This is a genomic window from uncultured Plantibacter sp. (genome assembly GCF_963518075.1).
Taxonomy (GTDB): domain Bacteria; phylum Actinomycetota; class Actinomycetes; order Actinomycetales; family Microbacteriaceae; genus Plantibacter; species Plantibacter flavus_A.
The window spans coordinates 1-112978 of the sequence record NZ_CAUQHZ010000004.1; the positions used below are offsets into that span (position 1 = coordinate 1).

The 112978-nt window shown below is 70.0% G+C and carries 110 protein-coding genes and 3 tRNA genes (1 of these 113 cut by a window edge); 58 read left to right on the forward strand and 55 right to left on the reverse strand.

What is annotated here, in order from left to right; translation table 11 throughout:
- Positions 1 to 337: hypothetical protein (locus RWN05_RS06740; protein WP_314139021.1), on the reverse strand; the 337-nt coding region annotated here is incomplete at its 3' end.
- Positions 338 to 693: 356 nt separating this feature from the next.
- Positions 694 to 1914, reverse strand: coding sequence for a formaldehyde dehydrogenase, glutathione-independent (fdhA, locus tag RWN05_RS06745; RefSeq protein WP_071260517.1), 1221 nt, complete (start codon positions 1912 to 1914; stop codon positions 694 to 696).
- 252 nt (positions 1915 to 2166) lie between these two features.
- Between fdhA and RWN05_RS06750 the strand changes: the two genes are divergently transcribed.
- The 3 genes from RWN05_RS06750 to RWN05_RS06760 all read left to right on the forward strand — a co-directional run bounded on the left by RWN05_RS06750 (position 2167) and on the right by RWN05_RS06760 (position 3517).
- Positions 2167 to 2415, forward strand: coding sequence for a type II toxin-antitoxin system Phd/YefM family antitoxin (locus RWN05_RS06750; protein ID WP_064296825.1), 249 nt, complete (start codon positions 2167 to 2169; stop codon positions 2413 to 2415).
- Positions 2412 to 2672: a type II toxin-antitoxin system RelE/ParE family toxin gene (locus RWN05_RS06755; protein WP_314139023.1), complete on the forward strand. Its 261-nt coding sequence runs from the start codon at positions 2412 to 2414 to the stop codon at positions 2670 to 2672. The genes RWN05_RS06750 and RWN05_RS06755 overlap by 4 nt, the downstream gene beginning before the upstream one ends.
- A gap of 68 nt (positions 2673 to 2740) precedes the next feature.
- Entirely contained in the window at positions 2741 to 3517 is a 777-nt protein-coding gene (locus tag RWN05_RS06760; RefSeq protein ID WP_314139024.1) for an HNH endonuclease family protein, read from the forward strand.
- Positions 3518 to 3660: 143 nt separating this feature from the next.
- Here RWN05_RS06760 and RWN05_RS06765 read toward each other — a convergent pair.
- Positions 3661 to 3733: transfer RNA gene (locus RWN05_RS06765), tRNA-Arg, on the reverse strand.
- Positions 3734 to 4023: 290 nt separating this feature from the next.
- Between RWN05_RS06765 and RWN05_RS06770 the strand changes: the two genes are divergently transcribed.
- Complete coding sequence (locus RWN05_RS06770; RefSeq protein WP_314139025.1) at positions 4024 to 5703, forward strand: hypothetical protein; 1680 nt, start codon at positions 4024 to 4026, stop codon at positions 5701 to 5703.
- Positions 5704 to 5821: 118 nt separating this feature from the next.
- Here RWN05_RS06770 and RWN05_RS06775 read toward each other — a convergent pair whose 3' ends face one another.
- The 4 genes from RWN05_RS06775 to RWN05_RS06790 all read right to left on the reverse strand — a co-directional run bounded on the left by RWN05_RS06775 (position 5822) and on the right by RWN05_RS06790 (position 7678).
- A complete protein-coding gene (locus RWN05_RS06775; RefSeq protein ID WP_314139026.1) occupies positions 5822 to 6340 on the reverse strand; it encodes a hypothetical protein in 519 nt (172 codons plus the stop codon).
- A 119-nt stretch (positions 6341 to 6459) separates the two neighbouring features.
- On the reverse strand, positions 6460 to 6786 hold the full coding sequence (locus tag RWN05_RS06780) for a multidrug efflux SMR transporter (protein ID WP_071260538.1): 327 nt from the start codon (positions 6784 to 6786) through the stop codon (positions 6460 to 6462).
- Positions 6783 to 7145, reverse strand: coding sequence for an SMR family transporter (locus RWN05_RS06785; protein ID WP_314139027.1), 363 nt, complete (start codon positions 7143 to 7145; stop codon positions 6783 to 6785). Before RWN05_RS06785 ends, RWN05_RS06780 begins: the two co-directional genes overlap by 4 nt.
- The gene (locus RWN05_RS06790; protein WP_121292360.1) at positions 7142 to 7678 is read right to left on the reverse strand and encodes a TetR/AcrR family transcriptional regulator; all 537 of its coding nucleotides are present in this window, start codon (positions 7676 to 7678) and stop codon (positions 7142 to 7144) included. Before RWN05_RS06790 ends, RWN05_RS06785 begins: the two co-directional genes overlap by 4 nt.
- Before the next feature lie 191 nt (positions 7679 to 7869).
- On the opposite strand from RWN05_RS06790, the gene RWN05_RS06795 reads away from it, so the two are divergent.
- From RWN05_RS06795 to RWN05_RS06805, 3 genes are all read left to right on the forward strand, one after another.
- The gene (locus RWN05_RS06795) at positions 7870 to 9345 is read left to right on the forward strand and encodes an LLM class flavin-dependent oxidoreductase (protein WP_314139028.1); all 1476 of its coding nucleotides are present in this window, start codon (positions 7870 to 7872) and stop codon (positions 9343 to 9345) included.
- Positions 9342 to 10604, forward strand: a complete 1263-nt coding sequence (locus RWN05_RS06800; RefSeq protein ID WP_314139029.1) for an acyl-CoA dehydrogenase family protein — start codon at positions 9342 to 9344, stop codon at positions 10602 to 10604. Before RWN05_RS06795 ends, RWN05_RS06800 begins: the two co-directional genes overlap by 4 nt.
- Before the next feature lie 96 nt (positions 10605 to 10700).
- Complete coding sequence (locus RWN05_RS06805; protein WP_314139030.1) at positions 10701 to 11945, forward strand: acyl-CoA dehydrogenase family protein; 1245 nt, start codon at positions 10701 to 10703, stop codon at positions 11943 to 11945.
- 101 nt (positions 11946 to 12046) lie between these two features.
- On the opposite strand, the gene RWN05_RS06810 is transcribed toward RWN05_RS06805, so the two are convergent.
- The 4 genes from RWN05_RS06810 to RWN05_RS06825 form a co-directional block, all read right to left on the reverse strand.
- Positions 12047 to 13429, reverse strand: a complete 1383-nt coding sequence (locus tag RWN05_RS06810) for an LLM class flavin-dependent oxidoreductase (protein ID WP_314139031.1) — start codon at positions 13427 to 13429, stop codon at positions 12047 to 12049.
- Between the two features lie 23 nt (positions 13430 to 13452).
- Positions 13453 to 14961, reverse strand: coding sequence for a hypothetical protein (locus RWN05_RS06815; RefSeq protein ID WP_314139033.1), 1509 nt, complete (start codon positions 14959 to 14961; stop codon positions 13453 to 13455).
- 95 nt (positions 14962 to 15056) lie between these two features.
- Complete coding sequence (locus tag RWN05_RS06820; protein WP_314139034.1) at positions 15057 to 15470, reverse strand: MmcQ/YjbR family DNA-binding protein; 414 nt, start codon at positions 15468 to 15470, stop codon at positions 15057 to 15059.
- Between the two features lie 39 nt (positions 15471 to 15509).
- Positions 15510 to 15923: a helix-turn-helix domain-containing protein gene (locus RWN05_RS06825; protein WP_079003457.1), complete on the reverse strand. Its 414-nt coding sequence runs from the start codon at positions 15921 to 15923 to the stop codon at positions 15510 to 15512.
- Positions 15924 to 16002: 79 nt separating this feature from the next.
- On the opposite strand from RWN05_RS06825, the gene RWN05_RS06830 reads away from it, so the two are divergent.
- Positions 16003 to 16800, forward strand: a complete 798-nt coding sequence (locus RWN05_RS06830) for an NAD(P)H-binding protein (RefSeq protein ID WP_314139035.1) — start codon at positions 16003 to 16005, stop codon at positions 16798 to 16800.
- A 58-nt stretch (positions 16801 to 16858) separates the two neighbouring features.
- On the opposite strand, the gene RWN05_RS06835 is transcribed toward RWN05_RS06830, so the two are convergent.
- Both RWN05_RS06835 and RWN05_RS06840 read right to left on the reverse strand, forming a co-directional pair.
- Complete coding sequence (locus RWN05_RS06835; protein WP_314139036.1) at positions 16859 to 17896, reverse strand: DUF418 domain-containing protein; 1038 nt, start codon at positions 17894 to 17896, stop codon at positions 16859 to 16861.
- Between the two features lie 80 nt (positions 17897 to 17976).
- Entirely contained in the window at positions 17977 to 18219 is a 243-nt protein-coding gene (locus RWN05_RS06840) for a hypothetical protein (protein ID WP_064296841.1), read from the reverse strand.
- Positions 18220 to 18257: 38 nt separating this feature from the next.
- On the opposite strand from RWN05_RS06840, the gene RWN05_RS06845 reads away from it, so the two are divergent.
- Positions 18258 to 18749, forward strand: coding sequence for a MarR family winged helix-turn-helix transcriptional regulator (locus tag RWN05_RS06845; RefSeq protein WP_071260555.1), 492 nt, complete (start codon positions 18258 to 18260; stop codon positions 18747 to 18749).
- A gap of 27 nt (positions 18750 to 18776) precedes the next feature.
- Here the strand turns inward: RWN05_RS06845 and RWN05_RS06850 are convergent, their stop codons facing one another.
- On the reverse strand, positions 18777 to 20159 hold the full coding sequence (locus tag RWN05_RS06850) for an MFS transporter (protein WP_314139039.1): 1383 nt from the start codon (positions 20157 to 20159) through the stop codon (positions 18777 to 18779).
- A 142-nt stretch (positions 20160 to 20301) separates the two neighbouring features.
- Between RWN05_RS06850 and RWN05_RS06855 the strand changes: the two genes are divergently transcribed.
- The 7 genes from RWN05_RS06855 to RWN05_RS06885 all read left to right on the forward strand — a co-directional run bounded on the left by RWN05_RS06855 (position 20302) and on the right by RWN05_RS06885 (position 27422).
- Positions 20302 to 21573, forward strand: a complete 1272-nt coding sequence (locus tag RWN05_RS06855; protein ID WP_314139040.1) for a hypothetical protein — start codon at positions 20302 to 20304, stop codon at positions 21571 to 21573.
- 121 nt (positions 21574 to 21694) lie between these two features.
- Complete coding sequence (locus tag RWN05_RS06860; protein WP_064296845.1) at positions 21695 to 21922, forward strand: hypothetical protein; 228 nt, start codon at positions 21695 to 21697, stop codon at positions 21920 to 21922.
- A gap of 220 nt (positions 21923 to 22142) precedes the next feature.
- A complete protein-coding gene (locus RWN05_RS06865; RefSeq protein WP_079003463.1) occupies positions 22143 to 23123 on the forward strand; it encodes a MetQ/NlpA family ABC transporter substrate-binding protein in 981 nt (326 codons plus the stop codon).
- Positions 23124 to 23223: 100 nt separating this feature from the next.
- The gene (locus tag RWN05_RS06870) at positions 23224 to 24390 is read left to right on the forward strand and encodes an ATP-binding cassette domain-containing protein (protein ID WP_314139041.1); all 1167 of its coding nucleotides are present in this window, start codon (positions 23224 to 23226) and stop codon (positions 24388 to 24390) included.
- Positions 24383 to 25048, forward strand: a complete 666-nt coding sequence (locus RWN05_RS06875; protein WP_079003465.1) for a methionine ABC transporter permease — start codon at positions 24383 to 24385, stop codon at positions 25046 to 25048. Before RWN05_RS06870 ends, RWN05_RS06875 begins: the two co-directional genes overlap by 8 nt.
- Positions 25045 to 26226: a hypothetical protein gene (locus RWN05_RS06880; RefSeq protein ID WP_314139043.1), complete on the forward strand. Its 1182-nt coding sequence runs from the start codon at positions 25045 to 25047 to the stop codon at positions 26224 to 26226. The genes RWN05_RS06875 and RWN05_RS06880 overlap by 4 nt, the downstream gene beginning before the upstream one ends.
- Positions 26223 to 27422, forward strand: a complete 1200-nt coding sequence (locus tag RWN05_RS06885) for an acyl-CoA dehydrogenase family protein (RefSeq protein ID WP_314139044.1) — start codon at positions 26223 to 26225, stop codon at positions 27420 to 27422. Before RWN05_RS06880 ends, RWN05_RS06885 begins: the two co-directional genes overlap by 4 nt.
- 72 nt (positions 27423 to 27494) lie before the next feature.
- Here RWN05_RS06885 and RWN05_RS06890 read toward each other — a convergent pair whose 3' ends face one another.
- The 5 genes from RWN05_RS06890 to RWN05_RS06910 all read right to left on the reverse strand — a co-directional run bounded on the left by RWN05_RS06890 (position 27495) and on the right by RWN05_RS06910 (position 33036).
- The gene (locus RWN05_RS06890; protein ID WP_079003468.1) at positions 27495 to 28424 is read right to left on the reverse strand and encodes a carbohydrate ABC transporter permease; all 930 of its coding nucleotides are present in this window, start codon (positions 28422 to 28424) and stop codon (positions 27495 to 27497) included.
- Positions 28417 to 29361 (reverse strand): sugar ABC transporter permease, encoded by a 945-nt coding sequence (locus RWN05_RS06895; RefSeq protein WP_314139045.1) that lies wholly within the window; start codon positions 29359 to 29361, stop codon positions 28417 to 28419. The genes RWN05_RS06890 and RWN05_RS06895 overlap by 8 nt, the downstream gene beginning before the upstream one ends.
- Positions 29358 to 30692: a sugar ABC transporter substrate-binding protein gene (locus RWN05_RS06900; protein WP_254628459.1), complete on the reverse strand. Its 1335-nt coding sequence runs from the start codon at positions 30690 to 30692 to the stop codon at positions 29358 to 29360. Before RWN05_RS06900 ends, RWN05_RS06895 begins: the two co-directional genes overlap by 4 nt.
- 23 nt (positions 30693 to 30715) lie before the next feature.
- Positions 30716 to 31948, reverse strand: a complete 1233-nt coding sequence (locus tag RWN05_RS06905) for a Gfo/Idh/MocA family oxidoreductase (RefSeq protein ID WP_314139046.1) — start codon at positions 31946 to 31948, stop codon at positions 30716 to 30718.
- A gap of 299 nt (positions 31949 to 32247) precedes the next feature.
- Positions 32248 to 33036: a DeoR/GlpR family DNA-binding transcription regulator gene (locus RWN05_RS06910; RefSeq protein WP_079003471.1), complete on the reverse strand. Its 789-nt coding sequence runs from the start codon at positions 33034 to 33036 to the stop codon at positions 32248 to 32250.
- A 175-nt stretch (positions 33037 to 33211) separates the two neighbouring features.
- Between RWN05_RS06910 and RWN05_RS06915 the strand changes: the two genes are divergently transcribed.
- The 7 genes from RWN05_RS06915 (at position 33212) to RWN05_RS06945 (ending at position 40324) form a co-directional block, all read left to right on the forward strand.
- The gene (locus RWN05_RS06915) at positions 33212 to 34096 is read left to right on the forward strand and encodes an SIS domain-containing protein (RefSeq protein WP_071260570.1); all 885 of its coding nucleotides are present in this window, start codon (positions 33212 to 33214) and stop codon (positions 34094 to 34096) included.
- Positions 34093 to 34971: an ROK family protein gene (locus tag RWN05_RS06920; protein ID WP_314139048.1), complete on the forward strand. Its 879-nt coding sequence runs from the start codon at positions 34093 to 34095 to the stop codon at positions 34969 to 34971. The genes RWN05_RS06915 and RWN05_RS06920 overlap by 4 nt, the downstream gene beginning before the upstream one ends.
- On the forward strand, positions 34968 to 35918 hold the full coding sequence (locus RWN05_RS06925) for a hexose kinase (RefSeq protein WP_314139049.1): 951 nt from the start codon (positions 34968 to 34970) through the stop codon (positions 35916 to 35918). The genes RWN05_RS06920 and RWN05_RS06925 overlap by 4 nt, the downstream gene beginning before the upstream one ends.
- Positions 35915 to 36754, forward strand: a complete 840-nt coding sequence (locus RWN05_RS06930; RefSeq protein WP_314139050.1) for a class II fructose-bisphosphate aldolase — start codon at positions 35915 to 35917, stop codon at positions 36752 to 36754. Before RWN05_RS06925 ends, RWN05_RS06930 begins: the two co-directional genes overlap by 4 nt.
- A gap of 571 nt (positions 36755 to 37325) precedes the next feature.
- Positions 37326 to 37496 carry a hypothetical protein gene (locus RWN05_RS06935; RefSeq protein WP_153303529.1) on the forward strand — a complete coding sequence of 57 codons (171 nt, stop codon included), beginning with the start codon at positions 37326 to 37328 and terminating at the stop codon, positions 37494 to 37496.
- A 145-nt stretch (positions 37497 to 37641) separates the two neighbouring features.
- Positions 37642 to 39222, forward strand: a complete 1581-nt coding sequence (locus RWN05_RS06940) for a sodium:proton antiporter (RefSeq protein WP_064296856.1) — start codon at positions 37642 to 37644, stop codon at positions 39220 to 39222.
- 73 nt (positions 39223 to 39295) lie between these two features.
- Positions 39296 to 40324 carry a YdcF family protein gene (locus tag RWN05_RS06945; RefSeq protein WP_079003475.1) on the forward strand — a complete coding sequence of 343 codons (1029 nt, stop codon included), beginning with the start codon at positions 39296 to 39298 and terminating at the stop codon, positions 40322 to 40324.
- Between the two features lie 98 nt (positions 40325 to 40422).
- On the opposite strand, the gene RWN05_RS06950 is transcribed toward RWN05_RS06945, so the two are convergent.
- Complete coding sequence (locus tag RWN05_RS06950) at positions 40423 to 40797, reverse strand: hypothetical protein (protein ID WP_314139052.1); 375 nt, start codon at positions 40795 to 40797, stop codon at positions 40423 to 40425.
- A gap of 126 nt (positions 40798 to 40923) precedes the next feature.
- On the opposite strand from RWN05_RS06950, the gene RWN05_RS06955 reads away from it, so the two are divergent.
- Positions 40924 to 41814 carry a metal-dependent hydrolase gene (locus RWN05_RS06955; protein WP_314139053.1) on the forward strand — a complete coding sequence of 297 codons (891 nt, stop codon included), beginning with the start codon at positions 40924 to 40926 and terminating at the stop codon, positions 41812 to 41814.
- A gap of 26 nt (positions 41815 to 41840) precedes the next feature.
- On the opposite strand, the gene RWN05_RS06960 is transcribed toward RWN05_RS06955, so the two are convergent.
- On the reverse strand, positions 41841 to 42323 hold the full coding sequence (locus RWN05_RS06960) for a DUF4190 domain-containing protein (protein WP_079003478.1): 483 nt from the start codon (positions 42321 to 42323) through the stop codon (positions 41841 to 41843).
- A gap of 180 nt (positions 42324 to 42503) precedes the next feature.
- On the opposite strand from RWN05_RS06960, the gene RWN05_RS06965 reads away from it, so the two are divergent.
- Together RWN05_RS06965 and RWN05_RS06970 are read left to right on the forward strand one after the other, a co-directional pair.
- Complete coding sequence (locus RWN05_RS06965) at positions 42504 to 44741, forward strand: UvrD-helicase domain-containing protein (RefSeq protein ID WP_314139055.1); 2238 nt, start codon at positions 42504 to 42506, stop codon at positions 44739 to 44741.
- Between the two features lie 102 nt (positions 44742 to 44843).
- Positions 44844 to 45554: an endonuclease/exonuclease/phosphatase family protein gene (locus RWN05_RS06970; protein ID WP_064296862.1), complete on the forward strand. Its 711-nt coding sequence runs from the start codon at positions 44844 to 44846 to the stop codon at positions 45552 to 45554.
- A 131-nt stretch (positions 45555 to 45685) separates the two neighbouring features.
- Here RWN05_RS06970 and RWN05_RS06975 read toward each other — a convergent pair whose 3' ends face one another.
- The 3 genes from RWN05_RS06975 to RWN05_RS06985 form a co-directional block, all read right to left on the reverse strand.
- On the reverse strand, positions 45686 to 46420 hold the full coding sequence (locus RWN05_RS06975) for an RNase H family protein (RefSeq protein ID WP_314139056.1): 735 nt from the start codon (positions 46418 to 46420) through the stop codon (positions 45686 to 45688).
- Between the two features lie 91 nt (positions 46421 to 46511).
- Positions 46512 to 47405, reverse strand: a complete 894-nt coding sequence (locus tag RWN05_RS06980) for a putative RNA methyltransferase (RefSeq protein WP_314139058.1) — start codon at positions 47403 to 47405, stop codon at positions 46512 to 46514.
- A 181-nt stretch (positions 47406 to 47586) separates the two neighbouring features.
- Complete coding sequence (locus RWN05_RS06985) at positions 47587 to 48489, reverse strand: hypothetical protein (protein ID WP_314139059.1); 903 nt, start codon at positions 48487 to 48489, stop codon at positions 47587 to 47589.
- A 102-nt stretch (positions 48490 to 48591) separates the two neighbouring features.
- Between RWN05_RS06985 and RWN05_RS06990 the strand changes: the two genes are divergently transcribed.
- Positions 48592 to 48840: a DUF2795 domain-containing protein gene (locus RWN05_RS06990; RefSeq protein WP_139205375.1), complete on the forward strand. Its 249-nt coding sequence runs from the start codon at positions 48592 to 48594 to the stop codon at positions 48838 to 48840.
- Positions 48841 to 49043: 203 nt separating this feature from the next.
- On the opposite strand, the gene RWN05_RS06995 is transcribed toward RWN05_RS06990, so the two are convergent.
- The 7 genes from RWN05_RS06995 to serS form a co-directional block, all read right to left on the reverse strand.
- A tRNA-Ser gene (locus tag RWN05_RS06995) sits at positions 49044 to 49132 on the reverse strand.
- 113 nt (positions 49133 to 49245) lie between these two features.
- A complete protein-coding gene (locus RWN05_RS07000) occupies positions 49246 to 50586 on the reverse strand; it encodes an LCP family protein (RefSeq protein ID WP_314139060.1) in 1341 nt (446 codons plus the stop codon).
- A 60-nt stretch (positions 50587 to 50646) separates the two neighbouring features.
- A complete protein-coding gene (locus RWN05_RS07005) occupies positions 50647 to 51951 on the reverse strand; it encodes a hypothetical protein (RefSeq protein WP_314139061.1) in 1305 nt (434 codons plus the stop codon).
- A gap of 216 nt (positions 51952 to 52167) precedes the next feature.
- Positions 52168 to 52252, reverse strand: a tRNA-Ser gene (locus tag RWN05_RS07010).
- Positions 52253 to 52348: 96 nt separating this feature from the next.
- Positions 52349 to 53596, reverse strand: a complete 1248-nt coding sequence (locus RWN05_RS07015) for an LCP family protein (RefSeq protein ID WP_079003513.1) — start codon at positions 53594 to 53596, stop codon at positions 52349 to 52351.
- A gap of 147 nt (positions 53597 to 53743) precedes the next feature.
- Entirely contained in the window at positions 53744 to 54568 is an 825-nt protein-coding gene (locus RWN05_RS07020) for an HAD family hydrolase (protein WP_079003514.1), read from the reverse strand.
- A complete protein-coding gene (gene serS / locus RWN05_RS07025) occupies positions 54565 to 55830 on the reverse strand; it encodes a serine--tRNA ligase (RefSeq protein WP_121292296.1) in 1266 nt (421 codons plus the stop codon). The genes RWN05_RS07020 and serS overlap by 4 nt, the downstream gene beginning before the upstream one ends.
- Positions 55831 to 55887: 57 nt before the next feature.
- Between serS and RWN05_RS07030 the strand changes: the two genes are divergently transcribed.
- Positions 55888 to 56856 carry a diacylglycerol kinase family protein gene (locus RWN05_RS07030; RefSeq protein WP_064296871.1) on the forward strand — a complete coding sequence of 323 codons (969 nt, stop codon included), beginning with the start codon at positions 55888 to 55890 and terminating at the stop codon, positions 56854 to 56856.
- A 186-nt stretch (positions 56857 to 57042) separates the two neighbouring features.
- Here the strand turns inward: RWN05_RS07030 and RWN05_RS07035 are convergent, their stop codons facing one another.
- Complete coding sequence (locus tag RWN05_RS07035; protein WP_314139063.1) at positions 57043 to 58530, reverse strand: aromatic amino acid lyase; 1488 nt, start codon at positions 58528 to 58530, stop codon at positions 57043 to 57045.
- Between the two features lie 160 nt (positions 58531 to 58690).
- Between RWN05_RS07035 and RWN05_RS07040 the strand changes: the two genes are divergently transcribed.
- The 10 genes from RWN05_RS07040 (at position 58691) to RWN05_RS07085 (ending at position 69174) form a co-directional block, all read left to right on the forward strand.
- A complete protein-coding gene (locus tag RWN05_RS07040) occupies positions 58691 to 59410 on the forward strand; it encodes an IclR family transcriptional regulator (protein WP_314139064.1) in 720 nt (239 codons plus the stop codon).
- Positions 59407 to 60498, forward strand: a complete 1092-nt coding sequence (locus RWN05_RS07045; RefSeq protein WP_314139065.1) for an ATP-binding cassette domain-containing protein — start codon at positions 59407 to 59409, stop codon at positions 60496 to 60498. The genes RWN05_RS07040 and RWN05_RS07045 overlap by 4 nt, the downstream gene beginning before the upstream one ends.
- On the forward strand, positions 60495 to 61145 hold the full coding sequence (locus RWN05_RS07050; RefSeq protein WP_314139066.1) for an ABC transporter permease: 651 nt from the start codon (positions 60495 to 60497) through the stop codon (positions 61143 to 61145). Before RWN05_RS07045 ends, RWN05_RS07050 begins: the two co-directional genes overlap by 4 nt.
- Positions 61142 to 61876 carry an ABC transporter permease gene (locus tag RWN05_RS07055; RefSeq protein WP_071260603.1) on the forward strand — a complete coding sequence of 245 codons (735 nt, stop codon included), beginning with the start codon at positions 61142 to 61144 and terminating at the stop codon, positions 61874 to 61876. Before RWN05_RS07050 ends, RWN05_RS07055 begins: the two co-directional genes overlap by 4 nt.
- A 75-nt stretch (positions 61877 to 61951) precedes the next feature.
- On the forward strand, positions 61952 to 62878 hold the full coding sequence (locus RWN05_RS07060) for an ABC transporter substrate-binding protein (RefSeq protein WP_314139067.1): 927 nt from the start codon (positions 61952 to 61954) through the stop codon (positions 62876 to 62878).
- A gap of 132 nt (positions 62879 to 63010) precedes the next feature.
- Positions 63011 to 64672, forward strand: a complete 1662-nt coding sequence (hutU, locus tag RWN05_RS07065) for a urocanate hydratase (protein WP_314139068.1) — start codon at positions 63011 to 63013, stop codon at positions 64670 to 64672.
- Positions 64669 to 65886, forward strand: a complete 1218-nt coding sequence (locus RWN05_RS07070; protein WP_153303545.1) for an allantoate amidohydrolase — start codon at positions 64669 to 64671, stop codon at positions 65884 to 65886. Before hutU ends, RWN05_RS07070 begins: the two co-directional genes overlap by 4 nt.
- On the forward strand, positions 65883 to 67352 hold the full coding sequence (locus RWN05_RS07075; protein WP_240555565.1) for a formimidoylglutamate deiminase: 1470 nt from the start codon (positions 65883 to 65885) through the stop codon (positions 67350 to 67352). Before RWN05_RS07070 ends, RWN05_RS07075 begins: the two co-directional genes overlap by 4 nt.
- Positions 67349 to 68545, forward strand: coding sequence for an imidazolonepropionase (gene hutI / locus RWN05_RS07080; protein ID WP_079003519.1), 1197 nt, complete (start codon positions 67349 to 67351; stop codon positions 68543 to 68545). Before RWN05_RS07075 ends, hutI begins: the two co-directional genes overlap by 4 nt.
- Positions 68542 to 69174 carry a HutD family protein gene (locus RWN05_RS07085; protein WP_314139071.1) on the forward strand — a complete coding sequence of 211 codons (633 nt, stop codon included), beginning with the start codon at positions 68542 to 68544 and terminating at the stop codon, positions 69172 to 69174. Before hutI ends, RWN05_RS07085 begins: the two co-directional genes overlap by 4 nt.
- A 295-nt stretch (positions 69175 to 69469) precedes the next feature.
- On the opposite strand, the gene RWN05_RS07090 is transcribed toward RWN05_RS07085, so the two are convergent.
- The 5 genes from RWN05_RS07090 to RWN05_RS07110 all read right to left on the reverse strand — a co-directional run bounded on the left by RWN05_RS07090 (position 69470) and on the right by RWN05_RS07110 (position 76552).
- A complete protein-coding gene (locus tag RWN05_RS07090) occupies positions 69470 to 71044 on the reverse strand; it encodes an ABC transporter substrate-binding protein (protein ID WP_079003521.1) in 1575 nt (524 codons plus the stop codon).
- Entirely contained in the window at positions 71041 to 72267 is a 1227-nt protein-coding gene (locus tag RWN05_RS07095; protein WP_314139072.1) for an FAD-dependent oxidoreductase, read from the reverse strand. The genes RWN05_RS07090 and RWN05_RS07095 overlap by 4 nt, the downstream gene beginning before the upstream one ends.
- The gene (locus tag RWN05_RS07100; protein WP_314139073.1) at positions 72264 to 73556 is read right to left on the reverse strand and encodes an FAD-binding oxidoreductase; all 1293 of its coding nucleotides are present in this window, start codon (positions 73554 to 73556) and stop codon (positions 72264 to 72266) included. The genes RWN05_RS07095 and RWN05_RS07100 overlap by 4 nt, the downstream gene beginning before the upstream one ends.
- A 162-nt stretch (positions 73557 to 73718) precedes the next feature.
- The gene (gene gdhA / locus RWN05_RS07105; RefSeq protein WP_314139074.1) at positions 73719 to 75074 is read right to left on the reverse strand and encodes an NADP-specific glutamate dehydrogenase; all 1356 of its coding nucleotides are present in this window, start codon (positions 75072 to 75074) and stop codon (positions 73719 to 73721) included.
- Between the two features lie 188 nt (positions 75075 to 75262).
- Positions 75263 to 76552, reverse strand: a complete 1290-nt coding sequence (locus RWN05_RS07110; protein WP_399542885.1) for an MFS transporter — start codon at positions 76550 to 76552, stop codon at positions 75263 to 75265.
- 93 nt (positions 76553 to 76645) lie between these two features.
- On the opposite strand from RWN05_RS07110, the gene RWN05_RS07115 reads away from it, so the two are divergent.
- A complete protein-coding gene (locus RWN05_RS07115; protein WP_064296886.1) occupies positions 76646 to 77314 on the forward strand; it encodes a GntR family transcriptional regulator in 669 nt (222 codons plus the stop codon).
- Between the two features lie 131 nt (positions 77315 to 77445).
- On the opposite strand, the gene pheA is transcribed toward RWN05_RS07115, so the two are convergent.
- Positions 77446 to 78408, reverse strand: coding sequence for a prephenate dehydratase (gene pheA / locus RWN05_RS07120; protein WP_079003524.1), 963 nt, complete (start codon positions 78406 to 78408; stop codon positions 77446 to 77448).
- A gap of 289 nt (positions 78409 to 78697) precedes the next feature.
- On the opposite strand from pheA, the gene RWN05_RS07125 reads away from it, so the two are divergent.
- From RWN05_RS07125 to pgm, 4 genes are all read left to right on the forward strand, one after another.
- Positions 78698 to 80266, forward strand: a complete 1569-nt coding sequence (locus tag RWN05_RS07125; protein WP_314139075.1) for an alpha/beta hydrolase — start codon at positions 78698 to 78700, stop codon at positions 80264 to 80266.
- A gap of 125 nt (positions 80267 to 80391) precedes the next feature.
- Positions 80392 to 80634 (forward strand): ribbon-helix-helix protein, CopG family, encoded by a 243-nt coding sequence (locus tag RWN05_RS07130; RefSeq protein ID WP_079003526.1) that lies wholly within the window; start codon positions 80392 to 80394, stop codon positions 80632 to 80634.
- 2 nt (positions 80635 to 80636) lie between these two features.
- The gene (locus tag RWN05_RS07135; protein WP_240555566.1) at positions 80637 to 81077 is read left to right on the forward strand and encodes a type II toxin-antitoxin system VapC family toxin; all 441 of its coding nucleotides are present in this window, start codon (positions 80637 to 80639) and stop codon (positions 81075 to 81077) included.
- A 28-nt stretch (positions 81078 to 81105) separates the two neighbouring features.
- Entirely contained in the window at positions 81106 to 82725 is a 1620-nt protein-coding gene (gene pgm, locus RWN05_RS07140; protein ID WP_064296891.1) for a phosphoglucomutase (alpha-D-glucose-1,6-bisphosphate-dependent), read from the forward strand.
- Positions 82726 to 82843: 118 nt separating this feature from the next.
- On the opposite strand, the gene RWN05_RS07145 is transcribed toward pgm, so the two are convergent.
- Entirely contained in the window at positions 82844 to 83701 is an 858-nt protein-coding gene (locus RWN05_RS07145; RefSeq protein WP_285038098.1) for a M15 family metallopeptidase, read from the reverse strand.
- Between the two features lie 81 nt (positions 83702 to 83782).
- On the opposite strand from RWN05_RS07145, the gene RWN05_RS07150 reads away from it, so the two are divergent.
- From RWN05_RS07150 to RWN05_RS07165, 4 genes are all read left to right on the forward strand, one after another.
- Positions 83783 to 84877: an alpha/beta hydrolase gene (locus tag RWN05_RS07150; protein ID WP_153303546.1), complete on the forward strand. Its 1095-nt coding sequence runs from the start codon at positions 83783 to 83785 to the stop codon at positions 84875 to 84877.
- Between the two features lie 109 nt (positions 84878 to 84986).
- Positions 84987 to 86783: an MDR family MFS transporter gene (locus RWN05_RS07155; RefSeq protein ID WP_079003529.1), complete on the forward strand. Its 1797-nt coding sequence runs from the start codon at positions 84987 to 84989 to the stop codon at positions 86781 to 86783.
- A gap of 232 nt (positions 86784 to 87015) precedes the next feature.
- On the forward strand, positions 87016 to 88464 hold the full coding sequence (locus tag RWN05_RS07160) for a GH1 family beta-glucosidase (protein ID WP_314139078.1): 1449 nt from the start codon (positions 87016 to 87018) through the stop codon (positions 88462 to 88464).
- Positions 88465 to 88601: 137 nt separating this feature from the next.
- Positions 88602 to 89615: a LacI family DNA-binding transcriptional regulator gene (locus tag RWN05_RS07165; RefSeq protein WP_399542886.1), complete on the forward strand. Its 1014-nt coding sequence runs from the start codon at positions 88602 to 88604 to the stop codon at positions 89613 to 89615.
- Between the two features lie 78 nt (positions 89616 to 89693).
- Here RWN05_RS07165 and RWN05_RS07170 read toward each other — a convergent pair whose 3' ends face one another.
- Positions 89694 to 90560 (reverse strand): site-specific DNA-methyltransferase, encoded by an 867-nt coding sequence (locus RWN05_RS07170; protein WP_064295765.1) that lies wholly within the window; start codon positions 90558 to 90560, stop codon positions 89694 to 89696.
- 70 nt (positions 90561 to 90630) lie between these two features.
- Between RWN05_RS07170 and RWN05_RS07175 the strand changes: the two genes are divergently transcribed.
- The 3 genes from RWN05_RS07175 to RWN05_RS07185 are packed head-to-tail and all read left to right on the forward strand — an operon-like array spanning position 90631 to position 92445.
- The gene (locus RWN05_RS07175) at positions 90631 to 90924 is read left to right on the forward strand and encodes a GNAT family N-acetyltransferase (protein WP_071260637.1); all 294 of its coding nucleotides are present in this window, start codon (positions 90631 to 90633) and stop codon (positions 90922 to 90924) included.
- 60 nt (positions 90925 to 90984) lie between these two features.
- Positions 90985 to 91905, forward strand: a complete 921-nt coding sequence (gene ppk2, locus RWN05_RS07180; RefSeq protein WP_064295763.1) for a polyphosphate kinase 2 — start codon at positions 90985 to 90987, stop codon at positions 91903 to 91905.
- A gap of 39 nt (positions 91906 to 91944) precedes the next feature.
- Positions 91945 to 92445, forward strand: a complete 501-nt coding sequence (locus RWN05_RS07185) for a hypothetical protein (RefSeq protein WP_314139083.1) — start codon at positions 91945 to 91947, stop codon at positions 92443 to 92445.
- Between the two features lie 72 nt (positions 92446 to 92517).
- Here the strand turns inward: RWN05_RS07185 and RWN05_RS07190 are convergent, their stop codons facing one another.
- From RWN05_RS07190 to RWN05_RS07205, 4 genes are all read right to left on the reverse strand, one after another.
- Positions 92518 to 93063, reverse strand: a complete 546-nt coding sequence (locus RWN05_RS07190) for a HEAT repeat domain-containing protein (RefSeq protein WP_079706438.1) — start codon at positions 93061 to 93063, stop codon at positions 92518 to 92520.
- A 94-nt stretch (positions 93064 to 93157) separates the two neighbouring features.
- Positions 93158 to 94207 (reverse strand): biotin/lipoate A/B protein ligase family protein, encoded by a 1050-nt coding sequence (locus RWN05_RS07195; protein WP_314139085.1) that lies wholly within the window; start codon positions 94205 to 94207, stop codon positions 93158 to 93160.
- A gap of 57 nt (positions 94208 to 94264) precedes the next feature.
- Entirely contained in the window at positions 94265 to 95683 is a 1419-nt protein-coding gene (locus RWN05_RS07200; protein ID WP_314139086.1) for an FAD-dependent oxidoreductase, read from the reverse strand.
- 91 nt (positions 95684 to 95774) lie between these two features.
- Positions 95775 to 96659: an alpha/beta fold hydrolase gene (locus tag RWN05_RS07205; protein WP_314139087.1), complete on the reverse strand. Its 885-nt coding sequence runs from the start codon at positions 96657 to 96659 to the stop codon at positions 95775 to 95777.
- A 309-nt stretch (positions 96660 to 96968) separates the two neighbouring features.
- Here RWN05_RS07205 and RWN05_RS07210 point away from each other — a divergent pair, with 309 nt between their 5' ends.
- The 3 genes from RWN05_RS07210 (at position 96969) to RWN05_RS07220 (ending at position 100000) form a co-directional block, all read left to right on the forward strand.
- On the forward strand, positions 96969 to 98027 hold the full coding sequence (locus RWN05_RS07210) for a magnesium and cobalt transport protein CorA (RefSeq protein WP_064295772.1): 1059 nt from the start codon (positions 96969 to 96971) through the stop codon (positions 98025 to 98027).
- A 111-nt stretch (positions 98028 to 98138) separates the two neighbouring features.
- A complete protein-coding gene (locus tag RWN05_RS07215; protein ID WP_229939713.1) occupies positions 98139 to 98591 on the forward strand; it encodes a MarR family winged helix-turn-helix transcriptional regulator in 453 nt (150 codons plus the stop codon).
- 5 nt (positions 98592 to 98596) lie between these two features.
- Positions 98597 to 100000, forward strand: a complete 1404-nt coding sequence (locus RWN05_RS07220; RefSeq protein ID WP_314139088.1) for an MFS transporter — start codon at positions 98597 to 98599, stop codon at positions 99998 to 100000.
- A 115-nt stretch (positions 100001 to 100115) separates the two neighbouring features.
- Here the strand turns inward: RWN05_RS07220 and RWN05_RS07225 are convergent, their stop codons facing one another.
- Complete coding sequence (locus RWN05_RS07225) at positions 100116 to 101045, reverse strand: isoprenylcysteine carboxylmethyltransferase family protein (RefSeq protein WP_314139089.1); 930 nt, start codon at positions 101043 to 101045, stop codon at positions 100116 to 100118.
- Positions 101046 to 101079: 34 nt separating this feature from the next.
- Positions 101080 to 101460, reverse strand: a complete 381-nt coding sequence (locus RWN05_RS07230; RefSeq protein ID WP_079003540.1) for a DUF3054 domain-containing protein — start codon at positions 101458 to 101460, stop codon at positions 101080 to 101082.
- Positions 101461 to 101587: 127 nt separating this feature from the next.
- Between RWN05_RS07230 and RWN05_RS07235 the strand changes: the two genes are divergently transcribed.
- A complete protein-coding gene (locus RWN05_RS07235) occupies positions 101588 to 101881 on the forward strand; it encodes a DUF4287 domain-containing protein (RefSeq protein ID WP_071260650.1) in 294 nt (97 codons plus the stop codon).
- Positions 101882 to 102081: 200 nt separating this feature from the next.
- On the opposite strand, the gene RWN05_RS07240 is transcribed toward RWN05_RS07235, so the two are convergent.
- From RWN05_RS07240 to RWN05_RS07260, 5 genes are all read right to left on the reverse strand, one after another.
- On the reverse strand, positions 102082 to 102894 hold the full coding sequence (locus tag RWN05_RS07240; protein WP_064295771.1) for a CPBP family intramembrane glutamic endopeptidase: 813 nt from the start codon (positions 102892 to 102894) through the stop codon (positions 102082 to 102084).
- Between the two features lie 225 nt (positions 102895 to 103119).
- Positions 103120 to 103965: a transglutaminase family protein gene (locus tag RWN05_RS07245; protein ID WP_064295754.1), complete on the reverse strand. Its 846-nt coding sequence runs from the start codon at positions 103963 to 103965 to the stop codon at positions 103120 to 103122.
- The gene (locus tag RWN05_RS07250) at positions 103962 to 104891 is read right to left on the reverse strand and encodes an alpha-E domain-containing protein (protein ID WP_064295753.1); all 930 of its coding nucleotides are present in this window, start codon (positions 104889 to 104891) and stop codon (positions 103962 to 103964) included. The genes RWN05_RS07245 and RWN05_RS07250 overlap by 4 nt, the downstream gene beginning before the upstream one ends.
- Positions 104885 to 106588, reverse strand: coding sequence for a circularly permuted type 2 ATP-grasp protein (locus RWN05_RS07255; RefSeq protein WP_071260396.1), 1704 nt, complete (start codon positions 106586 to 106588; stop codon positions 104885 to 104887). Before RWN05_RS07255 ends, RWN05_RS07250 begins: the two co-directional genes overlap by 7 nt.
- 73 nt (positions 106589 to 106661) lie before the next feature.
- On the reverse strand, positions 106662 to 107603 hold the full coding sequence (locus RWN05_RS07260) for an aldo/keto reductase (protein WP_314139091.1): 942 nt from the start codon (positions 107601 to 107603) through the stop codon (positions 106662 to 106664).
- A gap of 157 nt (positions 107604 to 107760) precedes the next feature.
- Here RWN05_RS07260 and RWN05_RS07265 point away from each other — a divergent pair, with 157 nt between their 5' ends.
- The 3 genes from RWN05_RS07265 (at position 107761) to RWN05_RS07275 (ending at position 109677) form a co-directional block, all read left to right on the forward strand.
- A complete protein-coding gene (locus tag RWN05_RS07265; protein WP_079004047.1) occupies positions 107761 to 108201 on the forward strand; it encodes a GNAT family N-acetyltransferase in 441 nt (146 codons plus the stop codon).
- A gap of 103 nt (positions 108202 to 108304) precedes the next feature.
- Positions 108305 to 108736, forward strand: coding sequence for a hypothetical protein (locus RWN05_RS07270; protein ID WP_064295749.1), 432 nt, complete (start codon positions 108305 to 108307; stop codon positions 108734 to 108736).
- A gap of 29 nt (positions 108737 to 108765) precedes the next feature.
- Complete coding sequence (locus RWN05_RS07275; protein ID WP_240555571.1) at positions 108766 to 109677, forward strand: SMP-30/gluconolactonase/LRE family protein; 912 nt, start codon at positions 108766 to 108768, stop codon at positions 109675 to 109677.
- A gap of 12 nt (positions 109678 to 109689) precedes the next feature.
- On the opposite strand, the gene RWN05_RS07280 is transcribed toward RWN05_RS07275, so the two are convergent.
- The gene (locus RWN05_RS07280; protein ID WP_240555574.1) at positions 109690 to 109839 is read right to left on the reverse strand and encodes a hypothetical protein; all 150 of its coding nucleotides are present in this window, start codon (positions 109837 to 109839) and stop codon (positions 109690 to 109692) included.
- A gap of 451 nt (positions 109840 to 110290) precedes the next feature.
- Between RWN05_RS07280 and RWN05_RS07285 the strand changes: the two genes are divergently transcribed.
- On the forward strand, positions 110291 to 111040 hold the full coding sequence (locus tag RWN05_RS07285) for a hypothetical protein (RefSeq protein ID WP_314139094.1): 750 nt from the start codon (positions 110291 to 110293) through the stop codon (positions 111038 to 111040).
- An 82-nt stretch (positions 111041 to 111122) separates the two neighbouring features.
- Here the strand turns inward: RWN05_RS07285 and RWN05_RS07290 are convergent, their stop codons facing one another.
- The 3 genes from RWN05_RS07290 to RWN05_RS07300 all read right to left on the reverse strand — a co-directional run.
- Positions 111123 to 112148: a substrate-binding domain-containing protein gene (locus tag RWN05_RS07290; RefSeq protein WP_314139095.1), complete on the reverse strand. Its 1026-nt coding sequence runs from the start codon at positions 112146 to 112148 to the stop codon at positions 111123 to 111125.
- A gap of 77 nt (positions 112149 to 112225) precedes the next feature.
- The gene (locus RWN05_RS07295; protein WP_205847546.1) at positions 112226 to 112666 is read right to left on the reverse strand and encodes a carboxymuconolactone decarboxylase family protein; all 441 of its coding nucleotides are present in this window, start codon (positions 112664 to 112666) and stop codon (positions 112226 to 112228) included.
- 11 nt (positions 112667 to 112677) lie between these two features.
- Positions 112678 to 112978 carry the 3' end of an SDR family NAD(P)-dependent oxidoreductase gene (locus RWN05_RS07300; protein ID WP_064295740.1) on the reverse strand. 449 nt of this gene lie beyond the right edge of the window, so the window shows 301 of its 750 coding nt (coding positions 450-750); its start codon lies off the right edge, out of view — the gene reads right to left on this strand; the stop codon is at positions 112678 to 112680.

A 112978-nucleotide genomic window follows, 5' to 3' on the forward strand; every position in this document is an offset into this window, starting at 1 on the left:
AGCCGCCGCCGGTCGTGACCCACGAGACCACGTAATCCGTGAGGCCCGGGGTCTCACCGGTGACGTGTCCGGTCATCGTCGCGGTGCGGAGCGAGACACGGTCGTCGCCGATCGACACCCACTGGAACGAGAACGGCTCGGTGCCACGGGTGACGGTGAAGCGGCTGCCGTCGTAGGCGCGCTCGTAGTTCTGCCGGGCGGTGGCCGGGTCGTCGCCACTGACCGTGACCTTGCGGACCGGAACCGTCGACGCCGTACTGCTCGCGCTGCCGAGCAGCGGGCTGGTGTCCGAGTCGCTCTCCGGATCTGATTCGGATGCGAGGAAGGAGTGTTGCATGGCCGTCCTTGTGCGAGTGGGGGTCTCTTCGTCGCGGGACGGGCCCCAGGGCCCCGTCGGTTTCCCGCGTCATTGGAGAGACGGACCGAGAGGAGGGAATCTCACGGTTCACTCAGCAGTTCGTCAGACAACGCCGTTCCGGATGCCCTGCGGCAGGCGTTCGGGCGAAAACTCAGTAGTCGGAACCCCCGGTCCCTGCGCCACTCCACCCGGTCCCTGCACCACTTCTTCTCGGCCCCTGCGCCACTTCTTCTCGGTCCCTGAGCTTGTCGAAGGGCAGCCGAAAGCGCCCGTTCCGTCGTCCTGGAGCTCTCCAGACGACGCAACGGGCGCTCTCGGTGATGTCCCCGTGCCTCCTACGCGGCGTCCAGATACCCGTTCGGGTTGAGGACGAACTTCTGCGCAGCCCCCGCATCGAACTCCGCGTACCCGCGCGGGGCGTCGTCGAGGGTGATCGCGGTCGCGTTGACGTTCTTCGCGATGTGCACCTTGTCGTGCAGGATCGCCATCATGAGGCCGTGGTTGTACTTCATCACCGGGCACTGACCGGTGGTGAACGACAGCGACTTCGCCCAGCCGGTGCCGAGACTCAGCGAGAGCGCACCCTTCTTCGCTGCCTCGTCGATGCCACCCGGGTCACCCGTCACGTAGAGTCCCGGGATGCCGAGCGCACCGCCGGCCGCCGTGATGTCCATGAGGGAGTTGAGCACCGTCGCCGGGGCTTCGTGACCCGCGTCGCCACCGTGACCACGAGCCTCGAACCCGACGGCGTCGACCGCGCAGTCGACCTCCGGGACGCCGAGGATCTGTTCGATCTGCTCCCCCGGCTCACCCTTGGTGAGGTCGACGGTCTCGCAACCGAAGCTCCGCGCCTGCGCCAACCGGTCGGCGTTCATGTCGCCGACGATGACTGCAGCGGCGCCGAGGAGCATGGCCCCGGTCGCTGCGGCGAGGCCGACCGGGCCTGCGCCCGCCACGTAGACGGTGGAGCCGACGCCGACGCCCGCCGTCACCGCACCGTGGAAGCCGGTCGGGAAGATGTCGGAGAGCATCGTGAGGTCCATGATCTTCTCGAGCGCCTGGTCGCGGTCCGGGAACTTCAAGAGGTTCCAGTCGGCGTAGGGCACGAGGACGTACTCGGCCTGGCCGCCGACCCAGCCGCCCATGTCGACGTAGCCGTAGGCGCTGCCCGGGCGGTCGGGGTTCACGTTGAGACAGATGCCGGTCTTGCGCTCCTTGCAGTTGCGACAGCGGCCGCAGGCGATGTTGAAGGGCACCGAGACGATGTCGCCGACCTTGATGAACTCGACGTCCGGTCCGACCTCGACCACCTCGCCGGTGATCTCGTGTCCGAGGACGAGGTTCGGCGGTGCCGTGGTGCGGCCGCGGACCATGTGTTGGTCGGAGCCGCAGATGTTGGTCGCGACGGTCTTGAGGATGGCGCCGTGCGGGACTTTCCGGCCGACGTTGGCCGGGTTCACCCCCGGTCCGTCCTTGAGTTCGAAGGTGGGGTAGTCGATGTCGATGACCTCGACGACACCCGCTGCTTTGTAGGCGACAGCTCTGTTACCTGACACGTGATCCTCCTTGATCGCGGGCGCCCGTTGTGGGGCACCCTGTGTCTGCTCGACCCTATCCCGCGCCTGCGGCGAGCGGCAGTCCCCCGGTCCCGGAGCACACGTCCCGCGGTCTCTGAGCCTGTCGAAGGGCACCTGTGGAGAACGCCCCCGGGCGTCCGCACACCTTCTCCAGGCTTCCCTCAGACCGCCGGCCAATGCCACGGTCATCCCCACATGTACAGGCGGAGGCCCAAAATGTACACTTGCGACATGTCCCGGATCAACGTCACCGAGGCTCGCGCGAAGTTCTCCGAACTCATCGCGCGATCCCACACCGAAGCCGTCTTCGTGGAGCGACGCGGGCGCGCAGAGGCCGTCATCATCAGTCCCGAACAGTACGACCGGATGATGGAGGCGCTCGAAGACGCCGAGGACGCCCGTGCCTTCGATGCGGCGATGGCCGAGGAGGGCGACAGCATCCCGTGGGCGCAGGCGAAGGCCGACCTCGGCTGGGAATGAGTCGATACGACATCGAGCTGCGGCCGGCCGCGATCAAGGCGCTCCGCAGGATCGACCATCAGGACCAGCGACGCATCCGGGCCGCGATCGCTCTGCTCGGGGAGAACCCGCGCCCGCCGAGTGCCACGGCGTTGCAAGGACGCCCCGGCTTCCGTGTCAGGGTGGGTAATCATCGGATCGTGTACACGATCGATGACGGTGTGCTCCTCGTGGTCGTCGTCACGCTCGGCCATCGGCGCGACGTCTACCGGGGCTGACGTCCGGCGACCTCGTGTCGGCGCCCGCCTCTACGCTGGTGGAGCAGACCCCGAGGAGAGCACCCAGCATGAAGAAGACTCCCTTGGCGTTGCTCGTCGCGCTCCTTGCAGCCGTCGTGGTGCTCGTCGCGACGCAGTTCGACGGCGGTATCGTGTTCGGCGAGCCGGGGTCACCAGCGCCGACGTCGCTCGCACCCACGCCCGCGGCGGTCAGCCCGAGCGCACGGGCATCGCTCGAGGCCGCCGGCTTCGCCGTCGTGGACGCGTCCGGGCAGTTGGTCGTCTCGGCCGCCGCAGTCGAAGACGCGCTGGCCGACGTCGACACCGCCACCCAGGTGGCCACCGGCTACGACCGGGACCGGTTCGGTCAGCGCTGGGCAGACATCGACCGCAACGGCTGCGACACCCGCAACGACGTGCTAGCACGCGACCTCGTCGACGTCACCTTCAAGCCGGGGACCCGCGACTGCGTCGTGCTCACCGGCGTGCTGCACGACCTCTACACGGGGTCGACGATCGACTTCCAGCGCGGTGAGCGGTCGAGTCAGCTCGTGCAGATCGACCACGTCGTGCCGCTCGCGTGGGGTTGGCGTCACGGCGGGAACACGTGGACGGAGCAGCAGCGGGAGCAGTTCGCGAACGACCCGATCAACCTGCAGGCCGTCGACGGCGCGACGAACTCGTCGAAGTCGGACTCCGGCCCCGGCGATTGGATGCCGCCCGCGGCCGCCTCGCACTGCGAGTACGCGGCGCGGTTCGTCCTCGTGCTGATGGCGTACGACCTCACGGTCGACGACGCCGACCGCCAGGCACTCACGGGCACGCTGGGCAGTTGCCGGGCGTAGCGGCGTGTGGGCGCCGCACGAGAACAGGAAGAACGCCCGAGAACCGGACGTTTCGCGCGATTCCATCCGCTTCTCGCGCCGATATCCTGCTGTCAGGCGGCACGAAAAAAGCGGCCCACCGAAGAGGACCGCTTTTCACAATGTGCGCCCGAAGGGATTCGAACCCCCAACCTTCTGATCCGTAGTCAGATGCTCTATCCGTTGAGCTACGGGCGCATTGCTTGCTGAGAGAAGAGAACTTCGGCTCGGCAGGCCGAAGTAGAGCCTACAACACGGAAGCCGAAGACGCGAATCGCCCTTCGACAAGCTCAGGGACCGGGGCGGGGAGACCCAGGAATCGGACAGGGTCACGCCCTTCGACAAGCTCAGGGACCGGCGTGTTCGCTCAGGGACCGGGATGGTCGCTCAGGGGGCGGGTGCGGCTGGCGGGCCATGGGAGGGCTCCCCATCGACACGACGGGCGCCGACATGGAACAGTCGATGCGACCACCTGCCGAGAGGACGACGTGAGCGCAGCACCAGGACCGACGAACGACGGCTTCACGATGATCGGCCGACCGCCCGTGCGGGCAAACCTCGTCCTCATCGTGATCCTGTCGGGCATCCTCAGCGGCGTCCTCGGCTGGATCACCGGCAGCGTCATCGACGGCATCTTCGACATCGCGCGCACAGCGCTCATCGTCATCCCGGTCTTCTTCATCATCACCGCCGGCATCTGCCTGTCCTACCTCCGGACCACCTTCCGCCCGGTCGGCGTCGACGTCGGCCGCAGCACCGCGCTCTTCCGGGGCGAGACGATTCCGCTGCGCTCGATTGTGAGCGGCGAACTCCTCACCCGCAATCCCGCCGCCACCACACCCGCCCTCAGCCTGCGACTCACGACCGACACCGGCGCACGCGCGCGCATCATCGTGAACGGCGGGTGGCTCCGGAGCCTCCCCACCTCCGACCTCGTGCCACTCGTCGCACTCATCGCCGGCAGCGGCATCCCCGACGACACCGGCCAGGATCCACTCGACGTCGGCCGGGAACGCATCTCGCGCTCACTCGCTGGGAAGGGCTCTGACGTCATGATCGGTCGACGCGGGTTCATCGCCGACTGCATCACTGCGGCGGAGTCCACCGGCGACGTGAAACTGCTCGAAGCGGTGGTCCAGGCCGCAGGGCCGCTCGGCCGGAGCATCCGAGACGAAGCGATGCGGGCCGCACAGGGCGCAGTGGAGGACGTCGTGCGCGCGCATCAGGACATCGCTCCGGCGGCGCCCGATGCCCCGAACCCGACTCCCCTCGTGCCGCCTGCGCCGCAGTACGGGTCGATCATCGCTGATGAGGACACGGGGACGGCGGTCGACGACGACACGGACGACGACCGATTCCGTCGACCGGACGACCCGGCCCGGCTGGCCGCGGAGCAGATCGTCGACCGAGTGCACCTCGACAAGCTCGGTGACCGGAATGGGGCGCTCGGCAATCGGGATGCTGAGCGCGTCGGCCCGGACGACGGACGCGAGTTGCCGTCGTGGATTCCGCCTCAGGATCGGGCGAGGGTCCGCTCCTGGCTCGCGGACGACGACGAGGTCGTCCACCTGCAACCGATCCCGGAGACGGTCGGCCCACGCACCCTCCGGAGGGTCTGCGACCGGATCCTCATCGGTCTCGCCGGGATCGGCCTGCTCGCGATCTTCGGGGCAGCCATCGCCGAAGGGGTCATCGACAGCCTCCTGCCGTCCGACGCGAACGCGCTCGTCGCCGTCGCCGTGGTCGGCTCGGCACTGCTCGCGTTCGTCGCGTGGATCGTCGGCGGCATCGCGCGGGCGAGGGAGATCCACGTCGCCCAGCGGTTCTCCCTCGACTGGCTCGAGCGGCGCGGGCCGGAGCAACGCCGCCGCGGACTCCCGCCCGTGCTCCTGCAGCACTTCCTCGGCCCGATCCCCGCGTCGCGCCTGTTCGCGGCCGGAGCGTACTTCGGCACCTGCGTCGGCGGTGTCGGTGTCCTCGCGGGTGCCTTCCTGTCGGTCGACCCGGAGGAGCTGGGCGCGACCGGACCGATCATGCTCGGCGTCAGCCTCGTCCTCACGGCCGTCGGGACGGTGCTCTTCATCGTGCGATGGCGACGGGTGAAGCGGCAGCGGGCGCTGGCGATCGAGCTCGGCGGCGAGCGCCTGGCCTATCTCGGGAACCTGTAGGCGAGAGGGCGGCTGGCGGGCACTTCGACAAGCTCAGTGACCGGTAGAAGACACCCAGCCCTTCGACAAGCTCAGGGACCGGAAGAGGTCCGACCGCCCTTGGCGAGCTCAGGTGTCGTCACTGAGCGACGACCTTGGCGAGCACCCAGCGCGCCTTGTCGAGGGTGTTCGCGGGTGCCGGCAGGTACTGGAACGCCCGAGCACCACGCTGCACCGGGACACCCTGCGCCTTCGCGGCCTCCTCCAGCTGCGTGGCGAAGCGCTGCCAGCCATCGAGGCCCTGCGGGAAGCCGAGGTACTCCGTGAGCGACGTCACCACCACCTCGGAACCTGCGCCTGTCGACTGGACCTCGATCGTGACGTCGTCTTTGGCGACGTAGTCGATGCCCCACACGCCGGGCCGCAACGACTTGGCCTTGCGCTTCGGCAGCCCCTCGATGAGCGCGGTCGCACCGGCGGGGTCCGTGCCGAGGACGACCGAGCGCCCGAACTCCTGCAGCATCTCCGGCACCTTGGTGGCGCGACGGTTCGTCGCCGTCTCACGCAGCTTCCTGCGGCCGAGTCCCTTGAACACCCCCAGCCCGACGATGGCGAGCAGGACGAGAATGGCGATGATCGCGAGCACGTTGCTGTCCACAGGAGCCCCCCAAGGCTGTCGATTGCGGGCGGTTCGCCCAGGACGAGGATGCCTCAGTCCTGCCCCACGCTCAATGGGTACCGCTCCCCACCCTCGCGCGCGGGAGCGATCCGCGTGGGTCAGTGCGCCTGCGAACCGAGCTCGATGACGAGCACGCCGACCGCGATCAGGCCGATGCCGACGATCATCTTCGGCGTCAGCTTCTCCTTGAAGAGCACGCGCGCTCCGATGGCCGTGAGCGCGACCCCACAGGCGGCCCAGATTCCGTAGGCGATCCCGACGGGCATCCCGTTCGCGAGCGCGATAGTCAGCAACCCGAAGGCGGTCACGTAGAACACGGCGACGGGAGCGATCCACCGCTTCTTCCGCAGGCCTTCCGAGGCGCGCAGGGAGAGCGTCGCCGCGACCTCGGTGACGATGGCACCGGCCAGGAGCAACCAGGTCATGCGCCGACCTCCTCGTTCGTCGCGCCCGGCTTCGGTGACTCCGGGGAGTGGCCCGTCTCCACGAGCACGACGCCGGCGATCACGATCGCGATGCCGAGCCCGATCATGAACGTGAACTGCTCGCCGAACACGAGCGAGGCGAGCACCGCGGTGAGCGCGACGCCGGCCGCAGCCCAGATGCCGTAGACCACCCCGATCGGCACCCCCATCCGGAGCAGGAGCGACAGGGCGACGAAGGCGCCCGCATACCCGGCCACCGCGAGGATCGACCACCAGGGGTTCTCGATGGCGCCACGGAGCGAGAGGGTCGCCGTGACCTCCAGCAGGATGGCGGCGGAGAGGATCAGCCACTTCTTCATCGGGGTTCACCTCCAGCGAGGGCCAGGAGTCGCGAGACGAGGTCGGCGCGCTGGTCGCGGCCGACGTCGAGGATGCCGGTCGCCTCAGCGATCCAGAGGCCGTTCGCCGCCAACCAGACGAGGAGGAGGGAGGTCGAATCGGTGTCCTCACCGAACCCGAACCAGGTCCGGAGGTACTCGAGCCAGGGAGCGGCGAGTTCGGGACGCCTGACCGCCTCGGCGAAGACGACGAACTCGCCCTGGCTCGCCCCGCCCTCCCCCGCGAAGGCGACGAAGGCCCGCACCCGCTCCTCGAGCGTCGACGTCTCGAGTGGCGCCCCCAGCTCCTCCACGAGCTCGCGCTGCCAGCGGGCGACGACGTGCTCGATCACCGCGATCATCATCGCGTCCCGTGAGGGGAAGTGGTAGCGCAGCCCGGCCTTCGTCAGACCGACCTCCTGCGCCACCGCCTCGTAGGTGATGTCGGCCTCTCCGGAGGCGTCGACGACGCGGACGGCCGCATCGAGGATCTCGTTCCGTGCACTGGGTCTCATGGGAGTTACTTTACCTTACGTAAGGTAAAGTAACTCTGGGGATGAACCGTGAGGAACGGACGCCCGGCGGCCCATGTGACGCTCTGTTTCGGGCCCCTCGCGAGCACCCGAGCCCCCGAGTACCGTCGTGCTGGACGGCGCTGTGATCGCCGTCGGACCCAGCCTCGACGAGACGACCCGGTGGTATCCCTGTGAGCAAGCGCATCATCCTCAACGCGTTCGACATGAGCTGCGTGACCCATCAGGCGCCCGGCCTGTGGAAGCATCCTGACAATCAGGCGCACCGCTACAACGACATCGACTACTGGATCGACCTCGCCAAGCTCCTCGAGCGCGGCACCTTCGACGCCCTGTTCATCGCGGACGTCGTCGGCATCTACGACGTCTACCGTCACTCCTCCGCGCCCGCGCTCATCGACTCGGCGCAGCTGCCCGTCGGCGATCCGATCATCCAGGTGTCGGCCATGGCGAAGGCGACCGAGCACCTCGGCTTCGGTGTCACCGTCGCGTCCACCTACGAGCTGCCGTACGCCCTCGCCCGCCGCTTCTCGACGCTCGACCACTTCACGAAGGGTCGCGTCGGCTGGAACGTCGTCACCTCCTACCTCGACTCCGCCGCCCGCAACCTCGGCCTCACCACCCAGATCAAGCACGACGACCGGTACGGCATCGGCGAGGAGTTCCTCGACGTCACCTACAAGCTGTGGGAGGGCTCCTGGGAGGACGACGCCGTCGTCATCGACCGGGAGAACGGCGTCTACACCGACCCCACCAAGGTGCACCCCATCAACCACCGGGGCGAGCACTTCCAGGTGCCCGGCATCCACCTCTCGGAGCCGTCACCGCAGCGCACTCCGGTCATCTTCCAGGCCGGCGCCTCGGCCCGCGGTCGCCAGTTCGCGGCCACGCACGGCGAAGCGGTGTTCATCAACGGGCTCGTCCCGGAGCTGACGCGCAAGACGACCGACGACATCCGCGACCGCGCCGAGGCCCTCGGACGCCCGCGCGACAGCGTGAAGATCCTCACCCTCGCCACGGCGATCGTCGCCGAGACCGACGAGGAGGCGCAGGCCGAGTACGAGGAGTACCAGCAGTACATCTCGCTCGACGGCGCCCTCACCCTCTACGGCGGCTGGTCGGGCCTCGACCTCTCGTCGTTCGACCCCGACAAGCCGCTCAAGTACGTCGACACCGATGCGGCCCGCTCGGCGCTCGCGATCTTCACGCTCGCCGACCCGGAACGCGAGTGGACGCCGCGCGACATCGCCCACTACATCGGCATCGGCGGCATCGGTCCCGTGTTCGTCGGCAGTGCCGCGACGGTCGCCGACGAGATCGAGCGCTGGATCGACGTCGCCGGCACCGACGGCTTCAACCTCGCCTACGTCATCACGCCCGGTACCTTCGAGGCCGTCGTCGACCTGCTCGTGCCCGAGCTGCGTCGTCGTGGCCGGGTCTGGGACGAGTACCCGGAGGGGACCCTCCGCGGCCGCCTGAACGGCACCGGCTCCCCCGTCGTGCCCGAGTGGCACCCGGCCCACCGGTACCGCGGCGCGTACGTCGGGCAGCCGTCCGCCGCCGACGACACGGCACCCTCCCTCTTCGACACCGACAACGCCGACGCGGCAGACGACAACGTCTACGCCACCGAAGGAGCCTCCGCATGAGCACCGACACGATCAGCACTTCGACCGGCTCAGTGACCGGGCAGCCGGTCCTTGGGAGACGCACCCACTGGTCCGGTACCGCCGACGACGCCGAGCTCGCGCACTGGGACGCCGTCGCCACCGAGGTCGCCACCAAGCTCGCGGTCGACGTCCTCGACCGCGACCGCGCGAACCTCGACCCCACCACCGAGCTCGACCTCCTCCGCGAGTCGGGCCTCGTCAACCTGCTCGACCCCGCCGAGTTCGGCGGCGGTGGCGGCCACTGGGAAAGCGCCTTCCGGGTCGTCCGCATCCTGTCGCGCGTCGACGCCTCCATCGGCCAGCTGCTCGCCTACCACTACATCAATGCGGGCAACATCGGCTTCACCGCCGACCCGTCCACGCAGGCCGAGTGGCACCGCAAGACCGTGGAGGGCCGGTGGATCTGGGGAGACTCCGTGAACCCGACGGACCCCGACCTCTCGCTCACGCAAGACGGCGACGCGTTCCGCCTCAACGGGCTCAAGCGGTTCTCGACGGGCGCCTCGGCCGGCGACGTCATCCTCGTCAACGCGGTCGTCCGCGGTGGCGACCACGACGGCACGATCTTCCAGTTCGTCCTCGACCACGACCGCGCGGGCATCGCCTACCTCGGCGACTGGGACGCGCTCGGCCAGCGGCTCTCCGCCTCGGGGTCCGTGCGGTTCGAGGACGTGCTCGTCGAGCAGGCGGACATCCTCGGCACCGTCGGCGACGAACCGTTCTCCTCACTCGTGACGCCCGGCATCCAGCTCGCGTTCGGCAACCTCTACCTCGGCATCGCGGAGGGTGCGCTCGCGCAGGGCACGGAACTCGTCCGGGCACGGAAGAACGCCTGGTTCCTCAGCCACGCCGAGACCTACCGCGACGACCCGTTCGTGCAGCGCGTGATCGGCGAGTTCGTGTCGTCGATCGCCGCCGTCGAGGCGCTCGCCGACCGCACGAACGCCCGCTTCGACCGCATCATCGAGCGGGGAGCGGCGGTGACCGCGGAGGACCGTGGTGCCATCGCCATCGAGATCGCCAAGCTCAAGGTCGTCTCCACCGAGCTCGGCATCGAGGTCGCGAACCGCATCTTCGAGGTCACCGGGTCCAGCTCGGCGAAGGCCTCCGTGGGACTCGACCTGTTCTGGCGGAACGTGCGCACGCACTCCCTCCACGACCCGGTCGACTACAAGAAGCTCGAGGTCGGTGCGAACCACCTGAACGGCGAGCTGCAGCCGATCTCGCTCTACACCTAGGGGCTCATCTGGTCCCTGAGCAACTCCACCGGTCCCAGAGCTTGTCGAAGGGCCCATCGCACGACCAGCCCACCGCCGCCTCCGGAACGGAACCATATGACCTCCGCCACCACCACCTCCACCACCGCCCGCCCGGCCGGCTTCGCGGCCGCCCGGGAGCTGCTCCTGCCACTGTTCGCCGAGATCCAGGCAGGCGCCGTGAAGCGCGAACTCGAGCACCGGCTCCCGCGGGACGAGGTGCGGAAGCTCGCCGCCGCCGGATTCGGCGCACTCCGGGTCCCCGCCGAGTTCGGCGGTTCGGGACTCACCTTCCCGGAGTTCACCGAGCTCCTGATCGAGCTCGCGGCGGCGGACTCGAACCTCCCGCAGATCTTCCGCGGCCACATCGCCCTCGTCGAGGACCAGTTGGTCGCGGCCCCGAGCGACCGCCGCACGGCCTGGCTCGAGCGCTTCGTCGCCGGTGAGATCGTCGGCAACGCCTGGAGCGAGGTCGGCTCCGGCGCACTCGGCGTCTCCGGAACGGTCGTCACCGAGCGCGACGGCCGCTACGTCGTGAACGGCCGCAAGTTCTACACGACGGGCAGCATCTACGCCGACTGGACGGACGCCACCGCGCGCCTGGTCGTCGACGGGCAGCCCGACACCGAGGTCACCGTGCTCGTGCGCACGAACCAGCTGGGTGTGACGATCGCCGACGACTGGGACGGCTTCGGCCAGCAGCTCACGGGCACGGGGACGATCGTGTTCGAGGACGCCGTCGTCGACGCCGACCAGCTGCACCCCTTCACCGACCGGTTCCGCTACCAGACGGCGCTCTACCAGCACGTGCTCATCGCCGTGCACGCGGGGATCGCGGCGGCGGTCGAGCGCGACGCCGGGGAGCAGATCCGTGCGCGCACCCGCGTCTACACGCATGGTCTCGCGCCACTCGTGAAGGACGACGGGCAGATCCAGGCGGTCGTCGGCGAGATCTCGTCGATCGCGTTCGTCGCGAAGCAGACCGTCCTCGGAGTCGCCGCGGCGATCGAGCGTGCGTCTGAGACGGCCGCCGACCGTGATTCCGCGGACGACCTGCCGGCGAACATCGAGGCCGAGATCCGCTCCGCCCAGGCGCAGGTGGTGCTCTCGGAGCTTGTGCCACGCGCCGCGACGCTGCTCTTCAACACGCTCGGGGCCTCGGCCGTCAGCCGCGCGAGCGCCCTCGACCGCCACTGGCGCAACGCCCGCACGGTCGCGTCGCACAACCCCGTGATCTACAAGACGCGCATCGTCGGCGACTGGTCCATCAACGGCACCCCGCCGCCCTTCGTCTGGGCCGTCGGTACGGCCAAGCCGGAGTAGCCCGCCGCGGCACGAGAACAGGACATCCGCCCGAGAGCAGGACATTCCACGTCGAAACGTCCGGTTCTCGGGCGGATGTCCTGCTGCCGAGCGGGCGGGGGTCAGCGGCCGGCGAAGGCGCCGCGGTAGGCGCGCAGCGGGTGCGTCTCCGGGAGGGTGGGCTCCGCACCGAAGAGCTTCTCGCGGAGCGTGCCAGGCGCGTACTCGCGCTGGGCGAGACCGCGCTCCTGCAGCACCGGCACGACCTCGTCGACGAAGACCTCGTAGGAGTGCGGAATCATCCAGTTGGCGACGTTGATCCCGTCGATCCCGGCCGCCCGCCACTCGGCCAGGTGGTCGGCGATCTGCTCCGGCGTGCCGACCACACGGCCTCGCAGCTTCGCGGTGAGCTTCGCGAGGTCGCGCACGGTCGGCTCGCGGTCCGGCGAGAGGGCCTTCAGTGCCTCGAGCATGCTGTGCCCGCCCTGGGTCTCGACGTCCTTCAGCGGAGTGTCCGGGTCGATCGGCTTCCCGGTCGCCTGGTCGGTGCCGAGGTTCGAGTGCGCGAGGAACGCGTCGGCCGACAGGAGTTCGTCGTACTCCGCCTCGATGCGCTTCGCCTCCTCCTCGGTGCTGCCGACGATGAACGACATCGCCTGCCAGAACTTGACGTCGCGCGGGTCGCGGCCGGTCTCGGCGACGAGCGCGCGCGTCGACTCCGCGGACGCCCGCGCCGCCTCGATGCTGGGCGCCATCATGAACTGCACCTCGGCGTAGTTCGCGGCGAACGCCTTCCCCGCACCGGACGAGCCGGCCTGGAACAGGAGCGGCGAGCGCTGCGGCGACGGCGACGACAGGTGCGGGCCCTCCACCCGGTACCGTTCGCCGACGTGGTCGATCCGGTGCACCTTGGTGGGGTCGGCGAAGACACCGCTGGCCTTGTCGGCGAGGAGTGCGCCGTCGTCCCACGACCCCTCCCAGAGCTTGCCGACGACCGCCACGTACTCCTCGGCCCAGGCGTACCGCTCGTCGTGCTCGACGAGACGGTCGAGCCCGTAGTTGCGCGCGGCGTTCTCGAGGAAGCTCGTGACGATGTTCCAGCCGACCCGCCCACCGGACGCGTGGTCGATCGTCGAGATCTTCCGCGCGAAGGTGAACGGGTGCTCCTGCAGGATCGACGAGGTGAACGCGAGGCCCAGGTGCTCGGTGCTGATCGCCAACGCCGACAGCAGCATGGACGGATCGTTGCTCGGCAGCTGCATGCCCTCACGTGCGTTCACGTCGAAGGACGCCCCGGCGCCGCCGTAGACCCCGACGACGTCGGCGAAGAAGATCGTGTCGAACCGACCCCGCTCGAGCGTCTTCGCGAGGTCGACCCAGAGGTTCACGTCGTCGAAGGTGTGCTGCTTCGCGTCCGGGTGGCGCCAGAGGCCGTGCTGCATGTGGGAGCCCGTGTTCATCACGAAGGCACCGAACTGGAGGCGGGAGGACTGAGCGGCGGTCATCCCCTCACGCTACCGGCAGCGGCTCAGCCGAAGGTGCCCTCGACGTCCTGGTCGGTACCGGAGGTGTTGATCGAGTAGTCGACCGGATATCCGGAGGGACTCGTCCCGGCGAGCGCCGGGTCCTGCAGGATGGCGACGATCGCGGCGCCCTGCTCAGGCGTCACGTCGGTGATCCAGAGCTTCGGTTGCGTCGTCACCTCGATCTCGACGCCGGGGGTGGCCTCGACCACGGCGAGGATGGCGTCGACCATCGGCACGCTCAGCTCGCTCGGGTCGTCCGCCATGGAGAAGCGTTCCGGTACGCGGTAGTGCGCGCCGTCCGGGTAGATCGCCCGGAGTTCCCTGACCGCAGCGGGAAGGGTGTCCATGGAGAAGACGGTGATGAGCGGTGCCCCCTCCGTGACGGCGATCGACACCTGCAGCCGCTCCGTCAGCATCAGCCGCTGCAGTTCGTCGGCGAGCTCGTCGATGCTCTGATCGCTCGGCACGAGCTGTACTCGCCACGGACCGCGCGGCGGATCCTGTTGCTGGGCCAGCGAGGTCGGGTCGGCCTCCCGCTGGATCACGACGATCGCGATCCCCTCAAGCTCCTCGCCGGCCCGCTTCGCCGCGTCTGCCGCGCCGAGCACCTGCCCGACGCCGGCGTCGAGCGACATCGTCACCGTCGCACCGTGACCGACGACCTCGATGTCGGCGATCCCGTCGATGTCGGCGAGCGCCCGCGTGAAGCCGTCTACGGCTTCGGAGCGCTGCGCCGCGGCCACCTCCTGCGCGGGCGGCGGGCGGAACGCGCCGGTCGACGCCACGATCACGGCGACGACGACGAGTCCGGCGAGCCCAGCGGTCACGACCCGCACCCGCCGGCGGCCGATGGCGAACGTGAGGAGCATGATGACCGCGGCGACCATCAGCACGGGGATGCCGTAGGCGATGAGCCCGAAGAGGAGGAAGGCGAGCGCCGATCCCAGGTTGGCACCCAGCCACGTCCACGGCGAGATCCCGAAGATCACGAGGACGCCGAAGCCGATCCCGGCGCCCACGACCGCCGTCAGGCCACCCAGGTAGGCGAGCCCGCGAGAGGGCGTCACACGACGGATGACCTCCATCACGGGTTGGACGATCACGAGCATGACGCCGACGGCGACGAGGATCCACCCGCCGAGCGAGCCGAGCATCTGGTACCAGAGCTCCGCTTCCGACGGTCCGCCGAGCACGATCGGTGCGTCCGGGCGGTACGACCCGGTGGGCGGTTCGGGACGCAGACCCTGGCCGATGAGGTTGAACAGGGTAGTGATGACGCCCCCGACGCCGACGATCAGGACGACCGAGACGGCGAGGTCGAGGGAGCGGGTGAGGTACGCGATCAGGAATGCGACGCGCGGCGATCGGCCGGCGGGGTACTGCGGGTCCGTTGACGCGTCGTCGGGCTCGGACGAGGTCGCCACGGTCGAGGTCGCGACGACGGGTCCGACGTCGCTCACCTCGGCGTCATCGCGCTCCGACGATGCCCCGGCTGCGCCCCCGTCGCTCATGGCTCCCCACTTCCGATGCGTCTCGATGACGCTCCCCCGGTCGCCAGTCTCGCACGGCCCTTCCGAGATGCTGCCGCGGCCGGGTCGGCCCCCGGTCAGCGTGCATCGAGCGCCCGGAGCTGTCGCTGGAGGGCGACCTGCCGGTACGAGGTGTCGATGAGTTCGGCGATCAGCGCCCAGTCGACGTCGTCGAGCGTGCGGCTGTCGTCGCCGTCGAGACCGGCGTCGAGACCGGCGTCGAACGCGAGCTTGCCCGACGGGCCGTCGTACTTCGGCGACCAGAACCGCTCGTCCTCGAGCCAGGCGCCGCGCTCCTCCTCGGCCGGCGTGAACGTGATGCTGTGCGGGATGCGCATCTCCGACCCGACGGTCACGAACACACGCTTGCCCGCCTTGAACCGTGGGCGTCCGTGGCCGAACGTCTCGACGGACTCCGGGTAGGCGAGGCAGATCCGCCTGACGCGTTCGACGAACGGATCGTCGGGTTCGTGCACGATCGGATGCTCCATGCGCCGACGCTACTCCGCACGGGCGTCACGCGACAGTGCTCACCGGATGCGGTGCCCCGGGTGGGCGGCGTCGTACGCCGAACGCGACGCCGCGATCGCCGGCCGTTGCTCGAGCGACCAGTCGGCGAGCGTCTTGATCAGGTGGGAGAGCCCCGCACCGGACGGGGTGAGGGCATAGGACACCTGCGCGGGCACCGTCGGGTACACGGTCCGGTCGACGAGGCCGTCGCGTTCGAGGCGGCGGAGGGTCAGCGTCAGCATGCGCTGGGAGATCCCGTCGATCGCCCGCTGGAGCTCGCGGAACCGGCGGTCACCCGACACGAGCTCGACGACGACGAGGACCGACCAGGTGTCTCCGATGCGGTCGAGGACGTCCCGGATGCCGCAGTCCGGGTGGTCCTCCGTGCCGCAGGGTTCGAGGTCGGCGGTTACCGCGGTGTGCGTGAGTGACATGGAAGTGCCTTCTTGTGGGGCCGGAACAGGGGACGCAGACTCGTCCGAGTCATCAATCCGAACACCGAAAGGCCCTGAAATGATCCTCGTCACCGGAACCACCGGCCAACTCGGCGGCGCGATCGTCGATGCGCTCACCACCCGTGGGGCTGCACCGCTCGCGAGCAACCGCAGCGGACAGGGCGGCGCACGACGGATCGACTTCGACGACCCCGACACCGTCTCCTTCGTCGGGGTCGACACGCTCGTCCTCGTATCGGCGGGCGAAGCCGAGGACGACGTCGTGATCGCCCGACACGAGACGGCGATCACCGCGGCCGAGCGGGACGGGGTGCAGCACGTCGTGTACACGAGCCTCACCTCGGCCGGAGACCACCTCGCGTTCGCGCTCGCGCACCGGTGGACCGAGCGTCGGCTGCAGCGCAGCAGCCTGTCCTGGACGATCCTGCGGAACGGCCTGTACGCCGAACTGTTCGGGTCGCTCCTGTCCTGGTCGGGCGACTCGCTCGGCTCGGCGTTCGGCGACGGGGCGCTCGCCGCCGTCGCACGAGCCGACCTCGCTGAAGCCGCGGCCGTCGTCGCGATGTCCCCGTCGGACCACGTCGGTCGCGGCTACGACCTCGTGGGCGAACCGATCACGGCCGCGCAGGTGGCCGACCGACTGGCCGTCCCACACCGCACCGTCTCCCTCGCCGAGCAGCGGACGGCGCTGGCTGAGGCCGCACTCAAGCCGTTCCAGCCCGCCATGCTGATGTCGATCTTCACCGGCGTCCGGCACGGATTCCTCGACGGCGCGGGCGACGACCTCCGAACCCTGCTCGGACGCGAACCGGCGGACACGGTCGCGGTCGCCGCCGCCTCCCTTCCGCCCCGCTGAGTCGCCCGGAACTGCTCGAATCCGAGCCGAAACCGCGCAGTTCCGGGCGACTCAGCGCTCAGGCGGCTGGCAGCGCAGCACCCCGTAGCGGGACGGCGCGACGCCAGGTGGCCATCCGCCAGACCCACTCGACCGGCCCGTAGCGGTAGTGCCGTAGCCAGAGGCGACTGAGCACCGACTGCACCGCGATGAGCACGAGTGCTCCGACGCTCACCGCGGCCAGGTCGTCGATCTCCCGGAAGGGGACGAGCAGCCCGACGACGACGAACACGGCGCTCGCGGCGAGGTAGTTGGTGAGCGCCATGCGGCCGAGGGGTTCGAAGACGGCTGCGAGGACTCGACGCACCGGTGTCTGCCAGAGCAACGCGAATCCGGTGACGTACACGACGGACAGGATCCCGCCCGCGATCCCACCGGCGTTCGTGAACCGTGGGTCGCCGGGCTCGGTGGTCTGCCACACGATGGCCGGGACGGCGAGGGCCGTCGCCACGAGGAAGGTGATCCACACGGGCCGTCCGCCGGCGTCGAGCACCTTCGGCAAGCCGTACGCCGCCGCCCCCGCACCGGCGAGGAACAGTCCGGGCAGGGTGGTGAGGCCACCACCGGTGACCGCATACGCGGCGACGGTGAGCACGACGCCGGACCAGAGCAACGCCCAGCGCGGCAACCACAGCATGAGGGGGAGCATGAGGATCCCGCAGATCGCGTACTCGCGGAGGATCTCCCCCGGGTAGAGGAACCCGTGCGCGATCCCGATGAGGAGGAGTGTTCCGAGACGCAGCAGCATCGGGACGAGCGCGCCGGTGCCGCGGTGGCGGGCGGACTGGATCACGAGCATCGCGCTCAGCCCGAAGAGGAAGGCGAAGATGGGGACGAACCGCGTCTGCACCGCGAACTCGAGCACGGTGTCCATGAGCGTCGACTGTCGTCGGTCGAACGGGATGTCGCTGCCGAGCCGGGTGATGTCGGGGACGTTGACGAAGAGGATCCCGACGAGAGCGAACCCACGGAGGGCGTCGATGAGGTGCCACCGACGCGATGAGGTGTCGTCGGTGGACGGGATCGGCGGCGCGGAGGAGATGTTGACCTGAGACATATATCACCAGTTCAGCAGCCGTGGTGGGGCACCGCATGCACCCACGGGATGACGTCCTGCCACCCGGGATGGAGATCGCCTCAGGCGGCCGGGGCCTTCGGGCAGTGCAGCTGCGTGCGCGGGCCGGTCGTGCGGTCCACGATGTGCTCCGACATGGCATGGCCGCAGATCGGGCACCCCGACTGTGCGGCCGGCGGCAACGGCTCCTCGTTGTAGGGACCGAGGGGCGGCGGTCCGAGCACCTTCCACATGCGGCCGTTCACCCAGCCGTACAGACCACCGGCCTCGCGCACGGACTCCCGGAAGGATCGTTTCTCGCTCATATTGATGAGTGTACTAATCATTTGGGTACGATGGGACCGTGACCGCCAACGAATCCACCACCGTCGCCACGGCCGACGATCTGCTCCAGCTCGAGAACCAGGTCTGCTTCGCGCTCGCCGTCGCGTCGCGCAGCGTCATCTCGCTCTACCGACCGATCCTCGAACCGCTCGGTCTCACCCATCCGCAGTACCTCGTGATGCTCGCGCTCTGGCAGCACAGCCCGCGCTCGGTCAAGGACCTCGGCGGGGCACTGCAGCTCGAGCCGGCGACGTTGTCCCCGCTCCTCAAGCGCCTCGAGACCGCAGGGCTCGTCCGACGCGACCGCAGCCGACTCGACGAGCGCGTCCTCGACGTCTCGCTCACCACTGCCGGCCGCGAGCTCCGCACCCAGGCGGAGGCCATCCCACACCGGGTCATGAACGAGCTCCGCATGGACGCCGAGCACCTCACCCAGCTCCGCGAGATGCTCCACGCGGTGATCGGGGCGGCCACCACCGCGCCCGCCGTCACGGGTGCCGACCCGCTGTGATCGAGATCCCGGCGCCCGGCGAGGTCGTCAGGCCTGCGACGAGATCGTCGTCTCCGGTGCGGTCGCGGTTCGCGGGTTCCGGATGCCGACGAACGACACCACGCCACCGACGAACATGAACACGGCGGTCGCCAGGACCACCCGCGGGAACCCGTCGACGCCGAGCGCGCCACCGGCGATGATGCCGACCAGCGCGATCGACACGAGGCCCGCCACGCGCGACACCGCGTTGTTGACGGCCGATCCGATGCCCGCATGGGCCGGGTCGATCGACCCGAGGATGCCCGCGGTGAGCGGCGCGACCGTGATCGCGAGGCCGAGACCGACGAGCAGGATGCCCGGGAACAGCTGCACCCAGTAGTTCAGATCCTGCTGCGCACCCATCATCAGGAGGAAGCCGACGCCGGCGATGATCGGTCCGACCGTCATGAACAGCCGCGGTCCGTGCTTGCCGGCCAGCTTGCCGAACCACGATGACAACGCGAGCATGACGAGTGTCGGCGGCAGCGTCGCGATGCCCGCCAGCGTGGCGCTGAAGCCCGCCGTCTGCTGGATGAAGACCGCGATGGCGAAGAAGCCGAGCGAGAGGGCACCGTAGATGAAGACGGTCGCGATGTTGCCGTAGCCGAAGTTCCGCACGCGGAAGAGCGATAGCGGCAGCATCGGGTCGGGGTGGCGGCGCTCCCACCAGAGGAATGCGACGAACGACACGACCCCGCCGATGAGCGGCACGAGCAGCATCGGGCTCGACCAGCTGTAGCGCTCCTGCTCGATGAGCGCGAAGACAGGGCCGCCGAGCCCGACGGCGCCGAGCACCGCGCCGACCACGTCGATGCGGGGACGGTGCTCCGGCTCGGGTACGCGATCGGTGCGCATCATGAGCCACAGGGTCACGAGGATCGGGACGATGTTGATGGCGAAGATGAGGCGCCAGGACAGCGTGTCGACGAGCACGCCGCCGAGCAGCGGGCCGGTGATGCCCGCGGCTCCCGTCCACGCCGTCCAGGTGCCGATCGCCTTGCCCTGCGCGACGCCGCTGAAGGTCGAGATGATGATGGCGAGCGAGCTCGGGACGAGCAACGCGGCGGCACCACCCTGCAGCAGCCGCGCGATGATGAGCACCTCGGCGGTCGGTGCGACCGCGCACAGGATCGAGGTGACGCCGAAGCCGATGAGCCCGATGCGGAGGATGCGGATGCGCCCGAACGCGTCGGAGAGCGAGCCCGCGAGCAGGATGAGCGACCCGAGGGTGATCAGGTAGGCGTCGACCACCCACTGCTGCACGATGAGCCCACCGCCGAGTTCCTCGGTCATCGCAGGAAGCGCGACGTTCACGACCGAGCCGTCGAGGAACGCCACGAACGAGGAGAGGATCGCGATCGTGAGCACGAGGCGCTGCTGGCGGGTCATGGGTTCAGGGTAGCCCCGCGGACCGACGTGTCGAGCGCGATCCCGAGGAAGCTCGACAGGCGTCGGAACACCGTCGACGACCGACGCCCGACGCCACGTCCTTCCCAGCCGACGCCCGTTCCGCGTTCATAGACTGGAGCCCATGGACGACCTGTGGTGGCTCCCCTCGCTCATCGTGTTCGGCGGCGTCGGCATCATCGTGTGGTTGCTCGTCGCCCTGCTGCGTCGGCGCAATCCGAAGACCCCCGTCGCCTCCATCGACGACCTCCACCGCCGCGCTGGCATCGCCCTCGTCCGCACCGACGACGCCGTCCGCGAGGCCGAGGACGAGGTCGGATTCGCCGAAGCGGAGTTCGGACGTGAAGCCGCCCGCGGGTATGCCGCCGACGTCGCCTCGGCGCGCTCGGCGCTCGGGGAGGCGTTCCGGCTCCGCCAGTCGCTCGAGGACGAGATCGCCGACACGGAGGCGCAGCGTCGCGCCTGGAACGAGCGGATCATCAGCGTCTGCGAGGACGTCGAACGCACCCTGAGCGCCCGACTGCGCGGCTTCGACGAGCGCCGTGGAGCGGAGCGTTCGGCCCCCGACCTCCTCGACCAGCTCGAGCGACGCATCGACCGCGCGCGCGAACGACTCACCACCACCGGCCTCGCGATCGCCTCCGCGGCCGAGCGCTATGCGGCGAGCGCCGTCGAGGATGCCCGGGTACTTCGCCGGACCGCGCAGGACACGGTCGACCAGGCGACCGACGATGCGACGACGACGAAGGATCGGATCGACACCGGCCGACCGGCCGCCGCGGCACTGCACGCCCTGGGGCGCGAGCTGCAGCAGGCGGAGGACCGGTTGGACGCCGTCGAGCGTTCGCTCGCGGGCATCGCCGCAGCGGAGACCGAACTCGCCGCAGCGGGGCGTGAGCTCCGCACGGTGATCGCCGAAGCGGAGGCGTTGGGTGCGACGGTGGAACGCGCGGAGACGGCCGCCGTCATCGCGACCGCCGTCGAGCGGGCGAACCGCGCACTTCTGGAGGCGGAGTCGACCACGTCCCCGGACGGCGACCGCGTCCTGCCCGATCCGATGCGACGTCTCGAGGTGGTTCGCGCAGCCGACATCGACCTCGACGCAGCTCTCGCGACCGCCCGCAGCACGCAGCAACGTCTCGACAACGCACGCGAGGCGATGCGCGGGGCGTTGTTCACCGCGGACAGCAACATCCGCGTCGCCGTCGACGTGATCTCCGCGCACCGAGGCAGGGTCGGTGCCGACGCGAGGACCCGCCTCGCCGAGGCACAGCGGCAGCTCGCACTCGCGGAGGCGGCAGCGGTCGACGATCCGGTCGAGGCGCTCGACGCCGCCCGTCGGGCTTCTCGGATCGCCCAGGACGCGGACGCGCTGGCGCGATACGACGTCGGGTGACCCTCGCGACGTGCCGAGCCTGGCCGTTCACGCCTCATTCATGTTCTAGAATATGAGTATCGCTGTCGTGAGGCGGGCCCACCGGATCGCGCAGTCTCCAATCGACCCCTGAGAGGATCCCGTGCCCAGCTCGTCCGCGCGCCAGCCGCTCTCCCCGTCCCCGATCTTCACGACGCTCACCCACGGGTTCGACGCGCGGGTGACGTCCTCTCCTCCCGAGCAGACCCGCCTGGCCGGAGCGACGACCGAGCACGGGTCGCCGCTCCCCTCACCCGACTGCCCGATCTTCGATCAGCTCGCCGGACGACGCCTCGCCCGCCGCCGCAGCAACTTCATCCACCCCGCCTGACCCCACCCTTCGACAAGCTCAGGGACCGCAAGAGGCGCGTCCAGGGACCGGAGGTGCGGAGCGCCGCAGTCTAGGGATGATCGCCCGTCCGTGCTGCGCGTTTACGTTTCATCTCGAACGGTGACGGTCCGCGGTAACGCAACGGGCGTCCCTCCGCGTGCCTGTGGAGACTGGCTCCGTGCACGCACCAGTGCACCCACAGACAGAGCCGAGGACCATCATGAGTGAGCACACGGGACCAGAACCGAGCGAATTGCGGGCGTCGATCGCCTCCGGCAAACGGAAGCGCCGGAACCTGCTGATCGGCGGTGTCGCGGTCGTCGCCGTCGCCGCGATCGCCGTCGTCGTCTCGGTCGTCGTCGGTGGCCAGAACGGGACCGCCGACGCGGCGACCGGTTCCGGCGCACCCGCCGAGCGTCTCAGCGTGAAGATCGCGGTGTCCGAGGACACGCAGTTCCAGGACGCCGTCAAGGAGGTCGCCGCCGAGAAGGGCCTCGACGTCGAGTGGGTGAACGTGAAGGACTGGGTCCTGCCCAACACCGAACTCGTCGCCGGCACCGTCGACGCGAACGCCTTCCAGCACATCCTCTACCTCTCGGCCTTCAACGCAGAGAACGACGCCGACCTGACGCCGGTGTTCTCGACCGTCATCACGCAGTGGGGGATCTTCTCGAAGACGCTCACCGACGTCGAGGACCTCGCCGACGGCGCGCGCATCGCGATCCCGGACGACCCGTCCAACGGCGGTCGTGCCCTGAACATCCTGGCTGCGGCCGGACTCATCGAGATCGCAGCGGACGCGGGGAACTTCCCGACGGTCGAGGACGTCACCGCGAACGACAAGAACCTCCAGTTCGTGCCGCTGCCGGCGACGAGCATCCCGCAGCAGTTCGACGACCCGTCGCTCGCAGCCGTCGTCGTCGGGACCTCCTACTTCGACCCGAGCCAGGGCATCACGAAGGACGACGCGCTCTTCCTCGACGACTCGCTCTCCGAGAAGAACCTGCCCTACGTCAACGTCATCGCCACCCGCGACGAGGACAAGGACAACCCGGCCTGGAAGATCCTCGAGGACACCTACGCCGACCCGCGCGTCGCCGAGGCGCTCGACGACGAGTTCGCCGGGAACTCGATCCTCGTGAAGGTTCCGGTGAAGGACCTCCGCGACAAGCTCGCCGAGCTCCAAGCCGAAGCCGAGTAGGACGACGGCGGCCGGTCATCGCCTCCCGCGATGACCGGCCGCCACCACGCAGTGGCCGTCCGGGGTCTCCCGGACGGCCCTCCCGCGAGAGGAGCAGGTGATGAACACAGCAATCGTCTTCGAGGACGTCAGCAAGACGTTCGAGGTGAAGGGCCGCGCCTTCGAGGCGCTGCGGAACGTCGACCTGACGGTCGAGCGGGGCGAGATCTTCGGCATCGTCGGGTACTCCGGCGCCGGGAAGTCGACGCTCCTGCGCACCGTCAACGCCCTCGAGCGGCCGACGAGCGGGCGGGTGGTCGTCGAGGGCCTCGAGATCTCCGCGCTCGCCGGGCAGGCGCTGTACGCCGCGCGTCAACGGATCGGCATGATCTTCCAGCAGTTCAACCTCCTGGAGTCTCGGACCGTCTACAAGAACATCGCCTACCCGCTCAAACTCGCGAAGGTGCCGGACGCCGAGATCCTCGACCGCGTCGAAGAACTGCTCGCGTTCGTCGGGCTGAGCGACAAGGCGCTCGCCTACCCGTCGCAGCTCTCCGGTGGGCAGAAGCAGCGGGTCGGCATCGCCCGCGCCCTCGCCACCCGCCCGGAGATCCTCATCTCCGACGAGGCCACCAGCGCCCTCGACCCGCAGACGACCGGCGAGGTCCTCGAACTCCTTCGGCGGGTGAACGAGGAGTACGGCGTCACGATCCTGCTCGTCACCCACGAGATCGACGTCATCCGCGAACTCGCCGATCGGGTCGCCGTCATGGAGGACGGCGAGGTGGTGGAGCAGGGCAGCGTGTACGAGGTGTTCTCGGCGCCACGCACCGCGACAGCGCGACGCTTCGTCTCGTCGGTGCTCCACCACATCCCCTCCGAGGAGGTGCTCGCGAAGATCCGAGCCGTGCACCACGGGCGCCTCGTCCAGCTGCACGTCGAGGACCGCGACACCAACCACCCGTTCCTCTCGCGGGTCGCCCGCGACAACGACATCGACTTCAACGTCGTGTTCGGCGGCGTCGACGAACTGCAGGGGCGACTGTTCGGCAGTCTCACGGTCGAGCTGCTCGGACCGGACGACCGCGTGGACGCCGCCATCGCGGGGCTCCGCGCCACGGCGACCGTCACCGCGATCGACCCTGCCCCGACCGCGCCGGTCCCTGAGCCTGCACCGGTCTCTGCGTCCACGCCGGTCCCTGAGTCCACGCCGGTCCCTGAGCCTGTCGAAGGGTATGAACCGCTCGCCGAGGACCCCGACACTCTGAAGGAGCACACCCATGCGTGACTTCGATCCCGACGCGTTCTTCCCGCGTCTCCTCAAGGCCATCGGGGAGACCGGCCTCATGGTGTCCGTCTCCTTCGCCGTCGCGACGGTCATCGGGATCCTGCTGGGCCTCCTGCTCTACGCGAGCCGGCCCGGCAACCTCCTGCAGAACCGCGTCGTGTTCGGCGTCCTGAACGTCATCATCAACGTCATCCGACCGGTACCGTTCCTCATCGTCGCGATCGCGCTCATCCCGCTCACGCGGCTTGTGTTCGGCACCGGCCTCGGACCGCTTCCGGCGACGATCCCGCTCATCCTCGTCGCGAGCGTCGCCATCGGGCGCGTCTCCGAGTCGAACCTCGTCGCCGTCTCACCGGGCGCCATCGAGGCCGGCGCAGCCATGGGTGCGAGCCCCGTGCGGGTGCTGTTCACGATCGTCGTGCCCGAAGCGCTCGGCCCGCTCATCCTCGGGCTGACGTACATCCTCGTCGCCCTCGTCGATGCGACGGCCGTGGCCGGGGTGCTCGGCGGCGGCGGCCTCGGTGACCTCGCCATGACCTACGGCTACCAACGGTTCGACTGGATCGTCGTCGGACTCGTGGTCGTCACGCTCGTCCTGCTCGTGCAGCTCGCCCAGTTGCTCGGCAACGTGCTGGCGAAGCGGGTGCTGCACCGATGAGCGCCGACGACTTCGACTCCTTCCTCTCCGCCATCCGCGGCGGCGCCATAGCACGCGAGACCGACCGGCGCCTCCTGTTCGACGAGGTCGCCGAACTGAAGCACCTGGGCTTCGCAGCAGCCAGGGTCCCCATCACATCCGGGGGTGGCGGACTCACCCTCGAGCAGCTCTTCGAGCGGCTCATCGACCTCTCGGCGGCCGACTCGAGCCTCGGGCACGTCTGGCGAGGGCACATCCTGTTCGTCGAGGCGCTGCTCGCCTCCCCCGACCACACCTATCGGGAGCACTGGTTCGCCCGGCTGAACGCCGGCGACCTCGTCGGGAACGCGCAGTCGGAGCGGCACGCGACCGCCCACCTCGAGACCGTCCTCGACCGCGACGGCGAGTCGCTCACGGTGACCGGCACGAAGTACTACACGACCGGCAGCATCTACGCCGATTGGATCTACCTGTCCGCGCTCGACGGAACCGACCGCGTCGCGGTGACCGTGTCCGCGCACGATCCGGGAACCCGCTCGGTGGACGACTGGGACGGCTTCGGACAGCCGTTGACCGGGAGCGGGACGACCACCTTCGACCGCGTGCCGGTGGACGAGCGCGACCTCGTCGTCCACAGCGGCGACGCGGCGGCGTGGCACCGCACGGGCGCACTCCAACAGCTCATCCTGCTCGGTGTCGTCGCCGGCATCGCGCAACGCGCCCTCGAGGACACCGTCGACTACGTGCGCGCCAGGCGACGGACCGTCGGCCACGCGGGCGAGCACCTGCCACGCGAGGATCCGCTCGTGCAGTCGATCGTGGGCAAACTCAGCAGCGTCGTGCACACGGCCCGCGCGCTCGTCCTCTCGTCCGCTCGAACCCTGGACGGGCCGGCCACCGATCCCGACGCCGCCCGGTCCGCGCTGCTGGAGGTCTTCCGCGTCCAGCAGGTCGTCCTTCCGCTCGTCCTCGACGCGCTCAGCCGCCTGTTCGAGGTCGGGGGTGCCTCCGCTGTCGGCCGGTCGACCGCGCTGGATCGGCACTGGCGGAACGTCCGGACGATCGCCTCCCACAATCCCGCCGTCCAGCGTTCGGCGGCGCTCGGGCAGTTCGAACTCAACGGCACCCTGCCCGAGTGGCAGGCTCCGGGGGCGCGGCCCGAGACCGAGCCCGTTCCGGCGGATGGAGAGCGGGCATGAGCGAGACGGCGACGGTCGACCGCGACCTGGCGCAGCGCTTCGCGCCGCTCTTCGACGAGCTCGGGCGGGACGCCGTCGCACGGGAGCGAGAGCGCCGGCTGCCGTATGCCGAGGTGGAGGCGCTCCGAGCGGCGGGCTTCACCCGCGTGACGCTGCCGCGACGGTACGGCGGCGAGGACGCCACGCACGGGGAGCTGTTCGAGCTCCTCGCCGAGCTGGCCAGGCGCGACCCGAACCTCGCGCAGCTGTTCCGCTCCCACTTCTCCTACATCGACCGCACCCTGCACACGCCGTCGTCGGCGGACCGTGAGGCGCGTCTGGCCCGACTGGCCGACGGAGCCATCGTCGGCAACGCGAGCCACGAGCGGTCGGCCGCGAAGGTGGGCTCGCTCGCCACCCGGCTCACCGAGACGCCGGGCGGTCTCCGACTGAACGGGACCAAGTTCTACAGCACGGGGACGCTGTTCGCCGACCTCGTCGGGGTCGCCGCTGAGCAGGACGGCGAGTTCGTCTCGGTGCTCGTGGAGACGGACGCCGCGGGTGTCGATCGGATCGACGACTGGACCGGGTTCGGCCAGCGGCTGACGGGCAGCGGCACCACCGTCTTCACCGAGGTCCCCGTCGAACCGTCGACGGTGACCCGGCGCGAGCCGGAGCGCCCCTCGCATGGCGGCGCGTTCGTACAGCTGGTCCTGCTCGCGGCGGTGACGGGCATCGGCCGCGCGATCGTCGACGACGCCGGCGCGTTCGTCCGGACTCGGACCAGGACCTACAGTCACGGCGCGGCCGCGACCGCCCAAGCCGACCCGATCGTGCAGGAGGTCGTCGGCGAGCTGTCGGCGAAGTCGTTCGCCGCCGATGCCGCACTGGCCGCCGCGACGACTGCACTCGGTCGTTCGAGCGCGGCGATCCTCGGAGCCGACCCGGATCTCGTCCAGGAACGGATCGCCGACGTCGAACTCGCGACGGCGCGCGCGCAGCTGGTGATCCTGCCCGCCGTGCTCGACGCCGCGACCACCCTGTTCGACGTCGGCGGTGCGAGTGCCGTCGAGACGCACCGGGCGCTCGACCGGCACTGGCGCAACGCCCGCACGATCGCCTCGCACAACCCGTCCCGCTTCAAGGCGAGGGCGATCGGCGACCACGTCGTGAACGGGACACCGATCGCCTCCTGGTGGAGCACCGGCGAGGCCTGACGCCCCACCGGTCACGCCCTTCGACAGGCTCAGGAACCACCCTTCGACAAGCTCAGGGACCGGGGCGAAGTGCTACTTCAGCCCGGAGAACGCCAGCCCGTCGATCACCCGGCGCTGGAGGACGATGAACAGGATGAGCACGGGCGCCATCGCGAGGATCGACGCCGCCATCATCACCGGGTAGTCCGTCGTCTTGTCGCTCGAGAGCGTCGCGAGACCGGCGGCGAGCGGCATGGAGTTGGCGTACGTGGACACCACGAGCGGCCAGAGCAGTTCGTTCCACGACCACAGCACGGTCGTGATGGCGAGGACGCTGATGCTGGGCTTGGCGAGCGGCAGCATGATCTTCCAGAAGATCTGGAAGGGTCCGGCGCCGTCGATCCGCGCCGCCTCCTCGAGCTCCGTCGGCAGGTTCAGGAACGCCGTCCGCATGAGGAAGGTTCCGAACGCGCTGAACAGGCCGGGTGCGACGATGCCGAGCGTGGTGTTCAGCCATCCGAAGCCCTGCACGATCTGGTACTGCGAGATGAGGTACGCCTGCGACGGCACCATGAGGATCGACAGCGTCACGGCGAGCAGCACCGCGCGTCCGCGGAACCGCATCCGCGCGAACGCGTACCCCGCCATCGTGCAGAGGACGATCTGCGCGAGCGTCCTGATCACCGTGATGACGATCGACGTGCGCAGCTGGTCGAGGAACGGAAGGCGCTCGAACACCGCGGCGTAGTTCTGCCACTGCAGTTCGGCCGGCCAGAACGTGGGGACCACGCTCTGCACCTCCGCGTTCGTCGACAGCGACATGATGATCTGCCAGATGAACGGGAACGCCATGATGAGGCCACCGACGCCGAGCACGATATGGGCGACGACGTGCGACCCGCGCCGCTGGCCGGGCCGACCGACCTCGCGGCGTCGCGCGGACGCGGCGGACGGACGACCCGATCCCGGAACGGTGACGGCACGGGTGGTGAGCGGTGCTGTGGCGGTGAGTTGCTCAGTCATTGTTCACCCATCGTTTCTGGAGCCGGAACTGCAGGAGCGTGACGAGTCCGATGATCAGGAAGATCACGATCGCGATCGCCGCCGCGTAGCCCTTGTCGTTCTGGACGAAGCCCTGGTCGTAGAAGAAGTAGACGAGCGACATGCTCTTCGGGAGCACCGGGTTGGTGCTGCCGAGGATCGCGTACAGCAGGTCGAAGAGCTGGAAGCTCGAGATCACCGTGATGATCGTGACGAAGAAGATGCTCGGGGTGAGCAGCGGCACCGTGATCGAACGGAACTGCCGCCACCGGGTGGCGCCGTCGAGCTCGGCCGCCTCGTAGAGCTCCGGCGCGATGTTCTTGAGTCCGGACGCCAGGATGATCATCGAGAAGCCGAGCGACGACCAGAGACCGACGATCGCCACGGCGAACATCGCGGTGCCCGGCGTGCTGATCCAGTAGGGGCCGTCGACACCGACGAGCGACAGCGTGTAGTTGAGGATGCCGAAATCACCGTTGAAGATGATGCGCCAGACGATGGCCACGGCGGTCGGCATCGCGACGTACGGCAGGAAGAAGAGCACCCGGTAGAAGCTCGCGAACCGCAGGCCGGGGAGGTTCAACAGGCTCGCGAGGTAGACGGCGATCGGGATGCCGAGGAGCACCACCGCCGTGTAGATCAGCGTGTTGCCGAGGGAGGCGTAGAGCCGCGGGTCGGCGAACAACCGGACGTAGTTCTCGACGCCCGTGAACGTGGTTCCGCCGAAGACGCCCCACTCGGTGAACGAGTAGTAGGCGGTCTGGATCATCGGCCAGATGAAGAAGACGCCGATGCCGGTGAGGAGCGGGAGGACGAAGACCCACGGCCAGGCGCCGTCGCCGCGGGCGTCACCCCGCCGGGCCACGCTCCGCGAGGAGCGTGGCGCCGACGGGGTGCGCAGCACGGTCTGACCGGTCACTTCTTGGCCAGCGCGGCGTTCATCTGCTCGGCGAGATCCTTCGCCACGTCGGCGACCGGCTTGTCACCGCTGAACGCGTCGGGCAGGAGCTCGACCTCGAGGGCGTTCCAGGCGGCGGTGTTCTCCGACACCGGCAGCGGCTTGGCGTAGTCGAGCGCGTCGAGGAAGACCTGCAGGTTCATCGTCGGGTAGGAGTCGACGAACGACTGCTGCGTACCGGTGTAGGCGGGGATGACGGCGCCGAGGTCGCCCTGCTGCTGCTGGGCCTCCTCACTCGCCAGGAAGACCTGCAGGGCCTGTGCAGCCTGCTTGTTCTTGCTCGCCGACGCGACGACGTTGGAGACGCCGTGGATGACCGTCGCCTGCTCCTTGCCGGTCGGCAGCGGGAAGGCCTGGGCGGTGGCGGCGACGTCGGACTCACCGACGAGTGGACGCAGCCAGCTGCCTCCCCAGTACATGGCGAGCTTGCCGGAGGTGAACCACTGGTCGGCCGGCGTGTCCGTCAGCTGCTGGATGCTGGGCGAAGAGCCGTCCGCGATGAGGTCCGTCCAGAACTGGAGCCCTTCCTGGGCCTCGGGGCTGTCGTACTCGGACTCGGTCTGGTCGGCGTTGATGACCTCGCCACCGGCCTGCAGGATCGTGTTGTAGTAGGTGGTCTGGCCGTCCATGCCGCCGGCGGCACCATAGACGCCCTGGTCCTTCAGCTTCGTCGAGATCTCCTGCGCGGCGGTGTCGAAGTCGTCCCAGGTCCAGCCGTCGGCGGGCAGCGCGACGCCGGCCTGCTCGAAGAGCGCCGTGTTGACCCAGACACCGATCGTGTCGAAGTCCTTCGGCACGCCGTACTGGGTGTCGTCCAGCGAGTACAGCTCGTTCAGGGCCTCCGGGTAGTTCTTCGGGTCGATGTCGCCGGCCTTCACGGCCCCGGTGATGGGCTCGATCTTGCCGTTCGCCGCGTAGACCTGGAAGTTCGGCCCGTTCAACCAGAAGAGGTCGGGCAGGGTGTCGCTCGAGGCCTGCGTCTGGAGCTTCGACCAGTACGAGGCCCAGGGTGTGACGTTCACGTTGACCGTGATGTCGGGGTAGACCTTGTTGAAGGCCTCGATGTTGGCGTCGATCGCCTCGACCTGGGCCTGGTCCCAGACGCCGTAGGTGATCTCGGCCTTCAGGTCCTTCGGAGCGGCGGCGTACTCGCCACCGGTGGCGCCCCCGCCACCGGTGCTGCAGCCGGCGGTGAGCGCGGCGGCGGCGAGGAGGCCGATGCCGCTGAGGACGGCGCGGCGGCGGGCGCGACCGCCGGATGCGGTGTTGCGGTTCATGAACGGCGAAGGCATGACTGGGGTCCTTTCGAGGTGCGCTACCGGGCGGCGGCGTCGAGGGAGTGCGGTGCGGTGCGGGCGGTGAGGGAGGAGAAGTACTCGACGAGTGCGGGGTCGAGCGGCGGGACGTCGAGTGGGATCGAACCGTTGCGGAGGGAGTGTGCGGCGAGGGCACCGGCTGCGACGGCCTGTCGCGCGGCGACCGGCGACAGCGTGGTGGGGGTGCCCTCGGCGACGAAGGCGAGGAACTCGTTCATCGTGTCGAGGTCGGCGTCGGCATGGCCCTCCTCGACACCCGCGATCGGGTACTCCACGTCGCCCTCGGTGCTCCAGGTACGACGACGGTTCCAGACCTTGACGGTGCCACCGGCGGTGTCGCCGATGTTCTCGAGCCTGCCGTGCGTCCCGATGACGGTGTAGTTCCGCCAGTAGTCGGGGGTGAAGTGGCACTGCTCGTAGCTGGCGGTGATCCCGTGCTCGAGGGTCATGAGCATCATCGAGACGTCCTCGACGTCGACCACGGGGTTCAGACCGCGCTGCGCCTCGGGCGGCCAGTTGTCGTAGGAGAACCAGTCGGCCATGGTCTGGCCGCTGCGGTCCTCGTGGTCGTCGATGTCGCCGTAGACCGCGAGGTCGCCCATCGCGACGACGCGCTGCGTGTACGCGCCGGCGAGGAAGTGGACGACGTCGATGTCGTGGCTCGCCTTCTGCAGGAGCAGGGAGTTCACGCGCGAGCGGTCGGCGTGCCAGTCCTTGAAGTAGTAGTCGCCGCCGTTGCCGACGAAGTGGCGGACCCAGACGGACTTGACCGCGCCGATCTCGCCGCGCTCGATGACCTCGTGCATGAGCCGGACGACGGCGGCATGCCGGAAGTTGTGCCCGACGTAGAGCGGCGTCCGCGACTCGTAGGCGGCCTGGAGGACCGCGTCTGCGTCGTCGAGCGTGATCGCGAGCGGCTTCTCCAGATAGACCGCGATGCCGGCGCGCAGCAGGTCGACCGCGATCTCCTTGTGGGTCCAGTCGGGCGTCGTCACGATCGCCGCGTCGACACCGCCCCGCGCGATGAGCGCCTCGCGGGAGTCGAGGACCTCGATGTCGTCGCCGAACAGCTGCCGTGCCCGACCGCGACCGATCTCGGTCGTGTCGACCGCCGCGACGACCGAGGCGGACGTGGGGCTCGTGGCGACGTGTTCGGCGATGTAGGCCCGCTGGCCGGTGCCGATGACGGCGACCCGGAGGCCTTCGGGGGTGGTGGCTGGTGCAGTGCTCACTCGATCACATCCGCTTCCTTGCGTGAAGTTGATTCATATGATGCCAAAACGATCATGAAATGACAATAGGCGATCACGGCGCTGACGCAAGCGCGGGGTGGCTGATGTGGAGAGGTTTTACCGCGCCGAAACATGGGGAGCGCACTTCGACAGGCTCAGTGACCGGGAGGGGGCGGCTCAGTGGTCAGGAGCAGGGTGGCTCAGTGGTGGGGAGGGGCAGCTCAGCGAGCGGGAGGGTGCGGCACTTCGACAGGCTTAGTGGCCAGGAGGGGGCGATGCAGTGACCGGGAGCGGAGGACTCAGTCGGCGATGATGAGCTCGACGCCGGCCGCGGCCAGGGCGTCGGCGAACGCCGGATCCACCGGCTGGTCGGTGACGAGCACGTCGATGCGGTCGAGTGGGCAGATGCGGGCGAAGGTCGCCTTCGTCATCTTGGTGCTGTCGGCGACCACGATGACCCGCTTCGCGACCTTGACGAACTCCTGGCTCACCGAGGCCTCACCCTCGTGGAGGGTGGTGGCGCCGAACTGCGCGCTCAAGCCGTCGACGCCCAGGATCGCGACGTCGAGGGCGATCTCGGCGAGCGCCCCCGCGACGAGCGAGCCCACGAGTTCGTAGGACTGGCGTCGTGCGACGCCTCCCGTCACGACGATCTTCACGTGCGAGCGCACGGACAGTTCGAAGGCGATGTTGAGCGCGTTCGTCACGATCGTGACCGAGGCGTCGCCGTCCGAACGGACGAGGTGCTCGCTCCGCCCGATCACCCGCGCGACCTCGCTCGTGGTGGTGCCGCCGTTGAGTCCGACGGCGTCGCCGACGTTGATCAGGGCGGCCGTGGCCTTCGCGATGGCCATCTTGGCGTCCGCCTGGCGGGCGATCTTGTACTGCAGCGGAAGCTCGTAGCCGGTGCCGAGGGCGGCGGCACCGCCGTGGGTCCGCGTGACGAGTCGCTGCTCGGCGAGCGCCGTCAGGTCGCGACGGGCGGTGGCCGCGGAGATGCCGAGCGCTTCACCGATCTCCGCGATCGTCACATTGCCGCGTTCGCTCACGAGCTCGAGCAGGGCGTTGAGTCGCTGTTGCTGCGTCATCTGTCCTGCTTTTCCGGTCGGGTCGGGCGTACTGTGACCATCATATGGGCGCTCAGCCAGCGCCAGTCTGATTGATTCTGACGATTTGCACTGGTATCGATCAGATTCGATCCGGTATGGTTGCGGCAACGCATCGCCACGCTGCGATCGCGTCCCCTCACGTGAAAGGCACGTCATGCCCGAGACCTTCGTCGCCGCCGAACTGGCGTCGCAGCCCGAATCCTGGCGCACCGCCGCCGCCCTCGTGCCGGAGGCCGTCGCCGTGCTGCCGCAGCCGGGAGAGCGGGTCGCGGTGGTCGGGTGCGGCACCAGCTGGTTCATCGCGATGAGCTACGCCGTGTTGCGCGAGCAGGCGGGGCTCGGTGTCACGGACGCGTTCGCCGGCTCGGAGTTCCCCGGCGTCCGCGACTACGACCGCATCGTCGCCATCTCACGCTCCGGCACGACCACGGAGATCGTGCACCTGCTGGAAGCGGTGGGCGACTCGGTCACCACCGTCCTCATCACCGCGGTCGACGACTCCCCCGCGACCGTTCCGGCGGCACACGTGATCGCCCTCCCCTTCGCCGACGAGCGTTCGGTGGTCCAGACCCGCTTCGCCACGACGACGCTCGCGCTCCTCCGCGGCTCGCTCGGACACGACGTCGAGGCACTCGCCGCGGAAGCCGAGCGGGCGCTGCAGATCCCGATCGACGAGTACCTCGGCGCCGACCAGGTGTCCTTCATCGGACTCGGGCACGCTGTGGGCCTCACCTTCGAGGCCGCGCTCAAGACCCGGGAGGCGGCACAGTTCTGGGCGGAGTCCTACCCCGCCATGGACTACCGCCACGGCCCCATAGCGATCGCGCAGCCCGGCCGACTCGTGTGGTCCCTCGGACCGACGCCCGCCGGCCTGCCGGAGGACGTCGCGGCCACCGGAGCGACCTTCGTGCAGCACGACCTCGACCCCATCGCCGGGCTCGTCGTCGCGCAGCGCTTCGCGGTCGCGTTGGCTGAGGCCCGCGGCCTCGACGCCGACCACCCCCGTTCGCTCACGCGCTCCGTCATCCTGACGCCGTGACCGAGCGGGCGGTCCTCGGCATCGACGTCGGCGGGACCGGGATCAAAGCCGCACTGACGGATGCCGACGGCACGGTCCTCGGGCGCTGGCGCGAAGCGACGCCCTCGGGCGACACCTCAGGCGTCCTGACTCGCGACATCGTCCTCGGACTCGTCACCGCCGCGAGCCGCGTCACGGCCCCAGCGGCCGTCGGGGTGGTCGTGCCCGGCGTCGTCGACGAGGAGCACGGCGTCTGCATCCACGCCGTCAACCTCGGTTGGCGCGACCTCGCCTTCCCCGAGCTCCTCCGTCCCGCACTCGAGGTGCCGCTCGCCTTCGGGCAGGACGTCCGCGCCGGGGCGCTGGCGGAAGCGGTCTCAGGCGCTGCAGCCGACGTCACGGGCACGATCGCGTTCGTACCGGTCGGAACCGGCCTGGCCTCGGCGCTCGTGATCGACGGCGTCCCCTTCGCCGGCGGCGGCTGGGCCGGCGAGATCGGCCAGCGCGTGATCCAGGACGGCCCGCACCGCGGACTCCGGGTCGAGGAGCTCGCCTCAGCGGGCGGCATCGCACGTCGTGCGGGTGCCCGCGACGCGAAGACCGTCGCCGACGCGGTCGCCAGCGGTGACGCCGCCGCCAGCGCCATCTGGAACGACGCCGTCGATGCACTCGCCGAGGCCCTCGCCGGCATCACCGTCGTCGCAGCACCCACCGCCATCGTGATCGGCGGCGGGCTCGCCCTCGCCGGAGCCGCCCTCTTCGAGCCGCTCGAGCACGGACTCCGCGAGCGGCTCGACGTCGTCCGCGTCCCGCAGCTCCTGCCCGCTCGTCACGGCGACGAGGCGGCAACGGTCGGTGCGGGGATCCTCGCCCGCCGACTGGTGACGGCGCGATGACGACCACCCCCGCACCGCGTCGCGTCGTGGTCGTGACGCCGAACCCGGCCGTCGACATCACCTACACGGTCGCCGAGCAGCAGCTCGGGGTCACACAACGCGTCCAGTCCGTCGTGCGGCGTGCCGGTGGGAAGGGCGTGAACGTCGCTCGCGTCCTGGAGTCACTCGACGTCCCGACCCTGCAGGTGCTGCCGCTCGGCGGCGCCTCCGGCACCTGGCTCGGGGACGCCCTCGCGGCCGACGACCTCCCCGCACAGGTCGTGGAGCTCCGCGCCGAGACACGCTCGACGGTCGCGGTCGTCGACGGCATCCAGCATCCGACCCTCTACGCCGAGGCCGGACCGGCGGTGACGCCCGAGGAGTGGGCCGCCCTGACGACCGAGCTCAGGCGCTCACTGCAGGACGCGAGCGCACTCGTCATCTCGGGCTCGCTCCCGCCGGCCACGCCCGACAGCGTCGTCGAAGCCCTCGTCCGAACCGGGCACGACGCCGGCGTCCCCGTGATCGTCGACGTCAGCGGCACGGCGCTCCTCGCCGCGGCACGCGCCGGTGCGACGATCCTCAAACCCAACCTCGACGAGGCCCTCGAGGCGACGGGCGCGGCCGACCTCGCATCGGCTCGCGCGGCACTCCTCGCGCTCGGCGCCCGCGCGGTCGTCATCTCCCGCGGTGCCGACGGCCTCACCGCCGGCGACGCCGATGGCGCCCACGAGGTCCCGGCCGTCCCCGGCGTCAGAGGCAACCCGACCGGCGCCGGCGATGCCGCAACGGCCGGCCTGGTCGCAGCACTCCGCGCGGGAGCCACACTTCCCGAGGCACTCCGCACAGCGGCGGCTGCAGGTGCGGCGGCCGTGCTCGAACCGATCGCCGGCGCGATCGACCTCGCCGCCTTCCACCGATTCACCGACGCACCCGCCGCATCAGACCCCATTGGAGCAACCGAATGACCACCGCCCTCGACTTCACCGCGCTCCTCGCCAACGCCTCGGACTCGAACGCCGGCATCGCGGCGTGCAACGTCGTCCTCCTCGAGCACGCGGAGGCGATCGTCGCCGGCGCCGAGGAGGCCGGGCTGCCGGTCATCCTGCAGATCAGCGAGAACTGCGTGCGGTACCACGGGTCGCTCGCGCCCATCACGCTCGCCTCGCTGGCCATCGCCCGTGCAGCGACGGTCCCGGTCCTCGTCCACCTCGACCACGTGGAGTCGGCCGAGCTCGTGCACGAGGGCGTCGATCTCGGCGTCGACAGCGTGATGTTCGACGCCTCGACCCTGCCGTACGACGAGAACGTCCGCGCGACGAAGGAGATCGTGGACTTCTGCCACGCTCGCGGCGTGGCCGTCGAAGCGGAGCTCGGCGAGGTCGGCGGGAAGGACGGCGTCCACGCTCCGGGCGCGCGCACGGTGCCTGCAGAGGCCGTCGCGTTCGTCGCAGCGACCGGCGTCGACGCCCTGGCCGTCGCCGTCGGCACCTCGCACGCGATGACGAGCCGCGAGGCCGCCGTCGACCACGCGCTGATCGCGCAGCTCCACCGCGAGGTGCCCCTTCCGCTCGTGCTGCACGGCTCCTCCGGACTCCCCGACGACGAACTCCGCGCGGCGGTGCGTTCCGGGATGACGAAGATCAACCTCTCGACGCACCTCAACGGATTGTTCACCCGAGCGGTGCGCGACGTCCTCGACGAGCAACCGAAGCCCGTCGACCCCCGCACTTATGTCCGGGCCGGTCGCAGCGCGGTCGCGACCGAGACGGCGCGGATCCTGCGCCTCCTCGCCACCGACTGAGCACTCCCAGGAATCCCACAGCAACACGCAACGCTGAGCTGTTAATATATATTGCGTTGGAGTTCTTCCAGCGCCTCCACCGGTAACCGATCGTCCCCCGCGATCACCCTCCGGCCTCCCGAGCCCGATATCCCTTCGGGTGCGCGGGAGATACGGCCACCCCTCCCCTAGGTGCGGTGGCCCGAAGCTCTGCGACACCGCCGGTCGATGCTCGGGTCTGACCTCGGGCATCGACCCGCGCAAGCAGTGAAGCCCGTTCCTCCCAGGTCTTTCTCAGCTTAGTCGCGTACGTTCGTCCCTCGAGTGCCGATGTCACAACCGGCTTCCGTGTGCAGAGTCCACACCTCCACGGATACGCCGATGCTCCCGACACGTCACCACCAGCCGCCCTCCAGAACGGCGAAGAACGATCCACCGGACGGCCCCAGCCGACCAGCGCAGCCGAATCTCGGCGCAGCTGCACTCCGGACGGTCTCGTCGCTCCATCCATGCGACCCGCACCGATCGTCATCGCATTCCCCTTCTGGAACCGGCCCATCCATCATCCGCAACACCAGAATCGAGAACCACCATGTCCATCACCCAGACTCGGACCCCAGCGTCCTCCAACCGTTCCGCGGGCACCGCCGTCCACGGCCGCGGTCACTCCACCGAGAAGCTCACCTACCGCTTCGGTCTCCGCACCCGCGAGACCGGCGCGGAGCAGCGCGGCTCCAGCAGCGCGGCCAACCGCCGCGGCTGAGCCGCCTCACCGTTCCAACCGACGCCCCCGCACGGCTTGACCGTGCGGGGGCGTCGTGCGTTCGGAACCGGCGCCGCTCACGGCGGGTCCGGAGTTCGGACGATCGTACGGACGACCACGGCCTCCCAGGTGGGAGAATCCCCACATGGATCCCGTCGCGCTCATCTCGTGGATCGTCGTGTTCGTCGTCGTCACCGTCATCGTGTCGGGCCTGTCCGGCCGAGCGGGCGTCTCCGCCCCGGTGGCCCTGGTGCTCGTCGGCGGCGTCGCGTCGTTCATCCCCGCCGTCCCGACCGTCGAGATCGAACCCGACCTGATCCTCTACGGCCTGCTGCCGCCGCTGTTGTTCGCGTCGGCGATCCGGATCTCCCTCATCGACATCCGTGCCCGTAACGACGGCATCATCCTGCTCTCGGTGGGTGCGGTCGCGTTCACCGTCGTGTCGGTCGGGTTCGCCAGCTGGCTCCTCATCCCGTCGATCACCCTCGCAGCGGCGTTCGCGTTCGCAGCGGTCATCGCGCCGACCGACGCCGTCGCCGTGAGCGCGATCGCCGGACGACTCGGGCTCCCCCGCCGTGTGCTGACGATCCTCGAGGGTGAGAGTCTGCTCAACGACGCCACCGCTCTCGTGGCACTCAACGCCTCGATCCTCGCCATCACGAGCGTCGTCAACCCGGTCATGATCGCCGGCGAGTTCGTCATCGAGGTCGTCGCCGGCGTCGGTGTCGGTCTCGCGGTCGGTTGGGTGCTGTCCGAGGTCCGCCGACGCCTGCGCGCCCCGGTCCTCGACACCTGTCTCTCCCTCATCACCCCGTTCCTCGCGTTCCTCCTGGCGCAGGCGATCCACGGTTCGGGTGTGCTCGCGGTCGTCACCGCCGGACTGCTGCTCGGCTACCGGGCGCCCATCGTGCAGTCGGCCGAGGCGCGCATCGCCGAGTCCCTCAACTGGCGCACCATCCAGTTCCTGCTCGAGAACGCCGTCTTCCTGTTCATCGGGCTCAACCTGGCCGGCATCCTCGAGGGGGCGATCCAGACCGGTCCGGGGCTCTGGCCGACCGTGTTCATCAGCATCGGGGTCCTCGCGGCGCTCATCGTCTCGCGATTCGTGTGGGAGATGACGGTCACGGCGATCTACCGGCTCGGACCCAGACGGCTCCGTGAGCGGAGCTGGTCCTGGGGCAACGGGATCGCCGTCTCCGCAGCCGGCGTCCGTGGCGTGGTGACCCTGGCGGCGGTGTTCCTGCTGCCCGAGGACACCCCGTCGCGCGAGTTCCTGCAGTTCCTGGCGTTCGTCGTCGTGGTCGGCACACTCCTCTCGGGGCTCGCGCTCCCCCGGATCATCCGCGCGCTGCACCTCCCGCCGCCGAACCACAGCCAGGAGCGCGTCGAGCAACTGATGCTCATGGCGGAGGTCCAGACGGCCGGCCTGGACCGCCTCGACGAGCTGACGACCGAGGCGGACGAGGAACAGGTGCTCAACCGTCTGCGGACCAATGCGAGCTTCGTGGCCAACGCCCTCGAGCAGTACACCGGTGACGGCTCGGAGCTCCGGACGGTCGCGTTCGCCCGACTCCGCCGCCAGATGATCGCGGCGGAACGCGAGGCACTCCTCTCGGCGCGCGCCGAGGGTCGCTACCAGGAACCGGCGGTCGCGGCTGTTCTGGCCGCGATCGACGCCGAGGAGGCGACGCTCAAGGCGATGACGCCGAAGCCGCCGCGGTCATAGCACCCCGACCGGTCCGCTCGCACGCCCCGTCCGCCAGGCCCGCGCACGACGATCGGTCGGGCAGGATGAGCGCATGATCATGTTGTTCCCGGCCGCCGTCTTCGCGGTCCTCTACGTCGTGAGTCGACGCAGCGACGCCCGCCGCCTGCGCAACGGGGTCTTCCTGGTCTCCGCGATCGCCTGTGGGCTGGTGGCGCTCCTCTCGGAGGCGTCCCGCACGACGCCGTTCACCGTGCTCCTCGCCGCGTTCGGCACAGTCCTGCTGGTGGGTGTGCTCGGGGTCCTCCTCATCGGCAACGGCATCACGATGCTCCGGCTCGAAGGACGCAGCCTGGGCAACCTGCTCTCGCTGTTCGCCGGGGTCGCGATCCTCGTCCTGCCCGTGCTGGCCGTGCTGCTGGTCCTCGGAGCGCACCCGCAGTCCCTGCCCTCGTGGCTGACGATCGTCCTCGTCGCCCTGGGTCTCCTGCTCGGGTTCGCGTGCTTCTACGCGGCGGCGACGTTCGCGGCCTTCGGCGTGTACTCACTCGTCTACAGCCGCTATCGGCACACGCGGACGCCCGACGCCCTCGTCGTCCTCGGGTCCGGCCTCATCCACGGTGAGGTCCCGCCGTTGCTGCGCAGTCGCCTGGACCTGGCGCTCCGCATCTACCGGGCCACGTCACCGGGGGCGACGCGGCCGCTCCTGATCCCGTCCGGCGGACAGGGCGACGACGAACCCCGCCCGGAGGGCACCGCCATGGCCGAGTACCTCGTCGCGAACGGCGCGGACCCGTCCGACGTGCTGCCGGAGACCGCGTCCACGAACACGCGCGAGAACCTGTTGCTCTCCCGCGACCTGCAGCAGTCGGTCGGACGGGACGGCGAGACGATCGTGGTGACGAACAACTACCACGTCCTCCGCGCGGCCCTCCTTGCACGTTCGATCGGGAGCGAGGCCCAGGTGATCGGCTCCCCGACTGCCGCGTACTACGTGCCGAGCGCGTTCCTCCGCGAGTACGTCGCCATCATGGTCGAGCACCGCCTGCTCAATGCGCTGGCGATCGCCGGCGTCGCGGCTTTGATCGCCCTCGCGGTGGTCTGGTCGCTCCTACCGATCTGAGCCGCCCTCCCAGCCCGAGGCCGACGACGCCCCCAACGCGCGACGGGCCGTCGTCCGAAGGGATCGGATGACGGCCCGTCGGTCGTGTGGTGTCCGACTCAGTCGGGTGCGGTGTCGTAGACCTCGCGGGCGTCGTCGGTGGCCTCGGAGGCCGGCCCGGAGTCGGGCTGGTGGTCGGCCGAACCGTCGGCGTCGCCACCCTCGCCCTCGGCCAGCGGTGCGTCGAGTTCGGTCGAGGGCTCCGGGGTCTCGACGGCCTCCTCGGTCGCCTGCTCCTCGTCGGGAGCCGCGTTCTCCGAGCCGGTGCCGTCGACGGTCTGACTCGACCCGTCCGAGCCCGGTCCGGCGGTCGTCTGGTCGGAGCTCACGAGCTCTGCGGTGTCGATGTCGGCACCCTCCCAGGCTTCCTGGTCCGCTCCGGCCGCACCGGTCGCGAGGTCGTCGCCTGAACGCTGGTCCTGCTGATCCGTCATGATGCACTCCTCTCCGCGGAACGCGTCGCGCTCCGTGTCCTCGGACTCTACGACGTGATCCTCCACGGTCTCCCGGGGTTGACAGCCGCCGACGGGCGTCCGGGCCGGTCGCGATAGCGTGGGGACATGAGCCTCCCCGTCACGGACACGCGCGTCACCTATCCCACCGGAGCCCTCGTCTCGACGGGCACGGTGCTGCACGTCGAACCCGTCGGCGATCACCTCGCCGTCGTGCTCGACGAGACGGCCTGCCACCCGGTCGACGCCGCGTGGCCCGATCAGCCCGCCGACTCGGCGACCATCACCTTCGGTGCGGGTGCGACCGCCGTGGAGGTCGCCGTGACCGACTGCGTCGTCGCCGCGAGCGACGGCACCCGACTGCACGTCGGCGCCGACATCCCTGTGAAGAAGGGCACCGAGGGGTGGGCCTTCCTCGTCGCCCACCTGGTCTCCACTGAAGTGGAACGGAGCGCCGTCGAGGGCGCGACGGCCCGCATCGAGGTGGACGCGTCCACCCGACACGCGCTCTCCGCCGGGCACACCGGGTGCCACCTCGCATCACTCGCCTTGAACGCCGCGCTCGCCGACGCCTGGCGCAAGGAGGTCGTCCCCGATGCGCTCGGGGCCCCGGATTTCGACGCGCTCGCCTGCGAGTCGTCGCGGATCGCCCCCAACGCGTCGACCGACCGTTACCGCATCGGGAAGTCGCTCCGTCGGAAGGGGTTCGACCCGGCCGCCCTCGACGACCTCGACGCACTCGGGTCACGCATCCGGAACACCCTCGACGGCTGGCTGGACAGCGGCGCCGCCGTCCGGATCGATCGCGAGGGCGAGCTGCTCACCGATCGGCGCAGCTGGCACTGCGAGCTGCCGGGCGGCCCTGCGGTCATCGCCTGCGGCGGCACCCACGTGGCGTCGTTGGGCGAATTCTCGAGCATCGCGGTGTGGCTGGAACGCGAAGAGGTCGACGGCGCCGTGGTGCTGTCGATGATCAGCACGGTCGTCCCGGCCGGCTGACCGGCGGCCCAGCGACTGACCGGCGGTCAGGCGGCGATGCCCGTGGAGGCCGCACCGCCGACGCCGGCGAGCAGGCCGCCGATGACGAACACCCAGAGCAGCACGAGTGCCGCCCAGACGAGCAGGAACAGCCCGTTGAGCACGACGCCCGTGATGGCCATCGCCCGACCGGCGGGCTCACGGCGGAGCCCCATGAGGCCGAGGACGAATCCGACGACCGGGAGCACGAAGGTGAACCCGAAGAACAGCGACACCAGGCCGATGACCATGCTGGAGATGCTGAGGCCCTTCGGCGGCGACGCCGGGTACGGGTAGGGCGCGGGGTACACGGGCGCGTACGGCTGCATGCCGTACTGCGGCGGGTAGGGCGCCTGCTGGGCGTACGGCTGCACCCCGTACTGCTGCGGCTGGAGCTGCTGTTGCGGGTACGGCTGCGGCGGAACCGACTGCTGCGAGTGTGCCTGCTGCGGCGCAAGGGGCTGCGGCTTCGATCCGTCCGGTGTGCTCATGCCCGTCAGCCTATCGACGAGCACGCACTCGGTGCCCGAATCCGCGCCCCGACGGCAGCCTCCAGCTCTCTGGGAGCTCACGCTCAAGGGCGGTGAGGGGCCCGGAAACCGACTACCGTATTCGTGCGGTCCTCGCAGGGAACCCGGAACACGGACCGCGCCACACCCAGAAGGAGCACCGTGCAGAACGACGCGATCGCCGAGGAACAGGACCATCTCGATCGGCTGCACGACGTCATCCGGTCGCAGTCGGACCTCGAGGAACGGCGCTCCGAGCTCGCCCTCCGCGCCTTCGACGGCGACGACGACTCGAGCTTCTCGGAACGCGACGCCCTGGTCGCCCACCACCGCCAGCGGATGGTCGAGCTGCGTTCGTCCAGCTACGGACTCCTCTTCGGCCTCCTCGAACGCGAGACCGACGAACGGCACCACATCGGCCGCATCGGGCTCCGCGACCCGGAGAGCGGCGATCAGCTCCTGTTGGACTGGCGCGCACCGGCCTCGCGCCCGTTCTACACGGCGACGCCACTCCGCCCCGAAGGCCTCCGCCTGCGCCGCCGCATCGGCACGGCTGGTCGCCGCGTCACCGAGGTGCACGACGAGGTGCTCGACACGACCATGCTCAGCGACGACGAGCCGAGCGGCATCGGCGAGTCCGGTGCGCTGCTGGCGGCCCTCGGTCGCGCTCGTACCAAGCACATGGCGGACATCGTCGACACCATCCAGGCCGAACAGGATGCGATCATCCGGGCGCCCCTCCCCGGCACGCTCCTCGTCCAGGGCGGTCCGGGCACCGGCAAGACCGCCGTCGCCCTCCACCGTGCCGCCTATCTGCTCTACGAGCACCGCGAGCGACTCATGCGCAGCGTCGTGCTCATCGTCGGGCCGAACTCGACGTTCCTCGACTACATCAGCCGTGTGCTGCCGTCACTCGGCGAGACCGCCGTCGTCCTCGTGACACCGGCGACCCTCGTGCCAGGCCTCGACGCGCACGCCGAGGACTCGCTCGAGGCCGCCGAGCTCAAGGGCCGGCTGCGCATGGCCGACGTCGTCGCCCGGGCCGTCCGCGAGCGTCAGGTGCCGCTCGACCAGCCGGTCACCATCCGCATCGCCGGCGACGGCCCGCTCCGCGTCACGCCGGGCGTCCTCCGCCGGATCAAGGCCGGGATCGAGCGATCGGGCACCCCGCACAACGAGGCCAAGCTGCGGTTCGACCGCGCCGTGCTGACGCACCTCATCGGGCTCGAAGCGAAGCGCGACGGCTTCGAACCCCGCACAGGTGAGGACGCCGACGAGCGGCGACAGGAGCTGAGCGAGGAGCCCGAGGTCGAAGAGCTGCTCGACACGATGTGGCCGATCCTCGAGCCGGCCGAGATCATCGACCGCCTCTTCACCGATCCCGAGCTGCTGGCTCGCGTCGCTCCCGACCACACCGAGGAGGAGCGTCGCCTGCTGCTCCGTCAACCCGCCGCCGGAACGGACGGCGCGGGTGAGGTCGACTGGGCCGCGCGGCTCACGCCCGGCGACATCGCCCTCGTCGACGAGGCCGCCGAGCTCATCGGCGAGGATCAGCGCCCCGAGCTGGAACGGCAACGCCGCGCCGCCTACGAGCGCCGCCACGACGTCGAGTACGCGCGCAGTGTGCTCGAGATGATCGGTGACATCAGCATCGACGACGAGGCCCAGGACGACGACTACCTCCGTTCCGCCCAGGACCTCGCCGACCGCCAGACCGTGGAGGACGACCGCAGCCCCGCCGAACGCGCCGCGAGCGACCGCACCTGGGTCTACGGGCACGTCATCATCGACGAGGCACAGGAACTCACCCCCATGCTGCTGCGCGCCGTCCTGCGACGCGGTCCCAACCGCTCGATGACGCTCGTCGGCGACATCAACCAGCAGAGCACCTCCGCCACCCGCTCCAGCTGGCAGCAGCTGCTCGGCCCGCAACTCCCGCGCTGGACCGAGGAGCTGCTCACCGTCAACTACCGGACGCCCGAGCAGATCATGGCGCTCGCCGATCCCGTCCGGCTCGAACTCGACCCCGACTCCCCGGCGCCCGTGTCGATCCGACGCGGCGAGGAGGAGCCCGTGCAGCTCACGGTCGAACCCGCCGCGCTGGCCCCGACGGCGGTCCGCGCCGCCGTCGACGCGATCACCGCACACCCCGGCATCGCGGGCGTCATCGCTCCCCGCTCGCTCCTGGCGGAGATCGACACCCTCCTCGCCGAGGCCGGAGCCGATCGCGCCCGGGTGTGGACCGGCACCGCGCGCGAGAGCAAGGGCCTCGAGTTCGACAGCGTCGTCCTCGTGCAGCCCGACGCGCTGGGCGGGACGGGCCACGCGGCCCTGTCACTCCGGTACGTCGCACTCACCCGCGCCACCCAACGGCTCACGGTCATCGACTCGTCGAGCTGACCGTCGGCAACCGGCGACGCACCGTCGTCCGGACCCCTCCAGAGCACCGGGCGACGGGAAGGACCGTAGGCTTGGGCTCTGCCAACAGAATGTGAGGCTGGGATGAAGGTCATCAGCTACAACCTCCGCAAGAACAAAGCCAGCGGCGAGCTCGTCGCACTCACCGAAGAGTTCGGCCCGGACGTCCTCGCGTTGCAGGAGGCCGACACCCTGCAGCTGCCCGCCGAACTCGGCGGCCTGCACCTCGCCGACAGCACCCACCGCAACCGGCTCGGCCTCGCGATCTACTACCGCCGCGACCGGTTCACCGCCGAGTCGACGCAGACGTTCGCGCTGAAGAAGTCGCTGCACGACATGGTGCTCGCGCCGGCGCACGAGCGGCTCATCGGCACCCGCCTCACCGACGTCGAGGCCGGGCGCGAACTCATCGTCGCCTCGTTCCACGCGGCCCCGCTCACCGCGCTCAACTCACTGCGTCGGCACCAGATCAAGGCCGCGCACGAGCAGCTGCACGCGATGGGCGACGTCCCGACGCTCATGGTCGGCGACTACAACTACCCGCTCTTCCAGAAGGGCCTCGGCACCAAGATGCAGGAGAGCGGCTACGATCTGAGCCTCAGCGACCGCAGCACCTACACGCGCTACAAGATGTTCCGTGGACACTTCGATTTCGCGACGTCCGTGGGCCTGAAGATCGACCGGGTGCAGACGCTCCGCCGCGGTATCTCGGACCACCTGCCGATCCTCGTGGACGCCACCTACGGTGCGGCCGTGCCGGTCGACGACGACGCTCCGGAGTCCGCCGCCCGCTGACCCGGTCGCCTGCCCCTGCGCGCGCGCCGTCCGGTTCGCAATTCAGGATGCGCTCGGCGCGGTGCCCTCCGCCGCGGCGTGCCGCGCGGGACACGCCGCGCTCGTCCTGAGTTGTGAACTCGGAAGCGACGTCAGATGAGGCCGCGGAGGAACTCCTGGACACTCGTCCCGGCCTCGCGGGCGCGACGGACCAGGCGCTCGTGCTCGTCGGTCGTGAGGTCGAGGGTGAGCTGGTGCCACGTCGGCTCGACGTCGAGTGAGAACAGCGCGCCGTCGTCCTCCGCGTCGAACACGGGCGCGGTGCGTTCCTCCTGGACCTCGAGCTCGGCGAACAGCTCCGGCTCGGTCGTCTCTGCGGCGGCGTCTGCGACGGCGTCGGCCTCCGGGGTCGCCGCAGCTCCGGCGCCGGTCCAGCCTGGTCCCTCCGGCACCGGCGTCTTGCGCTGGAACGCCTCGGCGGCCGTGCGGGCACGGATGTCGGCGGCCTCGTTGAGTCGGTGACCGACGTGCCCCTTCACCCACTCGAACCGGTAGCGCCTCCCGGCGATGGCGGCGTCGATCTCCTGCATGAGTTCGAGGTTCATGACGGGCTTGCCGTCGCCCTTCTTCCAGCCCTTCTTCTTCCAGCCCGGCATCCACTTCGTGATGGAGTCGATGACGTACTTGCTGTCGCAGAGGATGTGAAGGTCCTCGTCGAGGTGCTCGGTGGCGCGGAACAGTTCGAGGACGGCGCGAAGCTCGCCCATGTTGTTCGTGCCGTGCGGCCAACCCCCGGCTGCCCAGCAATCGTCGTCGACGTACCAGGCCCAGCCGGCGGGTCCGGGGTTGCCGAGGGCGGAGCCGTCTGCGGCAGCGGTGATCGTCATGAGCGCCTTTCGATGAGTGCCCTCCATCGTATCGACGCACCACCGACGCCCCGACGCCGGCCTCGCGGTGCCGGTGTCGGGCTGGCCGGCGTCAGGCGGGCGCGAAGACGCTGAGCGTGACGGCGACCGTGACCGTCGTGTAGCCGGGCAGGTCGGCGATCGCCTGCTCGAAGACGTCGTCGTCGAGGTGGTGGGCGCTCGGCCCCATGCGAACCTCGTCGCGCACCTCCTCCGGCATGAGTTCGACGGCGTAGTCGAGCGTGTCGCGGGAGCGGAGCGTGAAGCCGTCGAGCTGCGCGTCGAGGCGGGCGTCCTTGCGCTCGGCGATCCCGATCATGCCGAGCCGGTCGCGCAGCTCGGCGAGGTGACCGGCTTGCGGCGTCACGACGGTGAGCAAGCCGTCCGGGCGCAACACCCGACGCATCTCGGGACCGTTGCGTGGGCCGAAGATGCTCAGCAGGTGGTCGACCGAGGCGGTCCGGAGCGGGAAGGGTGCCCAGGCGTCGGCCGTGGCGGCTGCCGCTCGTCCGTGCGCACGCGCTGCGCGACGTGCTGCGAGCGGCGACAGGTCGAACCCGAACCCGCGCCAGGCCGGTCGGGCGTCGAGGATCCGGCCGAGGTAGTAGCCGGTCCCGCCGGCGATGTCCACGACGAGTGGGGCGCTGTCGTCGTCGACCGAGCCGTCCGGGAGGAAGCGCGCGAGCGGCAGGGTCGTGGCGACGTGGTCCGCGATCGGCTCGTAGTGCTCGGCCTCGAGGAACGCTGCGCGGGCCGCGACCATTTCCTGCGTGTCGCCGGTCTTCGGCGTCCGACCGCCGACGACGAGCGAGGCGTACCCCTGCCGGGCGATGTCGAAGCTGTGACCGGCGGGGCAGCGCAACACGCGGTCGCCGAGCTTGAGGGTCGCGGTGCAGATCGTGCACGCGAGATCGGGGGCGACGAGGCTCAGCCGATCGTGCTGCGGGACGTCAGCGAGGATCGGCATGCCTTCGAAACGCTCCGCTTCCAGCTGCTGTGTCCGTCGCTGCCGCGATGCTTCCGGTTGTCGCACTTCACCCACACGGTGAGTCTAGGCGCGTGCCGCATGGTGCGTGCGCCGGAACATTCGAGCGGCGATCGGTCGCGGCGGGGCTTCGGCACCGCGGTGACTCGATCAGCTCGGTGACTCAGTCCTCGAGCGCGCTCCGCAGACGCTCGACGTCCTCGTGTGCTGCGTCGCTCGCACGCTGCGCCCGGTCAGCCTCTCGTTGGCGTCGGGCCCACTCGCGCTCGGCGTCGGCGATGTCCGCGTCGAGCTCCTCGAGCCGCCTCGCGAGGTCCTCGCGGTCACGCAGGAGTCCCGACCGCCGGACCGCCGACTCGTCCAGGAAGGCGGTCGCCTCCTCACTCGCGCTGGACGCTGCCTCCTCGTCGCGCTCGGCCGCCTCCAGCCGGGCCCGAAGGCGTCGGCGTCGGTCGTCGTCTTCGCCGGAATGGTCGCCGTCTCCGTCGCCCGGCGTCCCGACGGAGCCGTCGGCGGTGGAGCGCCTGCCGGGGGTGCCGGCCCCGCCGACCACACCGCCCCACCCCGCTCCGCTCGACGTCGGGGCGTCGGTCAGTCGACCGGACGACACCTGCGCGGCGAGGTCGGCGTCGGCACTCGCCGCTTGCAGACTCTGGCGGACGGTCTCGATCACCGCTCCGGAGAGGGACGCTCCCTCCGCTGCTGCGGCTTCGACGGTGGCGGTGACGAGCATCGCGATCAGCGAGCGACGTTCGGTGCCGAGCGTGCGGAGCGCTGTGGCGTCGCCGGAGCGTTGAGCGTCGCCGAGCGCCGAGCCGAGTTGTTCCAGTTCGCTGAGCAGGTCCGGGCGGTGCGCCGCCAACACGTTGAGCGCCCAGGCGGCGACCGTCGGTTTGCGGAGCGCGAGGATCGCCGTCGCCAGGTCGTCGTCCCCGTCGTCGCGCGCTGCGACGGCCAGGCGCCTGCGCTCCGCCACGAAGCCGCTGAGCGGGACGCGCAGTAGCTCGACGGCGGCAGACGCCAGGTCCGTCGGGGCCGGCGTCCCGGTGTCGCGGTCGTCGGGCACGGTGCCGCTCCCTCGCATCATTTCACGTCAGGCTAGCGCCCTCTTGCGCCAGAACGGAGTCCGACTGTCGCCTTTTCGGGGGACGCTACCGACAATGTGGACATGGATGCCAGACCTTACCCCGACACGGTGGAGCCGCCTGAAACAGCGGCCTGCGCCGATTTGAAGTCACTCCTCAGGACCGTGGACTTCCCGATCTCACGCCGCGAACTGCAGTCGATCGCCGTCCGTTCCGGACTCGACCGCGGGACCCTCGCCGCGCTCAACACGCTCACCGAAGAGCACTACGCCGGCTCGTTCGGCATCCTCCGCGAACTCCGCCACCACGGCGAGCTCCGTCGCTCCGCCTGACCGCCCCGTCCGACACCTGGTGGATTCCCCAGCGCGGTGCGCTGACGTGAGCGCGGGTCACAGACGCGGGCGCGGGTCTCCGGAGGGGCGCGCTCACGCCTACGGGGCGCGGTGACGTCAGCGCACCGCGCTGGCGATTCCGACAAGCGTCGTGCAACACAGAAACCCCCGCCGAGGCGAGGGTTTCGAGCTGAGATCCAGTGCGGAGACGGCGGGATTTGAACCCGCGGTCCCCGTGAGGGGACTCCACCTTAGCAGGGTGGTGCACTAGGCCGAACTATGCGACGTCTCCATGTGCGCTCGCAAGCGGACGCACGACGACCAGCATAACCGGAGATGGGCGTGGTGACGAATCCCCGGGTCCGCGACGCCCTTCGACACGCTCCGGGAACGATGTCGGGACGCCTACTGGTCGTCGAGGGTGCGGCCTCGGGAGCAAGTGCGCTGGTCGGCGGTCTGGCCCGTCACCGTCGACGGAAGGACCACCGCACCGCCGGCGGACGTGTCGGACGCATCGGCAGGCGGAGCCGTCGCGGCAGGATCGCCACCTGCATCCGCACCTTCGGCGGGATCGACCGCGGTCGGGTCGGTCGGGTTCGTCACCGCACCGGCGCCGGTCGCGCCCGAGAGCTGGATGGGCTGGTCGCTACCGAGGGCCTCGAAGAGCGCGGCGGCCGCGTCGTCGATCGGCTCGACCCCGCCCTCGACGGCCGCGTTCGGGTACTGCACGAACGCGATGTTCGACAGGTCGACGTCGCGCAGCGTCATGGCGATCGCGATCATCGTGTCGAGGCTCGTCAGGCTGTCGGACAGCTGCATGTTCTGCGCCGCCGCCTTGGCCAGGGAATAGAGGGTCCCAGGGTTGGTCAGCGTCTCGGCACTCTTGACCTGCTGCATCATCGCCGACAGGAACACCTGCTGGTTGCTGATGCGACTGAGGTCGCTGCCGTCCCCGACACCGTGCCTGGTGCGGAGGAACTGCAGCGCCTCGTAGCCCTCGAGCGTGTGTTCGCCGGCCGACAGGAAGGTGTTCGTGTACTCGTCCTCGATCGGGTCGGCGACGCACACCGTCACCCCGCCGAGTGCGGTCGACATCGCCATGACGCCGCTGAACTGCACCTCTGCGGCGAACGGGATCTCGAGACCGGTGAGCTGCGACACCGTCAGCGCCGTGCACGCGAGCCCGCCGTAGCTCAAGGAGGTATTGATCTTCTGCCGGCTCATCGAGTCGAACGAGCCGCCGGCCGGGTCGGGGCAGGACGGGATGGGGACGAACATGTCGCGCGGGAAGCTGACGACCGTCGCGTTGCTGTGGTCCTCCGAGATGTGCACGAGCATCGTGACGTCGTTGAGGTTGCCGGTCTCCTCCTCGGCGTCGCCGAAGACGGGGTCCTGGCCGGCGCGGGAGTCGCTGCCGACGATGAGGAGATTGACGCCGCCCGGATACGCTCCGATCGCCGGCAGGTCGGTGACCGCCTCACCCTGCGAGTCGACGAGCGCGACACCGGGCTTCACCGAGGCGGCGACGTCCCAGAGGGCGATCCCCGCGACGATGCCACCGCTGACCAGCGCGACGGCCAGGGTCGAAGCGATGATCTTCAGGCCGGTCCGCACGGCGCTCGGTCGCTGCAACCGCCCGTGACGGGCGATGGTGCTGAGCTTGCGGGAACGTCCCTCACGACCGGTCGCGCCACGGCCCGTGCGGTTCCGCGCGGGCTCGACGGCGTCAGACGTGATCGGGGGCATCGGAACAGTAAAGCAGGTCCGGCTGTGAACGAGGGTGCGCGACCGGGTTTCCGCGACGCATCAGTCCCAGCGCACCACCGGGGTTCCCGAGGTGAAGTCCACCTGCGGGGAGCCGAGCGAGGGACCGAACAGGATGTCGCAACCGCCGGTCGCTCCGTTCTGCGTGCAGCTCGTCGAGGACGCCTTGACGCTCCCGATGTAGTCGCCATAGACCTGGAGCGGGTTGACGAACGTCTCGCGGGGTTCGAGGTTGGCGAGGTTGGCCTGCGCGTCCGCACTCAGCGTGCGCGTGATGGTGCCGTCCGCGACCGCCGTGCCGTCCGACAGTGTGGCCGGGATGTCGAGACCGCACCCTGCGGTGAGGCTGGTCGAGGCGATGCAGGCGTTCACCGCTTCCGTCACGGCGTCGCGGAACTGCTTGACGCCTGCCTCGTTGAGCTCGACCTTCACGTCCGAGAGGAGGTCGTAGGAGTCACCGGCGGCGACGAGGTCGTCTGCTCCGGAGATCGAGAACGATTCCTCGAGCGCCTTGGGGAGCGCGAGCTGGTAGGCGCCGGGGAACACCGTCCAGGAGTCGCCCTTCGCCTCCTGTCCGTTGACCGTAACGGCGACGCCGTCGAGCATCGACGGGTACAGGCTGACCGTTCCTCCCGAGAGGATGGAGTAGCCACCTTTGTACGCCTTGTAGACGGTGAACTCCTGGGTCACGGGGGTGGAACCGACCGAGAACGTCGCCGTGACCGTGGTGGTGGAACTGGATTCCTTCGCGGAGGTCAGCTTGACCTTGCTGATCTTGCCGAGCTTCGCGGACGCTTTCAGGACGTCGTCGGTGAGCAGCGTCTTGTCGCTGATCGACTCGTCGAGGTAGCTCAGTGCCTGCTTGGCGTCGCCGTCCTGCAGGGCGGTGAAGTAGTCGGTGACGATGCTCTTCGGGTCACCCTGCGCCCCGCGGATCGCGGAGCTGATGCCGATACCGGCAGCCGTGACCACGATGATGACGAGGACGACCGCACCCGCGATGATGCCGATGAGTCCGCCGCGGGACAACTTGCGCCGCTTGGCGGGACCGGCGACTCCGGGGGCGTAGGGGGACGGTGCACCGGCGTAGGGGTTCTGGGACGCACCGTACGGATTCTGCAGAGCGCCCGCCGGGCTCTGGGACGCGCCGTACGGGCCCTGCGGGACACTGACGGGATACTGGGACGCACCGTACGGATACTGCTGAGTCCCCGCACCGTTCTGCGGTGCATCGGCACGCGGCGTGGATCCGTCGGTCGACGGGTGCTGTGGGACGGGGCCCTGAGGCGGCGGCACCTGCCCGCTCGTCTCCTGGGGTCTCTCAGGCTGGTCGGAGGGCTCGGTCATCGCTGGTTCTGCTTTCGAATCGTCTGCCGACACGAGTCGACGAGTACGCACTCGAGCCGCTCCATGTCTGCATATCAGTCGATGAATATCATACCGATGAACGGTGCAGCGCAGGCCCACCCAGCCATTCCGAATACGTGCGGAGGGCGTGGGATTCGAACCCCGCGACGCGCCAGCGTTGCGCCGCCAGGCCCGCCCAGCGATCTCGAATACGTGCGGAGGGCGTGGGATTCGAACCCACGAGACATTTCTGCCCACCAGTTTTCAAGACTGGCTCCATCGGCCGCTCGGACAGCCCTCCTGATGGTCGATCGCCCGCCATGACGCAGCTGACGACCAGGATCGAGTGTATCGGATGGGGCCAGCGGCGAAGCGGCCCCATCCGATCACGCGGTGACTACTGGTCTTCCTCCGGACGACCGGCCGTGCAGGTGTTCTGCGCGGCGTTCTGGCCGGTGATCGTGTCGGGCAGGGCGACGGGGCCGGCGGCGGACGGGTCCGCGGGCGCAGCCGGGTCCGCCGTGGCAGCGGGATCCGCCGCCGCATCGGTCGTCGCCGGGTCTGGCGTGACCGGTGCGTTCGGGTCGGTCACGACGTACTTGCCGGTGGCGGACAGCGCGACGGCCTGATCACTCTGCAGCGCCGTCCACAGGACGTCGGCATCGGACGTCGCCGCGACCCCGCCCTCGACCGTGGCCGTCGGCGTCTGGACGAACGCGACGCGGTCGAGGGGGATGTCCTTGAGCGCTGCGGCGATCGACACCATCGTGTCGATGTTGTTCAGGCTGCTCGACAGGGTCACGTTCTTCAGCGCCGCACGGGCGATCGAGTAGAGCTTGATCGGGTCGGAGAGCGTGTCGCTGCTCTTCAGCGTGCGGACGAGCGAGGAGAGGAACACCTGCTGGTTCGAGATGCGCGAGAGGTCACTGCCGTCGCCGACGCCGTGACGCGAGCGGAGGAAGGCGAGCGCGGACGCACCCGAGAGGTCGTGGGTACCGACGTCGAGGTTGATGCCGCTCCAGGCGTCGTTCAGCGGCTCGGTGATGCAAACGGGAACGCCGCCGACCGCGTTGGACATCGAGATGACACCGTCGAAGCCGATCTGCGCGGCGAACGGGATGGAGAGCCCGGTGATGCCTTCGACCGTGGAGACCGCGCAGGCGAGCCCGCCGTCGGCCCCGCCGTACATGAGGGCGGTGTTCATCTTGTCGCGACCGTTGCCGCCGTCGGCGCAGTCGCCGATCTGCACGTACATGTCGCGTGGGAAGCTGACCACGGTCGCGCTCGAGTGGTCTGCCGAGATGTGCATGAGGATCGTGACGTCGTTGAGGTTCTCCTCGCGATCGCCGTACGCCGCATTGCCGTCGCCCGAGTCGCTACCGACGAGGAGCAGGTTGACGCCGCCCTCGATCGCGCCGATGTTGGGCGGCGGTGCACCCGGCGTCTCGTTGTCGAGGTGGGCGACGGGCTTCACGCTGTTGGCGAGGTCGAGTGCGGCCACACCGGCGACCGCGATACCACTCACGCCGACAACGGCGGCCGTCGCGGCGACGATCTTCGCGACGGTGACGAACGGGTTCGACTTGCGGAGTCTGCCGTGACGGACGGCGGCGCGCGGTTTGGACGCGTCGGCGTTGCGGGTCATGGATCTCGCTCTCGTCTCAGGAACAGGGGTTGCCGGAACCCTGGAGACCGGGCTGCGGCGAGTCGTCCGGCGGACACCTGCAGCAGGCTCGCACCGACGCCCCGTGCCCACCGGAAACGGCGTGACGACACGGAGCTTTGGACGATGCTAACCCGAAATGCTCCTCAGGAGCTGAGAGAGACCGTCGTCGGTGACCGTCCCGGTGACCTCCGACGCGACCGCGAGGACCTCCTCGGGTGCCTGGCCCATGGCTACACCACGTCCTCCCGCTGCCGCCCAGCCGAGCATGTCGACGTCGTTGCGGCCGTCGCCGACGGCGACCATCTGCGAGCGCTCGAGCCCCAGCCACTCCCGGACACGCTCCAGCGCGGTCGCCTTGTTGACGCCCTTCGGCGCGATGTCGAGCCACGCCGTCCACCCGATCGCGTAGCTCACCTGGCTGAGCCCGATCTCGTCGACGATGCGGAGGAACTCCTCCTCGTCGTGGCTCGGGGACACGACGACGACGCGCGTCACCGGGCTCGTCACGAGTTCCTCGAACGGCACCTCGATCGCGTTCTCGAGGTTCCAGTCCTCCATACCGACCGTGTACTTGCGGAAGCCGTCGGGGTACTCGACCATGTAGCTGCCTTCGGAGAGGTGCGGCTGGATGAGCCCGAGGACCTCGGTCGGGTCGAAGGTCTCCGTGAAGAAGCGCTCGTAGGAGTCGGGCTTCGACTCGTCGCGCTTCATGATGAGCGCACCGTTCGCGCAGACGACGTACTGCGGCGTCAGCTCGAGCTCCTCGAGCACCGGACGCGTGCTCTCCCAGCTGCGACCGGTGGCGAGCGTCACGATGTGGCCGAGGGATACCACGCGACGCACCTCGTCGGCGACCGACAGGCTGAGCGAACCGTCCTCGTGCAGCACGGTGCCGTCGATGTCGAGGGCGATGAGCAGCGGGGTGGCGGTGGTGGTCACCTCGTCCGTCATCGGATCGGCCTCGCGACCTCGATGCCGCCCAGGTACGGACGCAGCACCTCGGGGATGACGACGCTGCCGTCCTCCTGCTGGTGCGTCTCGAGGATCGCGACGATCCAGCGAGTGGTCGCGAGCGTTCCGTTGAGCGTCGCGACCGGCGTGGTCTTGCCCGACTCCGTGCGGTACCGGGTGTCGAGGCGACGCGCCTGGTAGGTGGTGCAGTTCGAGGTGCTGGTGAGTTCGCGGTACGCGTCCTGCGTCGGCACCCACGCCTCGACGTCGAACTTGCGTGCCGCGCTCGACCCGAGGTCGCCGGCGGCCGTGTCGATGACCCGGTAGCTGAGGCCGAGCGACTGCAGCATCGCCTCCTGGTACGACAGCAGGCGCTCGTGCTCGGCGGCGGCGTCCTCCGGCTTGGTGTAGACGAACATCTCGAGCTTGTTGAACTGGTGCACCCGGATGATGCCGCGGGTGTCGCGCCCGTAGGACCCGGCCTCCTTGCGGTAGCAGGTCGACCAGCCGGCGTAGCGGAGTGCGCCCTGCTCGAGGTCGAGGATCTCGTCGGAGTGGTACCCGGCGAGCGCCACCTCGCTCGTGCCGGTGAGGAAGAGGTCTTCGCCGGCGATCTGGTAGACCTCGTCGGCGTGTTCTCCGAGGAAGCCGGTGCCCTTCATGATCTCGGGGCGCACGAGCGTCGGGGTGATGAGCGGGACGAAGCCGGCCTCGATCGCGCGGTCGAGCGCGAGGTTCATGAGGGCGATCTCGAGGCGGGCGCCGATGCCGCGGAGGAAGTAGAAGCGCGAGCCGCTGACCTTGGTGCCGCGCTGCATGTCGATGGCGCCGAGGAGTTCGCCGAGCTCGAGGTGGTCGCGGGGGGCGAAATCGAAGGAGGGGCGTTCGCCGACCTCGCGGAGCGTGATGAAGTCGGCCTCGCCGCCGGCGGGTACGCCCTCGAGGACAGGGTTCTGGATGCGGCCGGCGACGTCGGCGAAGTAGGCCTCGGCCTCCGTCGCGACCTGCTGGGCCTCCTTGACGCGGGCGGCGAGCTGCTGCGCCTGGGCGACGAGGGCGGCCTTCTCCTCCTTGGGGGCCTTGGCGACCTGCTTGCCGAACGCGTTCTGCTCGGCACGGAGTTCCTCGAACCCGGTGATCGCGGCGCGGCGTGCGGTGTCGGCGTCGATCGCCTGGTCGACGAGGTCGACGGAGGACCCTCGCTTCTGCTGCGACGCTCGGAGGACTTCTGGCTGTTCGCGGAGGAGTACGGGATCGATCACCCGGCAAGTCTAGCGATCGAGGTCGATGACGAGGCCCCGGGACAGTACCGTTGGGCCATGCCGACTCCCGCGCACGCCGCGCTCGTGTACAACCCGGTGAAGGTCGACGCCACCAGGCTGCGGAGCGCGTTGGAGGCGCGGTCGCAGGAGGCGGGATGGGCGGCTCCGCACCTGTATGAGACGAGTGTCGACGACCCCGGTGTCGGTCAGGCGCGGCGCGCGGTCCTCGACGGCGCCCGGGTGGTGCTCGTGGCCGGCGGCGACGGGACCGTGCGGGCCGTCGCCGAGGGGCTGCGCGGGAGCGGTGTGCCGCTGACCCTCATCCCCTCGGGGACCGGCAACCTGCTCGCGAGGAACCTGAAGCTGCCGCTCGGCGACCAGGTTGCCGCGATCGGGACGGCGTTCACCGGCGACACGCGCGCGATCGACATCGGCGTCGCCATGATCACCCGCGCCGACGGGTCGGAGGAGGAGCACGCGTTCGTGGTGATGGCCGGCATGGGCATCGACGCGATGATGATCGCCACCGCGAACCCCGACCTCAAGAAGTCGCTCGGCTGGCTCGCCTATGTCGAGTCCGGTCTCCGCTCGATCGCCACGGCCGCGCCGTTCCGTATCCACTACCAGTTGCGCGGACACCGTCAACATGCGGCGACCGTGAGTTCGGTGCTCGTCGGGAATTGCGGCACGTTGCAGGGCGGCGTGCAGCTCATGCCGGACGCCGAGCTCGACGACGGCTTCCTCGACGTCGCGGTGCTGCAACCGAAGGGCGCCTTCGGCTGGCTGCTCGTGTGGCGGAAGGTGACGTGGGAGAACCGGGTCCTGCGGCGGACGGCCGTCGGGCGGCGGATGATCCGGTTCACCGAGGGCCGTGGTGGGAACACCGTGACGAACCTGCGTGCTGAGGCGTTGACCGTGCGGGTCGACGAGGCGCAGGACCTCGAGCTCGACGGTGACGCGTTCGGTATGGCGACGATGGTCGCGTTCGACGCGCACCGCGGCGGGCTGCTCGTCAAGCTCCCGTAGTCATCACGCCCCCGTCCCGACTCACTCTGGGTGGGCTGCCAGCGCGGTGCGCTGACGTGAGCGTGGGTCATGGACGCGAGCGCGGGTCTCCGGAGGGACGCGCTCGCGCGCCTGACCCGCGGTGACGCCGATGCGTGCCTGGTGACGTCAGCGCACCGCGCTGGCGGTCACCACCCCGCGCTCGCGTCAGAGCACCGCGCTGGCGGAAGACACGAACGGGGCCGACGGTGCTCCTTCGACGAGGTCCGCGATCTCGGCGAGGAGCGCCGTCGCCCGCTCGAGGTCGGGGCGGAGGTCGCGGTCGGCGTCGTCCGAGCCGAGCGACGCCGATGCCCGGGCGAACACGTCGGCGAGCGCCCCGGTCAGTCGATCGGCCACACCGCGACGCCGTACGACCCGCACCGCTCCGAGGAGTTCGCAGGCGATGAGCGTCCTCGTGGCGACGACCGCGTCCTCCAGCTGGGCGACGGCCTGCGCGGCGAACGGCGCGTCCTCCTCGGCTCCGCGCGACAGGACGATCGTGCCGAGCGCCGCCGGTTGCGCCGCGTGTCGGATGTCGGCGACCGCGCCCGCCGCGACGTACTCGACCATCATCAGTCCTGAGGCACCCGGTTCCCCGTCGCCGAGGAACGGCGGCAGCCCCGTGAACGCGGGCTCGTTCAACAGTCGCAGGCGGGAGAACGTGACCGTCGACGTCTGCGCGAGCGCGAGCGCGGTCGCGTCGAGCTCGGCGGCGAGCTGCGCCTGGAAGAAGGCGCCATGGTGGAGGACCGCGCGTGATCCGTCATCGGCACCGAGGACGTACAGCGGGTTCTCCTGCGCGGCACCGATGAGCGCTTCCAACTGGTCCGCGAGCCGGTCCGCCGCCGTCACGACCACGCCCTGCGTGATCGCCGCGATGCGGAGTGCGAACGGATCCTGGATCCGGGCCGGTTCCGGCACGGGTCCGATGAGCGCCCGCACCGCCGCAGCAGCGGCTTCGACACCGGGTGCGGCGGACGCACCCGCGGCCGCCTCGGCGTACGCCTGCGCGTTGCCGTCCAGCGCGTGGAAGCTGAGCGCGCAGACCGCCGACCAGACCTGGTGGAGCTTCCGCAGCTCCGTGACCGCGAGCGCCGCGCGCGCGATGGTCAGGGCGCTGCTGCTGATGAACGACAGGGCGCTCTCCGAGCCCCAGGCGCCCAGCGGCTCCAGTGGCGTCGACGCCGGCCGTTCACCGAGGAGGGTCAGCGCCGTACCGGCGAGCGCGGTGAGATCGCCCGTCCCGATCGACCCGAGGGTCCGGACGGTCGGCAGTGCGTCGCGGCGCAGCATCTCGGCGAGCGCCGCGACGACCGCGGGCTCGACACCCGATCCGCCGACGGCGAGCTGGTTGAGCCGGACCGCGAGCATCGCCCGCACGACCCGGTCGGGGACGACCTCCCCCGCGTCGACCGCGTGGCTGCGGAGCAGGCGGCGTGCGTGGGCATCGCCGTCGTCGGCCACCGCGGTGTCCTTGTTCGCCCCCACGCCCGTGCTCCTGCCGTAGACGGCCGCGTGCTCGGCGAGGTCCCGCGCTTCGTCATGAGCGGTGGCCAGCCGGTCGAGCACCGCGCAAGGCACCGATGCCTCCTCCTCGAGGTCCGCGATCCGCCGCAGCTCGTCGATGCCCAGTGCTCCCGCGATCTCGATCATCCCGACACCCTCTCTTGCGCTCCGCCGTCGTGTGCACCATCCTTGCTCACACGGCGAACGTCCCACCAGATGAAATTCGAGTTTTACCTGACGGAAACATTCGAGGCGGTTCGCTGAAACGGCGGAGCCATAACGTGGTGGCTCGACAGAGAGGGATCTGATGGCTGAATCATCGACTCGAACCGTGGAGCGTGCACTCTCGCTCCTCGCCGTGGTGTGCGACCGCGGCCGCACGACCCTCGCCGAGAGCGCGCGACTCGTCGACCTCTCGCCGAGCACCGCTCTCCGGCTCCTCCGCACCCTGGAGTCCACGGGGTTCGTCCGGAAGGACGCCGACGGCAGTTACCGACCCGGCAGCCGCGTCGTCCAGCTCGGCACGCAGGCACTCAGCAACGAGTCGCTCGTCGGCTTCTGCCACACGGAGATGCTCGACCTCGTCGAACGCACCGGCGAGTCCGCCTACCTGAGCGTCGAGGGTCACGCGTCCACCGCGCTCTACCTCGCGATCACCGAGGGCACCCACTCCGTGCGTCACGCGAGCTGGGTCGGTCGCACGATCCCCCTCGACGGGTCCGCCGCGGGTGCCGCACTCACCGGGCGGACCCCCACCGCCGGCTACGTCACGGTCGAACGGGGCGTCGAGTCGGACGTCACCGCGATCGCCGCACCCGTCCGCTCGGGAGCTCGGGTCGTCGCGGCGCTGAGCCTCGTCATCCCGAGCTACCGGATGACCGACGACCTCATCGCCTCCTACGGCGAGCTCCTCGTCGCCGCCACGGACCGGCTCTCCAGCGGGCTCGCCTCGTACACCGGCACCATCGACAACACCGCCGCGACCGTCCCCGACGACGCCGCTGACCTCCTGCAGGGACGCGCATGATCCGCTTCACGAACGTCAAGAAGGCCTACCCGGACGGCACGGTCGCCGTCCACGACCTCTCCTTCGAGGTGCCAACCGGATCCCTCACGGTGCTCGTCGGCCCGTCCGGCTGCGGCAAGACCACCTCGCTCCGGATGATCAACCGCCTCATCGATCCGACCTCCGGGTCGATCCTGCTCGACGACGTCGAGACCCAGTCGCTCGACCGCGTCACCCTCCGTCGTCGGATCGGCTACGTCATCCAGAACGCCGGTCTCTTCCCGCACCGCACCGTCGTCGACAACGTCGCAGCCCTCCCGCGCCTCCTCGGCGGCTCGCGTCGGGAGACGCGCACGGCGGCCCTCGAACTGCTGGAGCGCGTCGGTCTCGACGAGAAGTTCGCGAAGAAGTACCCGTGGCAGCTGTCGGGCGGTCAGCAGCAGCGCGTCGGCGTCGCCCGCGCCCTCGCGACGAACCCGCCGTTCCTCCTGATGGACGAACCCTTCAGCGCGGTCGACCCGATCGTCCGGACGCAGCTCCAGGACGAGTTCCTGCGTCTGCAGGCCGACATCTCGAAGACGATCGTCATGGTCACCCACGACATCGACGAGGCACTCAAGCTCGGCGACCAGGTCGCGGTCCTGCGCGAGGGCGGCCTCCTCGCGCAGATCGCGCCGCCGGTCGACCTCCTGACCCGCCCCCACGACGCGTTCGTCGCCGACTTCGTGGGCGAGGCCCGCGGCTACCGTGCGCTCGGTTTCCTCGGACTCGACCACGACGACGCCCTCCACCGCGAGCCCGTCGCCCGGCTCGGCGACACCGTCGTGACCGGCGTGCACGCGAGCGGCTGGGTGGTGGTCACGGACGACGAACGCCGTCCCCTCGGCTGGTTCGACACGGCAGCCGGTCACGGCTCCGTCTCGACCGACACCATCAGCGGTCACGGCCTGTTCGTCCCGCGCACGGCGTCGCTCCGCATCGCGCTCAACGCAGCGCTCGCGCACCCGAGTCGACGCGTCGGCCTCCTCGACGACGACGGCCGACTCACCGGCACCATCGCCGCCAGCGAACTGCTCGAGCGTCCCGCCCCCGAGCGGAGCCTCCGATGACGATCGACTGGATCTGGGAGAACCTCCCGCTCATCGGCGACCTCACGCTCAACCACCTCTGGTTGACACTCACCCCGACGGTGCTCGGCCTCCTGGTCGCCCTCCCGTTCGGCTGGTGGGCGCACCGCTCGCGTCGCGGCCGACCGTTCATCGTCGGTACCGCCGGGCTGCTGTACACGATCCCGTCGCTCGCGCTGTTCATCATCCTGCCGACGATCCTCGGCACGAAGATCCTCGACCCGATCAACATCGTCACCGCCCTGACCGTCTACACGGTGTCGCTCCTCGTCCGCGTCGTCTCCGACGGACTCTCCTCGGTGCCCGTGGACGCGGTGCAGGCGGCCGAGGCCATGGGCTACCGGTCCTGGCAGCGACTCGTGCTCGTGGAACTACCCGTCGCCGTCCCGGTGATCGCCGCCGGCCTGCGCGTCGCGGTCGTCTCCAACGTCAGCATCGTGACGATGGCCGCCCTGCTCGGCATCCCGCAACTCGGGACACTGTTCACGCAGGGCTTCCAGCTCCGCCTGTTCGTGCCGCTCGTCACCGGCATCCTGCTCTGCGTCGTCCTCGCCGTGATCCTGGACCTCGTCATCGTCCGGCTCGGCTCGCTCGCGACGCCCTGGCGTGATCGGACGGTGGTGGCATGAGCGTCATCGATTGGCTGACCGACCCCGCCAACTGGACCGGCCCCGACGGCATCCCCTCGCAGATGGGCTACCACCTGCTGTACACGGGCATCGCGCTCGTGATCGCCGCTGCGATCGCCGTGCCGCTCGGTGTCCTCGTCGGCTACACCGGCAAGGGCGAGCGCCTCGTCGCCGGATCGGCCAACGCCCTCCGCGCCCTGCCGACCCTGGGCCTCCTCATCCTGCTGTTCCTCCTCATCTCGCCGGTGGTCCCCGGGCAGCTCGTCTACGTCATCCCCACGATCGTCGTCCTCGTGCTCCTCGCCGTCCCGCCCATCCTGACCGGGACGTACACGGGCATCCAGAGCGCCGATCCCGACGCGGTGGGCGCCGCCCGCGGCATGGGGTACACGAGACTGCAGATCCTCTGGCACGTCCAGCTCCCCTGCGCCCTCCCCCTGCTGCTGTCCGGCATCCGCTCGTCCACCCTCCAGGTCGTCTCGACCGCGACGGTCGCCGCCTACCTCGGCCTCCAGGGGCTCGGCCGGTACATCATCGACGGCCGCGCCCAGGCCGACTTCTTCCAGATGGCCGGCGGTGCGATCCTCGTCGCCGCCCTCGCCTTCGCTCTGGAGATCGCCTTCACCCTCCTCGGCACCCTCATCGTCTCCCCCGGTCTGCGGCGCACCAGCCGCAGGCGGCGGACGGCGGCCCCGACCACCGTCACCGGGGCGATCCCCCGGCCGGCCTGAGCCGCACCCGCACCGCACGACCACCTCCGCACGACCGCACCACCGATCCGTCCATCTCACCGAATCGAGGTCCTCATGCCCTTCCCCACCTTCCCCCGTCGACTCGCGGCCCTCGCCGCGACCACCGCAGCCGCCGCTCTCGTCCTCACCGGCTGCGGCGGCCAGGACGCCCTCAGCAGCGACGGCGCGTCCGGCTCCTCCGGCGACACCGTCATCATCGGCTCGGCCGACTTCACCGAGAGCCAGCTCATCGCCACCATCTACTCCCAGGCGTTGCAGGCCGAGGGCGTCACAGTGAAGGAGCAGTTCAACATCGGCAGCCGCGAGGTCTACATGGCCGCGCTGCAGGACGGCTCCATCGACCTCCTCCCCGAGTACTCGGGCGCACTGCTCAAGTACCTCGATTCCGAGTCGAAGGCCAGCACGAGCGAGGACGTCGTCGCGGAACTCGGCGACAAGCTCCCGAAGGGTGTCAGCATGCTCGACATCTCGCCCGCGGAGGACAAGGACGTGCTCGCCGTCACCCAGGAGACGGCCGACAAGTACGACCTCAAGACGATCTCCGACCTCGTGCCGTACATGTCCGAGCTCAGCCTCGGCGGCCCGCCGGAGTGGAAGACGCGCGTCAACGGCGTCGTCGGCCTCGAGCAGGTCTACGGTCTCACCTTCAAGGAGTTCGTCAGCCTCGACGCCGGTGGGCCGCTCACGATGACCGCGCTCACGAGCGGTCAGGTGCAGGTCGGCGACATCTTCAGTACCGACCCCGGGCTCACCGCGAACAAGCTCGTCGCCCTCGAAGACGACAAGTCGCTCTTCGCCGCCGAGAACATCGTCCCCGTCATCAGCACGAGCAAGCTCGACGACACGATCTCGAAGACGCTCGACGAGGTCTCCGCAGCCCTCACCACCGAGGACCTCATCGAGATGAACGGCAAGGCGTCCGACGGCACGAGCCTGAAGAGCATCGCCGAGGAGTGGCTGAAGGACGCCGACCTGGGCTAGCAGCACCCCTCGACGGGCTCAGGGGCCGAGAAGCAGCTCAGGGCCGAGACCCGGTTCAGGGCCGGCGACCCGCCCCTGAGCCCGTCGGGACAGCACCACCACCACCGCACCGCAGACGTAAAGGACCAGCGCATGCCGACCACCACCCGGACCATCCGTGCCGCCCACGGCACCACCCTCACCGCCAAGAGCTGGCAGACCGAGGGCCCGCTCCGGATGCTCATGAACAACCTCGACCCCGAGGTCGCCGAGCACCCCGAGGACCTCGTCGTCTACGGCGGCACCGGGAAGGCCGCGCGGAACTGGGAGGCGTACGACGCGATCGTCCGCACGCTCGAAGGGCTGGAGGCCGACGAGACCCTGCTCGTGCAGTCCGGCAAGCCCGTCGGCGTCTTCCGCACGCACGAGTGGGCGCCCCGCGTGCTCATCGCGAACTCCAACCTCGTCGGCGACTGGGCGACGTGGCCCGAGTTCCGCAAGCTCGAGGCCGAAGGTCTCACCATGTACGGGCAGATGACCGCCGGCTCGTGGATCTACATCGGCACGCAGGGCATCCTCCAGGGCACCTACGAGACCTTCGCCGCCATCGCCGACAAGCGGTTCGGCGGCACCCTCGCCGGGACGCTGACCCTCACCGGCGGCGCGGGCGGCATGGGCGGGGCACAGCCGCTCGCCGTGACGCTCAACGAAGGCGTCGTGCTCATCGTCGACGTCGACCCGAGCCGCCTGGAGCGACGCGTCGAACACCGCTACCTCGACGAGATGACGGACGACCTCGACGACGCCGTCGAACGCGTGCTCGCCGCCAAGGCCGAACGGCGCCCCCTGTCGGTCGGTCTCGTCGGCAACGCCGCGACCGTCTTCCCCGAACTGCTGCGGCGCGGTGTCGCCATCGACATCGTCACCGACCAGACGAGCGCTCACGACCCGCTCGCCTACCTGCCCGAGGACACGGCGCTCGCCGACTGGCAGACCGAGGCGGCGGCCGACCCGGTCGACTTCACGCGCCGCTCGCGACTCGCCATGGCGAAGCAGGTGCAGGCGATGGTCGACTTCCACGACGCCGGCGCCGAGGTCTTCGACTACGGCAACTCCATCCGCGCCGAGGCGAAACTCGGCGGTTGCGAGCGCGCCTTCGACTTCCCCGGCTTCGTGCCCGCCTACATCCGGCCGCTCTTCGCCGAGGGCAAGGGCCCGTTCCGCTGGGCGGCCCTCTCCGGCGACCCGGCGGACATCGCCGCGACCGACCGCGCCATCCTCGAACTGTTCCCCGAGGACGACAAGCTGCGCCGTTGGATCACCTCGGCCGGCGAGAAGATCGCCTTCGAGGGGCTGCCAGCCCGCATCTGCTGGCTCGGCTACCAGGAGCGGCACCTCGCCGGCCTGAAGTTCAACGAGATGGTCGCCTCGGGTGAACTGAGCGCACCCGTGGTCATCGGCCGCGACCACCTCGACTCCGGTTCCGTCGCCTCGCCGTACCGCGAGACGGAGGCCATGGCCGACGGCTCCGACGCGATCGCCGACTGGCCGCTGCTCAACGCCCTGCTCAACACGGCGTCCGGCGCGACCTGGGTGTCGATCCACCACGGCGGCGGGGTCGGCATCGGCCGGTCCATCCACGCCGGTCAGGTGATCGTCGCCGACGGGACGCCGCTCGCCGCCGAGAAGATCGCGCGCGTGCTCGTCAACGACCCGGGCACCGGCGTCATGCGTCACGTCGACGCCGGCTACGAGCGGGCGGCCGAGGTCGCCCGCGAACGCGGCCTGCGGGTGCCGATGTGGGAGGGCGAGTGACCGACGGCCTGATCGCCCACGGTCGACTCGCCGGGCTCGACGAGATCACCGGCGTCGGGGTCGATCCGGCACGCGGCGGGTACTCCCGGCACGTCTGGACGCCGGCCGAGTTCGAGCTGCGCGAGTGGTTCACCGCTCGCGCCGCCCGACTCGGTCTCGACGTCGAGACGGACCGGAACGGCAACCTGTGGGCGTGGTGGGGCGCGCCTGGGCCCGACGCGGTCGTCACCGGCAGCCACCTCGACTCCGTCCCGGGCGGCGGCGCGTTCGACGGGCCGCTCGGCGTGGTCTCAGCGCTGGACGCCGTCGCGCGTCTGCAGGCCACCGGGTTCCAGCCGTCGCGTCCCGTCGCCGTCGTGGTGTTCGCCGAGGAGGAGGGGTCCCGGTTCGGCGTCGCCTGCCTCGGATCCCGGCTCCTGTCCGGGGCGATCACCGCGGACGCCGCCCGAGCGCTGACGGACGCCGACGGAGTCACCGTGGCGGAGGCCGCAGCCGCTGCCGGGCTCGCTCCCGAGCACCTCGGCCGCGACGACGAGGCGCTCGGCCGCATCGGACTCTTCATCGAGTTGCACGTGGAACAGGGTCGCGGCCTCATCGACCTCGGCTCGCCCACCGCCGTCGCCTCGTCGATCCTCGCCCACGGCCGCTGGCGCCTCCGGGTGAGCGGTCAGGGGAACCACGCCGGCGCGACCGGCATGCGCGAGCGCCGTGATCCCGTGGTCGCCGCAGCACGCGCCGTCCTCGCGATCGAGCAGGCCGCCCTCGCGACCGACGACGCCCGCGCCACCGTCGGTCGCCTGCGCATCGTGCCGGGCGGCACCAACGTCATCGCCTCCGAGGTCGACGCCTGGGTGGACGCCCGCGCGGCCACCGACGCCGGCACGCGCGCCCTCGTCGCGGACATCGAGGGTCGGGTGCAGGAGGCCGTCGTCGACTCCGGCTGCGTGGTGGAGCTGATCGAGGAGTCCTGGTCGGGCGTCGTCGAGTTCGACCCCGAGCTCGCCGCGCGACTCGCCGGCACGCTCGGCGGGGTCCCACTGCTGCCGACGGGCGCAGGCCACGACGCCGGAGTCCTGAGCGGCGCGGTGCCGACGGCGATGGTCTTCGTCCGGAACCCGACCGGTGTCTCGCACTCGCCTGAGGAGTTCGCCGAGACGGCCGACTGCGTCGCCGGCGTCGAAGCGCTCGAGGCCCTGCTGCGGAGCGTGCTGTGACGGTCGCGAGCGTCGACCTCGGCGCAGCGGACATGCGGGCCCCCATCTGGGCCGCGACGGCGATCGTCGACGGTCGCCCGACCGGCCGCGTGCGCTTCACGTCCGACGACTCCGGACGTATCGCGACCGTCGAGCGGGGCGTCGAGCCGGAGGCGGGCGACCGACGTCTCGGAACGGTCGTCCCGGGCATGGGGAACGCCCACTCCCACGCGTTCCACCGTCTGCTGCGCGGACGCACCCACGCCGACGGCGGTGACTTCTGGCAGTGGCGCGAGGCGATGTACGCGGCGGCCGCGAGCCTCGACCCGGACCACTACGGCCGGGTCGCACGTGCCGTGTTCGGCGAGATGCTCGTCTGCGGCTGGACGGCCGTCGGCGAGTTCCACTACGTGCACCACCAGGCCGACGGCACCCCGTACCCGACCGCCCACGCGATGGAACTGGCGGTCGCCGAAGCCGCCGCCGACGTCGGCATCCGGCTCACCCTCCTCGACACGGCCTACCTCGCAAGCGGCCTCGGGCCCGCCGGGGGTCCTGCCGCACCGCTGCTCACCGAACAGCTCGCGTTCGGCGACGGCGACGCGGCCGACTGGCTCGCCCGCTGGCATCGACTGCGCGACGCACTGTCCGGCTCCGTCGGTACCGCCGGACTCGTCACGCTCGGTGCCGCGCTGCACTCGGTGCGTGCCGTGCCCGTCGACGCCATGCGTACGATCCTCGCCGGCCTGCCCGACGACGTCCCGCTGCACGTCCACCTGTCGGAGCAACCGCAGGAGAACGTCGACACGCTCGCCAAGACCGGCAGGACGCCGACGGGCGTGCTCGCCGCGCTCGGAGCGCTCGCCCCGCGCATCAGCCTCGTCCACGCGACACACCTGACCGACGCGGACATCACGGCGATCGGACGGTCCGGCGCGACCGTCGTCATGTGCCCGACGACCGAAGCCGACCTCGGCGACGGCATCGGACCGGCCCGCCGCCTCACGGACGCGGGGGCCCGGATCGCCGTCGGCTCCGACCAGAACGCGGTGGTCGACCCGCTGCTCGAACTGCGTGGTCTCGAAGCCGGGGAACGGCTCGCCTCCGGCAGACGCGGCCGGTTCTCGCCCGCCGAGCTCCTCCAGGCGGGCACCGACCACGGCTACCGTTCGCTCGGACTCGGGAGGCACGCGCTGGATGTTGGCGACCCGCTCGACCTCGTCGAGGTGTCGACGTCGAGCCTCCGCACCACCGGCATGGACCCGGCGCAACTCGCCCTCGTCGCGACCGCGTCCGACGTCGAGCGTGTCGTCGTCGGCGGGCGGCTCGTGGCGGAGCGAGGTCGGCTGCTTGCGACATCACGGGAGTCGACGCCGGAACAGCTCCTCGCGGTGGCGCTGGCTGAGCTGGCAGCATCGACGGAGACGCCCCGGGCAGCCGCCTCGCACCCGACACCCGATCACCCCTCGCAGGAGAGGCAGCCATGACCAGCGAACTCATCACCGGCATCGCCGAGCTCACGACCAACGCGGGCTCCGGGCCGGGCGACGTCGACGGCAACCGGATCACCGATGCGGCGGTCGTCATCGAAGACGGCCGGATCGCTTGGCTCGGCGCAGCGGCCGACGCACCCGACGCCGACACGCGGACCGACGTGGGCGGGCGCGCCGTGCTCCCGGGTTGGGTCGACACGCACACGCATCTCGTGTTCGCGGGCGACCGCTCGGCGGAGTTCGAGGCGCGCATGGCCGGCGGCCGGTACGCGGCGGGCGGGATCGCGACGACCGTGGCCGCCACTCGGGCCGCATCGGAGGAGCAGCTCGTCGCGGGTGCGCAGCGGTTGCGAGCGGAGGCGCTCGCGCAGGGGACGACCTTCCTCGAGGCGAAGACGGGCTACGCGCTCGACGTGGAGGGCGAGGCGCGATCCGCTCGGGCGGCGGCCGAGGTCGCCGACGTCGTCACCTTCCTCGGGGCCCATCTCGTGCCGGCCGGCGTCGACCGCCGCGACTACCTCGACCTCGTGACCGGACCGATGCTCGCGGCGGTGGCCCCGTTCGCGTCGTACATCGACGCGTTCTGCGAGGTCGGGGCCTTCGACGTCGAGGAGTCGCGTGAGGTGCTGCTCGCCGGTCGCGCTGCGGGCCTGGGCGTCCGGGTGCACGGGAACCAGCTCGGCGAGAGCGGCGGGGTGCGCCTCGCGGTCGAGCTGGAGGCTGCGAGCGTCGACCACTGCAACCACCTGTCGGACGTCGACGTCGACCTCCTGGCCGGTTCGTCGACGGTCGCGACCCTGCTCCCGGCCTGCGACCTGTCGACGCGCGAGCCGTTCCCGCCGGCGCGCGCGCTCATCGACGCCGGTGCTTCGATCGCGCTCGCGACCAACTGCAACCCGGGCACCTCGTACACGACGTCGATGGCGTACTGCGTGGCGACCGCCGTGCTGCAGATGCGGCTGACGATCGCCGAGGCGGTGTGGGCGGCGACGCGGGGGGCCGCGGTGGCGGTCGGTCTCGAGCACGGTGCCGAGGCCGTCGGATCGCTTCGCGTGGGTGGTCTCGCGGACCTGCAGGTGCTCGACGCGCCCTCGGTGTCGCACCTCGCCTACCGACCCGGTGTGCCGTTGACGGTCGGCGTCCGGCACCGCGGCGAGCGTGTCACGGCAGGGACGACGCAGCGGTGAGCGGCGCGACGGAGGGCCACGCACTCGTGTTGCTGCCGGCCGACCGGCATCGGAGCTACCGCTGGCGGAACGGGCTGGGGACCGCGACGGAGATCGCCGTCGAGGCCGTCGGGCTCCGGACCGATGGTGGGCTCGGCGACGGTGACGGTGACGCGCCGGCCGCTCCGGGGTGGACGCTGAGCACCGCGACGGTCGAGTCGGACGTCGCCTTCTCGTCGTTCCCGGGCGTCGACCGTCAGCTGATGGCGTTGTCGGCGGGTGGACTCGGACTCGTGATCGACGGTGAGCCGGTCGAGTTGGACCGGTGGCAGGTCGCCGCCTTCGACGGGGCCTCAGCGGTCTCGTCGCGGGGCGTGGTCGGGCCGACGCTCGATCTCAACCTGATGGTGTCGCGGGACCGGTTCCGTGGATCGCTCGAGGTCGGCGTCGTCGACGGCTCGAGGCTCGTCACCACGCCCCCGGGTGCCACCACGTTCGTCGTGTTCCGCGATGGGCTGCTGTCGGCGGAGGGGCCAGGTCTGGACCCTCGTGCGCTCCAGCGGCACGACACCCTCCGACTCGAGGCCGGCACCCTGTCCCTGACCGGCGATGCCACGATCGCGCTCGCCCGGATCCTCCCCCGTTCGTGATGGGTGCCAGCGCGGTGCGCTGACGCGAGCGCGCCCCACAGCCGCGAGCGCGGGTCTCCGGAGGGGTGCGCCCACGTCGCTGACCCGCACTCACGCCGACTCGACAGCTCTCGCGCCAGCGCACCGCGCTGACCTGAGACCTCCCCTCCGGGTGCCGGCGCGGTGCGCCCACGTGAATGGCGCACACCCGGCGTGAGCGCTCCCCGCGCGCGTGAGCGCGGGTTCCCGGAGGGGCGCGCTCACGTCACAGACCCGCGCCCACGTCAGCGCACCGCGCTGGCGCAACCAGACCGGGCTACTTCGTTCGGTCGAGGACCGCGAAGCGGAAGGTGTAGGTGGCGTCGAGCGTCTCCTCGAGGCCCGTCACGTTCTTCTGGGCGAGGACCGTCTCGGTGCCCTGGAGGAGCGGGATGATCGGAGCCGCGGTCGCGGTCAGCGCCTGGATCTGCTCGATCGCCGCGATGCGCGCCGCCGGGTCGGTCGCCGTCGCCTCGGTGTCGATGAGCGCGTCGACGGCCGGGTCCGAGTACCCGTTGGCGACGGACGCCCCGGTCGTCGAGTACGCCGAGCGCAGGAAGTTGTCGGGGTCCGGGTAGTCCGGGAAGAACCCCAGCTGGTACGCCGGGTAGCCCGACTCCGGGTTCAGCTCCTTCACGTAGCTCGTCCACTCGGTCGACTGCAGGTCGACGGTGAACAGTCCGGACTCCTCCAGCTGCGACTTGATGAGCGCGTACTCCTGGTCGGAGTCGGGGCCGTAGTGGTCGCTCGTGTACTGGATCGGCAGGGCGACCGGGGTGCTGACGCCCGCGGCCGCAAGGATCGCCGCGGCCTTCGCCGGGTCCGGCGCGTCACCGTACGCGGTCTGGAACGCGGGCGTCGCCCCCGTCTGCCCGTCGAGCACCACCGAGTAGGCCGGCGCGTAGGTGCCCTTGTAGACCTGGTCGGCGATCTCCTCACGATCGATGAGCGACGCGACCGCCTGCCGGATGGCGAGCTTCTGCGCGTCGTTCGCACCCGGTTGGGTGTTCAGGTTGAACGTGAGGAACCGCACCGAACCGCCCGGCCCCTCGACGACCTGCAGGTCGGAGTCGCTCCGGAGGTCGGCGACGTCCGTCGCGGTCAGCGAGCGGTAGGCGATGTCGACGTCGCCCTTCTCCAGGTCGAGCCGCAGGTTCGACGCCGTCGTGTACGGCTTGAGCACGACGTGCTGCGTCTTCGCGCGGGTCCCGGAGTAGCGCGAGTTCGCCTCGAGCGAGAGCAGCCCGCCCGCCTGGTAGCTGTCGACGGCGTAGGGGCCGGAGCCGATCACGTCGTCGTCGCTCAGCAGCTCGTCAGCCGGGAAGACCTCTTCGTCGACGATCGGCCCGGCCATGCTCGTGAGCACGTAGGGCCAGGTCTGGTCGTTCGGCACCGTGAGGTGGAAGACGACCTGGTTGTCGTCACCCTCCTCGACGCTGTCGAGGTTCGCGAGCAGCGGCGACGGTCCGTTGTCGGCGGCGATCTCACGGACGCGGGTGAAGGAGTAGACGACGTCCTCGGCCGTGAGCGCGTGACCGTTGGAGAAGGTCAGCCCCTCCTTGACCGTGCAGACGTAGGTGGTCTCGTCGGTGAAGTCGCACGATTCCGCCGCGTCGGGCGCGGGGACGACGTCGCCCTCGTCGTAGCTGAGGAGGTGCTGGTAGATCTGGTTCTGCGGCGTGAAGGATCCGCGATCCCAGGCACCGGCCGGGTCGAGCGAGACGATCTGATCGGTCGTGCCGATGACGAGCGCGGTGGTCGTGGTGGTGCCGCCCTGGGCCGTGCAACCGGTGAGGGCGGCGACGACACCGAGGCCGACGGCGACCGTGGTGAATCTGGCGGATCGGTTCATGGAGCGGTTCCTTCGGGTGACTGCGGGAGAGCTGATGCTGATGGCGCGACGGGTACCGCGTGGGCGGCGAGCGCGAACCTCGGGTGCGGTTCGGCTCCGTCGACGAGATCGGCGATGAGGCGTCCCAGCACCGGGCCGAACTTGAACCCGTGACCGGAGAATCCCGTCGTGACGATGATGCTGTCGATCCGGTCGATCACGAAATCCTCGCTGGGGCTCAGATCGTAGAGGCAGCTGATGGTATGGGGTGCGGACGCGTCGACACCGGGCACCCATTCGGCGACGTAGGCGGTGAGCCGCGCGAGTTCCTCGGGTTCGGCGAGGCCGTCGCGTTCGTCGGGGTGGACGTGGACGGCACCGCCGTGCAGCCCGACCTTGACCCCCTCGCCCGGCGTCAGCAGCCCGTACACGCTCGACCCCTCGACGGGGTAGTGGACGAAACTCGGCCAGGCGTCGGCGCGCAGTCCGCTCGGGAAGTGCGCGGGCTGGACCTGCGTCACGACGATCTCGGGCAGCGGACGACCGACGCTGCGAGCGAGCGCGCCGACGAGGTCTGGCGTCCAGGAGCCGGCCGCGACGACCACGTGGTCTGCGACGACGTCCCCCAGCTCGGTGCGGACGACGGCGCCGGTGACACCGGCGGTCGGATCGGTCGGCTCGGTCAGATCGACACCCGACACCCGCACGCCGAAGCGCAGGCTCGCTCCGGCGACCTCGGCGAGGTCGAGCAGGGCCTCGATCGCCTCGGCGGAGTACAGTCGCCCGCCGGTCGCGTGGTGGAGGACCTCGCGGTCGAACCGCAGTCCGGGCCAGCGGTCGCTCGCCTGCTCCGGGGTGAGGCGCTCCGACGCGATCCCACCCCGGGTCATCGCCGCCTCGATCGCCGCGAGCATCTCGGGTCGGCCGTGGTCGAGCGCACCGGTGAGGTCGAGCAGTGTCCGCCCGCTCGCGGATTCGAGCGCCCGCCAGGCCGCGAGCGCCTCCGACGTCAGCGCGACGTAGTCGTCGGCGTCGTAACCCTGACGGAAGATGCGGGTCGCTCCGTGGGAGGAGCCGTGCTCGTGACCGCGCGGGTACCGCTCGAGAAGCAGGACGTCGCGGCCCTGCTCGGCCAGCGAGCGCGCAGCCGCCGCACCGACGATCCCGGCACCGATGACGACGACCTCGGCGCGCGCCGGCAGCGCGGTCTGCGTCGCGTCCGCTGCCGGACCCGGCGAGGTCATCGGCCCGACTCCGCAGGCAGGCCCGAATCCGTCGTCACGCGCGTCGCTGCGGCAGCCCGCGCGTCGACTGCTCGACGAGCCGGCATCGCGGCGGCCACGGCGGCTTCGTCGGCGAACGGACGGGACGGGAACCGACCGGGGGCGTACCGCGACGCGTCGACGAAGGGGCTCTCACCCGTGACGATCAGCTCGGCGAGCATCCGGCCGAGTCCAGGGCCGTGCGTGACCCCGGACTCGTTGTCGCCGGCCACGACGAACAACCCGTCGAGCTCCGGGACGGACCCCGCGATGAAGCGGCGGTCTGCGGTGTACGACACGATCCCCTGCACGGCTTCGGCGTCGTCGACGACGGGCGCGGCGGCCGGGATGAGCTCGGAGACGATCGGCGACAGGTGCTCGCGCATCGCCTCGACGAGGTCGGGGCGGTCCGGTCGACGATCCGCGGGACTGTCGCGCACGGCGAGCGCCTCGTAGCCGACGCCGTTGCCGTACGTGAAACCACCGAGGTGTTCCCTGATCCACAGTCCGTCCAGCTCCGGGATCATGAGGGTCGGCACCTCGCCGAGACCGAACGGGGCGGTGGTCAGGCGGCTCGCGATCACCCGCGCGAACGGCAGCACGCGGTCCGTCGCGGCGAGGAGCTCGTTCGTCCAGGACCCTGCGGCGAGGACGACCTCGTCGCCGAGGACGCGCTCGCCGGTGGCGGTCAGCACGCCGACGGCTCGGCCACCTTCGGCGAGGAGATCGACGACGGGCGTCTGCTCGATGATCTCGACGCCCTCGGCCCGGGCGAGCGCCGCGAGCGCGAGTCCGGCGTCGGGCGCGCTGATCTGGATGCCGTCGGGATGGATGAACGCCCCGACGATGGCTTCGGGGTCGAGACCCGGAACGAGCTCGGCGGTCTCGACGGCGGTGAGCAGGCGGGCGTCCTCGGGGCGGAGCGGGTGCTCGGCGAACGGCAGCAGGTGGTCGAGCACGGCCTGCTCGGTGAGGGCGAGCCACACGTTGCCCGTGTTCCGCAGCCCGATGTCGTATCCGGCAGCGTCGAGCCCGCGGTAGAAGTCGAGGCCGGCCTGCTCGAGGGCGAGTTCCGACTCGTCCCAGTACCAGGCGTAGCCCGCCGCCCAGAGGCCGACGAAGCCCGCTCCGGCTGCGGTCGTCGCACCGGCGGCGGTGCCCGACTCGAGGACCGTCACCCGTCGACCGGCGCGGGCGAGGTGGACGGCGGTCGCCAGGCCGAAGAGGCCGGCGCCGACGATGACGGTGGTTGCGGGGCGGGGGTCGGTCACCCTTCGAGGCTAGTCACTCGCCGTCCAGGGGCCGATCACCCCGTCGCAATCGGACACGTGCGCGTTCGCAACTCAGGAACGCCGCCGGCGTGTCCGCACCCCGATGGACGAGATGGGGGCGACGCCCCGGCGGCGTCCTGAATTGCGAACGGGAAGAGCCGACTAGATGACGCCCTGGGCGAGCATCGCGTCCGCGACCTTCACGAACGCGGCGGTGTTCGCCCCGACGACGTAGTCGCCCGGCCGGCCGTAGCGCTCGGCTGCCTCGTAGGCGGCGCGGTGCACGCCGTGCATGATGCCGCGCAGTTTCACCTCGCTGTCATCGAAGGACCACCGCTGCCGGGCCGCGTTCTGGCTCATCTCGAGCGCCGAGGTCGCCACACCACCGGCGTTCGCCGCCTTCCCCGGGCCGAAGAGGGCGCCGGCCTGCTGGAACACCCGCACGGCCTCGGGCGTCGACGGCATGTTCGCGCCCTCCGCGACCGCGATGACGCCGTGCTTCACGAGGGCGATCGCGTCGCGTTCGTGCAGCTCGTTCTGCGTCGCGCTCGGCAGTGCGATCTCCCCCGGGACGTCCCAGACACTGCCGCCGGCGACGAAGTGGGCGCCCTGGCGGCGGGCGGCGTACTCGGAGATCCGGCCGCGCTCGACCTCCTTGATCTGCTTGAGGAGCTCGAGGTCGATGCCGGCGTCGTCGACCACGTACCCGGAGGAGTCCGACGCGGTGACGGCGGTACCACCGAGCTGGTGGACCTTCTCGATCGCGTAGGTCGCGACGTTCCCGGAGCCCGACACGATGACGCGCTTGCCCTCGACCCCGCGGCCGTCGACGGCGAGCATCTCGTCCACGAAGAACACCGTCCCGTACCCGGTCGCCTCGGTGCGCACCTCGGCGCCACCCCAGCCGACGCCCTTGCCGGTGAACATGCCCGACTCGTGACGGTTGGTGATCTTCCGGTACTGGCCGAAGAGGAAGCCGATCTCGCGCGCGCCGACGCCGATGTCGCCGGCCGGGACGTCGGTGTGCTCGCCGAGGTGGCGGTAGAGCTCGTTCATGAAGCTCTGGCAGAAGCGCATGATCTCGGCGTCCGATCGCCCGTGCGGGTCGAAGTCGCTGCCGCCCTTGGCGCCGCCGATGCCCTGCGCGGTGAGAGCGTTCTTGAAGATCTGCTCGAACCCGAGGAACTTCACGATCGACAGGTTCACACTCGGGTGGAAGCGCAACCCGCCCTTGTACGGGCCGAGCGCCGAGTTGAACTGGACGCGGAAGCCGCGGTTCACCTGCACCCGGTTGCGGTCGTCGGTCCACGGCACGCGGAACACGACCTGCCGCTCGGGTTCGACGAGGCGTTCGAGGATGCCCGCCTCGAGGTACTCCGGGTGTTCCTCGAGCGCCGGGCGGATGGACTCGAGGACTTCGAGGAGTGCCTGGTGGAACTCGGGTTCGCCCGCGTTGCGCCGCAGGGCGGCCTCCGCGACGGCGTGGACGGGGTCGGTGGACGTGGTGGTGCCGGTCACTGTGGTGCTTTCTGATCGGCCGACCAGGCGTCTCCGGCTGTCGCTCGACGGTGGTCGGAGGCAGTGGAGCGCGACTCGCCGGCGGGGAGGTACACGGGCCGTCGTGGGGCCTCGGCAAGCCTGGCAGCCGCGATAGATATCCGTCAAACGTCGACTAGACGAGCCGACCGGACCGGTGGGACGACGGCCTAGAGGTGGTCGTGCTCCGCGGCCTCGCTCGGGATGATCGGGATCGCGAGGGCCGGGAGCACCGCGACCGCGAGGAAGGCGAGCGGATAGCCCACCAGGCCGATGAGCGCACCGACCGCCGGCCCGACGACCGACGCGGCGATGAACTGGCCGGTGTTCTGCGCTCCCAGCGCCCGCCCCGCCCAGGTGGGGCCTGCCATCTCCGCGACCGAGGTGAAGGCGAGCCCGTTGTCGGCGACCGTCACCGCACTGGCGACGACGAGCGCGACGGCGACCGCCACCGGCCACTGCAGCAGCCCGACGCCGGCGAGGAGCAGCATGACGACGACCGCCGACACCGCCACCCAGCGCAGCGGCCGCACCCGGCTGCCGAGGCGGTCGCTCAACACCCCGACGCCGATCCGACCGATCGCTCCGACGAACTGCGCGACACCGACGAGCACGCCCGCCGCGAGCGCGTTCCAGCCCTGATCGGCGACGAGCCAGACGAGCGCGAAGGTCGTGAGGGTGAACTGCGGCACCACGAGCAGGATCGACACGGCGTGGATGCGCCAGAGGAAGCCGTCGTCTCGGTAGGGGTTGCGGGGTCGCGCGGCCACGGGGTTCGGCGTCGTCTCCGTCGGGACCGGCTTCGGCACGGCGGTCCGTGGCGGATTCCGGAGTCCGATCGTGCAGGCCACGGCGAGGACACCCGTCGCGACGAGCGAGATCACGAGGGCGGCGGAGATGCCCGACGCCGCCGCCACGGACGGCACCGTCACCGCGGCCGCCGTGACGCCGAGGGGCTGCGACATCTGGCGGATCCCCATCGCGAGACCGCGTCGGTCCTTCGGGAACCAGCCGACGACGATCCGGCCGCTCGCCGAGTTCGTGCTCGCGGAGGCGGCGCCACCGAGCAGGAGCAGGATTCCGAGCGGACCGTAGCCGAGCGACGGGATGAGGCCGTCCGCGGCGACCGCCCCGGCCGCGGCGACGGCGGTGAGGGCGAGGCCGCCGGCGATGACGATGCGCTCGCCGACACGGTCGGCCAGCCAACCCCAGGCGATGAGCGTCAGCACCATGCCGAGGGTGGGGGCGGCGGCCAGGACGCCGGCCTCGGCGAGCGACATGCCCCGATCGGCGTGCAGGAGCGGGATGAGGAACGCCGGGGTGCTGACGAAGAGCGTGCCGGCGGTCTGCGCGGCGACACCGAGCCCGAGGACGGTCCAGGCCCGACCGGCGTTCGGCATCGGTGGACGCGCCCCGCGAGCGGTCGCCGGGGCCTCGGGGGCTGGTGTCGATCCGGTCATCGTGCCGCTTCCTGCGGTGGGTGTCTCCCGCTGCTAGCATGACGGTACACCATTTTGGTATACCAATTGTCACCGGCCGGATCGGGAACACGGATGAGCACTCCGACGCAGACCACGCAGCTCTACGAGCGCCTCCGCGGGGCGATCCTGACCCTGGACCTCGCGCCCGGGCAGCCGCTCACCGAGCGCGGGCTCGAGCAACGGTTCGCGGCGTCACGGACGCCCGTGCGCGCCGCCCTCACCCGGCTCGAGGCCGAGGGTCTGGCGCGTCGGGACGGCCGCGGCTGGATCGTGGCACCCATCGACCTCGAGGAGATCGGGCTCATCGCCGAGGTCCGTGAGGCGCTCGAGACCGCCGGCGTCCGGCTCGCCGCCGAACGCGCGACCGAAGCGCAGCTCGCCGCGATCCGCACCCTCCTCGACGAGCCCCGCCCCGACGACGAGCACACGGTCCTCCGCGTCGGCGGCGACTTCCACGAGGAGCTCGCGGCGCTGTCCGCGAACCACCTGCTCGCCGAAGGGGTGCGCGGCGCGATGGTCCGGCTCGCCCGCACCCGTTGGCTCGAGGTGCGGACGCCCGAGGCCCGAGAGCAGGCCGCCACGGAGCACCGCGCCATCCTCGATGCGGTCGCGGCGCGCGACCCCGAGCGCGCGGCGGACCTCGTCGCGCGCCACATCCGCGGGACGAACGAGCGGCTCATCGCATCGCTCACCGCCGACCAGCGGCGCCTCCGCGGTCACGGTGTCGACATCGTCAGCTGAACCCCGGCGACACCTCGTCGGCGCTCACAACTCCTGCACCCCGCTGCGGATAGCGCCGACACGCCGTCCCCGACGTCGACCCCGTCCTCGAATACGGACCGACAGCAGGAGCTGCGCGCGAGCGTGACGGCTCAGTCCTCGAGTGGCTCCGCCGACAGCAGCCCGCGCAACCAGTCACGGGCCTCGATGAACACCTCGTCGTTGTAGCGCGAGTGGTAGTCGACGGCGGTGCGGTCGGCGCTCGGGTACGAGCCCAGGAAGATCACGTTCGGGCTGAACCGCCGGAGCCCGAGCAGGGCGTCGGCCATCCGCTCGTCCTCGATGTGGCCGAGGGCGTCGATCACGAAGCGGTAGCGGCCGAGCGCGTCGCCGATGGGCCGGGACTCGATGAGACTCAGGTTCACGCCTCGCGTGGAGAACTGCTCGAGCATGCCGAGCAGCGAGCCGGACTCGTCGTTCGGCAACTCGACGATGAGGCTCGTCTTGTCGGCGCCCGTCCTGGCCGGGATCTCCCGTGAACGGCTGACGACGACGAAGCGGGTCACGGCGTTCGGGTTGTCGCCGATGTTCTCCGCGAGGACATCGAGGTCGTAGTGGTTCACGATGCCGGGCGGGGCGACCGCGGCGTCGGCGGTCGAGGTGCCGTCGAGCAGGGAGGCTGCGGCGGCGACGTTGCTCGACGCCGGGATGTGTCCGTGCGAGGGCAGCTTGGCGTCGAGCCAGAGGTGGCACTGCCCGTAGGCGACGGGGTGCGCGTTCACGACCGCGACGTCCTCGAGGCGGGTTCCGGGGCGGGCGACGAGTACGAAGTTCACCGGCACGAGCACTTCGCCGACGATGCGGAGACCGAGCATCGTGGCGAGTGCATCCTGCGCCACCGACACGCCCCCGTCGACCGAGTTCTCGATGGCGATGACCGCGGCCGTGCTGCGGCCCTCGAGGACGTCGCCGAGCGCCTCGCCGACGTTCGACACGGGCTTCCAGATCTGACCCTTGGCCTCCTCGACCTGGCCGAGCGCCACCTCGGTGAAGGTCCCGCTCGGACCGAGGAAACTGTAGCTCCGGAGGGCGTCGTCGGCGGGTGCGGCTGGCATGCCTCCGAGCGTACCGTGTGCTTCGCGACACGCTCTGGAACGGCCGTTGACTCCCATCCAGGTCACATTCGGGTGATTTCCAGGAAGATCGGGCCATTTCGGCCCCGATACCCCCCGTTTTGAGCTATTCAAATCACGCCAATACCCGCCACAATGGATACAAGGGTGTATTGAGCGCTGCCGCTCGTCTCGGGAAGCGAGTTCACGGCCGTTCGTCTCCCCGATCTCGATGCGTGACCCATGTCGCGTGAGGCTCCACCCGACGGGCTGAGACAGGAACAGGAGTGACGTGACGAGTGTCTTCACCGACGCCGCCCCGCGGTCCACTCCACGGCTGAACCTGGCGAGCGGCGGCGAGGCCGTGTTCAGCCTCGGCTCCTCCTGGAACCTCCCGTCGTTGTCGCTGCCGGCCTGGGTGCACCGGCCGATCTCGGCGGCCCGCGCGACTCTCGTCAAGTCGCTCGTCATGACCATCGCGATCGCCGCGATCCTGGCCGGCGTCGTCACGGTGACGCAGACCTCGACCGCCGGCGCGACCGCGATCTCCGCCACCGACTTCGCACCGGCGGCCTCCTCCGTCCCGACGATGACGGCCGCCGCCTTCACCACCGCCTACGCCGGCGACCTCGCTGCGGCGGCGACGGCCCTCACGACGATGTCCTCATCGCAGGTCGCGCAGCTGTGGACCGAGCTCGCTCCCGGCTACCGCGCACTGCTCATCACCGGTTACCCGGCGGTCATCGGCAACCTCGAGGGCGTCGCCTACACGGACCGGGCGACGGCCAACGTCTCCCGCCTCGCCGGCCTCCTCGCCGACACCGAGGCGAGCTACCGCTCGCTGACGGTGAGCAGCGACCAGGTCGACGGGCAGGCGGACTCGGCGGCGCTCGCCACGACCCTGTCGCGGCTGGACGCGATCAAGCTGCTCGTCGACCGGTACTCGCCGGACGCGATCGCCGCCCGCCTCCAGCCGGAGTACCTCATCACCTTGCAGGCGGGCGGCTCCGGACCCCCGCGGGTCGCTGTCGCCGTGGGAGACGTGGACACCGCCGCCTACGTCACGGTGTTCGTCCCCGGGATGAACAGCAGCGCCCTCGAACTCGACGACTACCTGCGCGGGGCGAAGCGCATCCAGAGCGCCGCAGCCGACAGCGCGGTCATCCTCTGGATCGGCGGACACAGCCCGAGCGCGCTCGAGGTGCCGTCGAACGACCGGGCGGTCGAAGGGGCGCCCCTGCTCGCCGGAGTGCTCGCCGGATACGACGCGGTCCGTTCCGCGCGCGGCATCGTCTCCCAGTTGAGCGTCGTGGCGCACTCCTACGGCACGGCGACGGCCTCGCTGGCGTTGGCGTCCGGCGACTACCACGTCGACGACTTCGTCATGCTCGGCTCGGCCGGCATCCCGACGGAGATCGGGATCGAGGATCTGCACGTCCCGGCCGGCCGCGTGTACGCCTCCCAGGCGAGCGCCGACACCCTCGCCGGTCTCGGCCAGTTCCTGTCCGGTCGAGCCGATCCTGCGATGAGCTCCTGGGGCGCGACCACCTTCGGCTCCGACGGCCTGACGCTCGGCGACGGCGACCACCTCGGCGCCGTCGACGGGCACAACGCGGTCGGGTCGAGCAACGCCGACGACCGGGGGAAGTACCTCGGGCCCGCGACCGAGAGCCTCTACGCGATCCAGCGCATCGTCACGGGTCAGGCGTCCGCGGTCGCCGATCTGACGACGCCCGGGTCGTCCCACCAGCGCGGCTTCGTGCCGGATGCCGCGGGCGTCGGGGCGGGCGCCTCCACGACGAGCTCCTCCACGACCGCCTCCGCTTCCGCCTCGGCCGCGGCGCTCCTCGCCACGCACTAGTCGACGGCCCTCCACAGGTACCTGGAGCAGCGCCCACTCCACAGATCCGTGTCGGCTCACCCCTGCGCCGAGGGGAGAAGGTAGCGTCGTTGACATACCGACATACGCCTTCGTAGGCTCGGGTCATGCGAACGACCATCCGACTCGCCGACGAGTTCTACGAGGCCGTCCGCGAGCACGCCTCGCAGGAGGGGAAGACCGTGACCGCCTACATCGAGGAGGCCCTGCGCGCGAAGCTGGCCGCGGCGGCCGCACCGCCCGAGCGGGAGCCGTACAAGGTCGTGCCGTACGGCCGGGGAGGACCCCACCCAGGAATCGACCTCACGAACAACGCGCAACTCGAGGACATCATGGACGGTTTCGAGTGAAGGTGGTCGACACCAACGTCCTCATCGGCGCGTTCCGACCCGACTCACAACACCACCGCGCGCTCGCAACCTGGTTGGAAGATGCCGTCCGATCGAGAGAGCCCCTGGGCGTCAGCGAAGCCGTGCTCGCGGGGTACATCCGGATCGTGACCCAGCGTCGGATCTTCGTCGATCCCACTCCGATCCCCGTCGCGCTGGACCAGATGCAGCGACTCCGCGACGAGCCCGGGGTACAGGTGGTCCGCCCTGGCCCGTCGTTCTGGACGGTCTTCACCTCGCTCTGCGCAGCGGTCGAGGCCCGAGGCAACCTCGTCTCGGACGCGGCCAATGCCGCACTCGCGATCGAACACCGGGCGACCTTCGTGACGCTCGATCGCGACTTCGCGCGCTTCCCGGACCTCCGGTGGGAATCGCCACTCGCCACGGGTCAAGCGCCTTCCTGACATCGGTCGTTCCTGCCAGACTGGTGCGATGAACGATCGCGCAGGTACCCCCGCCACCGAAGCAGATCTGATCGACGTCCCGTCGCTCATCGACGCCTACTACACACTGAAGCCGGACGTCTCGATCCCCGAGCAGCGGGTGGTGTTCGGCACCTCCGGCCACCGCGGCTCCTCGCTGAACACCGCGTTCAACCAGGACCACATCGCCGCGACCACGCAGGCGATCGTCGAGTACCGCACGAGCCAGGGGATCACCGGGCCGCTCTTCATCGGATCCGACACCCACGCGCTCAGTGGGCCGGCGCAGACGACGGCGCTCGAGGTCCTGGTCGCCAACGGTGTGCGCGTCCTGGTGGACGAGTTCGACGACTTCGTGCCGACCCCCGCGCTCAGCCATGCGATCCTCAAGTACAACGCCGAGGGCAACGGCGACCAGGCGGACGGCATCGTCGTCACGCCCAGCCACAACCCGCCGGCTGACGGCGGCTTCAAGTACAACCCCCCGCACGGCGGACCTGCCGACTCCGACGCGACCTCCTGGATCGCGAACCGCGCCAACGAGCTCATCGCCGGTGGGCTGCACGACGTCAAGATGGCGGAACCGTCCGCCGTCGAGACGTACGACTTCCGCGGCAACTACGTCGACGATCTGAAGCACATCATCAACCTCGACGCCATCAAGCGCAGCGGGATCCGCATCGGTGCCGACCCCCTCGGCGGTGCGAGCGTCCACTACTGGCAGGCGATCGCCGACCGTTACGAGATCGACCTCACCGTCGTGAACCCGCACGTCGACCCGGCCTGGGCGTTCATGACGCTCGACTGGGACGGCAAGATCCGCATGGACCCGTCGTCGCCCTCCGCCATGGCGGCGCTCGTCGCACGACGCGACGAGTTCGACCTCCTCACCGGCAACGACGCCGACGCCGACCGCCACGGCATCGTCACGCCCGACGCCGGGCTCATGAACCCCAACCACTACCTCGCCGTCGCGATCGACTACCTCTACGCGAACCGGCCGGGCTGGCGCGACGACGCCGCCGTGGGCAAGACCCTCGTGTCGTCGTCGGTCGTCGACCGCGTGGCCGAGTCCCTCGGACGCCGCCTCTGGGAGGTCCCGGTCGGCTTCAAATGGTTCGTCCCCGGTCTCGTCGACGGTTCGGTCGGCTTCGGTGGCGAGGAGAGCGCCGGCGCGAGCTTCCTCCGCTTCGACGGCTCGGTGTGGACCACCGACAAGGACGGCATCCTCCTCTGCCTGCTCGCCGCGGAGATCCTCGCCGTGACGGGCAAGACCCCGTCGGTGCTCTACCGCGAACTGACCGAGCGCTTCGGCGACCCCGTGTACGAGCGTGTCGACGCCGCAGCCTCGAAGGAACAGAAGGCGCGGCTCGGCAAGCTCGACGGCGACGCCATCACGGCGACCGAGCTCGCCGGCGACCCGATCGTCGCGAAGCTCAGCCACGCGCCGGGCAACGACGCGGCCATCGGCGGCGTCAAGGTCGTGACCGAGCACGCGTGGTTCGCCGCGCGTCCGTCCGGCACCGAGGACGTCTACAAGATCTACGCCGAGTCGTTCAAGGGCGCGGAGCACCTCAAGCTCGTCCAGGCGGAGGCGAAGCAGATCGTCGACGCCGCCCTCGGCGCCTAGCTCATCTCCTGGTTCCTGAGCCTGTCGAAGGGCGCACTTCGACAGGCTCAGTGACCGGTCTTCCCTGACGCCGCCCCGATCCCTGAGCCGACGCCCGGTCCCTGAGCCTGTCGGAGGGCTAGTTCAGGTACCCGGGAGCCGCCGGGAGCCCGAAGAACTCTTCGAGCGTCGTCACGCCCGTGTTGTGCATCTCGGTCGCGAGCGGCACGCCGATGTAGCGGTAGTGCCACGGCTCGAACGAGAAGCCGGTGACGTCGACCTTGTCGGCCGGGTACCGCAGGAGGAACCCGAAGCGGTAGGCGTTCGCGGCGAGCCACTGCCCCTCCGCCGTGTCGCCGAAACAGGTGTTGAGCGAGCAGTTGCCGCTCTCGGCACCGATGTCCATCGTCCAGCCGGTCTGGTGCTCGCTGTAGCCGGGGCGTGCGGTCGTCGAGTCGTCGGGTTCGCTGTCGTACACCGACACCTGGCTCGAGTAGCTGCGGTACGCGCTGTTCGAAGCGAGCGACAGGCCGGCCTCGGCTGAAGCGGTGTCGAACAGCTGCACGATCGCGGCGGCGGCCTCGGCACGCAGCAGCGGGTCCCAGGTGTGGGCGACGGGGACGGACACGAGGTCCGGTGGCGTGTAGTCGACCGGGTTCAGCGGCCGGGTCTTGTTGACGACCACCCACGGGCTCAGCGGGTCGTCGATCGAGTAGGCGGCCTTGTCGAACGCCGGCGGGGCGGGGGGCGCGACCGGAACCGTCTCCGTCGGCGTCGGCGTGGGCGTGGGGGTCGGCGTCGGGGTGACGGACGGGGTCGCACTCGGTGTCTTCGTGGCAGCGGCCGGGGTGGGCGTGGCGCCGCCGGCGATGTTCACGACGAGCACCACGAGCAGGATCGCGAGCGCGGCGGCCAGGACGCTCAACGCGATCACGCGGTTGCGTCGGACGCGCCGCGAGACCGGGCGTCGGTGGGAGGGCTGGTGGGCTGCGGTCACACGTCGAGCCTAACCGCGACACGGCGCATGCGCCTCTGCCACACTGTCGACAGGCTTGCACACCGGACGAGGGGCCCGACCATGACCGCAGGGACGCCAGCACACCACGCGCCGACGCACCGGAAGCGCCCGCGGTTCCGTCGGCTCCTGACCGCGGCCGCCGTCGTGATCGGTCTCGGCCTCGTCGTCGCGGTCGTCGCTGCCATCACCCCGTGGCCGTCCGCGCTCCTCATCCGCTCGGTGTTCGAACGCGGCGGTGCTGCGACGGTCGCCGAGATGGAACCGTACGTCCCCGACACGAAGCTCACGGAGTTCCGCGACATCGCCTACGCGGCACCGAGCGGCGGCCGACCACAGGTGGACACCACCCTCGACGTCTTCACCCCGGCGGACGGCACCGAACCGCTGACCACGATCGTCTGGATCCACGGCGGCGCCTGGATCTCCGGCGAGAAGGGGAACGTCGAGCCCTACCTCCGCATCCTCGCGGCCGAGGGGTACACGACGATCGCGGTCAACTACACGATCGCTCCCGAGGCCGTCTATCCGACGGCCGTGAACCAGCTCAACGACGCCCTCGCGTACATCTCGGAGCACGCCGCCGAGTGGAACGGGAACCCGGACCGCCTGGTGCTCGCGGGCGACTCAGCGGGATCGCAGCTCGCCAGCCAGCTCGCCGTCCTCACGACCAACCCCGACTACGCGACGCTGTCGGGCATGACCCCTGGCATCGCTGCGGACCAGCTCGTCGGGACGATCCTCAACTGCGGGGTCTACGACCTGCCGGCGATGGCCGAGCTCGACGGCATCGGCGCCTGGGGCCTCCAGACCGCCCTCTGGGCCTACGCCGGTACGAAGGACTGGTCGGAGACGTCGACCGGCGCGCTCATGTCGACGATCGACTTCGTCACCGCCGACTTCCCGCCGACCTTCATCACGGGCGGGAACGGTGACGCCCTCACCTGGCTGCAGTCGGTCCCGATGAGCAGTGCCCTCGAGGACGCCGGCGTCGACGTCACGAAGCTCTTCTGGGCCGCGGACCACGAGCCGGCGCTCCCCCACGAGTACCAGTTCCACCTCGACCTCGACGACGCCCACGTGGCACTCACGGCCACCCTGGACTACCTCGCGGCGCTCGACGCGGACCTCGCCGCAGCGCAGACCGCCACACCCTGACCGAAGCGGTTGCCGCGGAACTTGCGCCGGGTGTAAGTTTGCACACTACGCAAAATCCCCAACGTCGGTGCGCCTTCAGACCGGCGCGCCCAGAGTCGAACGAGACCGCATGTCATCCAGTTCCCCCGCCTCGACCGAGCCGTCGGGATCCGCCCCCGTCCTCAGCCACCGGCAGATCCTCTTCATCATCTTCGGCCTCATGGCCGGGATGTTCCTCTCCGCACTCGACCAGACCATCGTCGGCACCTCGATGCGCACGATCGCCGACGACCTCGACGGCATGGCCCTCCAGGCGTGGGTCACCACCGCGTACCTGATCACCTCGACCGTCTCGACGCCGATCTACGGCAAGCTGTCCGACATCTTCGGCCGCCGCCCGCTGTTCATTATCGCGATCTCGATCTTCCTCATCGGCTCGCTGCTCGCCGGTATGTCCGGTTCGATGTACGAGCTGGCGATCTTCCGTGCCATCCAGGGCCTCGGCGCCGGTGGCCTCATGGCCCTGCCGCTGACGATCATGGGCGACATGCTCGCCCCGCGCGAGCGCGCCAAGTACCAGGGGTACTTCCTCGCGGTCTTCGGTGTCTCGAGTGTCATCGGCCCGCTGATCGGCGGCCTGTTCGCCGGGGCCCCCGAGCTGCTGTTCATCACCGGTTGGCGCTGGGTGTTCCTCATCAACCTGCCGATCGGTGTCATCGCGCTCGCGATCGTCCTCCGCTTCCTGCACATCCCGCACACCCGCCACAGCGTCCGCATCGACTGGTGGGGTGCCGCAACGGTCGTCCTCGCCGTCGTGCCCCTGCTGCTCGTCGCCGAGCAGGGCCGCATCTGGGGCTGGGCCTCGGCAGGGTCCATCGCCTGCTACGCCATCGGGGTCGCCGGCATCGTCGGGTTCATCCTCGTCGAACGGGCGATGGGCGACGACGCTCTCATCCCGTTGAAGCTCTTCAAGAACTCCACCTTCCGGGTCGCCACCATCCTCGGCGTGCTCGTCGGGTTCGGGATGTTCGGCGCGATGATGACGGTGCCGCTGTTCCTGCAGCTCGTCGAAGGCGCGACACCGACCGAGTCCGGTCTGCTGATGCTGCCGATGATCCTCGGCCTCATGATCTCGTCGATCGCGAGCGGCCAGATCATCGCCCGGACCGGCAAGTACAAGGCGTTCCCGATCGTCGGTACCTTCCTGCTCCTGAGCGGCTTCTTCTACTTCAGCTTCGCGACGGCCGACAAGCCCGTCTGGTGGATGATGGGCGGCATGCTGCTCGTCGGCCTCGGACTCGGCCAGCTGATGCAGACGCTGACGATCGCGAGCCAGAACGCCGTCGAGGCACGCGACATCGGGGTGGCGACGAGCTCGTCGACCTTCTTCCGTCAGATCGGTGGAACGCTGGGCACGGCCGTGATCTTCTCCGTGCTCTACACGCGGATCCCGACGACCATCGCGGCGGCGTTCGCGGATCCGACGCTCAGCGAACGGGTCCGGGCCGCGGCGCAGGACCCGGCCGTGCTGTCGGACCCGGCGAACGAGGGCATCCTCAAGGTGCTGCAGCGGGCGCAGGAGAACAGCGGCTCGGCCGGTTCCGCGCTCGACGGCGACACCTCGTTCCTCGTCGGTGCGAACCACGACCTGGCCGCGCCGTTCCTCACGGGGTTCGCGGATGCGACCGTGACCGTGTTCTGGGTGAGCTTCGCGGTGGTCGCCGTCGCATTCGTGCTGAGCTGGTTCCTCAAGGCGCCGCCGCTGCGGGCGAAGTCGGCGCTGCAGGAGCGAACCGACGCCCAGGCTGCGGAGGACGCCGAGGGCGAGTTGTCGCTCGCCGCCCAGCGTGCCGCCGAGCTGGCGGGGTCGCAGCTGTCACCCGACACCGCGAGCAACCGCGTCGTCGATCCCTCCACCCGTCGCTGACCGTCGTTCGTCGGTTTGCCAGCGCACCGCGCTGACGTGAGCGCTGTCGAATCGGCGCCACCGCGGCCCCAGCACGTGAGCGCGCCCCTCTGGAGGGGCGCGCTCACTCCGTAGACCCGCGCTCGCGTCAGCGCACCGCGCTGGCGCCACACCCCACCCACACGCGAGACCGACATGAGAGCGCTCTCAGCAGGCGATAGCATGGGCGTGCACCCAGCCACGAGGAGCTTCGATGACGCACGCCCCCCAGCCCACCACCCGCCCGGCCCTGATCCTGCCGCCGTTCCTCTGGGGTTCCGCCACCGCGGCCGCCCAGGTCGAGGGGGCGGCACACGAGGACGGCAAGGAGGACTCCATCTGGGACGCCTTCGCCCGGGTGCCCGGAGCGATCGCCAACGGTGACGACCTCGAGGTCGCCGTCGACCACTACCACCGCACCGCCGGCGACATCGCGATCATGTCCGAGCTGGGCCTCGACGCCTACCGCTTCTCCACGAGCTGGGCGCGCATCAAGCCGGGCGACCGCGACGTCAACCCAGCCGGCCTCGACTTCTACAGTCGCCTGGTCGACCAGCTCCTCGACGCCGGCATCCTCCCCTGGCTCACCCTGTACCACTGGGACCTTCCGCAGGCGCTCGAGGAGCAGGGCGGCTGGACGAACCGCGACACCGCCCTGCGCTTCGTCGACTACGCCGAGGCGACCTACGACGCGCTCGGCGACCGCGTCCGGCACTGGACGACCTTCAACGAACCGTTCTGCTCCTCACTCCTCGGCTATGCGGTCGGCGTGCACGCACCGGGTCGCCGCGACGAGGCCGCCGCGCTCGCCGCCATCCACCACCAGCACCTCGCCCACGGGCTGGCGACCACCCGCCTCCGCGAGCTCGGTGCCGAGCAGATCGGCATCACCCTCAACCTCACCAACGCGATCCCGGCGGACCCCACCGACCCGGCCGACGTCGACGCCGCCCGCCGCGTCGACGGCATCATGAACCGCATCTTCCTCGAACCGATCGTCCTCGGCGAGTACCCGGCCGACGTCGCCCAAGACCTCGAGGGCCTCGGCCTCGACACACTCATCCACGACGGTGACCTCGAGACCATCTCCGCCCCGATCGACTTCCTCGGCGTCAACCACTACCACGACGACCTCGTGTCGGGTCACCCCGACGACTCCGGCGCCGACGGCGGCCACTCCGGCGCGACCGAGCGCGAGGCAGGTTCGCCGTGGCTCGCCTCCCCCGACATCTCCTTCCCGAGCCGCGGACTCCCGCGCACCGCGATGGACTGGGAGGTGCACCCCGCCGGCCTCCGCACCCTGCTCGTCCGACTCGGCCACGAGTATCCGACGCTGCCGCCGCTGTACGTGACCGAGAACGGTGCGGCCTACGACGACGTCGTCGCGGAGGACGGCCGCATCCACGACGTCGACCGCGACGCCTTCATCCAGGACCACATCGACCAGGTGGAACTCGCGATCGCCGACGGCGCCGACGTGCGCGGCTACTTCGTCTGGTCACTGCTCGACAACTTCGAGTGGGCCTACGGCTACGACAAGCGGTTCGGCATCGTGCGGGTCGACTACGACACGCAGGAGCGCACGATCAAGGACAGCGGACTGGCGTACGCACGCCGCATCGCCGCCTCGCGTGTGGTGCCCACCGTGGCGGAGCTTTCCTGACGCAGGAACACTCCGGCGTGTCGCGATCGAGGGGCCGCGACACGCCGGTCACCTCCAGAGGAGCGACACCGGCCACGGACGTCCAGACGCCCGGCGATACACTGCACTCGGCACGCTCACCCGCTCGGAAGGGGACGATGATGCAGTCCGGTCAAGGGGCCCCGACACTCGAGATGGTGGCGGCACGCGCAGGCGTCTCCCGCGCGACCGTGTCGCGCGTCGTCAACGGCTCGCCGAAGGTCACGGCCGAGGTCGTCGCGGTCGTGAACGAGGCGATCGCCGCGCTCGACTACGTCCCGAACCGCGCCGCCCGGTCCCTGGCCTCCCGCCGGACCCAGGTCATCGCGCTCGTCGTCCCGGAGTCGACCGCCCGGGTGTTCTCGGACCCCTTCTTCGCGGCGGTCGTGCAGGGAGTGGCCCTCGAGCTGGCGGAGACCGACTACACACTCAACCTCCTCATCGCGAGTGAGGCGAACTCCGAGAAGACCCGCCGATACCTGCTCGGCGGCAACGTCGACGGCGCGCTCGTCGTGTCACACCACAGTGGCGACCACTCGTACACGCGGCTCGGCCAGGAGCTCCCGATCGTGTTCGGTGGTCGCCCGATGGGTGCCGACATCGTCGACAGCACCTACGTCGACGTCGACAACGTCGAGGGCGCGAGGACCGCGGCCCGTCACCTCATCGAGGCCGGCCGGACGCGGATCGCGACGATCGCGGGTCGTCAGGACATGCCGGGTGGGGTCGACCGACTCGCCGGGTGGCGCGCGGAGCTCGAGCTCGCGGGTCTTCCGCACGACCTCGTCGAGGTGGGCGACTTCTCCCCGGCCGACGGCGCTGCCGCGATGCGGCGTCTCCTCGCGCGCGGCGTGCCCATCGACGGACTCTTCGCCGCGAACGACCAGATGGCCGCCGGCGCCTACTCCGTCATCCGCGAAGCCGGCCTGACGATCCCCGGCGACATCGCCGTCGTGGGCTACGACGACGACCGCTACGGCGAGACCGCCGCACCGCCGCTCACGACGATCGCGCAGTCGCCCATCGACCTCGGTGCCGAGATGGCGAGGGTGCTGGTCCGTCGCCTCGCCGGCGAACCGGTCGAGCGCGTCACGATGATGCCGACCCGCCTCGTCCCGCGCGCCTCCGTCTGACCCTCCCCGCCAGCCCGCGAACGGTCACCAGACGATAGTCCCGGGCGCAGCGACTGTGCTGAACTGACCGTTCGCGGGCTAGGAGAGGCGGGAGCGGATGATCTCGATCGCCTGCGGGTTCTCGTCGACGAGGACGTAACGACGACCGAGCGCCTTCGCGACCGCCCCCGTCGTGCCGCTGCCGGCGAAGAAGTCGAGCACCCAGTCGCCCTCGCGGGAGGACGCCTGCACGATGCGACGCAGGATCCCTTCCGGCTTCTGCGTCGGGTACCCGGTCTTCTCGCGGCCGGTCGGCGACACGATCGTGTGCCACCAGACGTCGGTGGGGAGCTTGCCGCGCGCCGCCTTCTCCGCGGTGACGAGCCCGGGCGCCATGTAGGGCTCGCGGTCGACGGTCGCGTTGTCGAAGTGGTACCCCTTCGGGTCCTTCACGTAGACGAGGATCGTGTCGTGCTTCGTCGGCCAGCGGCTCTGCGCCTTCGCGCCGTAGTCGTAGGCCCAGATGATCTCGTTGAGGAAGCACTCCCGACCGAAGAGGGCGTCGAGGAGAACCTTCGCGTAGTGCGCCTCGCGGTAGTCGAGGTGGAGGTAGAGGGTGCCGTCGGCGGCCAGGACGCGCCAGGCCTCGACGAGTCGCGGCTCGAGGAAGCCCCAGTAGTCGTCGAAAGCGTCGTCGAAGCGTCTGAGGTCGCCGCGGATGCGCTCGTACGCCTGCCCTTTGAAGCCGGCGAAACGGTTCACCCCCGTCTCAGCGGTGCGCACCGAGGTCGAGGAGTGGCGACGCTGCACGCGGCCGGTGTTGAACGGCGGGTCGAGATAGATGAGCGTGAACGCCTCGTCGGGCAATTGGGCCACGACGTCGAGGTTGTCGCCCTCGAGGACGAGGTCGGGGCCGTCCGGGGTCCATCGCAGCGGCACTTCATCGGCTGCTGCGGCGAGGGACATGTGCCTATTCTGGCAGCCCGCGGCCTGCACACCCGGGAAGGAACGACCGACCCCGCGCGTTGTACCGCGTATGACCACGGAGTTCGCCAACGAGACCGATGCCCAGCGCTACACCATGCACGTCGACGGCCAGCTGGTGAGCGTCGTCGACTACCGCATCTCGGGCGACTCGATCTCCTTCCCCCGCACCTTCACCACGCCGCCGTTCCGCGGCAAGGGGTACGCGGGCGAACTCGTCGCCTACGCGGTCGACGACGTCGAGCAGCACAGCGACCGTCGGATCGTCCCGATGTGCTGGTACGTGGGCGAGTGGTTCGACGCGCACCCCGAGCGTCAGGACCTCCTCACCCGTTCCGCCGGCTAGCCACGAGCGCGTCACCCACCGGCCACCTGGCGGTCACGCACGGGGACTAGCGTCCCGACCATGCAGCAGCTCGTCTCGCACTACGCACCACCGCCCGCACTCGACCAGGTCGACGGTTACCAGGTGGTCGATGTCGACGACGACGACCCCATCCTGCTGGACGCCGCCGGCAGCCACATCGACACCTGGCGCGAGGGCTACCCGTATGCGGAGCGCATGTCGCGTGAGCAGTACGAGAGCGACAAGCGGCTGCTCCAGATCGAGCTGCTGAAGCTGCAGAACTGGATCAAGGCGAACGACCGTCGGCTGGTCGTCGTGTTCGAGGGACGCGACGCCGCGGGCAAGGGCGGCACGATCAAGCGCTTCACCGAGCACCTCAACCCGCGCGGCGCCCGTGTCGTGGCGCTCGAGAAGCCGACCGCCCGCGAGTCCACGCAGTGGTACTTCCAGCGCTACGTCCAGCACCTGCCGGCCGCCGGCGAGATCGTGCTGTTCGACCGGTCCTGGTACAACCGCGCGGGCGTCGAACGCGTGATGGGGTTCTGCACCCCGGCGCAGTACGACGAGTTCATGCGCCAGGCACCGCTGTTCGAGCAGATGCTCGTCGGCGACGGCGTCGACCTCGTGAAGTTCTGGTTCTCCGTCTCCGCCGACGAGCAGCGGACGCGCTTCGCGATCCGGCAGGTCGACCCGGTGCGGCAATGGAAGCTCTCCCCGATGGACCTCGCGTCACTCGACAAGTGGGGCGATTACACCCGCGCGAAGGAGGCGATGCTCGAAGCGACGGACACCGCCGACGCCCCGTGGACGATCGTCAAGAGCAACGACAAGAAGCGCGCCAGGGTCGAGGCGATGCGGCACGTGCTGCACCGCTTCGACTACGAGAACAAGGACCACGAGGTCGTCGGCACGCCCGACACCAACATCGTCGGGCCCGCCGCCTCGGTCTACGAGCGCGGCGAGCGCAACGTCGGCGACTGAACCGGACGCCGGGCCGCGGTGCCCGCTATCCTCTGGATCATGCAGCCGAATCTGTCACCGTTGCGACGCCTCACCTCGTCGAGCGCGATCTACGGCACCGTCGTCTACGCCGGCCTCGTCGGCGCGTCGAGCGTGTACGAGGACGACGACGTCGAACAGGTGCTCATCACGAGTGCGCTGACCCTCATCGTGTTCTGGCTCGCGCACGTCTACTCGGCCGCCCTCGCACACCACGGCGACGATCGGCACGAAGCGTTGGTGACACTCGGAGCGTCGATCAGGCACGGGTTCCAGGAGTCGTCCGGGATGCTCCTGTCCGCCGTGCTCCCGACGATCCCGCTCGTGTTCGGCATCGCCGGTGTGCTCAGCCATGAGCATGCCGTGATCCTGGCGTTGCAGGTGTCCACGCTGATGCTCTTCGTGCTCGGCTGCGCGGCGTTCGTGGTGCGCGGGTCACGCTGGTGGTGGTGTCTCCTCGGCGGTGTCGCGACGGCCCTCTTCGGGATCGTCATCATCCTGCTCGAGGCCGGCACCCACTAGTCCGGCCCGCGACGGGTCCCGAATGGCTGGTGCCGAGCGTCCGGGACCGACCGTTCGGGCCCCCTCGCGAGCTCAGCGGCGGGCGGCGAGCGCTTTCGCCGACTGCTGCGCGGCGCGACGGACCTCGCGGTCGGGGTCACGGAGGAGCGCTTCGAGGAGCGGCTTGGCGTCCTCTCCACCGACGACGGCGAGCGCCCGGGCTCCGGCTGCGCGCACGCGGGCGTGGTCGTCGCTCAGCAGTGGTGCGATCGCGGCGACGTCGCCGATCCGACGCTCGGCGCAGACGCGTGCGGCCATCTCCCGGACGCGCCAGGCCTGGTTGCCGAGTGCTCCGACGACGGGCGCGGTGGCCGAGTCGTCCCACACGTGCAGCAGGGCGCGGGTGCCCCAGAGCTCGGGCCAGTACAGCGCGGGCGCTCCGCCGAGGATGCCCTCGGCGTGGTGTCCGCCGACGACGCGGAGGAAGTCCTCACCCTCGTAGCGACCGGCGAGCAGGGAGACGCAGCGTTCGACGACCCGGGTCTCGCTCTCGGCGGCCACCGCGTCGGCGAGCCGTTGCTCGAGGGACGCCTGCGTGGCGGGGGTCGACGGGTCGGGTGTCTCGTTCTGCGCTGTCATCGTCCCCCCACCCTAGCCCGCGAGGGGTCCCGGATGGCTGGTGCCGATCCTCCCGGACCGACCATTCGGGACCCCTCGCGGGCTGCGGGGAGGGTTATGGGACGCGGGTGAGCCAGGCGTCGGTGGCGAACTTGTCGGTGACGAGCTGCTCGGCGGCGGAGCGCTCGGCATCGGTGACGTGGCCGGGGGTCGCGCCGGTGATCTCGACGAAGGTGTCCTTCATGCGGTCGATGATCTCGGCCCGCGAGAGCCCGGTCTGGCTGCGGAGCGGGTCGACGCGCTTCGCCGCAGAAGTCGTGCCCTTGTCGCTGAGCTTCTCACGCCCGATGCGGAGCACCCGGGTCATGAGCTCCCCGTCCATGTCGTAGCTCATCGTGACGTGGTGCAGGACGGCGCCGTTCCCGAGTCGCTTCTGCGCGGCACCGCCGATCTTGCCCGACGGGCTCGTGATGTCGTTGAGCGGCTGGTACGTCGCCTCGATGCCGAGCGAACGGAGGGCGACGAGCACCCAGTCGTCGAGGTAGGCGTAGGAGTCGGCGAAGGTCATGCCGTTCACGAGCTCGGCCGGGACGTAGAGCGAGTAGGTGATGATGCCACCGCGCTGCATCATCATCGCGCCACCGCCGGAGACGCGGCGGACGACCTCGAAGCCGTTCGCCTTCGCGTTGTCGAGGTCGACCTCGTTCTTGAGCGACTGGAAGCTGCCGATGACGACCGCCGACTGGTCCCACTCCCAGATGCGGAGCGTCGGACCACGGCGGCCCTCGCCGACCTCGTTCGTCAGGACCTCGTCGAGCGCGAGGTGGAGCTGGGGTGACACCGAGCCCTCGTGGACGAGCTGCCAGTCGTAGTCGCCCCAGCCCGTCGCCTTCGCGAGCGAGCGGCGGATCGCCGTCGCGACGGCCTCGGGCGTGAAGCCGAGGAGCACGGCGTCCTCGGGCAGCGCCCCGCGGATGGCCGCGGCGAGGCCTGCGGCGTCGGTGGTGGCGGGAAGCCCCGTGACGGCGCGGTCGATCAGCGCGAGTGCGTCGTCGGGTTCGAGGAAGAAGTCGCCGGCGAGGCGGAAGTCCGCGATGCGGTCGTCGACCACCTCGAGATCGACGACGACGAGCTTGCCACCCGGGACCTTGTACTCACCATGCATGCCCCCAGCCTATTCCTGGACGGCGTCCGGATTCCCCGGAAGGGGCGTCGAACCGGGTCAGGAGTCGAAGCCGATGCCGAAGCGGTCCATGACCTTCAGGAGCAGGCCGTCGCGGCCCTCGTTCGCGTCGGAACGGGCGACCGCGCGGCGGACGGTCTGGATCGCGGGGTTCGCGATGGGCTCCGGCGGGATGGGGATCGGCTTGGACCGGACCATCTTCAGGCGGGTCAACTCGGTCGATTCGCCACTCAGCAGATCGAGCATGACCTTCGCACCGAAGCGCGTCGCGCCGACCCCGAGCCCGGTGAACCCGGCGCTGTAGGCGACGCGTCCGCCGAGTGCCGTGCCCTGGAACGCCGAGAGCCGCGAACACATGTCGATCATGCCGCCCCACGCGTGGGTGAACCGGACGTCGAGTTGCGGGTAGGTCGTGAAGAAGTGGTCGGCGAGGGTCTCGAACGTCTCGCGGCGCTGATCGTGCTCCGGCCGGATCCTGCCACCCCGGTGGTAGACCGCGTCGAAGCCGCCGTAGAGGATGCGGTCGTCGGCGGACCGGCGGGAGTAGTGGAACTCGCGACTCGAGTCGGCGATACCGAAACGGTCGGTCCACCCGATGCTCTCGAGCTGCTCCGGGGAGAGCGGCTCGGTCATGAGCACGTAGTCGTACACGGGGATCGTCAGGAGTTCCGTGCGCTTGAGGAGCGACGGGAAGCCGTTGGTGGCGAGCGCGACCTGCCGGGCCTGCACCCCGCCCTGCTTCGTGGTCACCGCGACGCCGTCGCCCGAGCGCCGCAGCCGGGTCGCCGGGGTGTGCTCGAAGACCCGCACACCGAGCTCGATGCAGGCGCGCTTCAAGCCCCAGGCGAGCTTCGCCGGGTGGACGAGCGCGGTGCTCTTCCACTCGCGCTGACCAGCCAGGTACACGGGTGAGTGCACGAGCGCCTGGACGGCCTCGCGATCGAGGAAGACACCGTCGCCCGACACCTCGCGCAGCGCGTCGACCTGATGCGGCTCGGTCGCGACCGTGAGCACACCGGTGTGCTCGAACTCGGCGTCGATCCCGAGACGGTCGAGCGTGGCGACGAACTCGTCGAAGTTCTCGTCCGCCAGGCGATCGAGCTCCGGCAGTTCGTCGGCGAAGTGACGCTCGCCGTTGTCGACGCCGTGGGTGAGGCTCTCCTCGAAGAAGCCGCCGTTCCGGCCACTCGCCGCCCAGCCGACCTCCTTGCCCTCGATGAGCACGACGTCACGCGAGGGGTCGGTCTCCTTGGCGATGAGCGCCGTCCAGAGTCCGGAGTAGCCGCCGCCGACGACCAGCAGATCCGCCGTGACCTGGCCGACGAGTCGGGGCTCCGACGTCGGCCGGTCGGGGCTGTCGAGCCAGTACGGGACCGTACTCGCTCCCGCGAGCGACCGCGCGATGCGCTCGGCCGAGTTCCGTCTGCGGTGGCTGTAGGTGGGTCCGTCCGAGGTCACCGGGTCTCCTCTGCGTCGAGTGTGGGTGTCGCGACTGTACCCCGCGGCCCCTGAGCTTGTCACCGGTCCGCACACCCGGCGACCCGCCCGCTCAGGTGCGCTGGTCGAGCCACTCCACGACGTCGCGCTCGACGTCCTCGCGGTTCAGCTCGTTGAAGATCTCGTGCCGCGCCTCGGGGTAGATGACGAGCGTCACGTCCGTCAGCTTCGAGCGCTTCACGTACGCGTCGCGGAGCAGGGTCAGGCCGCGGACGCCGCCGAGGGCATCGTCGGAGCCGCCGAGGATCAGCACGGGCAGCTTGCGCGGCAGGCGCTTCGGCGGGCGACCGAGGAAGGCGAACGCCTGGATCGGGTTCCACACGGGGGTGACGCCGATGTCGAAGTTGCGCTCGTCGGCGGCGAACGCGGCCCAGGCTGCCGGGTCGCGGTTGAGCCACTCGAGACCGGTCTTCCCGGTCTTCCGCCAGCGCTTGTTGAGGTCGCCGGCGTTGATGACGCCGGGCATCGCGAGCGAGGTGCCGGAGAGGATGAGGAGTTCGTACAGATCGTGTTCGGCGACGACCTTCTGCGCCATGAGCGAGCCCCAGCTGTGACCGAGCAACGCGAGCCGCGACTCGGGGAAGCGGGTCCGCAGGTACCGGCCGACGGCGGCGACGGAGTCGATCGCGCCCCGGGTGGTCCGCGGGCCGAGCTTGCCGAGGCCGAGGTGCTCGAGGCCCGTGCGACCGTGGCCGCGGTGGTCGTCGGCCACGACCGTGTATCCCGCGTCGTTGAGCCGTGCGGCGAGACGCCCGTACCGGAGGGCGTGCTCGCCCGCGCCGTGGGCGATGTGCACGACGGCCCGCGGGTTCGGCACCTCCCACAGGTAGACGTAGACCGTGACGCCGTCGTCGTCGACGATCGTCTCGGTCGCATACGGTCGTGGCTCGACGGGGCGGTTCGCGTCGGAGACGGGTGGCGGGGTCTGCTCGCTCATCCCGCCAGCGTAGGCCCTCGGACCGGCGGCGTCGCGAGTCCGTTTGCAGTTCCCGGAGGGCAGGCGTACGGTGAACGAGGCCCGAACGGCGGGCCGGCAGGTTTCGACGGAAGCGAGGTGAGCGGCCATGGCTGGTGACAGTACCCGCGCCACCGCATCGACGAGCCGCCCCGCCTCCCTCACCCGGTAGGCGCTGCCACCGCCGGTGCCGAGGCGCCCTCACTCACACCTCCCCGGGTGCGATCCACCGCGATCGCCTGCACCCGCGCGGCCGCCGCACGTTCCCGTCGATCGATGGACGGAGACCTCATGGCACTCATCGACAACGGCATCTACGTGACCGGACGGCGCTCGGCGAGCCCGCGATCGCTCGACGCGACGTACGAGCTCCTCAACGAACAGCGCGGCATGGCCTGGATCGGTCTGTACCGCCCGGAACCGTCGGAGATCCGCTCCGTCGCTCAGGAGTTCGACCTGCATCCGCTCGCCGTGGAGGACGCCCTGAAGGGCCATCAGCGGGCGAAGCTCGAGCGGTACGGCGACACGCTGTTCGTCGTCCTGCGTCCCGCCCGCTACCTGGACGAGGAGGAGCGGGTCGAGTTCGGCGAGGTGCACCTGTTCGTCGGACCCGGGTTCGTCGTCACGGTCCGCCACGCGGAAAAGCCCGACCTCGGCCAGGTCCGGCGGCGACTCGAAGCCCGGCCCGACATCCTCGCACTCGGTCCCGACGCCGTCCTGCACGCGGTGCTCGACCAGGTCGTCGACGGCTACGGTCCCGTCGTCGCGGGGCTCGAGAACGACATCGACGAGATCGAGGACGAGCTCTTCGGCGACGCCGCGGACGTCTCGCGTCGCATCTACGAACTGTTGCGTCAGGTCATCGCGTTCCAGCGCGCGACCACGCCCCTGCGGGCCATGCTCCACGGCCTGCTGCAGGGTGCCGACAAGTACGGTCTCGACGAGGAGCTGCGCAACGGCTTCCGCGACGTGCTCGACCACACCCTCCGGATCGCGGAGCGCGTCGACTCCTTCCGCCACCTGCTCCGCAACGCGCTCACGGTGCACGCGACGCTCATGACGCAGCAGCAGAACGAGGAGATGCGACGCCTCTCGGAGGCGAGCCTCGCGCAGAACGAGGAGTCGCGTCGGATGAGCGAGACGGCGCTAGCGCAGAACGAGGAGATCAAGCGGATCTCCTCCTGGGCGGCAATCCTCTTCGCCCCGACACTCATCGGCACCGTCTACGGCATGAACTTCGACGACATGCCAGAGCTGCACTGGCAGTTCGGCTACCCGGTCGCCATCGGAGCGATGCTCGTCCTCTCCGGGACCCTGTACGCCATCTTCCGAGCCCGCCGCTGGCTCTGACCCCCCTGCTCGCGAACTGTCACCAACTGCCAGTCCTGCTCCCCGTGCACTGTCGGTTTGTGACAGTTCGCGGGTATACTTAGGGTGGCTAATGAGCTAAGCTAATGGATCGTGGCAAGCGGAGCAGCGACGAAGACCAGGGCACTGACGATCGCCGAGCAGGCGTCCGAACTCCGGATGGGCACCTTCCGGCTCGCGAGACGACTGCGCGGGGAGAAGTCGGTCGACGACCTCAGCGATCCACAGTTCTCCGTCCTCGGAGGGCTCTACAAAGAGGGCTCCGCAACCCTGCGGGCACTGGCCGAACGCGACCGCGTGTCCGCGCCATCCATGAATCGCACCGTCAACTGCCTCGAAGAGGCCGGGTACGTCACCCGAGAAACCGACGCGGCCGACCGCCGGAAGGTCACCATCGCCCTCACCGAAGCGGGCCACACCACCGTCACCGAGACCGTCCGGAAACGCGACGCGTGGATCACCCAGCAACTGCGCGCGCTCACCCCGGACGAACGCGACACCCTCGCCCGCGCAGCCGAGATCATGAGGAGACTCGCCACCCAGTGAGTGCAATGTTCCGTTCCCTGTCCAGCGTCAACTACCGCATCTGGTTCATCGGCGCACTCGTGTCGAACGTCGGCGCCTGGATGCAGGCCACCACCCAGAACTGGGTCGTGCTGACCGACCTCACCGACAACGACGCCGTGGCCGTCGGCGCCACCATGGCCCTGCAGTTCGGGCCGCAGCTCGTCCTCGTGCCGATCACCGGTCTCATCGCCGACCGCTTCGACAAGCGGAAGATCCTCATCCTCACCCAGTCGAGCCTCATGCTCCTGGCCGCAGCCCTCGGCGCCCTGCTCATCTTCGGTCACGCCGAGCTGTGGCACATGTACCTCTTCGCGCTGGCCCTCGGCATCATCAACGCCGTCGACGGCCCGGCCCGCCAGACCTTCGTCTCCGAGCTCGTCGACGAGCACAACATGTCGAACGCCGTCGCGCTCAACTCGGCGTCCTTCAACGCGGCGCGCATGGTCGGCCCGGCCATCGCCGGTCTCCTCATCGTCGCGATCGGCTCCGGGTGGGTGTTCGTCGTGAACGCCTTCACCTTCCTCGGCGTCATCGGCGCCCTGTTGGCCCTGCGCACCGGCAAGCTCCGTCGGGCGCCGCGCCCACCGCGGGCGAGAGGACAGTTCGTCGAGGGCTTCCGCTACGTCCGCGGACGGCCGGACCTCATGGTGATCTTCGTGATCGTGTTCATCATGGGCGCGTTCGGCATGAACTTCCCGATCTTCGCCTCGACCATGGCCGTCGAGTTCGGCAAGGGCGCGGGCGAGTACGGCATCCTCTCCTCGGTGCTCGCGATCGGTTCCCTGACCGGCGCGCTCCTCGCGGCGCGGCGGGCGCAGGCCCAGATGCGGATGATCGTCGGCGCGGCCGGGCTCTTCGGCGTCGCTGCACTCACGGCCGCGTTCATGCCGAGCTACTGGTCGTTCGCCGCCGTGCTGATCCTCGTCGGCTTCTCGACGGTGACGCTCCTGACGACGGCGAACGGACTCGTGCAGACGAGCACCGAGGCCGCCGTCCGTGGCCGGGTGATGGCGCTGTACATGGCGATCCTCATGGGTGGCACCCCGATCGGCGCGCCCATCGTCGGGTGGGTGGCGAACACCTTCGGGCCGCGCTGGGCGCTCGGCCTGGGCGCACTCGCCGGGTTCGCGGCCTGCGCCACCGGCCTCGCCTACGGGGTGTTCCGTCATCACCTCCGTCTGCGCGTCGCGCCGGACTCCCGCTGGCGCCTGCAGTTCACCCACGACGGGGTCGTGTCCCCGGTCACGCCGGAGGACTTCTCGGAGCAGATCGCGCTCACCTCGCCGATCCCGCTGCCGAAGCCGAAGTCGCGCGCGAAGGCGCCCGAGCCGCGTCCGGAGTCGTCGCCGGTCGACGAGTCGACGACCCTCACCGGCTCCCGCCGCTAGACGGTCCTCCGCTCCGACCCGCTCGGCGTCCACAACTCCTGCATCCTGCGACCGCCGGGGCTCCCGGCCGGGCGGGGCGGCGGGTGACGCGGCCGGTCGTCACGCGCAGCAGGAGTCACGAACGAGCCGCCACCGGACGGAGGCTCGGGACCCAGCACCGCAGCTCATCGCGGTAGCGGCGGTACGGCTCGCCGAAGCGCGCCTCGAGGTCGGCCTCCTCGACCGGCCGGACCAGGACGTTCCAGACGACGGCGCCGAAGACCGCGTAGACGACCACGATCCAGGACGACAGCAGGAGTCCGACGCCGATGCCCTGGACGATGCTGCCGACGGCCATCGGATTGCGGACGAAGCGATACGGGCCGGCGATGACGAGTCGGTTCGGCATCGCGGCGGGTAGCGGCGTCCCACCACCGGTCGTCGCCATCGCGGCTGCGGACCAGAGCCCGACGACGCTCCCGAGCACCAGGACGACGATGCCGACGGCCACGGCGAACTGCTCGGCACCCGGCGGCAGGGCGACCGCGACCTGCCACCGCGACTCGAAGAAGCGCAGGACGGCGGGGATCACCGCGAGGAAGACACCCCAGAACGCGACGATCTCGACGGCGGTCCTCACGAGTTGCGAACCGGTCGACGCCGACGCATCCGCCGGGCGGAAGGCGAACGGCCCGACGGCGATCCACGCTCTCGGGATCCCGCCCGTGAGGACGAGCGCGAGTGCCGTGACCGAGCCGAACGCGGCACCGATCATCAGCAGGGCACCGACGCCCGCCTCCTGGGTCACGGCCGCGAAGATCCCCAGTGACACGGTGACCAGCAGCGTCCATCCGGTCGCGAGGATCGCCGCCCATTGGATGGCGCATGCGGCGAGCGCCGAGGCGACGACGAAGAACGGGACGTCGAGCACGGCTGTGACGACGGGGTCGAGGCTGCCGAGCGTCGCCGCACGGACGGGCGGGACGAGGAACACCGACACCCACCACGCTGCACCGGCGAGGGCCTGCACCGCGAAGTACCAGCGTCCCCAGCGCTCGGCGCTCATGTGCTCGTCGGTGTCGGGGTCGGGGTCGGGGTCGTCATCGGCGTCGGCGCGCGATGAGCCACGCGACGAAGCGCCACCCCAGGAGGAGAGCGGCGAGGACGAGGACGGTCACGATGACGAAGCTGAGTTGGACGCCCTGGCCGGAGACCGCGCGCAGCACCATTCCGACGACGACGGTCGACACCCAGACGACGACGCCCGCCCAGCGGACGGAGCGGGTCTCACGCTGACCGAGGACGAGCGCGAGCACGTGTCCGACGAGGAGCCCGACGGCGAACGGCCACAGCGTCACGAGGAGTCCGAGGACGCCTTCGCCGTGGCTGGCGCGGCCGATGAGGACGAACACGATGACGGCGAGGAGGTCGATGCCGACGGTCGCGGCGAATCCGGCGGGGGTCCTGCTGGGGCGGTCCATCCCCTCACCCTATTGGCGTCGTCGCCGCCCACCCTGGAGGGAGGCCGCATGGCGCGCTGCGAGGCCTATCGCTCGGTGCCGGCGCTGGCTACGATGGCGCTGACACCCGATCGACGAAGGAGCCGTCATGTCGTTCCAGGCCTATCTCGATGCCGCCGAGGCGAAGACCGGCAAGACCCCGCGCGCGCTCGTCGACGAGGCGCACGCCCGCGGCTTCGACGCGTCGACGAAGGCCGGTGAGATCCTCGAGTGGCTGAAGGCGGACTACGAGCTCGGCCGAGGTCACGGGATGGCGCTCGTGCACGTCATCAAGAACGGTCCGACGATCAGCGAGAAGCACGTCGGCACCGACGGGGTGCACCGTGACGAGTCGACCGAGCTCTGGCTCGACGGAGCGGCGACGAAGCCCGCCGCCCCCTGATTCCCCGTCCGGCTTGCTGCCAGCGCGGTGCGCTGACGCGAGCGCGGGGCTGTGGCGTGAGCGCGCCCCTCTGGAGACCCGCGGTCACCCGCCAGACCCGCGCTGGAACCTGAACACCGCCGCTCGCGTCAGCGCACCGCGCTGGGCCCGGAACAGCGACCTTCGCGTCAGAGCGGTGCGCTGGCGGACGAAGTCTTCGCTCAGTACCAGAAGATCGGGATCCAGTCGCGATGGTGGGCGTGCACGATCGCGAGGAAGACGATCGCGTCGAACAGCAGGTGGACCGCGAGGATGTACCCGAGCGACCGCGTCTTCGAGAACAGGTACCCCTGGAGGAGTGCGAACGGGAACGTCAGCAGCGGACCCCACGAGCGGTAACCGAGTTCCCACAGGAACGAGACGAAGATGACGGCCTGCAGAAGGTTGGCCTGCCAGACCGGGAAGTGCCGGCGCAGCAGAGCGAAGCAGGTGCAGATGAAGAACAGCTCGTCCCACGTGCCGACCGCGTTGACGCCGACGAAGAACCGGCCGAGTTCCCCGGCGTCGCTGATCACCGGCCAGTTCTCGTAGGCACCGGAGCGGATGAAGTAGAACGGGAGGATCGCCCAGCCGAGCAGCGGAACGGCGACGAGATAGGCGATCTCGCCCTTCGTCTTCTTCTCGCGGCTGCGCCAGGGGAAGGTGATCGCCTTCCGCCGGTAGACGAATCGGTCGATGAGGAACGGGACACCGACCGCCAGCAGGAGCACGGTGCCGATGCGGAAGAAGCTCGGCCAGGAGACGTCCGCCTCCACGGATGTGGTCGAGACGATCCCGATGCCGATCGCGATGAGGAACAGGTCCTTCGCGAGTTCTCGGTCGATGAGGATCGCGGTCGCGAGCGCGGCGACGAGGAGCGGATAGCCGGCGAGCGGCTGCATGAGGCCGAAGAGGCAGAACGCGGACGCGGCGAGCAGCACCGCGGGGATCAGCTTCATCGGGCGGCGGGCCGGGACGATCATCTCGGTCTGCATGCCGTCGATCCTACGGGTGCCGGCGCGGGGCGCTGACGTGACCGCGGGGTTGCGGGCGTCGGCGCGATGCGCTGACACGAGAGCGCCCGAACGGGCACGACCGCGGGGCTGGCGCGTGAGCGCGACGCTCCGGAGACCCGCGCTCACGCGCATGACCCGCGCTCACGTCAGCGCACCGCGCTGACGCATCCACCGAGGAGGGTGTGCCCCACGTCGGCCGGCGGGTCAGGCCTCTCGGGTGATCTCGACCTTCACGAAGAGCTTCGAGCGGTAGGGGCCCGCGTACACTCCGCGGAGTGGGGAGACGTCGCCGTAGTCACGCCCCCGCCCGATGAGGACGTGACGCTCACCCACGTCGACCATGTTCGTCGGGTCGAACCCACGCCAGTCACCGCAGAACCACTCGACCCACGCGTGCGACTCACCCGTCACCGTCTCGCCGATCGCCGCGTGCGGCTTCGGGTGCAGATACCCCGACACGTAGCGGGCCGGGATCCCGACCGAACGCAGCGCCCCGAGGACGATGTGCGTGATGTCCTGACAGACGCCCTTGCGGTTCGCCCACGCCTCGGCAGCGGTCGAGTACACACTCGTGACGCCCTGCACGTAGTCCATCTGCTCGCCGATCTCCCGACTGATGGCCATCGCGGCCTCGCACGGGCTCTCGTGGCGGTCGGCGATGGTCCGGGCGAGCTCGACGAGGTCGTCCGGCGGGGTCGTCCGGCGCGTCTGCTCCAGGTGCTCCACCCGCGTCACGGCGGCCTGGGTCGCGATGTCGAGCTGCTCCCAGCCCGTCGGGTGCGGTTCGTGCTGGCGCGGCCGGACCTCGACGAGGCTCGTCGCCGTGAGCGAGAGCTCGTCGTGTGGGGTCAGCACCTCGAACGCCGAGACCTTCATGCCCCAGTAGTCGGTGTACGTCGACTGCGACGCCCCCGGCTGGATGTCGATGTGCGAGTACAGGACGTACTGGTCCTCGGTCGTCACCGGCAGCATGCGCGCCTCGTTGTACGACGCGTTGACCTTGCCGCCGTAGGAGAAGCCCGTGCTGTGCTTGATGTGGAGCCGGGTCATGAGTTCTCTCCGATCCACGCGGGCACCGCATGAGTGGGGAAGTAGCGTTCGCGGATCGCCTCCGACACCTGGCTGGTGACGTTCTGCACGGCGTCCATCCGACCGGGGAGGTCGACGAGCGTGTCCTGGATGGGCCGGTATTCGAGGTCGCTCCGGATCTGTCCGAGCAAGCGCTGGGCGGAATCGACCGTCCCGACGCGGCCTCGGCGCGGTTCGAGGTCGCGCATGCACTCCTCGGCCCGGCTGATGGAGAACATGACCGACCGTGGGAAGAGCTGGTCGAGCAGCAGGAACTCGGCCGCGTTCTTCGCGCTCGGCATGCCGCGGTACGTGCGCAGGTAGGCCTCGTAGGCGCCGCAGGAGCGGAGGATCGTCGTCCAGGACGGGCCACTCGCCTCGGTGAGCGACCGCGTCGCCAGGAGCCGCGCGGTCATGTCGGCGCGTTCGAGGCTGCGACCGAGGGTGAAGAAGCGCCAGGCGTCGTCACGACTCGTGGCGGAGTCGACGATGCCGACGGCGAGGGCCGAGCGCTCGCGCACCCACCCGAAGAACTCGTGCACCTTGTCGCTCGCGACCCGGCGCGGCATCCGGGCACGCGTCGTGTTGAGGCACTCCCAGAGCTCGGTCGACACGATCTCACGGGCACGACGCGCGTTCTCGCGGGCTGCGCCGAGCGAGTAGGCGATCGACGCCGGGTGGGTGCGGTCGACGGCGAGCTGCGCGAGGACGTCCTGGCGGGTGAGCTCCTGGTCGGCGGGCGCGTCGCTGCCCATGACGGACAACAGCGACCGGCAGGCGGTGTCCTCGTCGATCCACGGGTCCTCGAGCAGCAGCTGCAGGTGGACGTCGAGGATGCGCGCGGTACCGTCGCTGCGCTCGATGTAGCGGCCGATCCAGAAGAGGCTCTCGGCGATGCGGCTCAGCATGATGCGTCCTCCTGCCCGGTGACAGCGGGCGTGGAGAGCGTCTGCTGCTGTTGCTCCTGCTGGTCCTGGTTGCCGACCGGACGGTCCTGGGGCGAGTGCTCCGGGGTCGTTCCGTGGTCGTAGATGATCGGGATCGACGTCGTCTCGGTCGTGGCCTGCTCGGCGACGAGACCCTGGATGTCGTGCGACGAGGCCTCGGGCGCGGCGTTCGGGTCGAAGGCACGGCCGACCACCCAGGTGTCCTTCGAGCCGCCACCCTGGCTGGAGTTCACGACCAGCTGCCCCTCCGGCAGGGCGACGCGCGTGAGTCCGCCCGGCAGCACCCAGACGTCGTTGCCGTCGTTGACCGCGAACGGTCGCAGGTCGGCGTGGCGGGGACGCATGCCGTCCTCGACGAGCGTCGGGATGGTGGAGAGCATGACGACCGGCTGCGCGATCCAGCCGCGCGGGTCCTCCTGCAGCTTCGTCTTGAGGGTCGCGAGCTCCTCCTTCGAGGCGTCCGGGCCCACGACGAGGCCCTTGCCGCCGGAGCCGTCGACGGGCTTGATGACGAGCTCGTCGAGGCGGTCGAGGACCTCTTCGAGGGCGAGCGGGTCCTCGAGACGCCAGGTGTCGACGTTCGGGAGGATCGCGTCCTCGGCGAGGTAGTACTTGATGAGGTCGGGCAGGTACGTGTAGACGAGCTTGTCGTCGGCGACACCGTTTCCGACGGCGTTCGCGATGGTCACATTGCCGAGACGTGCGGCGAGCATGAGCCCGGGCGAACCGAGCATGGAGTCGGCACGGAAGGACAGCGGGTCGAGGAACTCGTCGTCGACGCGGCGGTAGATGACGTCGACGCGAGTGGGTCCGGCGGTCGTGCGCATGAAGACCTTGCCGCCGGAGCAGAAGAGGTCACGGCCCTCGACGAGTTCGACGCCCATGAGCCGCGCGAGCAGCGTGTGCTCGAAGTACGCGGAGTTGTACACGCCGGGGGTGAGGACGACGACGTTCGGGTCCTCGACGCCGGGCGGGGCCGACGCACGCAGCGCCTGCAGGAGCTTGTTCGGGTAGTCACCGACGGGCCGGACGCGCATCGAGACGAACAGCTCGGGGAGCGTCTGCGCCATCACGCGACGGTTGGAGATGACGTAGCTGACGCCGGACGGGACCCGGACGTTGTCCTCGAGGACGCGCATCTGACCGTGCTCGTCGCGGATGAGGTCGATACCGGAGACCTGGATGCGGACGCCGTTCGCAGCCTGGATCCCGTAGGCCTGCCGGTGGAAGTGCGACGACGAGGAGATGAGCTTCGCGGGGATGACGCCGTCGCGCACGGCGAGCTGCGGGCCGTAGACGTCGGCGAGGAAGGCCTCGAGCGCCTTGACACGCTGTTTGATGCCGGCCTCGACCTGTGTCCACTCCTGCTGCTCGATCACCCGCGGGACCGCGTCGAGCGGGAACGGACGCTCCTCACCGGCGAAGTCGAAGGTGACGCCCTGCGCGAGGTAGGAGCTGGCGAGGGCGTCGGTGCGACCTCGGAGCTCCTCCTGGGTCATCCGTGCGAGGGAGCTGTAGATCTCCTGATACGCCCGCCTGGCGGTCGCACCACCCGCGTGTTCCGCCGCCTCGCCGAACATCTCGTCGAAGGCGGGGACGCCGCCCGGAGTCTTGCGCGGGGCGAGCGTGCCGCCATAGCCGTTGAACAGGTCACCCATGGGCCGACTCTACCGGGACACGTGTTGCCGGGGTGTTTCGGAGCGCGGGGAGGTGCCCTCGCCGGGGCCGCCCCTACGCGACCGAGGCGGCGGTGAGGGCGGCCAGTTCGTCGGCGGAGAGTTCGAGCGTGGCGGAGGCGAGGAGGTCGGGCAGCTGCTCGACCGTGCGGGCGCTCGCGATCGGCGCGGCGACGGTCGGCTGCGAGCGGAGCCACGCGAGCGACACCGTCGCGACGGAGACGCCGTGGGCCGCGGCGACCTCGTCGAGGACGGGCAGGAGCGCGGCGTGGTCGGCGAGGTAGGCCTGAGCGCCCTCGGCACGGACGCTGTCGACGCTCGACCCCTCGCGGTACTTGCCCGTCAGGAAGCCCTTCGCGAGCGAGAAGTACGGCAGCACCGCGAGCTGCTCGTGCTCGGCGATCGTGCGCAGCTCGCCCTCGAACTCGCGCTCGACGAGGTTGTAGTGCGGCTGGAGGGCGATCGGGCGGTGGAGCCCCTTGGCCTCGACGATCTCGAACCACTCGGCGATGCGCGCTGCGGAGTAATTGGAGATGCCGAGGTGGCGGACCTTGCCGGCGTCGACGAGCGACGACAGTGCCGTCACCGTCTCCTCCAGCGGGACGGACTCGTCGTCGAAGTGCGCGTAGTAGAGGTCGATGTGGTCGGTGCGGAGGCGCTCGAGCGAGGCGTCGGCCGCCTTGAGGATGTTGTCGGCCGCGAGGCCTGTGAAGTCGGGGTGCTGGCTGACCTTGGTCGCGATGACGAGCTCGTCGCGGTTGCCTCGGAGTTCCTGCCATTCGCCGATGAGTCGCTCGGAGTCACCGCCGGTGTTGCCGGGCACCCACGCCGAGTAGCCGTCGGCGGTGTCGATGAAGTTGCCGCCGCCCGCGACGAAGGCGTCGAGGATGTCGAACGAGGTCTGCCGATCGGCGGTCCAGCCGAACACGTTGCCGCCGAGGTTCAGCGGGAAGACGGACAGGTCGGACGTTCCGAGGGTGGTGCGGGCGTGAGTCATCTGATGATCCTCCAGGGTTCGGTGCATCGCTGGTACTTCTCTTCACGCTAAGCCCGCGGCCGGCTCGACTATTCCGTCGTGTCGTCCGATGACGAGCGGGCCACCGGAACCGGACTGGCTCTCCACGGCCCGGTGCCGGCCGTCCTACGGTGGCTCGATGGGCTATCGCATCGACGACTCGAAGGACCGCATCGACCGGGACGCCGTGTGGGCCCTGCTCCGCGAGGTCTACTGGGCGAAGTGGCGCAGCCGAGCCGACGTCGAGGCGCAGATCGACGACGCCTGGCGCGTGATCGGCGTGTACGAGGAGGAGACGGGCGCCCAGGTCGGTTTCGCACGAGCGGTGTCCGACGGACTCGGCTTCGGCTACCTCGCCGACGTCATCGTGGACGAAGCGCACCGGGGCCACGGGCTCGGCAAGCGGATCGTGCAGGCCATGATCGACGACGGTCCCGGCGCGCACTTCCGGTGGACGCTCTTCACGAGCGACGCGCACGGCCTCTACGAGCAGTTCGGGTTCACCGACCCCGGCCCGACCGCGCTCGTCCGTCCAGCCGCGCAGCTGCCTGTCCACCCGACGCAGGTACCCACCGCCTGAGTCGCGGCACGTCGTCGCTGAACCGCGGCCCGGGCGACCGATCGCCTCACTTCACCTCATCACTCTCGCCCGGCCTCCAGCCGCGACGGGCTAGCGTTGACGTATGTGGATCTCCGACGACGGCCGATACAACATCGTCGATGTGCCCGCGGAAGCGTATCCGGGGCGCGCCTATCTCCTCGAACTCGTCGCCGGACTCGACCCCGACGAGCTGCAGACGCTCGTGACCCGCATGCAGACGTTCGATGACGCGATGATCGACCGACTCGAGGTCCTCGTCGACGACGAGGCGCCCGAGGTCGCACCGGATCCGGAGCGTGAAGCGCCGTACGTCGATGAGATGATCCCGCGACGCGTCCTCGATTCGATCGACTGGGACGCGATCCTCACCCCGCCGTTCCGAATCGAGGCGATCGACGTCGCCGGTGACCGCTGGCGCATGGATGCGTGGGCCTTCCTGGAGTCGATCGTCGAACCGCCCGTCACCCGACCGAGCGCTCGCAACCTCGGCTCCTCCCCCATCGATCCGGCGTAGACCCGCACCTGCCGAATAGGCTGTGCGTCATGACCGACGACGACGTCACCATGACGAACGAACCCTCGCCGCTGCTCGCCGAGGGAGCCGAACTCGAGCACCTGTACACGGGCGCGATCTGGAGCGAGGGGCCCGCATGGATCGCGGAGACCGGCCGCGTGCGCTGGAGCGACATCCCGAACGACCGCATCCTCGAGTTCGACACCGCGACCGGCGAGACGGCCGTGTTCCGCGACGGCGCCGAGTACACGAACGGACGCACGATCGACCGAGAGGGTCGCGTCGTGCAGTGCAGCCACGGGCGGCGCGCGGTCGAGATCGAGGGGCCCGACGGTCCGATCACGCTCGTCGACCGCTGGGCCGGCGGCCGCTTCAACTCCCCGAACGACGTCGTCGTGCACGCCGACGGCTCGATCTGGTTCACCGACCCGCCGTACGGCATCGATCCGAGCGGGGAGGAGGGCCACCCGGGCGAGCAGGAGTACGGCGGGTGCTACGTCTTCCGGTTCGAGCCGGACACCGGAGCGGTCGAGCCGGTCATCACGGCGATGCTGCACCCGAACGGACTGGCGTTCTCACCGGACGGGTCGATCCTGTACGTGTCGGACACGGGTGACGGCGCACTCCGCATCGCCGCGTACGACGTCGCCGAGGACGGCGTCTCGGTCGTCTTCGGCGACACCCCGGGACGCACCTTCGCGAGCACCGCGGTCCCCGCATCCGACGGCTTCCGGATCGATGTCGACGGCAACGTCTGGTCGTCGGCCGGCGACGGCGTCGAGGTCTTCGACCCCACCGGCGCGACCATCCTGCGCATCCCGGTCCCCGAACGCACGGCGAACGTCTGCTTCGGCGGCGAGGACGGCATGACGCTCTACATCACCGCGTCGAGTTCCCTGTACCGCATCCGCACGGCCACCCGGCAGTCGCCGCGGCCCTGACGGTCGCGCCGCTCAGACGGAGGAGGCCCGGACGACGAGCTCGGGCTGGAAGACGAGGTGGCGCGCGGACAGCGGCGGGATCGGCGCACCCTCCGCGACGGCGAACTCGCCGAGGAGCAGCTCCACCGCGGCGACACCGAAGCCCTCGTGCGGCGCCCGCACCGAGGTGAGCGGGATGATCGACGACTCCGCGAACTCGATGTCGTCGTAGCCGACGATCAGCGATGTCCTCAGGCACCGGGACGACCGTCAAGGACGCGCTCGAGCCATCGATCCGATCGTCCACCTGGTATCTCGATATTTCGCCGCTCAGAAGCATACACATGTTTGATATAAAAGTTTTCTGCGTATACATATTGCGCGCAAAAATGAGAAGTATTAGCTTCATGGGAAGTCGGTCGGAGGGATCAATCTCATGCCATCTCATCTGCAACCGCGGTCGCGCAGGCCTCACAAAGCTTGGGGAGTCGGTCTCATCGCGGTCTCGGCGCCGATCATGTCCATGAGCCTGATTCTCCCGTCACCCGCAGCAGCGATCGGGTTCCTCTCGGTGCCATTGCTCTGCGTCGCTGGCGCGCTGCTCCTTGCGGCGTCCGCCTCAGAACGATGAAGAGTGCCACACAACGAAACGGAGAATGCAGTGGAGCTTATGGGAGTATCACGATTTGTCGCGGCGCTGACGGCCGCTACCCTGTGCGCGGTCGTGATGACCGTTGCACCCGCACAAGCGCGCGCTGAGGACTCGACTACACCCACATCATCCGACGTCCTTCGATTGGTCACAGACGCGAGCGAGCTTTCGACGACCGACATCACCGGCTCGGAACGAGACCGCTTCCTCCGAGCAGCTTCACAACATCTCGAGGTTCAAGGGGGTGCGCACGTCGACGTTGCTCGGGCTTCCGTCCTCAAAGTTGAAGAGTCGACTGTGGCCGCCAGATTCGATCTGGTTGGCGAAAACGTGGTGGCACCGTCTTCGCTGACAGTGTTCTTGAACGACGGTGCTGAAGTCGTATCCACGGTGGAGATGCTGTTCCAGCCCGATGGTCGAGGTGGCGGAAGCATGAGCGTTTGGCAGGACTCCATCTTCACGTCGACACAGTCCGTGACCGCGTCTCAAGCCGCCGACGCTCTCTCGGGGACCGTATCGGTCAGCGGAAGTGGCGACTGGTGGGGCGAGTTGAGCTCTTGCTTGAGCCAGAGCGGCGTCCCCGTCTGGGCGGCCAGCCTCCTGGCTACCGCTTGCGCCGTGGCTTGCGCAGTCACGGTCGGCATCGGATGCGGCGTGTGCCTGGCCGCGCTGATCGGCACCTCTACAGGCATCACCGCAGCCTGCATCGACTACGCGAACAGCCACGCTTAGCTCAGCGCCACGATAGTCGATGAACGAATCGGGCATCGCCTCCACGGCGATGCCCGATTCTCGCGCTTGTACGACAAGCGAACTACTCGCGCGGTGAGGCCCGGACGACGAGCTCGGGCTGGAAGACGAGGTGGCGCGCGGACAGCGGCGGGATCGGCGCACCCTCCGCGACGGCGAACTCGCCGAGGAGCAGCTCCACCGCGGCGACACCGAAGCCCTCGTGCGGCGCCCGCACCGAGGTGAGCGGGATGATCGACGACTCCGCGAACTCGATGTCGTCGTAGCCGACGATCGCGAGGTCGTCCGGGACGCGGACCCCGTGCTCGACGACGAGCGTCTGCATGATGCCGAGGGCGAGCAGGTCGTTCACCGCGAACACGGCGTCTGGACGCGCCTCGGGCGGGCGGCTGGCGATGGCCCGGCCGAGCTCGCGGCCCTCGGCGATCGTTCGCTCGGTGCCCGCGATCACCTCGAGGGTCGCCCCGGGCACGGCGGCCACGGCGGCGCTCGCCCCCTCGAACCGGTCGGCGACCTGACGGATGCCGAGTGGACCACCGACGAAGGCGAGTCGCCGACGACCGGTCGCCAGCAGGTGCTCGGCCGCGAGGAACCCACCGCGCACGTCGTCGACGGACACCGAGGGCTGGTCCGGCGAGGAGGCCAGCTGCCCGACGAGGACCGAAGGGATGCCCCGCTGCCGGATGCTCGTCAGCCGCTCCTCCACCGACTCGTGCGACGCGACGAGCATGCCCTGCACCCGCTGCGCCTCGAACATGCCGAGGTAGGCGTCCTCGCGCTCACGGCTGCGGTTGGAGTTCGCGATGAAGACGGAGAGCCCGTCCTCGGCGGCGCGCTGTTCGACCCCCTCTGCGATCGTCGCGAAGAACGGGTTGCTGACGTCGGGCGCGATGTAGGCGATGGTGCCGCTCCGGCCGAGACGCAGCTGCCAGGCGGCGTTGTTGCGGACGAACCCGAGCTGGTCGATGGCCCGCTGGATGCGCTCCTGCTTCTCGGGCGAGACGCGGTCGGGGTGGTTGATGTAGTGGGAGACCGTGCCCATGGAGACGTCGGCGAGCGTCGCGACCTCGCGGATACCGACTCGTCCCATGCTTCACCCCTGCCCTCGTGCTGCGTGCCCCGGGAGCGTTCCCGCGGCCCGGCTCAGTCTAGATCGCCCCGTCTCGGTCAGTCCTGACCGCGGTGCGGCTCCGGTCCGAGGGGCTCGGGGATCTCCACGCCGACCTCGATGAGGGCGTCCGTGACGACCCGGATCGCGTTGAGCGCACGTGGGAACCCCGCGTACTGCACGGTGTGGATGACCGTCTCGAGGATCTCCGTCGCGGTGCAGCCGACGTTGATCGCACCGCGGGTGTGGCCGCGCAGCTGTGGTTCCAGCCCACCGAGCGCGACGAGAGCCGCGAGGGTGATGAGCTCCCGCTGCGCCAGCGTGAGCCCCGGCCGGGAGTAGATGTCGCCGAAGTTGAACTCGATGCCGAAGCGCGCAAGGTCCTGCGCGAGCCCGGTCTGCATCGCGACGAGCCCCTCCGACTTCCCCTCGCCGTACACCTCGTCGAACTTCGCCTTGCCGCGCTCGAGTCTCGTCATGTCCTCTGGTCCTGTCGTCATCGTCCGTCGCCTCAGATCGAGTGTCCGCCGTCGAGCGGCAGGATGAGGCCGGTGAGGTTCACGGCGGCGGGTGAGGCGAGGAAGACGACCGTCTCCGCGAGGTGCTCCGGCTCGCCGAGCAGCCGGGTGGGGATCTGCGCGAGGAGCGCCTCGCGACGCTCCGGGGTGTCGTTGTCGCGGCCGGGGGTCGCCTGGGCTCCGGGGGCGAGCGCGTTGACGGTGACCCCCTGCTCGGCGACCTCGATCGCGAGCGCCTTCGTGAGTCCGACGACGCCGGCCTTGGCCGCGGCGTAGGCCGTCGCCCCGCGCACG

Bases quoted from the DNA above. Each gene is read 5' to 3' on its own strand.
- RWN05_RS06750 (WP_064296825.1), top strand. From the start codon at position 2,167: ATGTCCCGGATCAACGTCACCGAGGCTCGCGCGAAGTTCTCCGAACTC.
- RWN05_RS06755 (WP_314139023.1), top strand. From the start codon at position 2,412: ATGAGTCGATACGACATCGAGCTGCGGCCGGCCGCGATCAAGGCGCTC.
- RWN05_RS06760 (WP_314139024.1), top strand. From the start codon at position 2,741: ATGAAGAAGACTCCCTTGGCGTTGCTCGTCGCGCTCCTTGCAGCCGTC.
- RWN05_RS06780 (WP_071260538.1), bottom strand. From the start codon at position 6,786: ATGACCTGGTTGCTCCTGGCCGGTGCCATCGTCACCGAGGTCGCGGCG.
- RWN05_RS06785 (WP_314139027.1), bottom strand. From the start codon at position 7,145: ATGAAGAAGTGGCTGATCCTCTCCGCCGCCATCCTGCTGGAGGTCACG.
- RWN05_RS06790 (WP_121292360.1), bottom strand. From the start codon at position 7,678: ATGAGACCCAGTGCACGGAACGAGATCCTCGATGCGGCCGTCCGCGTC.
- RWN05_RS06800 (WP_314139029.1), top strand. From the start codon at position 9,342: ATGAGCACCGACACGATCAGCACTTCGACCGGCTCAGTGACCGGGCAG.
- RWN05_RS06805 (WP_314139030.1), top strand. From the start codon at position 10,701: ATGACCTCCGCCACCACCACCTCCACCACCGCCCGCCCGGCCGGCTTC.
- RWN05_RS06810 (WP_314139031.1), bottom strand. From the start codon at position 13,429: ATGACCGCCGCTCAGTCCTCCCGCCTCCAGTTCGGTGCCTTCGTGATG.
- RWN05_RS06815 (WP_314139033.1), bottom strand. From the start codon at position 14,961: ATGAGCGACGGGGGCGCAGCCGGGGCATCGTCGGAGCGCGATGACGCC.
- RWN05_RS06820 (WP_314139034.1), bottom strand. From the start codon at position 15,470: ATGGAGCATCCGATCGTGCACGAACCCGACGATCCGTTCGTCGAACGC.
- RWN05_RS06825 (WP_079003457.1), bottom strand. From the start codon at position 15,923: ATGTCACTCACGCACACCGCGGTAACCGCCGACCTCGAACCCTGCGGC.
- RWN05_RS06830 (WP_314139035.1), top strand. From the start codon at position 16,003: ATGATCCTCGTCACCGGAACCACCGGCCAACTCGGCGGCGCGATCGTC.
- RWN05_RS06835 (WP_314139036.1), bottom strand. From the start codon at position 17,896: ATGTCTCAGGTCAACATCTCCTCCGCGCCGCCGATCCCGTCCACCGAC.
- RWN05_RS06840 (WP_064296841.1), bottom strand. From the start codon at position 18,219: ATGAGCGAGAAACGATCCTTCCGGGAGTCCGTGCGCGAGGCCGGTGGT.
- RWN05_RS06850 (WP_314139039.1), bottom strand. From the start codon at position 20,159: ATGACCCGCCAGCAGCGCCTCGTGCTCACGATCGCGATCCTCTCCTCG.
- RWN05_RS06855 (WP_314139040.1), top strand. From the start codon at position 20,302: ATGGACGACCTGTGGTGGCTCCCCTCGCTCATCGTGTTCGGCGGCGTC.
- RWN05_RS06865 (WP_079003463.1), top strand. From the start codon at position 22,143: ATGAGTGAGCACACGGGACCAGAACCGAGCGAATTGCGGGCGTCGATC.
- RWN05_RS06870 (WP_314139041.1), top strand. From the start codon at position 23,224: ATGAACACAGCAATCGTCTTCGAGGACGTCAGCAAGACGTTCGAGGTG.
- RWN05_RS06875 (WP_079003465.1), top strand. From the start codon at position 24,383: ATGCGTGACTTCGATCCCGACGCGTTCTTCCCGCGTCTCCTCAAGGCC.
- RWN05_RS06880 (WP_314139043.1), top strand. From the start codon at position 25,045: ATGAGCGCCGACGACTTCGACTCCTTCCTCTCCGCCATCCGCGGCGGC.
- RWN05_RS06885 (WP_314139044.1), top strand. From the start codon at position 26,223: ATGAGCGAGACGGCGACGGTCGACCGCGACCTGGCGCAGCGCTTCGCG.
- RWN05_RS06890 (WP_079003468.1), bottom strand. From the start codon at position 28,424: ATGACTGAGCAACTCACCGCCACAGCACCGCTCACCACCCGTGCCGTC.
- RWN05_RS06900 (WP_254628459.1), bottom strand. From the start codon at position 30,692: ATGCCTTCGCCGTTCATGAACCGCAACACCGCATCCGGCGGTCGCGCC.
- RWN05_RS06910 (WP_079003471.1), bottom strand. From the start codon at position 33,036: ATGACGCAGCAACAGCGACTCAACGCCCTGCTCGAGCTCGTGAGCGAA.
- RWN05_RS06915 (WP_071260570.1), top strand. From the start codon at position 33,212: ATGCCCGAGACCTTCGTCGCCGCCGAACTGGCGTCGCAGCCCGAATCC.
- RWN05_RS06925 (WP_314139049.1), top strand. From the start codon at position 34,968: ATGACGACCACCCCCGCACCGCGTCGCGTCGTGGTCGTGACGCCGAAC.
- RWN05_RS06930 (WP_314139050.1), top strand. From the start codon at position 35,915: ATGACCACCGCCCTCGACTTCACCGCGCTCCTCGCCAACGCCTCGGAC.
- RWN05_RS06935 (WP_153303529.1), top strand. From the start codon at position 37,326: ATGTCCATCACCCAGACTCGGACCCCAGCGTCCTCCAACCGTTCCGCG.
- RWN05_RS06940 (WP_064296856.1), top strand. From the start codon at position 37,642: ATGGATCCCGTCGCGCTCATCTCGTGGATCGTCGTGTTCGTCGTCGTC.
- RWN05_RS06945 (WP_079003475.1), top strand. From the start codon at position 39,296: ATGATCATGTTGTTCCCGGCCGCCGTCTTCGCGGTCCTCTACGTCGTG.
- RWN05_RS06950 (WP_314139052.1), bottom strand. From the start codon at position 40,797: ATGACGGATCAGCAGGACCAGCGTTCAGGCGACGACCTCGCGACCGGT.
- RWN05_RS06955 (WP_314139053.1), top strand. From the start codon at position 40,924: ATGAGCCTCCCCGTCACGGACACGCGCGTCACCTATCCCACCGGAGCC.
- RWN05_RS06960 (WP_079003478.1), bottom strand. From the start codon at position 42,323: ATGAGCACACCGGACGGATCGAAGCCGCAGCCCCTTGCGCCGCAGCAG.
- RWN05_RS06970 (WP_064296862.1), top strand. From the start codon at position 44,844: ATGAAGGTCATCAGCTACAACCTCCGCAAGAACAAAGCCAGCGGCGAG.
- RWN05_RS06975 (WP_314139056.1), bottom strand. From the start codon at position 46,420: ATGACGATCACCGCTGCCGCAGACGGCTCCGCCCTCGGCAACCCCGGA.
- RWN05_RS06980 (WP_314139058.1), bottom strand. From the start codon at position 47,405: ATGCCGATCCTCGCTGACGTCCCGCAGCACGATCGGCTGAGCCTCGTC.
- RWN05_RS06990 (WP_139205375.1), top strand. From the start codon at position 48,592: ATGGATGCCAGACCTTACCCCGACACGGTGGAGCCGCCTGAAACAGCG.
- RWN05_RS07000 (WP_314139060.1), bottom strand. From the start codon at position 50,586: ATGCCCCCGATCACGTCTGACGCCGTCGAGCCCGCGCGGAACCGCACG.
- RWN05_RS07005 (WP_314139061.1), bottom strand. From the start codon at position 51,951: ATGACCGAGCCCTCCGACCAGCCTGAGAGACCCCAGGAGACGAGCGGG.
- RWN05_RS07015 (WP_079003513.1), bottom strand. From the start codon at position 53,596: ATGACCCGCAACGCCGACGCGTCCAAACCGCGCGCCGCCGTCCGTCAC.
- RWN05_RS07020 (WP_079003514.1), bottom strand. From the start codon at position 54,568: ATGACGGACGAGGTGACCACCACCGCCACCCCGCTGCTCATCGCCCTC.
- RWN05_RS07030 (WP_064296871.1), top strand. From the start codon at position 55,888: ATGCCGACTCCCGCGCACGCCGCGCTCGTGTACAACCCGGTGAAGGTC.
- RWN05_RS07035 (WP_314139063.1), bottom strand. From the start codon at position 58,530: ATGATCGAGATCGCGGGAGCACTGGGCATCGACGAGCTGCGGCGGATC.
- RWN05_RS07040 (WP_314139064.1), top strand. From the start codon at position 58,691: ATGGCTGAATCATCGACTCGAACCGTGGAGCGTGCACTCTCGCTCCTC.
- RWN05_RS07045 (WP_314139065.1), top strand. From the start codon at position 59,407: ATGATCCGCTTCACGAACGTCAAGAAGGCCTACCCGGACGGCACGGTC.
- RWN05_RS07050 (WP_314139066.1), top strand. From the start codon at position 60,495: ATGACGATCGACTGGATCTGGGAGAACCTCCCGCTCATCGGCGACCTC.
- RWN05_RS07055 (WP_071260603.1), top strand. From the start codon at position 61,142: ATGAGCGTCATCGATTGGCTGACCGACCCCGCCAACTGGACCGGCCCC.
- RWN05_RS07060 (WP_314139067.1), top strand. From the start codon at position 61,952: ATGCCCTTCCCCACCTTCCCCCGTCGACTCGCGGCCCTCGCCGCGACC.
- hutU (WP_314139068.1), top strand. From the start codon at position 63,011: ATGCCGACCACCACCCGGACCATCCGTGCCGCCCACGGCACCACCCTC.
- hutI (WP_079003519.1), top strand. From the start codon at position 67,349: ATGACCAGCGAACTCATCACCGGCATCGCCGAGCTCACGACCAACGCG.
- RWN05_RS07090 (WP_079003521.1), bottom strand. From the start codon at position 71,044: ATGAACCGATCCGCCAGATTCACCACGGTCGCCGTCGGCCTCGGTGTC.
- RWN05_RS07095 (WP_314139072.1), bottom strand. From the start codon at position 72,267: ATGACCTCGCCGGGTCCGGCAGCGGACGCGACGCAGACCGCGCTGCCG.
- RWN05_RS07110 (WP_399542885.1), bottom strand. From the start codon at position 76,552: ATGACCGGATCGACACCAGCCCCCGAGGCCCCGGCGACCGCTCGCGGG.
- RWN05_RS07115 (WP_064296886.1), top strand. From the start codon at position 76,646: ATGAGCACTCCGACGCAGACCACGCAGCTCTACGAGCGCCTCCGCGGG.
- pheA (WP_079003524.1), bottom strand. From the start codon at position 78,408: ATGCCAGCCGCACCCGCCGACGACGCCCTCCGGAGCTACAGTTTCCTC.
- RWN05_RS07130 (WP_079003526.1), top strand. From the start codon at position 80,392: ATGCGAACGACCATCCGACTCGCCGACGAGTTCTACGAGGCCGTCCGC.
- pgm (WP_064296891.1), top strand. From the start codon at position 81,106: ATGAACGATCGCGCAGGTACCCCCGCCACCGAAGCAGATCTGATCGAC.
- RWN05_RS07150 (WP_153303546.1), top strand. From the start codon at position 83,783: ATGACCGCAGGGACGCCAGCACACCACGCGCCGACGCACCGGAAGCGC.
- RWN05_RS07155 (WP_079003529.1), top strand. From the start codon at position 84,987: ATGTCATCCAGTTCCCCCGCCTCGACCGAGCCGTCGGGATCCGCCCCC.
- RWN05_RS07160 (WP_314139078.1), top strand. From the start codon at position 87,016: ATGACGCACGCCCCCCAGCCCACCACCCGCCCGGCCCTGATCCTGCCG.
- RWN05_RS07165 (WP_399542886.1), top strand. From the start codon at position 88,602: ATGATGCAGTCCGGTCAAGGGGCCCCGACACTCGAGATGGTGGCGGCA.
- RWN05_RS07170 (WP_064295765.1), bottom strand. From the start codon at position 90,560: ATGTCCCTCGCCGCAGCAGCCGATGAAGTGCCGCTGCGATGGACCCCG.
- RWN05_RS07175 (WP_071260637.1), top strand. From the start codon at position 90,631: ATGACCACGGAGTTCGCCAACGAGACCGATGCCCAGCGCTACACCATG.
- ppk2 (WP_064295763.1), top strand. From the start codon at position 90,985: ATGCAGCAGCTCGTCTCGCACTACGCACCACCGCCCGCACTCGACCAG.
- RWN05_RS07185 (WP_314139083.1), top strand. From the start codon at position 91,945: ATGCAGCCGAATCTGTCACCGTTGCGACGCCTCACCTCGTCGAGCGCG.
- RWN05_RS07190 (WP_079706438.1), bottom strand. From the start codon at position 93,063: ATGACAGCGCAGAACGAGACACCCGACCCGTCGACCCCCGCCACGCAG.
- RWN05_RS07195 (WP_314139085.1), bottom strand. From the start codon at position 94,207: ATGCATGGTGAGTACAAGGTCCCGGGTGGCAAGCTCGTCGTCGTCGAT.
- RWN05_RS07205 (WP_314139087.1), bottom strand. From the start codon at position 96,659: ATGAGCGAGCAGACCCCGCCACCCGTCTCCGACGCGAACCGCCCCGTC.
- RWN05_RS07210 (WP_064295772.1), top strand. From the start codon at position 96,969: ATGGCACTCATCGACAACGGCATCTACGTGACCGGACGGCGCTCGGCG.
- RWN05_RS07220 (WP_314139088.1), top strand. From the start codon at position 98,597: ATGTTCCGTTCCCTGTCCAGCGTCAACTACCGCATCTGGTTCATCGGC.
- RWN05_RS07225 (WP_314139089.1), bottom strand. From the start codon at position 101,045: ATGAGCGCCGAGCGCTGGGGACGCTGGTACTTCGCGGTGCAGGCCCTC.
- RWN05_RS07230 (WP_079003540.1), bottom strand. From the start codon at position 101,460: ATGGACCGCCCCAGCAGGACCCCCGCCGGATTCGCCGCGACCGTCGGC.
- RWN05_RS07235 (WP_071260650.1), top strand. From the start codon at position 101,588: ATGTCGTTCCAGGCCTATCTCGATGCCGCCGAGGCGAAGACCGGCAAG.
- RWN05_RS07240 (WP_064295771.1), bottom strand. From the start codon at position 102,894: ATGCAGACCGAGATGATCGTCCCGGCCCGCCGCCCGATGAAGCTGATC.
- RWN05_RS07245 (WP_064295754.1), bottom strand. From the start codon at position 103,965: ATGACCCGGCTCCACATCAAGCACAGCACGGGCTTCTCCTACGGCGGC.
- RWN05_RS07250 (WP_064295753.1), bottom strand. From the start codon at position 104,891: ATGCTGAGCCGCATCGCCGAGAGCCTCTTCTGGATCGGCCGCTACATC.
- RWN05_RS07255 (WP_071260396.1), bottom strand. From the start codon at position 106,588: ATGGGTGACCTGTTCAACGGCTATGGCGGCACGCTCGCCCCGCGCAAG.
- RWN05_RS07260 (WP_314139091.1), bottom strand. From the start codon at position 107,603: ATGACTCACGCCCGCACCACCCTCGGAACGTCCGACCTGTCCGTCTTC.
- RWN05_RS07265 (WP_079004047.1), top strand. From the start codon at position 107,761: ATGGGCTATCGCATCGACGACTCGAAGGACCGCATCGACCGGGACGCC.
- RWN05_RS07270 (WP_064295749.1), top strand. From the start codon at position 108,305: ATGTGGATCTCCGACGACGGCCGATACAACATCGTCGATGTGCCCGCG.
- RWN05_RS07275 (WP_240555571.1), top strand. From the start codon at position 108,766: ATGACCGACGACGACGTCACCATGACGAACGAACCCTCGCCGCTGCTC.
- RWN05_RS07290 (WP_314139095.1), bottom strand. From the start codon at position 112,148: ATGGGACGAGTCGGTATCCGCGAGGTCGCGACGCTCGCCGACGTCTCC.
- RWN05_RS07295 (WP_205847546.1), bottom strand. From the start codon at position 112,666: ATGACGACAGGACCAGAGGACATGACGAGACTCGAGCGCGGCAAGGCG.